The organism is Rhodococcus jostii RHA1 (assembly GCF_000014565.1).
Classification (GTDB): domain Bacteria; phylum Actinomycetota; class Actinomycetes; order Mycobacteriales; family Mycobacteriaceae; genus Rhodococcus_F; species Rhodococcus_F jostii_A.
Window position 1 is genome coordinate 5,791,054 of the sequence record NC_008268.1, and the last position, 115,343, is coordinate 5,906,396.

The following is a 115,343-nucleotide window of genomic DNA, read 5'->3' on the forward strand; positions in this document are numbered from 1 at the left end:
GCGAACCCGGGCGGTATCGCCCTGACCTGCGGCGGCACCGCGATGACCTACGCCGAGCTCGACGCCCGATCGAATCGTCTGGCGCGGGTGTTGATCTCGCGGGGTGTCGGGCCCGAATCGTTTGTGGCGTTGGCGTTCCCCAGATCGATCGCGTCGATGGTGGCGGTGTGGGCGGTGGCCAAGACCGGCGGCGGATTCGTGCCGGTCGATCCGAGCCTGCCGACCGAACGAATCGAGCGCATGGTCGTCGACTCCGGTGCGGTGATCGGCCTCACCAGTGTTCAGACGACTCGCCTGCCGGGGGAGATCGACTGGGTGGTGCTCGATGAGGCGGGAGCGTACGGTTCGTGCGGTGAGCGTTCGACGGCGGCCGTCACCGACGACGAGCGCACCGCTTCCCTCGAGCTGTCCAACGCGGCGTACATGATCTACACCTCCGGCTCGACCGGCATACCCAAGGGGGTCGTGGTCAGCCATCGGGGGTTGGCGTCGTTCACTACCGGCTCCCGCCAGGAGTTGGGATTGACGACCCGCTCTCGGGTTCTGCGGTACTCGTCGTCGAGTTTCGATGCGTCGGTGTTCGAGATGATTGCGGGCTTCAGTGCCGGCGCGACGATGGTGATCGCGCCGCCCGACATCGTCGGCGGCGCCGAGCTCGCGGAGGTGCTCCGGGGCGAGCGGGTCACCCACGTCATCACGGCGCCGGCGGCGTTGGGAACGGTCGACCCGACGGGCCTGAGGGACCTCGAGACCGTCGTCGTCGGCGGGGACGTGTGCCCGCCGGAGTTGGTCGCGAAGTTTGCTCCCGGGTGCCGTTTTGTCAACAGTTACGGACCCACCGAGACGACCATCGTCATCACGATGACCGAGACGCTGGCGGCGGGAGATCGGATCACGATCGGCGTCCCGATCGCGGGTGCCGGAGCGGTGGTCCTCGATGCGCGGCTGCGTCCGGTGCCGGCCGGGGTCATCGGTGAGCTGTATCTGTCGGGGAGTGGGCTGGCCCGGGGATATCACGCCCGCAGTGCGCTGACTGCCGGCCGGTTCGTGGCCAATCCGTACGGCGGTGTCGGCGAACTCATGTACCGCACGGGCGATGTGGTGCGGTGGACTCTCAGCGGAACGTTGGATTTTGTGGGTCGCAGTGACTCGCAGGTTCAGTTGCGTGGTCTCCGGATCGAGCTCGGGGAGATCGAGTCGGCGCTGGTGGCGTGTGAGTCGATCGCGCAGGCGGTCGTGATCGTGCGCGAGGGTGACGTCGCCCAGCAGTTGGTCGGGTATGTGGTGCCGGCGAGCGGGCACATCGTCGACGTCGATGCGACGCGTGAGGTTCTGGGGCGGTCGCTGCCTCGGTACATGGTTCCGGATGCGCTGATGGTGCTCGACGCGTTGCCGTTGAGCACGAGCGGAAAGCTCGACCGGCGTGCGCTGCCGAATCCACTCGTCCGCACGCGCGAATTCCGGGCGCCGACCAACCTCGTCGAGGAGACCGTGGCCGGGGTGTTCGCCGACGTCCTCGGACTCGAGCGGGTCGGACTGGACGACGATTTCTTCGACTTGGGTGGCAACTCGTTGATCGCCACTCGGGTGATCTCCCGGTTGGAGGCGCAGCTGAACATCAGGGTCCCGGTGCGGATGCTCTTCGAGGTGTCGACCGTGGCGGCCCTGGCAGTGCGCGTCGCGCAGCATTCCGGTGCCGGGGGCCGACCGGCGTTGGCGCCGCGGCCCCGGCCGGAACGGATTCCGCTGTCGCTGGCCCAGCAGCGAATGTGGTTCCTCAACCGTTTCGATACGTCCTCCGCGGCATACAACATTCCGTTGGCGATTCGGTTGTCCGGGGATCTCGATGTGGCTGCGCTGCAGGCTGCGATACACGACGTGATCGGGCGTCACGAGGCGCTGCGGACGGTGTTCCCGGATTCGGATCAAGGGCCGACGCAGGTGATCGTTCCCGCATCGCAGGTGACGATCGACCTCACGCCGACCCCGGTCGCCGACGAGAACGAGTTGCGTGCCCGGGCGGCGGCAGTGGTGACGACGGGTTTCGATGTCACCGAATCGGTTCCCGTGCGCGCCGCCCTGTTCCGCAAGTCCGAGTCCGAGCACGTACTGGCGGTGGTGGTGCACCACATCTGCGCGGACGGGTTCTCCACGGGACCGCTGGCGAGGGACGTGATGGTGGCGTATGCGTCCCGATGCGCAGGGCACGATCCGGGGTGGGCGCCGCTCGAGGTGCAGTACGCGGACTACACCCTCTGGCAACAGGAGGTTCTCGGGTCCGAGGACGACCCGGCGTCGCTGATCTCGCAGCAGATCGACTACTGGACCGACGCGTTGGCGGGTCTGCCGGACGTGCTGGCGCTGCCCACCGATCGCCCACGCCCCGCCGTACGGTCGGGCATCGGCGCCAGTGTCGAGTTCACGGTGCCGGCCGCAGTCGGCCACCGCCTCCACCGAGTGGCCCGGGACCAGGGTGCGACACCGTTCATGCTGGTGCATGCGGCCCTGGCGGTCCTGCTCGCCAAACTCGGTGGCACGTCCGATATCGCGATCGGGTCGCCGGTCGCCGGGCGCGGCGACGAGGCACTCGACGACCTGGTCGGCATGTTCGTCAACACCGTGGTGCTCCGGGCCGATTTCGTACCGAACCAGTCGTTCACGGAACTGCTGGGCCGGGTACACGACACCGACCTCGAAGCCCTCGCCCGTGCCGAGGTGCCCTTCGAGCGGCTGGTCGAGAAGCTGAACCCGACACGATCGCAATCGTTCTCGCCGCTGTTCCAGGTGATGCTGGCGTTCCAGAATTTCACTCAGCCCGCGGTCCAGCTTCCGGGACTGACGGTGTCGCCACTCGACGTTCCGTGGGAAGCCGCACAGTTCGACCTGTCGATGACCCTCGGCGAGCCGGCCGGCGGCGAAGGGGAGTACGTCGGCACGCTCGCCTACGCGACAGACATCTTCGACGCCGCGACGGTGCAACGGATCGCCGCGCAATTCGTTCGGGTTCTGGGTGCCGTGGTCGAGGACCCGTCGGTAGCGGTGGGCGATATTTCGATAGTCGACGACGACGAGCGCAACCGGGTGCTGCGGAACTGGAACGACACCGGGCACCCGGTGCCGGAGAAACTGCTGCTCGACGCGTTCGACGGACAGGTGGCGCGGACCCCGGAGGCCGTGGCCGTGGTCTTCGACGGCGAATCGCTGACCTACGCCGAACTCGCTGTTCGAGTGAACCGCCTGGCGCGTTATCTGATCTCGTCGGGTGTGGGGCCGGAGACGTTGGTGGCGTTGGGGATGCGCCGGTCGTTGGATCTGGTCGTGGGAATGTATGCGGTGGTTCGCGCGGGCGCCGGATATGTGCCGCTGGACCCGGATCACCCGGCCGATCGGGTGGGGTACATTCTCGATGCCGCGGATCCCGTGGTGATCCTGTCGACCGAACGCGACGAGTTCGCGGCGGCGGGACAGAGGTCCGTCGTGCTGATCGACACCCTCGACCTGTCCGCATTCTCCGATGCGGCGATCTCCGACGCGGATCGTATGGCGCCGGTACATGCCGATGACCTGGCGTATGTCATTTTCACCTCGGGGTCGACGGGACGACCGAAGGGTGTCGCGGTCACCCATCGCGCGATCGTCAATCAACTGGTGTGGATGCAGGCCGAGTACCGGCTCGACGAGCACGATGTGTACCTGCAGAAGACGGCGACCACCTTCGATGTGTCGCTGTGGGGGTTCTTCCTGCCCTTGCGGGCCGGTGCCACAGTGGTGCTGGCGTCCCCGGACGGTCACCGGGATCCGGCATATCTTGCGGCGACCATCGCCGGACACGGGGTAACGGTGACCGATTTCGTGCCGTCGATGCTGACGGCCTTCGCCGGAGCGGCCCGGTCCCGGGATCTGGAGTCCCTGCGGGATGTGTTCGTCGCCGGTGAGGCACTACCTGCATCGACGGTGCGTGACTTCGGCCGGGTGTCGAGCGCACGAGTCCACAACCTCTATGGTCCGACCGAGGCCGCGGTGTCGGTCACCTTCGCCGACGTGACGGGTACGGATGCACCCACTGCGGTGTCGATTGGTGTCCCGGAGTGGAACAGCCGGGTATACGTTCTCGATGCCCGGCTGCATCCGGTGCCATGGGGGGTGCCGGGCGAGCTGTATCTCGCCGGTGTGCAGTTGGCACGCGGATACCACGGTCGGGTGGACTTGACCGCGGATCGATTCGTGGCGAATCCATTCGGAGCCGCCGGGGACAGGATGTATCGCACGGGTGACCTCGTGTCCTGGGCGGCCGATGGTCGACTCCGGTACGTGGGCCGCACGGACTTCCAAGTGAAGCTCCGTGGCCAGCGAATCGAGCTGGGCGAGATCGAATCGGCGTTGCAGGCCCACGCGTCGGTGCTGCAAGCGGCGGCATCGGTCGTATCGACGCCGACGGGTCAACACCTGGTGGGGTACGTGGTTCCGGCCGCCGGGTCCGAGTTCGACCTCGATGCGGTGAAGGCGTCGGTGTCGGAGGTGCTGCCGTCGTACATGATTCCGGGGGCATTCGTGGTGCTCGATGCGTTCCCGCTGAATACCTCGGGCAAACTGGACCGGAAAGCATTGCCGGCGCCGATGTTCGAGGCCAAGCAGTTCCGGGCGCCGTCGACCCCCGTCGAGGAGATCGTGTCTGCGGTGTTCGCGGAGGTGTTGGGAGCCGAGCGGGTGGGTGCCGACGACGACTTCTTCGAGCTCGGTGGTAATTCGCTGATCGCCACCCAGGTCGCGGCCCGATTGGGTGCGGCGTTGGCGACGCGAGTGCCGGTGCGACTGTTGTTCGAGGCCTCATCGGTGTCGGCTCTGGCCGCTCGAGTTGCGACACAGAAGGGCGCCGAAGCAGGAATCGCCCTGGTGCCGCGGCCCAGACCGGCGCGCTTGCCCTTGGCACGGGCACAGCAGCGATCGTGGTCGGAGAACCGAGCCGACCCGAACTCGGCGAAGCGCAATCTGCCGATTGCACTCAGGATTACGGGAGCGCTCGATGTCGAGTCGCTGAACGCAGCGCTGGTCGATGTGGTGGCGAGGCAGGAGATCTTGCGTACCGTCTATCCGGAAGTTGACGGCGTCGGCTACCAAGAACTGTTGCCGCTGGACCAGATCGGCGTCGATGTGGGTCCGGTGGCGGTCGATGGCGACGCCATCTACGCCCGCGTTCTCGACTTCGTGAAGCAGGGGTTCGACGTGACCCGGAACGTGCCGTGGCGTGCACGGCTGTTCCGAATCGCCGAGGACGACTACGTGTTCGCCTTCGTTATTCATCACATTTCCGCTGACGGCTACTCGATGGAACTCCTCATCCAGGAATTCATGACCGCGTACCTCTCCAGGTCAGCGGGAGCGCCACCTGGCTGGGCGCCGTTGCCGGCGCAATATGCCGACTACACATTGTGGGAAGCCGAAAGGCTCGGTTCCCCCGATGATCCGGACAGTCTGATGTCGTTGTTGACGGAGTTCTGGACGCCGCTTCTCGAGGATCTTCCGCTCCTGCAGTTGCCAGCCGACCGGCCGCGCCCGTCGGTCGAATCCCACCACGGGGCGACTCTGACCCGGGACATCGACGCCGCACTGCATCAGGATCTGGTCGACCTGGCACACCGTGACGGCTCGACCTTGTTCATGGTGTTGCACGCGGCATTGCTGGTTCTGCTCAACGAGCTTTCCGGTGCCACCGATGTCGCCGTTCTCACCCCGGTGGCGGGGCGGGGCGAACCGGAGCTCGACAACCTGGTGGGGATGTTCGTGAAATCTCTCGTCCTCCGCACCGAGGTCGATCCCGACCAGCACTTCACCCAATTGCTGGCCAGAGCACGAGAGACCGACCTCGCGGCATTCGCCCGAGCCGATATTCCCATCGACACCCTGGCCGAGTCGCTGAACGCCGACCGTGACACGGCGTCGGGGCCACTGACTCCGGTGTCGTTTGCGTTGCAGAACTTCGGTGGCGAGTCCGCGCCGAACCGCCAGTCCGTCGAGTTCGGTGGTCTGTCCGTCAGCGAATTCGCCATCGACCTGGAGGTCGCAAAGACGGATCTTCGTGTGACGATGGTCGATGGTTACGACGATGCCGGTGCGGCAACCGGGATTACCGCGGCCTTCACCTATCCGACCGATCTGTTCGACCGTGCGACCATCGCCGGGTTCGTGGATCGGTTCGAGCGACTCCTCGCGGCATTCGTGGCCGATCCGTCGACGACGATCGGTGAGATGCAGACTCTCCGGCCGAAGGCGGTGGCCGAGGAGACATTGGCCGGAGCCTCGTGAACGACAACGGGCGTTATGGACCGAGACAAGAGAAGGCGGAAACTCGGATGCAAGGACGTTTCATCACGGGGTCTGGGATGCGTAGGCGTTGGATTGCGGGTGTGTTGAGTGCCGCGGCTGTCGCGCTCGGCCTGGCGGCGGCGCCTGCGAGCGCCGCTCCGGAGACGGCGCAGTCTGCGCCGGTTGCGTATGTCGACCACATCGACAAGATCGACGACCGTCAGTGGGCGGTAGCCGTCTACTCACCGTCGATGGATCGGGTGATCCCCTTGCAGGTGGTCCGGCCGGTCGACACGAGTGTGGCTCGGCCGACGCTGTATCTGTTCAACGGTGCCGGTGGCGGGGAAGACGGTGCCAATTGGTTCAACCAGACCGACGTTCTCGGCTTCCTCGTGGACAAGAATGCCAATGTGGTCATTCCCGCCGAGGGACGGTTCAGTTACTACACCGACTGGGTGAACGACGATCCGGAGCTCGGGCGGAACAAGTGGACGACGTTCTTCACCCGTGAGCTCCCTCCCGTGATGGATGAGGCCCTCGGCGCCAACGGGATCAACTCGATCGCGGGTCTCTCGATGTCGGCCACATCCGTGCTCGACCTGGCCATCCACGCTCCCGGCCTGTACCGGGGGGTGGCCTCGTACAGCGGATGCGCGCAGACCAGCGACCCGCTCGGGCAGGCCTACGTCCGAACGGTCGTCGACCTGATGGGCGAGGGCGACGTGCGGAACATGTGGGGCCCCTATGACGGACCCGGATGGCGCGCTCACGATCCGCTCCTCAACGCAGAGGGCCTTCGGGGACTCTCGCTCTACATCTCGAACGGCAACGGGCTCCCCGGCCCACATGAGAACCCTGCACTGGCGCGCACCCCGCAGGCGCCGCCGTTGCCGGATCAGATCGTGGTCGGCGGCGCCATCGAGGTCGCGACCAACGTCTGTACGCACCGTTTGGCGGAGCGCCTGCACGAGTTGGACATCCCCGCGACGTTCGACCTCCGGGACAACGGCACGCATTCGTGGGGCTACTGGCAAGACGATCTGCGATCGTCCTGGCCGCAACTGTCGGCGTCTCTCGGCTTGCCGGTGTAGTTCCGGACTTGGCCGGTTGTGCCTCTCATCCTGCCAGGCGTGGTGGATGGAGGTCGATGGGGGGATAGGGCTACTTCTCCCGACTTGGCTCTCGGACTCGCGCGGTCGACCACCTGACGCTCGTTCGCGGAATCCTTTTCAGGTACCCAGTGCCTCGAATCCGAAGACGCTGCACTACCCCGCGTCGTTCACGCCACTACCGAAGGTCTGTTCCAAGCCGCTGCGAGTCATCGTCCGGTAGCCGGATAATTCCGGGATGTCGTCCAAATGTATCGAGTGTCCCTCCGGCTTGAACGGCGATATCGCACGCTCGGATCAATTGAGCCAGCCCGGTGCTCAGCGCATTGACCAGTTCTTCCTCTCCACCGGTTCCTTCCAGCTGCAGGAGCTCGTCCACACAGGCGCGGGCTCACCGCGAAGCATCCTCAGCTGACGCTCGACCGGTCCGGGAGGTTCAGGAACGCCGAATAGATCTGCTGGTACGACCTCGTCCAGGTGAGCGATGCGCTCGAGGTCTTTGCGGAAACGCTTCCAGCAGGCGTCTTGCACTAGCATCTCTTTCGGCCAATGCACGTCGTATCCGACGAGGCATGGGCGCGCAAGCAGTGGTGCAGGTAGAACTCGCACGACATGTCTTCACTCGTGGGAGATGAAGGCGAAAACAAACGGGCACTCCTCATCGGCGCCGGCATCGATCGTGAGGGTGATCGCGGGTTCGCCGTGTTCGATGCTCCACTGCACGTGCTTCGATCCAGGAATCAACCCAGGTGCGGGGGCTCCGACTATCGGGACGGTGGCCTCAGGGAAACGCGATCGGGTGAAACTCGTTGACACTAAATGAGATCGTTGTCCGTCGCACTCGCGATCAGCCCGTACCGCCACCGACTCACTCGCATGGTACGTGCCCCGATCCACATGCCGGACCGGCAGAACTTCGGGCTTCGTCGTAGTTCTCGCTGATCAGGCAGTAGCCCTCGATCGGGCCTCTAACTCGGCCGATCTCAGGCAGATGACTCAATACCGCTCCTTCATCGCGGGTGGCAGGGTCGACAGCTCCTTCTCGTTCTGACGCTATAGGCCGCTGAGGTCAGATGGAAGCGAGCAGACTACCTGGACTGTTTCTGCCCCTCTGATCGTGGTGCGGCGGTGTAACCCGGGGCGCGTTCTTCGGGTGACGAGGCAGCGTGCCTTTTCGTCGGATTCTGGACGCCACGCGGGATCCCGCGGGACGAGGTCGACCGGACGGCAGACGCGCAAAAGTGGTCAACATACCTGTTCGCCGACGATCGTGCCAGAGTTTACTGTTACGCGAGGTAGCGGATTCACCCCGAATGTGTGTCATTTGAGCGATATACATGCCCCCTGAACTGCAGAGTTACGTCTACTGCGCGACTCCCTCGGAGGCGGGTGTGAACCTGCTCACTTGACGTCTCAACTGGTGACCGAACGTGCAAATATCATCTCCGGCAGCAAACAAGGGGCGATTGTCATCATCGCCACACGTCGTGAGAACACACGACCTGACCTACCTCGTGTATGGCTCTCGTACGGAAGGCGCGCATGGTGACGGCATTCGATGCTCCCCTCGATCCCTCGCGGGGTGCGCGGGAGGTAGGGGTGACCACGGCTGCGGACGACCGACTCGCCAGTCGACGCGACTGGCAGGCCGCCTACATCCGGCGCCTATTGGTCTCCGACACGCTGATCGTGATCGCTGCGGTCGCGCTCGCGCAGTGGGTGCGGTTCGGTGACAGCGGGATCCTGACCACGAGCGATATGGGACACGACGTCAGCTACACGCTCGTCTCCGCTCTGCTGATCGTGGCGTGGCTGACCACACTGACGATCTTCCGGACTCGCACGGTGCGGGTGATCGGGAGTGGGCCCGACGAGTATCGACGGATCTTCGTGTCCACCGTGCGGCTGTTCGGTTTCATCGCGATGCTGGCGCTGTTGTTCCGCCTCGATCTGGCGAGGCTCTACCTCGCCATAGCGTTTCCCGTCGGACTGGTGGCTCTGATGGTGAGCCGCTGGGTGTGGCGTCAGGTGGTTGCTCGTAAGCGGTCGCGCGGAGAGTTTCAGACGTCGGTCCTGGTAGTGGGCAACGAAGGTGCCGTCCGGATTCTCGCGGAATCCTTCGCCCGAGGTACGGCTGACGGATATCGCGTGGTGGGCGTCTGCATTCCGGGACACTCAGGCGAGCATGGCGACAAGATCACCGTCGCCGGCCGCGATATTCCTGTGCTCGGCAGCGAGCTCGATGTGATCGATTCGCTGGGGTTCTGTCACGCCGACACCGTGGCCGTCACGGCCACCGAGCATCTCGGGCACGAAGGGATGCGCGCTCTCGCCTGGGACCTCGAGCCGCACGACGTCGACCTGGTGGTTTCACCCGGAATGATGGATGTGTCCGGTCCGCGTCTGTCGATGCGGCCGGTGGCGGGACTTCCGCTGATTCATGTGGAGAAGCCGCAATATCACGGCGCGCAGAAGTTTTCGAAGCTTGCGTTCGACATGGTCTTTGCGGCGTCGGCGCTCGTCCTGACGAGCCCGGTGATGATTGTGGCCGCGCTCATGATCAAGCTGACCAGCAAGGGCCCGGTGTTCTACAGGTCGGAGCGCATGGGCCTGGACGGTCGTTCGTTCCCGATGCTCAAGTTCCGCAGCATGGTGGTGGACGCCGACAAACAGGTCGCGGCGCTGATGACGGCGAACGAGGGTGCCGGCGTCCTCTTCAAGATCCGTGAGGATCCGCGGGTCACACGCGTGGGCGGAGTTCTGCGCAAGTACAGCCTCGATGAGCTTCCACAGTTTCTCAACGTTCTTCGGCGGGAGATGAGCGTGGTAGGCCCGCGCCCGCCTTTGCGCCGAGAAGTCGAGGCCTACGACGGCACGGTCCGTCGCCGGCTGCTGGTGAAGCCGGGCATCACCGGCCTGTGGCAGGTGAGTGGGAGATCGGACCTTTCGTGGGAAGAGACTGTGCGGCTGGATCTCTCGTATGTGGAGAACTGGTCGATGATGGGAGATGTCCTCATCATCGGCAAGACGGTGCGGGCTGTGGTGGCCGGTGACGGGGCGTATTAGGACATCGAGTTGCCGGTGAGGGACCTTGCCGTCGAAACATAGGGTTTCAGTGCACATCAACGTACCTGTGCGTCACAGATAGCCCGTTATCACGCCGCCATTCCGCGTGGAGTCGAGTGGCGCGCGAATCGCGATCGGGTTTCAATCATTTCACCGTATTCGGGCATGGAGGGGATGTCGGACATGAGGATCGATACTGCGCCGGACGCGGTCATTCTGGTCGGCGGTATGGGAACCCGGCTGCGTCCGTTGACGCTGTCCGTGCCCAAGCCGATGCTGCCGACTGCGGGAGTCCCCTTCCTGACTCACCTGCTGTCACGCATCAAGGACGCGGGACTCTGCCATGTGGTGCTCGGGACGTCGTTCAAAGCGGAAGTCTTCGAACAGTATTTCGGCACGGGTGAAGAGTTCGGGCTGGAGATCGAGTACGTCACCGAGGACGAGCCGCTCGGTACCGGGGGCGCTATCCGGAATGTCTTGCCCAATCTTCGTGCCGACACCGTGGTGGTATTCAATGGTGACGTCCTCGGCGGCACCGATATGCGGGCTGTTCTGCAGACACACGCGGAGGCCGATGCCGACGGGACGCTGCACCTGGTCCGGGTGAGTGATCCGCGCCCGTTCGGCTGCGTGCGGACGGACTCGAATGGCCGGGTCACCGCGTTCCTCGAGAAGGCGCAGGATCCACCGACCGACCAGATCAACGCCGGCTGCTACGTATTCCGGCGGGAGTGGATCGAGAAGATTCCTTCCGACCGCCCCGTGTCGGTGGAACGTGAGGTGTTTCCCGCATTGGTGTCCGGCGGGACGCGGGTGTTCGGCCACGTCGATTCCGCCTACTGGCGAGACATGGGGACGGTCAACGATTTCGTTGCCGGGTCGGCGGATCTGGTTCGCGGCATAGCGCCTTCGTCCGCGCTGAGCGGTACGAGGGGTGAGTCGCTCATCCATCCGAGCGCCATAGTTGCACCGGGTGCGGTGTTGATCGGCGGCACGGTGCTCGGTGCACGCGTAACCGTCGGTGCGGGTGCGCGTCTAGACGGAGCCGTGGTGTTCGACGGCGCCCATGTCGAAGCCGGTGCGGTGATCGAGCGATCGATTCTCGGGCACGACTGCCGGATCGGACCCCGCGCGCTTGTGCGCGATTCGGTGGTGGGAAACGGCGCCGACGTGGGCGCTCGATGCGAGCTATTGCGCGGAGCCCGTGTCTGGCCCGATGTGACGTTGCCGGATGGTGGCGTCCGATTTTCCACAAATGTCTGATCGATGAAACGCCTTCACGGAGTGATCCGATCGTATGCCTGGGGCTCCCACACCGTGCTGGCGGAGCTCACGGGACGACCCTCGCCGTCCGATCGGCCCGAAGCCGAACTATGGCTCGGCGCGCATCCGGCAGACCCGGCTCATGTGGACGACGCGGTCTCCGGCGTCTCACTTCTCGACGTGATTTCGGCCGACCCTCTCGGGCAACTGGGGGCGGCCAACGCGGAGCGATTCCGAGGTCGCCTTCCGTTTCTGCTCAAGGTGCTCGCCGCGGATGAACCGCTGTCGTTGCAGGCGCACCCGAACGCCGTGCAGGCACGTGAAGGCTTCGAACGCGAAAACGCAAGCGGTGTCCCGCTCGACTCGCCTGCCCGCAACTACAAGGACGACAACCACAAACCGGAACTTGTGGTGGCGCTGACGAAATTCGAGGCGCTCGCCGGGTTCCGCGACGTGCGGCGAACCGTCGCGTTGCTGCGAGCGCTGGGTGTCGCGGAGTTGAACCGGTGTGCGGAACAACTGGAAGCTCAGACCAACTCCTCGGGTATCCGCGCGCTGTTCACGCAGTGGATCACGGGTGATAGGCACCCGGCGACGCTGATCGGTGGTGTGGTCGAGGGCTGCCGGCGGTACCTGTCGACCATGTCCGACGGAGCGGACGGGGAGTTCGCCGCGGAGGCGCAGACCGCGCTCGAGCTGGGGAGCAGGTATCCGAACGACCCCGGGGTGCTGATCTCGCTGCTGCTCAATCGGATCACGCTCGAACCGGGGGAGGGCCTGTTTCTCGCCGCCGGAAATCTGCATGCATACCTTCGAGGCGCGGCCGTCGAGATCATGGCCAACTCGGACAATGTGCTGCGTGGCGGTTTGACCCCGAAGCACGTTGACGTACCCGAGCTGCTGAATGTCCTCGATTTTCGGCCTGCGCCCATGCCAGTTCTGGGTGCGGACGGTGTTGATCCTGACCTCAGACGCCTGTACCGAACGCCGGAGGCAGAATTCGAGCTCACCCGGCTGAAACTCGACACGAGCAGGGATGATGGGTCGTCATCCGCAGCGACTCTCGCCGCCGGGGACCCACGGATCGTTCTCTGCACGGCGGGATCGACCGTCCTCTCGTCCCAGTGCGACTCGCTCGAGCTGAGTGCGGGGCAGTCGGCGTGGTTGCCTGCATCAAACCCCGCGGTGACCCTGGCACCCGCACAGCAGCGTGCCCAGGTCTTCGTCGCACGATCGGCTCCTAGTGATGTGGACTCTCCACGCCGCCAAGGTGATTGCGCTCACATGCATTCGACGAACCTGGACAACTGACCAGTGTGACGGTTCGGCCACGCGTAAAAGTCATGACACCGCTGCTCATTCAACTTCTTCGAGAAAGGCGCAACCATGGGGGAATTGGATTCGGCTGGATTTCGCACGGCTGTGGTGCCAGCCGCGGGGATGGGAACACGATTTTTGCCGGCGACAAAGACGGTCCCCAAGGAGCTGCTTCCTGTGGTGGATACGCCCGGGATCGAGCTGGTGGCCGGCGAGGCTGCCGAGTCGGGAGCAGAGCGGCTGATCATCGTGACGGCACCAGGCAAGGATGGTGTGGTGGCGCACTTCGTCGAAGATCTGGTGTTGGAAAACAACCTTGCTGCCCGGGGAAAACACGCTCTGCTGGAGAAGGTCCGCAGGGCGCCGGGCCTCCTGGCGGTGGAGTCGGTAGTCCAGCAACAACCGCTGGGGCTCGGCCACGCGGTTGGTTGCGCTGAAGCGGTGCTGGGCGACGACGAGGATGCGATCGCGGTTCTGCTACCGGACGACTTGGTACTGCCGAATGGCGTGCTCGACGTCATGTCGCGCGTGCGAGCGAAGCGTGGCGGAACGGTGTTGTGTGCCATCGACGTCCCGAAGGAGGAGGTGAGCGCATATGGAGTCTTCGACGTCGAGATGGTCCCCGATGTCGTGAATCCGAACGTATTGAGGGTGAAGGGCATGGTGGAGAAGCCGAAACTCCAGGACGCGCCGTCGACTCTCGCGGCCGCAGGCCGTTACCTCTTGGATAGGGCAATCTTTGATGCGCTCCGACGAATTCGCCCGGGAGCGGGCGGCGAATTGCAGTTGACCGACGCGATCGCGCTGCTCATCTCGGAAGGGCATCCCGTACACGTAGTAGTCCATCGTGGGCCCCGGCACGACCTCGGCAATCCCGGGGGGTTCCTCCGCGCATCCGTGGATCTGGCGCTCAGTCATCCCGAATATGGGGCGGACCTCCGAACGTGGCTGGAGAATAGGGTTAAGGGCTAGCGAGGTTCGGTTCGCCCCTTTGCGTTTCGTCGGACCTGATCCTGGTCAGAGTGACGTTACCGTGTTGTTACTGTCCAGTACGAAGTGCGCAACATACTCGAAGATAGGAAGCGGTGCCAGCAGGCGGGTCTAGGGTTTTCCTGCGGCCTGGTCCCCGAGCGCGTCACTCTAAGCGGGAATCCTCCAGTTGACCAGGGTCGAAGGTCCCTCTCTCTGAGGAAAAAATGATGGTGTGAATCGCATCACTCCAGGGTGTCTGAAGTGTAACGAGGCGACCGCAAGTGCGATTATTAGCTGGCAGCAAAACTCCCGGGGGGCGGACTTCCTCTACCGCCACGCAGGTCGCGAGACAGTGACGCTCGCTAACTCTTTGGTCCTAGTTGGAAGGCTCAGATGGTGACGTCGTTCGGTGTCTCGCTCGACTCCGCACCCCCCGCTGGGGGTACCACGCCCGCATCGGGTCTCGAAGGCAGACTCAGCGGCAGGCGTGCCTGGCAGGCCGCGTACATCCGGCGGTTGTGGGTTTCGGACACGGTGATCGTGATCGCGGCAGTAACGCTCGCGCAGTGGGTCCGGTTCGGCGACAGCGGCGTCCTGCACACCTCGGCCTTCCCTCAGGCACTCAGCTATGCGCTGGTGTCTGCTTTGCTTGCGTTGTCGTGGCTCGCCACGCTCATCATCTTCCGGACCCGCACGACCCGTGTGATTGGTAGCGGCCCGGATGAGTACCGGCGCATCTTCGTCTCCACTGTCAGGCTGTTCGGCCTGATAGCTATCGTGTCGCTTCTTTTCCGCCTCGACCTTGCGCGTCTGTATCTCGCCATTGCTTTCCCTGTGGGGCTGGTCGGTCTGCTGGTCAGCCGCTGGGTTTGGCGTCGGGTGATCGCTCGCAAGCGCTCACGTGGCGAGTTCCAGACCTCCGTGCTAGTGGTAGGCGGTGAGCGCGCGGTCCGCAGTTTGGCCGAATCGTTCGAGCGCGGCACGGGCGACGGATACCGCGTGGTTGGCATGTGCATCCCAGGGCACACCGGCGCCCGAAACGACAAGATCGTTGTCGGAGATCGTGATATACCCGTGTACGGCGACGAGGGTGACGTAATTCGTGCGTTGGGTTTCTGCAACGCTGATACCGTTGCCGTGACAGCAACAGAGCACCTCGGGCACGAGGGTATGCGTTCGCTTGCATGGGACCTCGAACCCCATCACGTGGATCTGGTGGTATCTCCCGGAATGATGGACGTGTCCGGTCCGCGCCTGTCGATGCGACCGGTGGCCGGCCTTCCGCTCATTCACGTGGAGAAGCCGAGATACCACGGCGCGCAGAAGTTCTCGAAAATCTCATTCGACTTCGTGTTCGCGACCCTTGCGCTAGTTCTCGTCAGTCCCGTGATGCTGGCAGCTGCGCTCGCGATCAAGTTGACGAGTAAGGGACCGGTGTTTTACAAGTCGGAGCGTATGGGTTTGGACGGCAGGCCTTTCCCGATGCTCAAGTTCCGCAGCATGATCGTCGACGCGGACAAGCAGGTGGCGTCACTAACGGGAGCGAACGAGGGCGCTGGCGTGTTGTTCAAGATGCGGGAGGATCCCCGGGTGACGAAGGTGGGCAGGTACCTTCGCAAGTACAGCCTCGACGAGTTGCCACAGTTCATCAACGTGCTGCGCCGCGAAATGAGCGTTGTGGGTCCGCGGCCGCCCCTGCGGCGGGAGGTCGAGGCCTATGACGGCACGGTGCGTCGCCGGCTGCTAGTCAAGCCCGGCATCACAGGCTTGTGGCAGGTCAGCGGACGCTCCGACCTGTCGTGGGAGGAGACTGTGCGCCTGGACCTGTCCTATGTGGAGAACTGGTCGATGATGGGTGACGTCCTGATCATCGGGAAGACCGTCCGCGCGGTCCTCGCCGGCGACGGCGCGTACTAGGAGCCGACGAGTGACTATGTTCAGGGCAGCCCTGCAGGTGCGTTGTGCCGATGTTGTGCGTGAAATGCCCTTTGCGGCAATGTCTGTGATTGACAGTTCGATGTACTTCGGGTTGCTCGTACCGGGATCATGTGTCCTTGGTCGGCCCGTGGGGGTGGAGGGACAGTGGTGAGAACCGAGACCATGGTGGGCGCGCGGCCACGCGTGAGCATCATCCTGCCCTACCTGAACAGCTATCGAGTGCCTCTGCTGCAGGCTCTCGACACCAAGCTGGCCGATCAGGGGATCGCGCTGGACGTCGCGACCGGCACCCCCGAAGGAGTGGACGTGGCCCGCGGTGACGGCGCCACCGGCTACCCAACCCGCGAACTTCGGAAGCTTGGGGTGCCCACCCCGAAGGGCGCGGTTTACATCCGTCGCCTCGACAAGACGATCCGCAGCGCCGACGTCGTCATCGTCGAGCACGCCATCAAAAACCTCGACAGCCACGCACTCCTGTTCCGGCCCCGCACGAGCGCGAAGGTCGCGATCTGGGGGCACGGCCGGACGATCACCAAACCGCAGTCGGCACTAGAGAACCGGGTACAGCGCGCCATGATCGCGCGGGCCGATTGGTACTTCGGCTACACCCCGGGCAGCGTCGCGCGTGCCAATCAGATGGGGATGCCGGCCGATCGGTGCACCAACGTGCAGAATACGGTGGATACCGACCATCTGAAGGCACTGCGACGTCAGCACCCCCGGGCCGGCGGTGCGGAGTGGCCGGCCCTCTACGTCGGTGGTCTCGACGAATCGAAGCGCCTCGACTTTCTACTTGAGGCAGGTCGCCGGATACACGCACAGGATCCGCGATTCCGGTTGATCGTCGTCGGCAACGGCCGTGACCGCGGCAAGGTCGAGACAGCTGCGCGGGAAGAGTGGTGCACCTATCTCGGCAACTTCCCGCTCGCCGACAACTTTTACGCAGTCAAGGACTGTAACGCAATCCTCATGCCCGGACGTGTCGGGCTGGCCGCCGTGGACTCGTTCGCAATCGAGGCTCCGATCGTGACCACCGACTGGACGTGGCATGCGCCCGAGTTCGAGTACTTGACCACACAGAACTCGATCACCACAGCCGATACTGTGGACGACTATGCGTACCGCATCCTCGACCTCATGCGCTCACCGACCGCCCTGGCGGATCTGCAACAACAGTGCGCGCACACCGCCGAACAGCTGTCCATAGAGGACATGGCCACCCGATTCGCCGACGGCGTCGTCTCGGTTCTCGACTCGAAGCGGAGGACCCGCCTGTGACCCGATCACGTACCAGCACTGTCTTCCAGGACTGGTCGGCGAACGCGACCAACCCGAAGGCACGAATCGTGCTCGCCGCCTTCCGGGTCGCGCACCTGTGCCGCTCGACCCGCAACTGGCGCATCAACCCCGTGGTCCTGGCCGTCGGTGTCCTCTACCGTGTCCTCGTCGAGTGGATCCTGGGCATCGAGATCCCTTGGAAGACGAAGATCGGACCGAACTTCGTCGTGTACCACGGCATCGGCATCGTGATCAACGACGCCACGGTGATCGGCTCGGGGGTCACGTTGCGGCACAACGTCACCATCGGATCGAAAACCCACGATGGGCCGGCGCCGCGGATCGAGGACGACGTCGAAGTCGGCGCCGGCGCGATCATCCTCGGCGACATCGTCATCAGGAAGGGCGCCGTAATCGGTGCGGGCGCGGTCGTATCCCAAGACGTGCCCGCCGGTGCGGTCGTCGTGGGGAACCCGGCCCGTGTCGTCAATGCGACACTGGACGCGGTGTCCGTGGACGCCGTCGCGGATCAATGACCGAGCCAGCCGTACGGCGCGGACTGCGGTATCGCGTCCTACACGCCGCGGCGCTCCCCGCACTGAGTGTCGCGCTGACTGGCATCACCAACCTCACGATGACGGTCGGTGTGCAGGCCTTTGCCGGCCTCGACGCTCTGGGGGCCTTCTCCCTGATTTATGCCCCCGCGATGGTCGGACTCGCCATCCAGCGGCTCGTGCTCAGTCAGACACTTATGAGGGGAGCACACGTCAGCCGCGTCTCGGGGTTACCGTTGGCGTTGGTGTTGATGTGGGTGTCCTTCCCCGCACTGTCCGCGGTCATGGCGGTATTCGTCTCCGGACCTGCGGTGTTCAAGTTGCTGCCGCTCGTGTGTTGCCTGTCGTTGTTCCAGGACTTCCTGAGATACATGTTTCTCGGTGCGAAAGCGCCGGCGCCGGCGTTCGTCTCGGACCTGGTGTGGTTCGTGATCGGCGCGCTCGGCCTCGCAGTGGCGAGCGTGGCCCCGGAGCGCGCTCTCGTGTTCATCATCGGAGCGCAGATCGTCGGTGCCGCCGTCTCCGCCGCGACGCTGTTCCACGCACGCAGCCGGATCGGGGCGATCCGGATTACCAAGACAGCTCCGGTCGGTCACCTGTTGACCGAGGCCACCACGATTTCCACCCTCCCGCAGCTGAGCCAGTACATCATCGCTGGGTTCGTCGGAATCGGAGTGGTGGGAGAATTCCGATCCGCCCAGCTAATGATCGTTCCGGTCACCATGCTGGCGACCCAGACACAGGCGATCATCTTTCCGCGCCTCGACCCCGAAGACCGAGGCTCCGTGCAGCGGTGGGGGCTCCTCGCCGGGGGCGCCGCAGGTCTCTTCGGACTGGTGCTGATGATCGCCCGCGCAATCAACCCATTTGGTGTCTTCGATCTGTTGGGATTCGGCGACAGTGCCTCGTTCTACTGGACCCTGGGTGCCCTCACGCTCGGTGCGGCGCTGAGCCTCTATCTCATGATCTACATGGTCCGCATCCGGATCGTGCTCCCTCAATCCTATTGGTTGCGGTGGCGGATCGGTGCCGCAGTCATCGAACCGATAGCGTCGGTGGCATCGGGGATCGCCTTCGGCGCGCCAGGATTGGCGCTCGGCAGCGTCGCATCCAACACGGCGACGCTGACCGGCTTGACGGTGAAGGAACGGATCACACCGGTCTCGGGATCGCCGCCCCTTGTGGGTAGCTCACCGAGCGGGTGAGCTACCTTAAATCACTTCGCGGCGTCAGCGATACGCCGATACACCTCGTCGATACGCTGAATCCACGCGTCCTCCGAGTACTGCCTCTGGTACGCGGTATAGGCCCGGGTGCGGATGTCCTCGTCGAGCTCGACACGCGCCAATGCCGCTGTCAGTGACAGGTTTCCGCCGTCCAAGCTGAATATTTCGCCGCTGCCGCCGGCGGTGAGCTCATCGGCGGAGGCACACCGGTCGGAGATCACGACGGGTGTTCCCGCATGCAGGGCTTCGAGTGCCACCGTGGGAATCCCCTCTGACCACAGGCTCGGCAGCACCAGTCCTCGTGCATTCGAAATCTGTTGCTGCACAGCAGAATGATCGAGAGCGCCATGGAAGCGAAACCGCTCCGGTTGGCTTTTGGCTGCCTGCGCAACAGTGTCAGTGAGAGGTCCCGCGCCAACGATGTCGAGCTGCCGGTCGGATGGCCAGTTCTCGAGAAGCCACAGAATTCCCTTTTCGGGAACCAGGCGGCCGACGTATATCCAATTTTCTCCACCATCGGTGCGGGTATGATCACCGATTTCCGTGGCAAAGTTGGGGATCAAATTCACTTCAGCATTCGGAAATAACGCGCTGAATTTATCGTGTGCCGCAGAATTCAGTACGACGAGTGCTTTCGAATTCATCAAGACGGGGGACTTGGTCCCTTTCGATCGCGTCGACCACGCAAGCGGCAATGTTGCAATAGTCGAATTTCGATAGCATTTGTTTTCGACCGCTCGAATTGAGCCATGATCGAGGCATTCGGTGCAGTCGCCGCCATCCCGCCACAACGTCGCGGCCGCGCACACGGTGCGGTAGTTGTGCAGGGTGGCGACGGTCCTCTGGCCCCATCGGTCAAGCCAGGAGGTGCCCCAGTTCGGAAACAGGTTGTGGACGTGGACCACCTCGGGCTCGAACTCGTCCAAAGCGGGCCCCGGGTCCGGGCCGGTCAGGTGGGCAGCCGAAAATAGCGCACGAGCTTTGTACAGCGGCTTGGCGGCCTCGACGTCGGTGTGCCGAGCAATCAGATACACCTCGTGCCCGGCCCGGCGCAGCGCCTCGGCCTGTGCCTGCACAACGGTGTTCTCACCACTCGGCTGGGCGCTGGTGTAGAAGCTGTGGACTAGGGCGACCTTCACCGCTGCGAGACCGATTCCGTCATCGCCGAGCGCAGGAACTGGACATTGCCGAACAGGTACCGGCGCCACAGGCGGCGCGGCTCGGTGCCGAGCCGGTACAGCCACTCGGTACCGGAGTTCTGCATCCACAAGGGGGCCTCCCTAGTGGTCCCCGCCGCGAAGTCGAACGCCGCCCCCACGGCCGCGCAGGGCCGCCCGGTACGTCGTGCCAGCTCAGCGGCCACGAAGTCCTGCTTCGGAGTCCCCAGCGCCACCCAGACCAGTTGCGCATCGGTCTCGGCGATCCGGGCCGCGCAGTCGCGGTAGAACTCCTCGTCGATGGGACCGAAGGGGGGAGAAAATCGCCCCGAGATCCGGATTCCCGGGTATTTGTCACTCACCGCGGCATCCAGGTTTGCCAAGGTCGCCGGAGTGGTCCCGAGAAAGAAATGACCGATATCCGCGGCCCGGCCCGCATCAAGTGTGTGCATGAATAATGAAGGGCCGCGGACCCGACCCGGAACCGGTCCAGTTGCTTGTGCGTGCTTTTTCATAAACCACACCACCGGTGTACCGTCGGGGAAATTCAAACCCGGACCATTCAGCAATTCTTGATACGGCAAATCTTCTGATGCGAGCGCCACACAATAAGCATTTGACAGGCGAATCGAAATCGGTTCGGATTCCGTTGCTGCGCGAATTACTCGGGCAACCGCGCCGGGGAGAGTCGTGACATCGAAGGGAACTGTGCCGACGCGGATTCGGACGTTATCGGGTTCCGTGGCAGGACGCATCGTTGAGATCTTCCGGTGAAGGGGAGAGGCGGCCGCCGGAGTGGCATCGGCCTCGAAGATTCACCGATTCTATTGCGCAGTCGCAGATAACACCACTCGCAGGGCGCCGCAGACCTGACGTTCGCCGGATTCAACGTCCCTGGTCGTCGGTGTGGGCGTGTTCCCGACGGGTCTGAGTAGCCCTGCGGTAGCAAGGATTCGGGAGGCCAGTTATCGTAGGACAGTCCGATCGGGCGATTTATCGACTAGGGAGCCGACTTTGAAGCGGGCACTGATCACCGGCATCACGGGACAAGACGGGTCGTATCTCGCGGAGCTGCTGCTCGCGAAGGGATACGAGGTGCACGGGTTGATCCGCCGGTCCTCGACGTTCAACACCTCGAGGATCGAGCACCTCTACGTCGACCCGCACGACCCTGCCGCCAAGCTGTTCCTGCACTACGGTGACCTCAGCGACGGCGCCCGCCTGGTGACACTGCTCTCGCAGATCCAGCCCGACGAGGTCTACAACCTCGCCGCCCAGTCACACGTACGGGTGAGCTTCGACGAACCTGAACACACCGGGAACACCACCGGCATCGGCTCTGTCCGGCTCCTCGAAGCCGTCCGCCTCGCCGGCCTGAACTGCCGGTACTACCAGGCCTCGAGCTCGGAGATGTTCGGAGCGACCCCACCCCCGCAGAATGAGGACACCCCCTTCTACCCACGCTCGCCCTACGGCGCGGCGAAGGTGTACTCGTACTGGGTGACGCGGAACTACCGCGAGGCGTACGGCATGTTCGCGGTCAACGGCATCCTCTTCAACCACGAGTCCCCCCGGCGCGGCGAGACCTTCGTGACACGGAAGATCACCCGCGCAGTGGCACGGATCAAGGCCGGCGTCGAGGACCACGTCTACATGGGCAACCTGGACGCCATCCGCGACTGGGGCTACGCCCCCGAATACGTCGAGGGCATGTGGCGGATGCTGCAGGCCGACCAACCCGACGACTACTGCCTCGCCACCGGGGGCCGCTACTCGGTGCGCGACTTCCTCACCGTGGCCTTCGAACACGCCGGCCTCGACTGGGAAAAGCACGTCCGCTTCGACGACCGGTACCTGCGCCCCACCGAAGTCGACGCATTGATCGGCGACGCCAGCAAGGCCGAGGTGAAGCTCGGCTGGAAGGCCCGGGTCCACACCCCCGAGTTGGCGCGGATCATGGTCGACGCCGACATCCAGGCCCTCGCGCACGAAGGCCGGCCCTGGATCGACTCCCCGGCACACCCAGACTGGGAGATCCTGTGACCGACAACCCGGTAGCCCGGCCCCTCGACCGGTCCGCACCCCTCTTCGTGGCCGGGCACCGCGGACTCGTCGGATCCGCGATCTGGCGCAACCTCGAGTCCCACGGCTTCGAGCACCTGATCGGACGCTCCTCGTTCGAACTCGATCTCCGCGACCGCTCCGCGGTCTTCGCGTTCTTCGCCGAGCAGCGCCCCCGCAATGTGGTGCTCGCCGCAGCGAAGGTCGGCGGCATCCTCGCGAACAGCACCTTCCCCGTTGACTTCCTGTCCGAAAACCTCCGTATCCAGGTCAACGTCCTCGACGCTGCACTCGAACACGGCGTCGAGCGACTGCTGTTCCTGGGCTCCTCGTGCATCTACCCGAAGATGGCCGAACAGCCCATCAAGGAGGAGTACCTGCTCACCGGGCACCTCGAGCCCACCAACGACGCCTACGCCATCGCCAAGATCGCCGGCATCATCCAGATCCAAGCCGTCCGCCGCCAGTACGGTCTCCCGTGGATCTCCGCGATGCCGACCAACCTCTACGGCCCCGGCGACAACTTCTCCCCCCAGGGATCACACGTCCTTCCCGCCCTCATCCGACGCTTCGACGAAGCCCGCCGCGACAACGTCAAATCGGTGACCAACTGGGGCACCGGGAGCCCGCGCCGGGAGTTCCTGCACGTCGACGACATGGCCTCCGCGTGCCTGCACCTCCTCGACAACTACGACGGGCCGGACCAGGTCAACGTCGGCACCGGCCAGGACTCGACGATCAAGGAAATCGCCCAGATCGTGGCCGACGAGGTCGGCTACACCGGCCAGATCGACTGGGACACCACGAAGCCCGACGGCACCCCACGCAAGCTCCTCGACATCTCCACGCTGCGTGCTTCGGGGTGGGAACCGAAGATCGGCCTGCGGGAGGGCATCGCCTCCACCATCGCCTGGTACCGCGACAACGTCACCGCCCTGCGCACCTAATCGCACCGACCTTCCCCTGAACAGGACACCCATCACGATGACGAGACTGCCGTGAGCACACGTATCGCCGTCTTCGGCACCGGATACCTCGGCGCCACCCATGCGGCCTGCATGGCCGAACTCGGCCACGAGGTCCTCGGCGTCGACGTCGACCCCGCGAAGCTCGCCAAACTCACGGCGGGCGAGGTGCCCTTCTACGAACCGGGTCTGGACGAGGTACTGCGCCGCAACATCGCCGCCGACCGCCTCAGGTTCACCGACTCCTACCAGGAGGCGGCCGACTTCGCCAACGTGCACTTCCTCGGCGTCGGTACCCCGCAGAAAAAGGGCGAGTTCGCCGCCGACCTGACCTATGTCGACGCAGTCATCAACACCCTCGCACCGCTGATCAACGCTCCGGCGGTAATATTCGGCAAGTCCACGGTGCCGGTGGGCACCGCTCAACGACTGCAAGCCCGCGCCCACGAACTGTCACCGGCCGGCCACGACCTCGAGGTCGCATGGAACCCCGAGTTTCTTCGCGAAGGGTTCGCCGTGCAGGACACCCTGCATCCGGACCGCCTCGTCCTGGGAGTCGACCGCGACCGCCCAGGCCGCGCCGAAACCGTCGCCCGCGAGGTCTACGCCCAGCTGATCGATGAAGATATCCCGTTCCTGGTCACCGACCTTGCCACCGCGGAACTCGTCAAGACATCCGCGAATGCGTTTCTCGCGACGAAAATTTCGTTCATCAACGCGATCGCGGAAGTCTGCGAAGCCGCTGGCGCCGACGTCACCGTGCTGGCCGACGCCATCGGCCACGACGCCCGCATTGGTCGCCGCTTCCTCAATGCTGGGCTCGGCTTCGGCGGTGGCTGCCTGCCCAAGGACATCCGCGCCTTCATGGCCCGCGCCGGCGAACTCGGCGCCGACCAGGCACTCACCTTCCTCCGCGAGGTCGACAACATCAACATGCGGCGCCGCACCCGAATGGTCGAGCTCGCTCGAGAGGCTTGCGGATCCCTGCTCGGCGCCCGGGTCGCGGTCCTCGGCGCCGCGTTCAAACCCGACTCCGACGACGTCCGCGACTCCCCCGCGCTGAATGTCGCAGGCCAGATCCAGCTCCAGGGCGCCGCGGTCACCGTGTACGACCCAAAGGCGAACAACAACTCGCGCAAACTGTTCCCTACCCTCGGATACGCCGACAACGTCCTCGACGCCTGCGAGGGAGCAGACGTCGTCCTCGTCCTCACCGAATGGCCCGAATTCCAGAAACTGCAACCAGCCGACATCGAAGGCGTTGTCCGCAAACAGTCGCTCATCGACGGACGCAACTGTCTCGACCCGTTCCAGTGGCGTGCGGCGGGGTGGACGTATCGGGGGTTGGGCAGACCGTAAGCAACAGGGAGAAGAGTTCGATTGACGAGGGGGACTGTGCTGTGGCGCGACGGCGGCAACGATTCTTGCTGGCAGCGGCACTGGCGGTGATGACGACCGCGACTGCCCTTTTGTGGGGAGGACGCATCATTTATAGCAACGCCCCCGAAGATCCTCTCCGCCCAGTGGATGCCATCGTGGTTCTGGGTGGTGAGAACGACGGCCGCGTCCCCTACGCCGTATCCCTCGCCGAACAAGGACTCGCGCGACAAGTGGTCATCTCGAACCCCCACGACGCCCGCGATCCCAGCACCAACGAAGGATGCGCCACCACCGACCCACGCTTCACCGTGACCTGCGTGGCACCCCACCCCGCCACCACCAGAGGCGAAGCACAGTTCACCCGGACACTTGCCGTACAGAACGGATGGACCAGCGTCCTCGTCGTCAGTTGGCGTTACCACCTACCCCGGGCCCGGTACATCTTTCAGCGGTGCTTCGATGGTGATCTCACCATGCATGCCGTACCCCGCAGCTACGACTTCAGCCTCGCGAAATGGGGGTACGTCTACGCCTACCAGACCGCTGGCTTCGTCAAAGCCGCCCTCCAAGGACGGTGCTTGTGAACATAACTGACCGGCATTCGCTCGCCGAACTCCGCGAACGATTCGACTACGTCATCGTCGACGCGTCACCGCTGCTGCCCGTCACCGACGCAGCCGTGCTCACCACGATGTTTGACGGTGCCCTCGTCATCGCCCGGCATGCCGAGACCAAGCGCGAGCAGTTGTCGCGGGCGGTGGGGAACTTGCACGGCGTCGGTGCCACCATCCTCGGCACTATCACCACGATGGCACCGTGCCGTGGCCGCGGAGTGTACGAGTACAAGTACTACTACGAGACCGACACTGCGGCGCCACTTGCGCCGCAGGCCGGGCAACCGCACGACGGGCAGGCCGATGACCGCCAGCACGCATTCGTCGCAGCAGGAGAAGGGGGGCAGCCCACCGCGAATACGTCGAGACCTATAGTCGGGTCACACCATGGGGTGACATTGCCTCCGGCGCGACGTCCGCGCGACCACGTCCAGGAAGAGGACTAAGTGTCTCGAACATCCCTCACGTTACCTGCAGGGTCATTGACGATCCCCAGCGAGCAACCAGACGAAATGGCACCGGAAGATCAGGTCCGTCTCCGCCGTGCTCGCGCCGCACTCTGGTTGGGCGCCTTCATGCCGATCATCTACACGGTCGGTAAGGGAGTTAACGATGTGGGCGGTGTGGGACCGCTCGAGTTGCTTCGCGGAGGTGGAGGTCTTGCCCTATACGCGCTCGTGTTCATGATACGCCCGCCAAAGGTTCGGTCACTTCGGAACGGCATCGCAGAAGCCGGCCTGATCTTCTTCGTCGTAATCGCGGCACTCAGTTGCTTCTGGTCCGTCGATGCCAAGACAACCCTGCTCAAGCTCGTTCCACTCGTCGTGACCTATCTCTGCCTCGCGAAGCTCGCTACGTTGTACGGCAGCGTGCAGGAGACTGTTTGTGCGGTCGTGACGGTTGCTCACATGATTCTTATCGGAACTCTTGTGCAGTTAGTGATCTGGCCTGACCGTGCGTATTCGACAGACACAGTCGGTGAGGATCCGCGCATCCACAGTCTCCTACCGGCGATCGCGTCGAACCTGTTCGGGCTTGTCGCAGCGATCGGCATCGCTGGTGTCTGTTTGACGATAGGTCCCAGGTGGACTGCACGGGCACCATGGAACGTGGTTTTGGTGTGCGTGTACTTCGTACTGCTTCTCGGTACCCGATCGCGGGTGGTGACCGCGGTGGCACTGATCATCATGCTGGTGTGCCTATTTCGCGTGATGCACCGCAGTCAAAACGCAAACATCATTGGATGGTTCGCGACGGCCGGCATCGTGGCTACAAGCTGGTGGATCACGACGCGTGATGATGTCTGGGGTCTCGTCGTTGATTTCGTCGTTCGCGGCCAGGATGCACAGGGGCTCACGACCCTCACCGGACGGACGGTCGTATGGGAGCGTGTGCTGCCCCTGATTCGTGAGGACCAATGGTGGGGACTTGGCTACTATAGCGGCCATCGTATTGGTCTTCCATTGCGAGACAGTCTCTTCAGAAACTACAGCAACTTGGACAACACTTGGCTTGAAAGTGTGGTCGGAGTTGGCATCATAGGCACGACGGGCTTGGTGGTTTTCTTGGCGTTCGGCGTGGTTCGGTCCATCCGGGCGACTGCCAGGATGGGACATTACCGCCTTCTGTCTACTCTGCTCGTCATTGGCGTGGCCTGGTTGACGCTAATCAATCCAACAGTTCAGGCCAACACATCTACGCTTGTCTTCTTCGCGTTGATCGTCTTCTCGACGCGGCGGGGTGACGCGGAGCATCTGGCTACGTGGAGCTTGCACGAAAGTGCGCCGGCAAAGTCAACCGATCTTCGGCGGGAACAGTGAGAAGCCGATGCGAATCGCTGTCATGAACGGGCCGCGGGAATACCCCCAATCAGCGTTCTTCGATGTCGGGTTGCTCGGCTCCATTGCCCCAGTCACGGCGGGCAACTGAGATCCCAGGCCGGGACTGTCGAATCCTGATCCCCGTTCGGCAAGGTTCTGATGGACAAACTGAACAGGATGCACCCCGGCACGTTGACGGCGAAGGGTGAACGGAGATTGCATTGCGTCATCCGGCCACCGCCATATCATGCATAGGCACGCAGCGCCGCCCGCTGCGCGCACCGCCGCCACAGCCAGGGCGGTGGCGGCGGTGTGAGAGGCGTCTGAGAGCATTCCGATCAGGCGCCGCAGTTCGGCACGTTCACCGTGACGGTCGGATCATCCACCAGCGGCTGGACTGGAACCCGCGCCTCGCCGGAGGTGGCGGGCTCGGTCAGCTGGTACTTGATCTCAGTCGTTTGGCCTTGCCGCACAGGGACCAGGACGTCGAACAGTGGGTGGCCCAATTCCTTACCTGTCAGGAACACGGCCGGCTTTCCGTCCACCGTCACGTTCCGCAGCTGCGCGCCTTGTGTCGCGAGTAGCGACACAGCCGACACATTGGTGCCCTTGGGGACGCCGAGGGTGTTGATGAACGTTCCCGCGACGTAATCGGGGAAGTCGCCAGGCGGTGTGTTGTTCGTCAACTTCACCGTCACGGTCGAGCGCCGGGTGTCGCCGGCGCAACTCTCAGCCGTGTAGTCGATCTGACGTGTCGTGTGGTAGTCCAGTTTGCCGCCGGCCTGATTGTTGATGACGACCCCGGCGAATGGTGCCGCATCGTCGGGAATGGTGTGACCGAGAAGGGTCTCGGCGAGAACTTGCTGTTCGTCAGGGTGCGAGCTCCACACTGCAACTCGGCGCTCGCCGGCCGCGCGGCCGAGGGCATCGAGAAGCTTCTGGGGGGATTTGATCTCTCCGGTCATCTTGTCGATCACCCGGGCGGCCACCGTCTGCAAATACTGCTTCCGGGCGTTGTTGTCGTCCGCAAACCGGACGTAGGCGGTCGACTCGGTCAGTTCCACCACATTGTCGGCATTGATCACCTCGCCGTCCGGCATCTTGACCGGACCGATCGCGTCCAGCACGTAGCTGAGGGCGACCGGGTCGGTGGCAATTGCCCCATCGACTTGCTCGCCGGATTCCTGCGCCCACAGTGACTTCCAGATCTGCGCCGCATAAGGAAAGTGTGAACTCAAGTTACTGTTACGGAAGTCGGTGGTGGGTCGGCTGTGGCCATACTGTGCCGCAAACTCGGGACCCAAATCGATCGGCTGGCTGTTCATCGGCAGGTCGGAGTTGCGGCCCAGCGTGTCTACGCGTGCGACACCGTCATTCGCACGAATGACACCGTAGCCACCCAGTAGCCCGCCCGTTCCGCGCGCCTCGGCGTTGGTCTGGAAGGCCATGAAGTAGTTGCGGGGGCCGTCTGCACCCAACATTGCGGGTGCCAGCTTCGCAGCAATTGCGGTATTCCCCAACAGCTTCGAGAGCTCCGAAAGCTGGTCCTGCAGTTGTGTACGAGCATCGGAAACCGACGCCAGGTATGTCGGTTCGTCGATGGCCTGTGCCTTATCGTTCCAACGTTGGGCAGCGACGGCAGTCTGATCCAGGACGGGTGCTGCGTCCTCGAGGGGCTGCAAGTTCACCTTGCCACCGGAGGCGATGAGTTGGTTTGGCGCCAGAGAAGTTCCGGCTGCCACCGCGGGTGTGAGCACTTCCGAGGTCAGGCCGCGCACCACTTCGGAGATCTGCTGCGAAGTCTCGAGCGGGCTGCCCAGCCACGGAATGGCGGAAGCGACGCTCCATGGGACGTTGTGGGTGTAGTCGTAGGCCTGGTTCGCGTACTTGTCGGCGTCGGCCGACGACCGCTCCGCGTTGTCGGTATTACCGTCCAGTAACGCGTCTTTCGCCAGCTGCGCGTGGTTGCGCGCCTCGTACAGATTCGCGCGTGCTTCCCTGGCCGAATAGCCGAGCCACAGACCCAGTGCCACCACCACCAGCAAAGCCACAAAACCCCCCGTGATCAGGGAACGCTTGCGCTTATAGGACTTGCTGCGGACAGAAGTGCGCTTGCGGATGCGACGAACCGAGGGCTCGCCCGCGGAAGTGCCCGAAGCGCCGGGGTTCTCGGCATCACCGCGGGAATGATCGTTCACGGATCGTGGCTCCTGTCATCGTGGTTGCGTAGAGGATACTGTGACGTGCGTCGCAGGTTTGACCCCCGCGTGGTGAGCAACGCGCTTGCTCATTATTGTCTGAGTAGCGGATTTCGCGAACCGGGTGTCTCGAGGTTCAGGCCCATCCAGATCGTGAGTGGGCCAATTCACAGTAACGAAGCGGCGTGCAGGCCCGATTTCTGCTCGGATCGGGAAACATGGACGGGGGACAATCACTGTGAGTGAGTTTCCCCTGTCGAGAGCACAACAGGGAATCTGGTTCGCCCAGCAACTCGACCCGAGCGTCCCCCTCAACGTGGCTCAGTATGTGGAGATTCAGGGACACGTCGACGTGGGGTCCCTGGTGGACGCCACCGACCGTGCCTGCCGCGAGCTCCAGTCGCCCTGCGTCAGCCTCATCGACAACCGCGATGAGGTTCTGCAGGTGGTGGATGTCGAGATCGACGATGCGATCTCCTACCGCGACCTACGCGCCGTCGACAATGCAATCGCCGAGGCCCACCGCTGGATGACCGCGGAGTACAGCCGCCCGCTCGACGTGCTGAAAGACCGGCTGATCATGGCCACCCTGCTGCACGTCGGCGAAGACCACTACTTCTGGTTCTCCCGCGTCCACCACATCGTCATCGACGGCCACGGCGGCATGGTGCTCACCAACCGTGTGGCCGAGATCTACAGCCACCTCGTGAACGGCACCGAACCGCCGCCGTCCAAGGCGCTGAGCCTGCGCGAGCTGTATGACGCCGAAGACGCCTACCGATCCACGAGCCGGTTCGAGACTGATGGAAACTATTGGGCCGAGCGCATCGCCGGCCTGCCCGACCCCGCCCGTCTCACCGCCCGGGAAGCGCCACCCACCGCACCCTCACTTCTCCTCGGCGGCACCATCGCCGACGGCATTTCCCAGCGCATCGGCGACGTTGCCCGACGCTGGAATTCGTCCGACGTCCCCGTCGTCGTCGCCGCATTCGCCGCCTACCTCGCACGAATGACCGGCGCCACCGACATCGTGCTGAGCCTGCCCGTCTCCGCCCGCACCACCGCGGCCACACGGCGCTCCGCCGGCATGGTGTCGAACATCGTCCCACTGCGCGTGCAGGTGGACGCCGAAGTGAGCGGTGCGGAGCTCGTGCGACGGGTGCAGCTCGAGCTCACCGGGGCGCTGCGGCACCAGCGGTACCGCTACGAAGACATGCGACGCGACCTCCCCGACGGCGGTGCGCGGCGCGGCGGCTTCGGCCCCACCGTGAACCTGATGATCTACCACCAGGAGATCGTGCTCGGAGACGTCGTCGGCGTCTTCCATCCCCTCACCAGTGGGCCGGTGGACGACCTCGCACTCAATCTTTACCCATCGGTAACTGGCCGGGGTGCACGCGTCGACTTCGAAGCCAACCCCACCCTCTACGAAGAAACCGAGCTGCACGCTCAGTACCGCCGCTTCCTGAACTTCCTCGCGACGTTCGTCGGCGCGGAGGACGACACCCCGGTCGGAGCACTGCCGATTCTCGATGAGACCGAGCAATCGGCACTGGTGCCCTGCGCCGGCCCATACGCCGTCCCGCCGGCGACGCTGCCCGAATTGCTCGACGCCGGTCTGCGTGACCCCGACGCAATCGCACTGCGGCACGCGGGTGCCGACCTTTCCTACGGACAGCTGGACGTGTGGTCGAACAGGCTCGCCCATCGGCTGATCGAGCGCGGTATCGGACCCGAAGACGTGGTGGCCGTGATGCTGCCGCGCTCACCCGAATCAGTGGTGGCAGTGTGGGCCGTCGCGCGCTCGGGCGCGGCCTTCCTGCCCGTCGACCCCGGCTACCCGGCGGAGCGCATCGCGTTCATGCTCGCCGACTCCGAGACCACGGTGGCATTGGCCGCAGACGCCTCGGTGGTGCCCGCGGGAATCGACTGGGTGGAGGTGGCCGACCGGCCCGGCGACTCGTCACCCGTTGCCGACGCCGATCGTGTCCGCCCGCTGCGCATCGACCACCCCGCGTACGTGCTCTACACGTCCGGCTCCACCGGAACGCCCAAGGGGGTGACGGTGACGCACCGCGGCCTGGCCGGCCTGGTCTCCGCGCGCGACGGACTCTACGACGTCGACGACTCCGCCCGCGTCGCACACTTCGCCTCCCCGTCGTTCGACATCTCCCTGGACGAACTGCTGCTCGCGTTCACCGCCGGAGCCACGCTGGTGATCGTGCCACCCAACGTCTTCGGGGGCGAGATGCTGACGGAGCTGCTGCGGACGGAGCGCGTGACGCACGCCATACTGACCCCCGCGGTCGTAGCCACCCTTGTGCCGTCGGAGCTACCCGACCTCCGCGTCCTCGACGTCGGCGGCGAGGCTCTGACCGGCGCACTGGTCGCGGCGTGGGCACCCGGCCGCGTCATGGTCAACGGCTACGGGCCCACCGAGGCCACCGTCACCACCCTGTTCAGCCCACCGCTGGTACCGGGGGAGCCGGTCACGATCGGTCGTCCCGTGCCGGGCACCGAAGCACTCGTGCTCGATGCCCGCCTCCGACCGGTCCCCGTCGGCGTGGTCGGTGAGCTGTATCTGGCGGGGGAGAGCCTCGCACGGGGATATCACCGGCGCACCCGGCTGACAGCCGAGCGATTCGTCGCCTACCCACACGGCGCCGGGTCGCGGATGTACCGCACCGGTGACCGGGTGCGGTGGACTCCCGACCACCAACTCGAGTTCGTCGGCCGTACCGACACCCAGGTGAAGATCCGCGGCTTCCGGGTGGAACTCGGCGAGATCGACGCCGTGCTCACCGCAGCGCCCGGCGTCGACCACGCCGTCACCGTGGTACACGGTGCCGGAATGTCCTCGGGCACAGTGGTGTCGTACGTCAGCGGCGCGACCGACCCGGCGACAGTGCTCGACTTCGCCGCCGCCCGGCTGCCGCACTACATGGTGCCGGCCTCGGTGACCGTGCTCGAGCAGATGCCAATCACCCCCAGCGGCAAGATCGACCGCGCGCACCTCCCCGAACCCGTCGTGTCACCGTCCCGCGCGCCGCACGGCGAGGTCGAAGAACTCCTGGCCGCGGTGATCGCCGACGTTCTCGGACTGCACTCCATCGGAGCCGACGCCGACTTCTTCGCGCTGGGCGGAAACTCGCTCTCCGCCACGCAGGTCGCTGCGCGGCTCTCGGCCCGGGGACACGCGGTCGGGGTGCGCGACATCTTCGAGGCACCCACCGTCGCACTGCTGGCCGCCAGGGTCGGCGCTTCGCGTTCGCGCGTGGCCACACCGCCGCTGCGCCAATCCGGCGAGGACGGGAGCGCAGCGCCACTCGCACCCGCGCAACAGCGACTGTGGCTCCTGGCGCAGGCCGCGCCCGAATCGCCCGCCTACAACGTGCCGTTCGTCGTCGAACTCGACGGTGAGCTGGATGTGTCGAGTTTGGCTGCGGCAGTGCACGACGTCCTTGACCGGCACGCGGTGCTGCGCACCGTCTACCCCGAGACCGACAACGGTCCCGTACAGGTGGTCACCCCCGCCGTCGTGGATCTGACACCAGTTGGGCTCGAGCCCGATGCACTCGATGCCGCCGTGGCCGAACTCGCGGGCCGCGGCTTCGACGTGACCACCGAGACGCCGGTGCGCATCCGCCTCTTCCGGCTTACCCCCACCCGCCACGCACTGGTCGTGATCGCGCATCACATCGCGATGGACGGCTTGTCGTTCGCGCCGCTCACCCGTGACGTGATCACCGCCTACGAGGCACGTCGCTCCGGCACCGTGCCGAGCTGGCCCGAGCTCGACGTGCAGTACACCGACTACGCCCGATGGCATCTCGACATCGTGGACGCCGCCGCTCCCGGCGACATCGACTACTGGACCACTCAACTCGATGGTGCGCCCGAGTTGCTGTCACTGCCCACCGACCGCCCCCGCCTCGCGGCGGGGTTGCACCCGGCAGGGGCGGTACCGCTGGCGTTCGACGCCGACCTGCACCGGTCGGTGGTAGAACTCGCGCGGACACATGATTCGACCCCGTTCATGGTGGTGCACGCCGCACTGGCCGTCACCTTGAGCGCGCTGGCGGGCACCGACGACATCGCCATCGGGACAGCGGTATCGGGACGCACCCATCCCTCGCTCGACGCGTTGATCGGCATGTTCGTCGGCAACGTTGTGCTCCGCACCCGGGTATCCGCACACCAGACCTTTGCCGACGTGCTGTCGGGCGTTCGCCGCACCGACCTGGACGCCTTCGCACATTCCGAGACACCGTTCGACCAGGTAGCCGACGCCGTGACGGGTGGGACGTCGGCGCCGCATCATCCACTGTTCCAGGTCGCGCTGGCATTCGAGAACGCCGCCACCGAACCCGAACTGACCCTGGGCGATCTCATGGTGCGCCCGTACGCCGTCCCCGCTCCGGTCGCACGCTTCGATCTGGAACTGGCACTGGCCGAGCAGCATTCACCGGACGGTTCTGCGGCAGGGCTGCTCGGCACGGTCACTTACTCCCGCGCACTGTTCGATGACACCACCGTGCACCGCTGGACTCGACTGCTCGAACGGGTGCTGAAGGCCATGGTGGCGCGCCCCGACGCCTCGGTGCGCACGGTGGACTTGCTCGACCCCGACGACCGGGCCGCGCTGGTCCCGCAACACGGACCCGCCGCCGCACCGGCCGTCACCCTGCCCGCGCTGCTGGGCACGGGCATCGCAGTCGTGAGCGGTTCCGGCGGGCTCACCCCCGCGGAACTCGACGATCGGGCCAACCGGCTGGCACACCACCTGATCGACCGAGGCCTCGGCCCCGGCGACGTGGTGGCCGTGCAACTGCCGCGGTCCGTCGAGTGGGTGACCGCACTGTGCGCGGTCGCCCGCACCGGTGCGGCGTTCGTGCCCATCGATCCCACCTACCCCGAAGCGCGTGTGGCGCACATCCTCGCCGACTCCGGGGCCCGCGCTGTACTCACCGACAGCGACATGCAGCACCTCGGCGACAACCCGTCCCCGGTCACCGACAACGACCGGGTGCGCCCGCTGCGGGTGGACGATCCCGCGTACGTCATCTACACCTCCGGGTCGACAGGAACTCCCAAGGGTGTCGTCGTCACCCATCGCGGACTGTCGAGTCACGCTGCGGCCCTCCGGAAGTCCTACGCCGTGGACAGCGTGTCGCGGATACTGGCGTTCGCGTCGCCGAGCGTCGACGCTTCCGTCCACGAACTGCTGTCGGCGTGCGGTGCGACGCTGGTCCTCGCGCCCACCGACGTCTACGGCGGCGACGAACTGACGGAACTCCTGCAGCGTGAACGCATCACCCACTGGACCACCACCCCGGCCGTCCTCGCTCTCACCAAGCCCGACGGTCTCGACCATCTGCGTGTTGTCGCGGTGGCCGGGGACGTGTGCCCACCGGATCTGGTGTCGCGGTGGGCGCCTGGCCGCACCCTGCTCAACCTGTACGGGCCCACCGAGGCCACCATCTGGGCCACCGGCACCGGACCACTGTCCGCGGATGACCCGGTGACCATCGGCAGTCCCATCGACGGCATGTCGGCGGTGGTGCTCGACGCGGCGCTGCGTCCGGTGCCCGTCGGCGCGGTGGGGGAGCTGTACCTGACCGGACCGGGCCTCGCCCGCGGATACGTCGGAAAGCCTGGGTGGACGGCGGAACGCTTTGTCGCCAACCCGCACGGGGATGGTCGCATGTACCGCACCGGCGACCTCGTCCGGTGGACAGCCTCGCGCCACCTCGACTTCGCCGGCCGCGCAGACGATCAGGTGAAGATCCGCGGTTTCCGAGTGGAACTCGGCGAGATCGATGCGGTCCTGAGGTCGGCTCCCGGCGTCGACACGGCGGTGACGATCGCGTGCGACGGCGCCCTGCACTCCTACGTCCACGGAACCGACGTGGACACCGACGCCGTCCTGGCCTTCGCGACGCAGCACGTGCCCCGGCACCTGATTCCCGCATCCGTGACCGTCCTCGATCACCTGCCGTTGACTCGCGGCGGGAAGGTCGACCGGGCGGCGTTGCCCGAACCCGTGGTCCGGACAGCATCAAGCCGGGAAGCGCGCACCGCGACGCAGGAACTGGTGGCCGCCGCCTTTGCAACCGAAATCGGGACCGAAGGCATCGGTCTCGACGACAGTTTCTTCGACCTCGGCGGAAACTCGCTCGGAGCAACACGCCTCGCCGCCCGAGTGGGATCGGTGCTCGGACGACGGGTCTCGGTGCGCGACATCTTCGACCACCCCACCGTGGCCGAACTGGCCGCCCACGTGACGGGGGCCGCCGACCGCCCGGCACTCGTTCCACGCGAAACGTCGGGACCGGTGCCGCTGTCGGCGCAGCAGCAGGGACTGTGGCTGGTCAACCAGCGCGACCCCGCCACCGATCCGTACGCCATGGGATTCGAGGTGGACCTTGACGGCACCCTCGATGGGGAGGCGCTGCGGGCCGCTGTCCGGGATATGCAACACCGGCATCGGATGCTGCGCACGGTGTTCCCCTCGCTGGACGAGCAGGTGGTGCTCGACGAGGCGGACGGAGTTCTGGCGGACGCCGCCGGCGGCGGTCTCGACCTCACGCGTGACGTTCCGATTCGGGTGACCCTGTCGCAGCGTGCCTCCGGTCGGCACACCGTTGCCATCCTGCTGCACCACATCGCCGTCGACGGACTGTCCCTGCAGCCGCTGCTGCGCGACCTTGCCGTCGCCTACTCCGCGCGCACCGCCGGCCGCGTTCCCGACTGGTCGCCGCTGTCCGTGGAGTATTCGAGCTACGTGCTGTGGCAGCGAGAAGTACTCGGAGACGCGGAAGACCCCGACAGCCTCGCCGCCAGCCAACTGGCGTATTGGGCAGAGGCATTGGACGAGCTCCCGGCGGTGTTGCCGTTGCCGCTCGACCGACCTCGGCCGGCTGGCGCGCTGACGCTGGGACACACAACGTTCGTCGTGGGCGCCGAACAGCACCGTGCGCTGATCCGGTTGGCGCGCGAGCACGACGTGACCCCGTTCATGGTGCTGCACGCAGCCCTCGCGGTGCTGCTGCGTGCCCTCACCGGTACCGACGACATCGCCGTCGGCACGTCCACGGGTGGTCGCGCGGATCCGGCACTCGACGATCTGGTCGGCATGTTCGTCGGCACCCTTGCGCTGCGCACCCCGATCGACCCCGCCGCGAGCTTCGCCGATCTCCTCGAGACGGTGCGAGCAGCCGACCTCGGGGCGTTCGAGCACGCCGACGTGCCCTTCGAGCAGGTCGTGCGACAGCAGGGTACGGAATCCGGCCAGCTCGAGCACCCGCTGTTCCAGGTGATGCTGGCGTACGAGAACTTCGATGCGGCCGAGGTGGAACTGCCAGGTCTGGCCGCCCGGGTCCGGGACGTCCAGACTCACGCCCGACCGTTCGACCTGGACCTGACCGTCCGGGAGCGCCGCTCGGACGACGGCACCCCCGACGGGCTGCACGCGGACGTGAACTTTCCGCGGGAACTCTTCGACACCGAGACGATCGACCGGTGGATGGCGTTGCTGCAGCGAATACTCCTCGCCGCTACATTGGATCCGTCGGTGACGGTCGGGAATCTGGACCTGCTCGATCCGGACGAGCATGCCGCACTGGTACCGCGCGTCGGGCCGGTCGCCGTTCCGGCCGCGACTCTGCCCGACCTCTTTGAGCGCAGGCACGACGGGGTGGCCGTGCGGTGCGCCGGCGTCGAGGTCACTTACCGCGAGCTGGATGCCCGGGCCAACAGATTGGCCCGGCGGTTGATCGCGCGCGGGATCGGACCCGAGGACCTGGTGGCCCTGATGCTGCCGCGGTCTGTCGAGTCGATCGTTGCCGTGTGGGCCGTCACGCGCAGCGGCGCCGCGTTCCTCCCGGTGGACCCGGGATATCCGGCGGAGCGGATCGCCTTCATGCTCCACGATTCCGGTGCCGCGGTGGCGCTGGCCGCTGACGCGTCGCACGTGCCCGACGGTGTCGCGTGGATCGACGTCACCGACGGTCCGGGTGACGCGGCCGCAGTGACCGACGCAGATCGTGTCCGTCCGCTGCGGGTCGACCATCCGGCGTACGTGCTCTACACGTCCGGCTCCACCGGAAGACCCAAGGGCGCGATGGTCACCCACCGGGGACTGGCGCCACTGGCCGACGCCAACGCCACGCTCGGACTGCTCGATTCGGAAGCGCGGGTCGCGCACATTGCGTCGCCGTCGTTCGACCTCTCCATCAACGAGATGCTGCTCGCCTTCACCGCCGGCGCCACCCTAGTGGTCGTGCCGCCCTGGGTCCTCGCCGGCGACGAACTCGCCGACGTGCTGCGCCGCGAACGCGTCACCCACGTGATGGTGACACCGAGTGTGCTGGCGTCACTGGAGCCCGCGTCGGTACCGGACCTGCGGGTGATCGACCTGGCCGGCGAGGAACTGCCGTGGGAACTCGCTCAGCGATGGGCGCCCGCACGCATCGTCGTCAACGGGTACGGGCCGACCGAAACCACCATCGTCAACTTCATGAGCGACCCCCTCACACCGGGTGGTCCGCTGACCATCGGCGGCCCCATCGAGGGAACCGAAGTACTGGTGCTGGATTCGCGGCTGCGTCCAGTCCCGGTCGGTGTCACCGGCGAGGTGTACCTGGCAGGGGAGAGCCTCGGCCGGGGCTACCACGGCAGGCCGGGCCTGACGGCGGAGCGGTTCATCGCCTACCCGTCCGGCAACGGCACCCGGATGTACCGTTCCGGCGACCTGGCCCGATGGACGCCCTCGCACCAGCTCGTGATCGTGGGGCGTGCCGACAACCAGGTGAAGGTCCGCGGGTTCCGGGTGGAACTGGGCGAGGTGGACTCCGCACTGCGGACGGCACCCGGCGTCGAGAGCGCGGTGACGCTGGTGCACGGCACCACGTTGGCGTCGTACGTCACCGGATCCGTGGAACCGGCTGCAGTGCAGGCGTTCACGGCCGACAAACTGCCCCACTACATGGTGCCCGGTTCGGTCACGGTGCTCGACGCGATGCCGCTGACCGCCAACGGAAAGGTGGATCGGGCCGCTCTGCCCGAACCCGGGGCATCCGTGGTGCGGTCACGGAAGCCGCGCGGCGCCACCGAAGAAGTCGTGGCCCGGGTGATCGCCGACGTGCTCGGCCTGCCGTCGATCGATGCCGAGACGGACTTCTTCGCGGTCGGCGCCAGTTCCCTGACCGCCACCACCCTGGCCTCGCGAGTCGGGCATGCCCTCGAACGGCAAGTGAGCGTGCGCGACGTCTTCGAGGCTCCCACCGTGGCGGCACTGACGTCCAGGCTGCTCCGCAGCCCGTGCGCCTTTTCGGCTGCTCTGACTACCACAAAGGCGCACGGGCGCGAAGCGCCTCTCGCGCCGGCGCAGGACCGCCTGTGGCTGCTCGACCGGATTACCCCCGGCTCCGCCGACTACGTCGTCCCGTTCGCGGTGGACCTGAGCGGCGCCGTCGACGTGGACGCACTGGCCGCGGCCGTGCGGGACGTGGTGGACCGCCATGAGCCGCTGCGCACGGTGTTCCGGGAGACCGAGACCGGAGCGGTGCAACTGCCGTCGGACGTCGCACTTGATCTGAGCCCGGTTCCGATCGACGAGCACGGACTCGGCGAGGCGATCACTGCACTGACAACCGAGGGGTTCGACCTCACCCGGGATACGCCGATTCGCGTCCGGCTCCTCGACCGCGGGACCCACGGCTACACCGTGGTCGTCGCCGCCCATCACATCGTCTTCGACGGACTGTCGGCCGCCCCACTCGCCCGCGACGTGATGGCCGCGTACCGCGCGCGCCGGGACGGCCACGCTCCCGGCTGGGACGCCCTACCGGTCCGGTACGGCGACTACGCCCGATGGCACCGGGGGATCGTCGAGGAGGGCGCCGACCGAGACCTCGCGTTCTGGAAGACCACCCTCGACGGACTACCGGAGCGGCTGCAGCTACCCACCGATCGGCCGCGTCCGGCGACGGCAACCACCCCGGATCGCGTCCCGTTCACGGTGGACGCGGGTACCCACCGTGCCGTGGAGGAACTGGCCAGACGATGCAGCGCCACCCCGTTCATGGTGGTGCACAGTGCCCTGGCCGCCACCCTGGCCGTCCTCACCGGTACCGACGACATCGCAGTCGGCACACCGGTGTCCGGTCGCGGCGATCCCGTCCTGGACGATCTGGTGGGCATGTTCGTCGGCACCATCGTTTTGCGTACCCGAGTGGATCCGAGCCTCCCATTCGCCGACCTCGTCTCCGCCACCCGCGTCGCGGATCTGGCGGCATTCGCGCACAGCGAGCAACCGTTTGACCGAGTGGTCGACGTCGTCGCGCCGACCCGCTCCACCACGCATCACCCGCTGTTCCAGGTGATGCTCGCCTACCAGAACTTCACCGAACCCGAGATTCGATTCGACGACGTCACCGTCCGCAGTCGCGACACCCCGAGCAGCGTCAGCCGCTACGACCTGGAGATCGAGATTCGGGAACGTCACGCCGAGGACGGCGCGGCCGCCGGACTCGACGGCGTGATCGCGTACCCGACAGAACTGTTCGACCGTGACACCATCGCCCGGTGGTCGAGACTGCTGCAGCGAGTGCTGCAGTCGGCCGTGATGGACCCGTCGGTGGCCGTCGGCGATCTCGACGTGCTCGAGCCGTCCGAGGCTGCTGACGTGGTCCCCGCGCGCGGGGAGGTGGCACTCTCACCGATCACGCTTCCCGACCTTCTGTGCGGCAACTCCCACGACGTCGCGGTGCGGTGCGGCGACGACGAACTGACCTACCGTGAGCTGGACGAGCGAGCGAACCGGCTGGCGCGCAAGCTGATCCGGCTGGGCATCGGACCCGAGGACGCGGTAGCGCTGCTGCTGCCCCGCTCGATCGACTCGGTGACCGCGGTGTGGGCCGTTGCCCGTGTTGGTGCCGCGTCGCTGCCGATCGACCTGGACCATCCGGCCGAACGCACCGCCCGCATCCTCACCGCCGCCGGAGTGCGCGTCGCGATCGCGCACGACGCCGACCTCGTTCCGGACGGCATCGTGTGGATCGACGCGCGCGAGGGGCAGGGGGATTCGGCACCGATCGGCGACCGCGAGCGCGTCCGGCCGCTCACGGCGGATCACCCCGCGTATGTGGTCTTCACCTCCGGGTCGACAGGCGAACCCAAGGGTGTCGTGGTGACTCACCGCGGCTTCGCGAACCACGCCGCCGAGGTCCGTGCGCGCTACCGAGTGGGGCCCGACTCCCGCGTCCTGCACTTTGCGGCCCCCAGCTTCGACGGCGCCTTCCACGAAATTCTCGTAGCCGCTATCGGCGGCGCCACCCTGGTGATCGCCCCACCGGGCGTGGTGGGCGGAGACGAGTTGAAGGACCTGCTCCTCCGCGAACGCGTCACCCACTGGACCACCACCCCCTCGGTCCCCGCGCTGATGGACCCGGAAGGCCTGGACTCGCTCGAGTTCCTGGCCGTGGTGGGGGAGGCGTGCCCGCCGGAAGTGCTGGAGCGATGGGCCCGGAACCGGACTGTCGTGGACTTGTACGGACCCACCGAACACACCGTGTGGGCCACCGGAAGCAGCGAGTTGCAGTCCGGCGATCCGATCACCATCGGCCGTCCGATCCGCGGTGCGTCCGCGGTGGTGCTCGATTCCCGTCTTCGGCCGGTGCCGGTGGGTGTCATCGGTGAGCTGCACCTGTCGGGTCCGGCGCTGGCCCGCGGCTACCTCGGTGCACCCGCCCTGACGGCGCAACGATTCGTCGCGAACCCCCACGGATACGGTCGTATGTATCGATCCGGCGACCTGGTGCGCTGGACCGCCGATCACACCCTCGAGTTCGTCGGTCGCGCCGACAGCCAACTCAAGATCCGTGGATTCCGGGTGGAACTCGGTGAGATCGACGCGGTCCTGTGGTCGGCGCCCGGCGTCGACACCGCCGTCACCGTGCTGCACGACAACGTCCTCGCCGCGTACGTCCACGGCACCGTCGAACTCGACCCCGCCGCATTGCGGGCGTACGTGGCGGAGCGCCTGCCGCACTACATGGTGCCCGCCACGGTGACCGTGCTGGACGCCGTGCCGCTCACGGTGAACGGCAAGGTGAACCGTGACGCCCTGCCCGCACCCGAACTTCCGGCGGCGACCCGGCCCCCGCAGACCCCCGTCGAGCAGACGGTGGCGGACGCAGTGGCAGCCGTCCTCGGGATCCCCGACATCGGCGCCGACGCTGATTTCTTTGCCCTGGGCGGAAATTCGCTGTCCGCGACCCGGGTTGTCTCGCACCTGTCATCGATGTCCGGACGGCGTATCGGGGTGCGCGACCTGTTCGACCGCCCCACCGTTGCCGCGCTCGCCGCCCTGATCGAGGAGGGCGGTGACCAGCGTCCACCGCTCGTCGCCGAGCACGCCGACCAGCCGGCGCCGCTCGCCTACGCGCAGCAACGGCTGTGGTTGCTCAACCGGGTCGACCCCCACTCTCCCGCCTACAACGTGCCGTTCGCCGTCGACCTCGACGGGGACCTGGACGTCACTGCACTGGCTGCCGCCCTGCACGATGTGGTCACCCGGCACACCGTGCTGCGCACCGTCTTCCCGGACACCGAGACCGGGCCCGTCCAGAAGGTCGTCCCCGCCGCCGTCGACCTCACGCCCACCGAGGACGAGGCCACCTTCGCCGTCCGCGGATTCGACCTCACCACCGAGCCACCACTGCGCGCCGCCCTGTTCGAGGTTGCGCCCCACCGCCACACCGTCGTCGTGGTGCTGCACCACATCGCCGTCGACGGACTGTCGTTCGGTCCGCTGATCCGGGACGTGGTCAGCGCCTATCACGCGAGGACGTCCGGGCGTGTTCCCGACTGGGCACCGCTTCCCGTCGCCTACACCGACTACGCGCGGTGGCAGCGCCGCGTCCTCGGCGACATCGCCGATCCTGACAGTCGTATGCGTCGCGAACTCGACTACTGGACCTCCGCCCTCGACGGCCTGCCCTCCCTGCTGCCGCTGCCCATCGACCGGCCACGGCCCGGCACCGACCGGCTGACCGCCCGGCACCTCCCGTTCTCGGTGCCCGCCGAGTTGCACCACCGCCTGGAAACAGTGGCCCGGGAGCAGAACGCGACGCCGTTCATGGTGCTGCACGCCGCGCTCGCCGTCCTGTTGTCCAAGCTGACCGGTGCTGACGACGTCGCCATCGGAACACCCACGTCGGGGCGCATCGACCCGGCGCTCGACGACGTGGTCGGCATGTTCGTCGGCACCGTGGCCCTGCGCAGCCGGATCGACCCACGTGCTGGGTTCGACGCCCTACTCGCCGCCGTTCGGGAAACCGACCTCGCCGCGTTCGCTCATTCCGAGGTGCCGTTCGACCTGGTCGTGGATGCGGTCGCGCCCACCCGCTCGGTCGGGCATCACCCTTTGTTCCAGGTGATGCTGGCGTACGACAGCTTCGGGTCTCTTCCTGCTGTGACGATGTCGGGGCTGGATGTGCGCGGCCGTGAACTGGGCACCGGCACCAGCCGGTTCGACCTCGAGGTGTCGATAAGAGAACAGCGCGGCGAAGATGGTGAACCGGTCGGTCTCGACGGTGTATTCGTCTATCCGGCAGAGCTGTTCGACTCCGAGACGGTCGAGGGGTGGGCGGAGCGTCTGCTGCGGGTGCTGCGGGTGGTGACCACCGATGTGCAGGTGCTTGTGGGGTCGATCGACGTCCTCAGCGAGTCCGAACGCAACGCGAGTGTTTCGGGTCTCGACGGTGCACCACCGGAAGCGTCATCGTTGGCGGAACTGTTCGAGCGCCGCGCCGCAGAGAATCCCGACGCGGCGGCGATCACGTTCGGTGACACCACGGTGACCTACGGCGACCTGGATCACCGCTCCGCGGAGATGGCCGAGAGCCTGCGGGCGTCCGGCGTGGGAGCCGAAGATCTGGTTGCCCTCGTGCTGCCGCGCTCGGTCGATCTGGTGGTGGCGATGCTCGCGGTGATCCGCGCCGGTGCCGCGTACCTGCCCATCGACGTCGACTACCCCGCCGAGCGCATCCGTTACCTGCTCGACGACGCCGCGCCGACGGTCGTGATCTCCGAGATGCCGCAGGTGAGTGGCACTGTGTCCACGGGTGCGTCTCGCCGCTCACCTGGGGGAGCGGCGTACGTGATCTACACATCGGGCTCCACCGGGCAGCCGAAGGGCGTGACAGTCACCCACGCCAACGTACTGTCGCTGCTCGCGAACACACGCGAGGAATTCGGGTTCGGCCCGGGCGACGTGTGGACGATGTTCCACTCACACACCTTCGATTTCTCGGTCTGGGAGATGTGGGGCGCCCTCACCACCGGCGGACGACTCGTACTGGTCGACCACTACCTCGCCCGCTCACCCCACGAATTCGCCGATCTGCTGGTGCGCGAAGGCGTCACTGTCCTCAACCAGACGCCGTCCGCCTTCGGGCAACTCGTCGAGCACATCGACAGCTCCTCGCTCCGGCTGCTGATCTTCGGCGGTGAGGCACTCGACCACACGCTCGTGGCATCATGGCTCGGCCACCACCCGAACGTGCGCGCGGTCAACATGTTCGGCATCACCGAAACCACCGTGCACGTCACACGACACGACCTGAAGTCGGGAGATGAGCGCCGGTCCGTGGGCAGGGCGCTGCCGGGACTGCGGACCTACGTTCTGGATGCGTCGCTGCATTCCGTGCCCCCGGGGACGGTCGGCGAACTGTACGTCTCCGGCGCACAGGTCGCGCGCGGCTACATGGGACGCTCCGCCCTCACCGCGGAACGGTTCGTCGCCGACCCCTTCACTCCCGGCACCCGCATGTACCGGACGGGAGACCTCGCCCGATACCGCTCGAACGGTGAACTCGACCACCTGGGCCGCGCCGACACCCAGGTGGCGGTGCGCGGCTACCGCATCGAGCCCGGAGAGATCGAGGCGACACTTCTGCGGCGTCCCGACGTCGAGCACGCCGCAGTCATGCTGCGGGGCAGCGCCGTCGGCGACCAACTGGTGGCCTACGTGGTGAGCGCAGCGGACCCGCGCACACTCCTCGGCTACCTGCGGTCGGTGTTGCCCGAGTACCTCGTACCGGGCGCGGTGGTGCCCGTCCCGGCCTTCCCGCTGACCCCCAACGGGAAATTGGATCGTCATGCCCTGCCCGAACCGACCGTCCTCGCCGCGGACTCCCATGCACCCCACGGGCCGATCGAGGAAGTGGTCGCAGGTGTGTTCGCCGAGCTTCTCGGGGGCATCGAGGTCGGTGCCCGGCAGAGCTTCTTCGACCTGGGCGGCAACTCGTTGATCGCCACTCGGGTGGCCGCCCGGCTCAGCGCCGTCTTCGACACGGACGTGACGGTCCGCGACCTCTTCGAGGTGCCCACCGTCGCCGAACTGGCGACGCGGGTGGAGGAGCGGGCCGGGGACGGCCGCCGCCGACCGCCTCTGGTGCCAGCCGCCGCCGGTGAGCAGCTTCCGCTCTCGCCGGCGCAGGAACGCATGTGGATTCTCAACCAGTTCGACACGGGCGCAGCCGGATACAATATTCCGCTCATCGTCCGACTCGACGGCGACCTCGACGTGGAGGCGCTGGCCGCCGCGGCACGCGACGTCGTGCAACGTCACCGCACCCTGCGCACCGTGTACCCACGGACCGCTGACGGTGTGCGGCAGATGGTGCTCGAGGCCCACGAGATCCCGCTGGACCTCACGGCGATCGCCATTCCCGACGACGCCGTCGACGCCCACGTCCGGGCCCTCACCGGTGACGGTTTCGACGTGGCCGCAGAACCGCCGCTGCGGGCGCGCCTCTACCGGACCGCCGCAACCACCCACGTGCTCACCCTGGTGGTCCACCACATCGCCGCCGACGCATGGTCGCTGACCCCGCTGATCAGGGACACCCTGGAGGCGTATCAGGCCCGGCTGGGTGGCGTCGGACCCCAATGGCCCTCGCTGCCTGTGCAATACAGCGACTACAGCATCTGGCAGCGTCGGATGCTGGCCGAGGGCAGCGAGAACACCGAGAACGCACTGTCGAACTACTGGTCGGGTGCCCTGGCGGGGCTGCCCGAACAGGTGACGCTCCCACCCGACCGTGCCCGCCCCGCCATCCCGTCGGGGGAGGGCGCCGCCCACTCGGTGGTGGTGGACGCCGCGCTGCACGAATCACTGACCGCGCTGGCGCGCACCTACCGGGCCACGACGTTCATGGTGTTGCACGCCGCACTCGCGGCGCTACTGTCTCGGTACAGCGGCAGCCGGGATGTGCCCATCGGCACCGCCGTAGCCGGCCGCACCGACCCGCAACTCGATGACGTCGTCGGCATGTTCGCCAGCACCCTGGTGTTGCGGGCAACCGTCGACCCGACCGCCAGCTTCGCCGAACTGCTCGCCCAGGTACACGAACGTGACATCGCGGCCTACACCCACGCCGACATGCCGTTCGAGGCGCTGGTGGAGTTGCTCAACCCGCCGCGATCGGCATCGCACCACCCGCTGTTCCAGGTGGCACTGTCGATGCAGCGACACCGCCCCGGACACCTCAGCCTGCCCGGGCTGACCGTGACCCCGGTGATCCCCGACGTCGAGCACGCGAACTTCGATCTGCAGCTCACCGTCGCCGAGCCCGGCCCCGATGAGCCGATGACACTCCACTTCGGCTACAACGCGGAACTCTACGACCACGCCACCGTCGTCGAGTTCGCAGCGCAGCTGGTGCGGTTCCTCGAGGCTGTCACGGCCAACCCCGACATCTCCGTGGGCGATGTGGACCTGCTCAGCGCGCGCGAGCGTTCCGTCCTGGTCCCCGCTACCGGGCCCCGCACACCGGGCGCGCTGACGTTGCGGGACATGATCACTCGCGGCGCCCAGGCGGCGCCGGATGCCGTGGCGGTCCGCGACTCCGGCACACAACTGACGTACCGGGAACTCGACGCCCGCTCCGACGTTGTCGCGCGCGAACTGCTCGAATCGGGTGTGCGGCCGGGTGAGGCCGTCGTCTGGTCGGCGCCTCGTTCGACCGAGTCGGTGGTGAGGTTGTGGGCGATCGCGAAAGCAGGCGTAGCGCCCGTTCTTATAGACCCGGCTCTGCCCGCAGCGCGGGTTGCCGTGATGCGGGGCATCGCCGACAGCCTGCCGCGGGCGACCGGCACGGCGTACGTGGTGTTCACGTCCGGCACCACCGGCACACCCAAAGCTGTGGTGGTGACAGACTCCGGCCTAGGCGCGCTGGACACGGACGTCGCGTCGCGCTTCGGCGCCGCACCGGGATCGCGCGTGCTGCACCGCGCCGCCGCCGGGTTCGACATGACCCTGCTCGAGGTACTGATCGCAGGTGCGTCCGGGGCCACACTCGTGATTGCCTCCGACACCGAGTTCGCCGGCCCCGCACTGGGTGAGCTGCTTCGCCGCGAACGGATCACCCACGCCTGTGTCACCCCCACTGTTCTCGCGACCGTCGGCGACTTCGCACTACCCGACCTGGAAGTACTGATGGTGGGTGGCGAGCGACTCGGAGCCGAACTGGTCGACCGTTGGGCCCCCGGTCGCCGGCTGATCAACGGCTACGGCCCCGCCGAGTCGACGATGTACACCATCGCGACTCGTCCGCTTTCGTCCGGAGTGCCGGTGACCATCGGCACACCCATCCCGGGCGTCGCCGCCCTCGTGCTCGACGAGCGGCTCCGCCCCGTGCCGGTGGGCGTGCCCGGTGAGCTGTACCTGTCGGGCGGTGCGCTGGCCCGCGGCTACGCCGGACAACCCGGGCTGACAGCGGAGCGCTTCGTCGCCGGACCGGACGGCGCACGCTTGTACCGCACAGGTGACCTGGTGCGCTGGCGAGGCGGTGGCGAACTGGAGTACCTGGGACGCAACGACAGCCAGGTCAAGATCCGAGGTGTTCGCGTCGAACCGGGTGAGATCGATGCCGCCATCGCCCGAGTCGCCGATATCGACTTCGCGGCCACGATCGTGCGCCCCACACCCACCGGCTCCGACTCACTCGTCTCCTATGTGTTGCCGCAGCACGCAGGCTTCGACGCGGACGGACTACGGCGCCGCCTGGCCGAACTGCTGCCGTCGTACCTGGTACCGACGGCCGTCGTGGTGCTCGATTCGCCGCCGCAGACGATCAACGGCAAGCTCGATCTGCGTTCCTTGCCCGCGCCCGATCTCGGTGCGGGTGAGCACGAACCGCCCGCCACGGATACCGAACGTGCCGTGGCCGCGGTCTTCGCCGAAGTCCTCGGACTGCCCGGGGCCGGTCGCGGAGCGCACTTCTTCGATGCTGGTGGCAACTCGCTGCTGGCTACGCAACTGACCGCGCGGCTTTCCGAGGTGATGGGCCACCCGGTCCCGTTGCGTAGCCTCTTCGCCCACCCCACGATTGCCGAACTGGCCACCGTCCTCGACGGTGCCGTCCCCGAACCGGACCTGCGCCCCGCGCTCGTCTCGCAGCCGCGTCCGGATCGAATTCCATTGTCGCGCAGTCAGTACCGGATGTGGGCGCTCAACCGTCGCGATCCGTCGTCCGCAGCCTACAACCAGCCCGCGACACTCCGCCTGGACGGGCCACTCGACGTGCTCGCGTTGTCGGCGGCGCTCGCGGACGTCGTTGCCCGGCACGAAGTACTGCGCACCCAGTACCCCGCCGCGGCGGGAGAACTGCCCCACCAGCGGATCCTCCCGGCAGGCGAACTGGACCTCACGCCCCGGGACACGCACCCGGAATCGGTGGAATCCGTGGTGGCCGCATTCGCGTCCGAGGGGTTCGACCTCACCTGCGAAATGCCCCTGCGGGTCCGGCTGCTGCAGATCGGTCCCGACTCGCACGTGTTGGCTGTGGTGCTCCACCACATCGCCGCCGACGGCTGGTCGCTCACCCCTCTGGTGACTGACGTGCTCACTGCCTACGACGCTCGTCGCGCCGGCCACGCACCCGGCTGGGTGCCGCTGTCCATCCACTTCGCCGACTACGCGCTGTGGGAGCAGGAACTGCTGCGCAGCGGGTACGCGGCGCGCGGTATCGAGCATTGGCGCCGCGCACTCGACGGCGCCGAGTCGGGTGCCGCACTCGTCCCGGATCGGCGACGGGGTACCGGCGCAGCGGAGGGCGCCGCCGAGGTGGTGACCTTCCGGATCCCCGCCGCGGTCCAGCGAGCGGTGCACCGGTTGGCTCACGACCACCGCGCCACGCCGTTCATGGTGCTGCACGCGGCGCTGTCGGTGCTGCTGTCGCGGCTCGGTGCCCAGCGCGACGTCACCGTTGCCACCGCGGTCGCCGGCCGCGGGGATCGCATCCTCGACCCGATGGTCGGAATGTTCGTCAACACCCTCGCGCTGCGGGCGCAGGTCCAGCCGGACATGCCGTTCGCGGGACTGCTGGCCCAGGTGCGCGACTTCGACGTGGATGCGTTCGAGCACGCCGACGTGCCCTTCGAATCGATCGCCGACCTGCTCGGGGGACGCACACCACAAGTCGCGCTGGCAGTGGAGAACCTCCACCTACCCGCCGTCGACGTGGCCGGCCTTCGAGTCGAAGTTCGGGAAGTCGATACCAACACAGCAAAATTCGATCTCCACGTGACAGTGCGCGAGCGATGGGACGGTAACGATCCCGCAGGGATGGACGGCGCCGTCGCCTACTCCGCCGACCTGTTCGATCCCGCCACCGCCACCTCCCTGGCAGCCCAGCTGGGACAGGTGCTCGCGGCCGTCACACTCGATCCGCAGGTGATGGTGGGGGAGATCGCTCTGACGCCGGCACCGCCGCTCACCGGTGGGCCCGCGGACGACACCCGTATCCTCACCGACATCTTCCTGTCCACCGCTGCCGAGCACCCCGACCGTCCGGCTCTCACCGACGGCACCCGGACACTGTCCTACCGCGAACTGGCCGAAGCATCGCAGCAGCGGGCCGGTCAGCTTCGCGACGCCGGCGCCGGTCCCGGAACGGTCGTAGAGATCTGTATGCCGCGCTCGATCGACTTCGTGGTCGAACTCTGGGCCGTCACCCGGACCGGAGCCACCTTCCTGCCGATCGACCCCACCCACCCCGCCGAACGCCGGGACGCGATGGTGGCGCAGGCGCAGGAGTCGGCGCAACCGTCGGTCGCGTACATCATCTACACGTCCGGATCGACCGGCACCCCGAAGGGCGTGGCCGTCACCCACCGCGGACTGGGCGCCCTCGCCGACGAAGCCGTCCGCCGGTACCGAGCACACCCGCAGGCCCGGGTACTGCACGGCTACAACCCCACCTTCGACGCGGCGCTGCTCGAGATGCTGCTGGCCTTCCGCTCCGGTGCCTGCCTCGTGGTGGCACCCCCCGACGTCTACGGCGGCGCCGACCTGCAGCACCTGCTCACCGAGCAGAACGTGACGCACTACCTCTCCACACCCTCCGTCCTCGCCACCCTCGAGCCGCGGAAACTGGACACCCTGCAGGTGGTCGCCGTGGGCGGCGAGGCTCTGAGCCCGGAGCAGGCCGCGGCCTGGAGCGAAGGGCAGCTGATGCTCAACGCCTACGGACCCACCGAATCCACGGTGGTGGCCACCCTGGCTGAGGTGGGCGCCGACGTCACCATCGGCGCACCCGTCCCCGGCACGACAGCGACGGTCCTGGACGACCGGCTGCGTCCGGTACCGCTCGGGGGCGTCGGCGAACTGTACCTGGAGGGACTGGGACTGGCCCTCGGCTACGTCGCCGACCCAGCGCTGACGGCCGCGAACTTCGTTGCCGGACAATCCGGAATCCGCCGTTACCGCACCGGTGACGTGGTGCACCGTCGCGTCGACGGCACACTGTCCTACGTCGGACGCGCCGACCGTCAGGTGAAGGTGCGCGGCATGCGCATCGAGCCCGCTGAGGTGGAAGCCGCCCTGCTGGTGCAGCCCGGTGTCACCCAGGCAGTGGTGCTGCTGCACCACGGACGGCTGGTCGCCTTCGTCACGGGGTCGGCTGTGGACGCCGAGTCGCTCCGCGCGCAATTGATCCGGCAACTCCCGGCACACCTGGTGCCGCAGCGGATCATGATCCGCGACAGCCTACCGCTCACGCCCAACGGCAAACTCGACGTGCAGGCGCTGGAAGCGAACGATATCGACAACGACACCAACTCGTCGGAGCCGCTGCGGACCGTGACCGGGGAACTGGTTGCCGCGGTGTTCGCGGCAGTGCTCGGCGAGGTGAGCGTCGGTGCCCACAGCAACTTCTTCGACATCGGCGGCGACTCCCTCTCCGCCACCGCGGTGACAGGACGGCTGTCGGCGGCGTTCCGCGTGGACGTATCCGTCAGAGCGCTGTTCGAGCATCCCACCGCCGCCGGAATGGCCGTGTGGCTCGACCAGCGGCACACGGTCGCGACACGCATTCCCCTGGTGCGACGGAACCCTGATACCCGAATTCCATTGTCGCCGGCGCAACAACGGATGTGGCTGCTTCACCGCGTCGATCCGAGCGCATCCATGCACCATCTCGTGTTCGTGCATCGTCTCGGAGGTGACATCGACCTGGGCGCACTGCGGCACGCACTCGCGGACGTGGTGCAGCGGCATGCCGTGCTGCGCACCGTCTTTCCCATGGACGGCCGCGGACCTCACCAGATGATCGTCCCCGTGGACATCGACCTGCATCCCGTCCACGGCGCCGACGTGTCCGCCGAGGTCGCGGAATTCGTGCGGCGACCCTTCCGTCTGGAGTCGGAAACCCCGCTACGCGTGCAACTGTGGTCCGAAGCCGACGGTGACCACGTGCTCGCTGCCGTAGTGCATCACATCGCGCTGGACGGCGGATCCATGGACCGGTTGGCCACCGACCTCGAGGCCGCCTACACCGCTCGCCGCGGAGGCCGCGAACCACAATGGGAGCCGCTCCCCGTCGATTACGCGGATTACAGCGTGTGGCTGCGCGGGGTCCTCGGCGACCCCGCGGACCCCGACAGTGTCGCCCGTGCTCAGCTCGACTACTGGACCCGGACGCTCGACGGCGTCGACGCCCCGATCGCGTTGCCCACGGACCGTCCGCGGCCCGCCCGACCGAGCCACACGGGCGCCACTGTCGAGTGGACCCTGGACCCCGACGTGCGTCAACGGTTGTCCGACGTTGCCCGCAGCCAGGGCGTCACGGTGTTCATGGTGCTGCACGCGGCGCTCGCCGTTCTGCTGGCGCGCGAAGGTGGGCACCCGGACGTCGTGATCGGGACCGCCGTCGCCGGACGACCTGACCCGGCGCTCGACGCACTGGTGGGGATGTTCGTCGGCACCATCGCCTTGCGCACCGAAGTGAACTCTGCTGCAACCTTTGCCGCGCTCCTCGACCACGTGCGTTCGGTTGACCTCGACGCGTTCGCCCACGCCGATGTGCCGTTCGACGACGTGGTCGCTCGCGTGGCACCCCGCCGCTCTACCTCGTACAACCCGCTGTTCCAGGTGATGCTCGCCTACCAACACGCCGCGCCGCGACCAGGCGGTCTGCCCGAAACCGAGACCGAGTCGATCGGATCAGCCACTACCACCGCCGAATTCGACCTGGTGTGGGATTTCACGGAATCGGTGGGGGAGCTGACGCTGCGGCTGTTGTATGCCACGGACCTGTTCGACGACCCCACCGCCCGGGCGCTGGCGCAGCGCTTCGGTCGAATCCTCGACGCAGCCCTGACCGATCCATCCGAGGTGGTCGGCGACATCGACATCCTCGAGGCGAGCGAACGTGCGGCCCTTGTCAGTGGCCCTGCACGGAACTACCAGCCGAAGACTCTCGCCGAGATCTTCGAGACACAGGTCCGGGCCACCCCGCACGCCGTCGCCGTAGAAGACGGCGGCGTGCAGTGGACATACGAAGAACTGGACGACGTGGCGGAACGGTGGGCCCGGGCGCTTTCGGACCGTGGCGTCGGACCCGAGGATGTGGTCGCGGTCGCCACCGGTCGTGGCCGGCACTGGGTGGCCGCCGTGTGGGCTGTGGCGAAAGCAGGCGCGGTCTGGCTGTCGCTGGACCCGACGCATCCCACCAAGCGCCTGGAATGGATGCTCGCCGACTCCCGTGCCGTGGTCGGGCTGACCGTGCCCGAACGCGTCGCCGAGCTCCCAGCCACAATCCCTTGGCTCCCACCCGTGAGTACTTATCAACCACCCGCGGTTAAGAAGTACTCACAGGTGGAGGGCGCCGCGTATGTGATCTACACATCCGGAACCACCGGAACGCCGAAGGGCGTCGTGGTGCCGCATCGCGGTCTGGTGAATGTGGTTGCTGCGCAGGCGCCGGTGCTCGACATCGACGGCGACGTGCGGGTTCTCCAGCTGGCCTCCCCGACCTTCGACGCCTCACTGTTCGAAATGCTCTACGCGCTGTCGTCCGGCGGCAGCCTGGTGATCGCCCCCGACTTCAGTTATGCCGGCGTTCAGCTGGCCGAGGTGGTGCGCCGGGAGCGCATCACCCACCTCGTCGCGACGCCCACCGTGCTGGCCACTCTCGATGCCGACAGCCTGGGTGACGAAGGGCCCCAGACCGTGGTGTCGGTCGGCGAACGCCTACCGTCCGCATTGGCGACGACCTGGGCGTCGGGTCATCGGCTCTTCAATGCCTACGGTCCCACTGAATTCACGATCCTGGCGTCGGTCGCAGGACCGCTCACGCCGGCAGGCGTCGATGACGGCGTCGACATCGGGGACGTGATCGACGCCGCCGCCGCCCTCGTGCTCGACCCGAGGCTGCACCCGGTGCCCGACGGCGTGACCGGTGAGCTCTACCTGTCCGGAAGCAGCGTCGCCCGTGGCTACCTCGGACGGGGTGGTCTCACCGCAACGCAGTTCGTCCCCAATCCGTATGGGAAACCTGGCGACCGGATGTATCGCACCGGAGACCTCGTGCGCCGCAATGCACACGGTGCCCTGGACTATCTGGGACGTGACGACGCTCAGGTGCAGCTGCACGGCATCCGCGTCGAACCTGCCGAGGTGGACGTCGCCTTGACGCGGCACTCCGACGTCCGGTTCGTGATCACCACGCCGGTCGTGGCTCCCGGTGGACAGCTCGTCCTCGTCTCCTACGTGGTGATGGAGCCGGACTCCACGCACACCCCCCACAGTGTGCGCGAATTCGCCCGCGCCGTCCTGCCCCGACATCTGGTACCGTCCGCCGTCGTCGTGCTCGACAGCCTGCCGGTTCTGCCGTCGGGCAAAGTCGACCGATCCGCGCTTCCCGAGCCGGAATTCGATTCGGACACGCCAGGAACGACACCGCCGATCGGATATCTGGAGACGGTGGTCGCCGAGGTGATGGCCGAGGTCATCGGAGTGGATTTCATCGGTGCGGATCAAGATTTCTTCGCGCTGGGCGGCACCTCGATGGGCGCGGTGGCGGCGGCCGATGAACTGCGCACCAGGCTGGGCGGGGACGTGCCCCTGCAATGGCTCTTCACGGACCCCACCGCCGCGCGACTCGCCAAGCGCATCGAGTCCGGTAAGTCGTCGTCCGACGATCCGTTCGCCGCTGTGGTGCGCCTCGGAGGAGAGGGCGACGGTCCGCCACTGTTCTGCATCCACCCTGCGGCGGGTATCGCGTGGTGTTACGCAGGCCTCGCAGAACATCTCCCCGGACATGTGTTGTACGGAGTGCAGGCAACCGGTGCCACGGATTTGCCCTCGTCCGTCGCCGAGCTGGCCGCTCGCCACATCGACGCCATCCGCGCGGTGCAACCGGCCGGGCCGTACCACCTGCTCGGCTGGTCGCTGGGCGGCACCGTGGCACAGGAAATGGCCGTGCAACTACACGAAGCTGGCCACGAAGTGGCCACCCTCGCGATGCTCGACACCCTGCTGCCGGAACACCGCGCGGCGCTCGTGAACCTCGGCGACAACCGGCCCGAGCTGGACCTCCCAGCCGAGCTCGGAGCCGCAGTGTCGGCCGATCGGGTGCAGTCGCTGGGCGAGCTCCTCATCCGTCTCGAACAGATCGCGTCGACACATCAGCCCCGGCACTTCGACGGCGACGCTGTGTTCTTCACAGCCGCATATGATCTCGATCATCATCCGGAACTCGTTCCGGACTGGCGGACACACTTCGGCGGTGACGTCACCGAACACCGCATCGATGCTGTGCACGCAGACATGGTCGGGCGTGTACCGGTGTCAGTGATCGGCCGAAGACTGCGGGGATCGGGAGGCCACTCCGGACCGTGAAGCAGCCGCCGCCCCTGACCGCGGCCATCACTACGATGCAGAGGTTCAGTCGGGTCGAAACGAAGTAGATGACAGCACGATCACGCAAGCCCCGAGCGTGAAGTCGATGGGAGACTCGATAATGGAAATACAGGACTACCTGCGGATACTGCAAGCGCGATGGAAGATCATCGCCGTAACGACCGTAGTTGCAATTCTCGGCGCGCTGGGAGCATCACTGCTCACCACGCCGATGTACGAGGCGTCGACCCGCATGTTCGTGTCCACGTCGTCCGGGGCATCAGTCAACGAGATATACCAGGGCAATCTGTTCTCGCAGCAGCGAGTGACGTCATATACCAAGCTGCTCACCGGTGAAAATCTCGCGCAGCGAACCATCGACAAGCTCGGCCTCGACATGACGGCGCCCGCACTCGCATCGCAAGTGAAGGCCAGCTCGGCGCCGGACACGGTGCTGATCGACGTCAAGGTGCAGGATCCGTCGCCGGAACGCGCCCGCGACATCGCCAATGCCCTGTCCGACGAGTTCGTCGTCATGGCACGAGAATTGGAGACGCCCGAGCGTGGCGGCGCCCCGGCGGCGCGCGTCGTCGTCGAGCAGCAGGCTCAGACGCCGTCGGTGGCGGTCTCCCCGAAGACCGAACGGAACCTGGCGCTGGGTGCAGCGGTGGGCTTGCTGCTCGGCCTCGCGCTGGCCGTCCTGCGTGATCGCCTCGACAACACGGTCAAGGACCGGCGCACCGTCGAGGAGCTGGCCGGTTCCGCACTAATCGGCACCATCCCGTTCGACAAGGACCGGCAGACGCAGCAGGCCATCAATTTCGCCGAAGGCAACTCGTCGAGCGCCGAGTCCTACCGCGAGCTGCGGACCAACCTGCAGTTCCTCGAGGTGGACAACCCGCCGCGCGTCATCGTCGTCACCAGTTCGCTGCCCACCGAGGGTAAGACCACCACCGCCATCAACATCGCGCTCGTGCTGGCGGAGGGCGGCCAGAACGTATGCCTGGTCGAGGGCGACCTCCGTAAGCCGCGGGTGTCGAAGTACCTCGGTGTCGTCGGTTCCGTCGGTCTCAGCAGCGTCCTCGCCGGCAAGGCCGACCTCGACGCCGTGCTCCAGCCGACGCAGTACTCGGGACTCACGGTGCTGGCATCCGGACCGATCCCGCCGAACCCGAGTGAGCTCCTCGGAACGGAGACGGCCCGCCAGGTGCTGGCCGATCTGCGCGGCCGGTTCGACTACGTGATCGTCGACGCGTCGCCACTGCTGCCGGTCACCGACGCGACCGTCTTGACCGCGATGTCGGACGGCGCGCTGGTCATCGCGCGGCACGCCGAAACCAAGCGGGATCAGCTGTCGCGGGCGGTGGGCAACCTGCACAGTGTGGGGGCAACCATCCTCGGCACGGTCATCACGATGACGCCGAGCCGCGGACGGGGCGTCTACGAGTACAAGTACTACTACGAGACCGACAAGTCTCTGCCGCAGATGCAGCAGGCCGCCCCCACGCAGCCTCCCGTGCAGCAGCAGCCCCCTCAGCACCAGGCACCTCAGCAGCCGCAGCCGGCCCCGCACGTTCGCGACGAGTACCCGCCGCAGCAGTACGGTCCGAACGGGGGAGATCAGCAGGAAGTGCCCGCCTACCAGGGCGCCCCGGCCTACCAGGGCGACCAGGGTCAGCAGTGGTACGGCGGTCCCGACCACTACGGCAACGAGCAGCAGGCGGGCGCACCGGTGCCTCCCACACCGCGACGCACCCGCCGCTACCGCGACGACCAGGAAGCCTGGTCAGAGACGGACGCTTCGCGCGACCACACCCAGTAGATCGGCGATCTCGGACCCGATGGTCAGGAACGTGTCCTCGTCCTGCCCCATCGGGTCCGGAACGTCCTCCGGGGTCTCGTCGGCCTTGTGTTTGGGACGTGCCGCAGCCAGGTCGGCCACCGACTTCGCATCCGCCGCCTCCGCGAGCCGAGCCGCCTCCCGGAGCGTGAACGTCTTCTTCAGCTGCTCCGGGGCCAGCGCCAGCACCTTCTCGCGCTGACGCTCGGTCATCGTCAACACCAGATCGGCATCCGCCGCCAGATCGGCGGTGAGCATCCGCGCGGTGAAATCGCTCGGATCACCGCCGAGCCCTTCGAGGACTTGCGCGGCCGTCGGTTCCATCGGGCGTCCGACCGCGGCGCGGGTACCTGCGCTTTCGGCAGTCAGATCGGTGATCCCGAGCTCCTCGGCGTATGCCACTGCGAGGCGCTCAGCCGTTGGGGAGCGACAGACGTTTCCGGTGCAGACGAAGAGAACATGCATGGGCGAAGCATAGGGTCTCGCCTCGCACCGTTCGTACACGCACTGTTGGCTTCGAACATCAGTCGGGTAAATATCGCGCTCACCTGCGCTGGTTATCAAGGGTGCATGCGCTGCACCGTGTTTGGAACCGGATACCTGGGAGCCACCCACGCCGCCTGCATGGCGGAACTGGGCCACGACGTCCTGGGCGTCGACATCGATCCCGGAAAAGTGGCGAAACTCTCGTCCGGGGAGGTCCCGTTCTACGAGCCCGGGCTGGGGGAGGTGCTGCGCCGGAACATCGACGCCGGCCGACTGCACTTCACCACGTCGTACAGCGAGGCCGCCGAGTTCGCCGACCTCCACTTTCTCGGTGTCGGCACCCCGCAGAAGAAGGGTGAATATGCCGCGGACCTGCGGCACGTGCACTCGGTGATCGACACCCTCGCCCCGCTGCTCGACCGTCCCGCCGTCATCGTCGGCAAGTCGACCGTTCCCGTCGGGACGGCGGCGGAGCTGGGTGCGCGGGCCCGGGCACTCGCCCCGGCGGGGAACGCCGTGGAAGTGGCGTGGAATCCGGAATTCCTGCGGGAGGGCTTCGCCGTCGCGGACACCCTGCACCCCGACCGGATGGTGCTGGGAGTGGACCGCCAGCGCCCCGGACGCGCGGAGACCGAGTTACGCGAACTGTATGCCCGCCTGCTCGGCGAGGACATTCCGTTCCTGGTCACCGACCTCGCCACCGCGGAACTGGTGAAGGTCTCGGCCAACGCGTTCCTCGCCACCAAGATCTCCTTCATCAACGCCATCTCCGAGGTCTGCGAGGCCACCGGCGCCGACGTCACCCAACTCGCCGACGCCCTGGGATACGACGCGCGGATCGGCCGCCGCTTCCTCAACGCCGGTCTCGGCTTCGGCGGCGGCTGCCTGCCCAAGGACATCCGCGCCTTCATGGCGCGGGCCGGTGAACTGGGCGCGAACCAGGCCCTGCACTTCCTTCGGGAGGTCGACAGCATCAACATGCGGCGCCGCACCCGGATGGTGGAGTTGGCGGCGCAGGTGTGCGGAGGTTCGCTGCTCGGCGCCAACGTCGCCGTGCTCGGCGCGGCCTTCAAACCCGAATCCGACGACGTCCGCGACTCGCCGGCGCTCAACGTAGCGGGGATGATGCAGTTGCACGGGGCGGTGGTCAGCGTCTACGATCCGAAAGCCCTGGACAACTCGCGCAGGTTGTTCCCGACGCTGAACTACGCGACGTCGGCGGTCGAGGCATGTGACAACGCCGACGCGGTGCTGCTGCTCACCGAGTGGGCGGAGTTCGTGGCCCTGAAACCGGAGGATTTGAACGATGTGGTCCGGGCCCGGGTGATGGTCGACGGCCGCAACTGTCTCGACGCCGCGGACTGGCGCACCGCCGGGTGGGTCTATCGAGGTCTCGGGAAGGGATAGCGCGCTCGGATAACGGTTTGTGACCTTGCGGTCGCCTGCGATAACGGGTTGACGATCTCCGCTCCCGGGAACATCGCGGGCGGTAGCGTCAGCCTCAATCGCAACGGAGGGCTGGCGATGTGGAAGGCACGTCACGGATCCCGATTCGCATTGCTCGCTGCCGTTGTCTGTATCTGTGCGCTCGGGGTCGCCCCGGCTCAGGCGGCTGAAGTACCGACCCTGCCGGGGCCGGCGCAATCCGACGCCGGTTCGGCGATCTCCTACGCGAAGCACCATCCGCATTCTGCGCCGCCCGGGACCAACGATTTCTCGTGCCGCCCCGGTCCCGCGCACCCCCACCCCGTGATTCTCGTTCACGGCAGCGACGGCAGTGCGTACTCGAACTGGGCCGGGTTGAGCCCGAAGCTGAAGGCCGCCGGGTACTGCGTGTACGCCCTCAACTACGGACGGAAACCCGGTACCGAACACTTCGGGATGCAGACCATGACCGACGGGGCGGCCGAACTCGAGGTGTTCGTCGACGACGTACTGGCCTCAACCGGTGCGGACGAGGTCGACCTGGTCGGGCACTCGCAGGGCGCGACGGTGGCCCGGTACTACATCAACAGGCTCGGCGGGGCCTCGAAGGTGAACCGCTGGGTCGGTCTCGCGTCGCCGTCCTACGGTGGAACGTTCTTCGGGATCGCGACGGCTTTGCAGACGCTGCCCGGCGGCAACGAGTTGATAGTGGGGATCGGTTCGGAGGCCCTCGCCGAGCAGGTGCAGGGATCGCCGTTCCTCACCGCGCTCAATGCGGGCGGTGACACCGTCCCCGGCGTCGAATACACCACGATCGGCACGCGGTACGACGAGGTGATCCAGCCGTACACCAACGTCGCGCTGCACGACCCCGGTGCCACCAACATCCTCGTCCAGGACCTGTGCCCGCTCGATCAGACCGGACATTTCAACCTGCCCTACGACCCGTTCTCGCAGCAATTGGTCCTCAATACGCTCGATCCTGCACACGCGATCGTGCCGCCGTGCACGTTCGTGCCGCTGGGCACGGGCATCGCGGGAGTGATCATCGCGAGCAATTTCTGAGTTGCCTCGCGCCGAACGGTTGCTCGGTTGCCCCGTCGGACCGCTTCGCTAGACTGCGGGCCATGGAGTGGGGGGATTCCGGATCGAACCCGTGCACAGTCGAGTTAGGCGGCCCATGAGTTCGGTTCTAGGTGTGTCGGTCGGTGCGAGCGCGGTGCGCTTGGCACGACCCGACTCCGTGAACCGTGACGACGCCGGGAGCCGGCTCCTCCCAGACTTCCGGGCCCAGGTCGTCGCCGCGGGGCGGGACCTACCGGAGGAACTCGCCGCCGAATCGATCGGCGTCGTCCTCGCCGGGGCACCCGACGCCGGGCAGGTCCGAGCCACCGGGGTCGCCTACCGCGACGAAGCCCAGGCAGGCGCCGTCCAGGCGGCGATGGCCCGGCAGCAACTCGCCAACTACCAGCTCGTCACCGAAGCGTCTGCGGCACTGAAGTTCCTCGACGTCTCGGGCGCCCTCGGCGACCATGCGACGCTCATGTTCTACGACCTGGGCAGCTCCGGGCTCACCGTGAGTGTCGTCGACCGGGCGACGGGGAAGGTGGTGGAGACGGTCCGCACCGACACGGTGAGCGGAGACGTCTTCGACCGGCTGATCCGCGACAACCAGTTGGAGAACAAGCGGATCGAGGAGCCCGGCGACGCGGCAGCCGGGCTCGCGCTCGACCTCCGCTGTCGTGAGGCGAAAGAGCGGCTGTCCACCGGCGGTGCCGTCGCGGTGCCCGGTGACGGCGGGCTGCTGTTGCTGTCCCGCGGCGTCTTCGACGCGCTGATCGGTGTCACCGTCGAATCCTCGGCACGTCTCGCCCGCGACGTCATCACGAGGTCGGGACGAACCCCCGACGCCGTGGTGCTCATCGGCGGCGGTGCCCGCATTCCCCTCGTGCGGTCGGTGCTGCAGTCGTGGCTCGGGTTGCCGGTCGTCGTTCCCGATCACCCGGAACTCGTTGCGGCACAGGGTGCTGCGCTGCTCGCCCAGCAGGTGGTGCAGCCACCCGCCGAGGTCGTCAGGGTCATCCCGCCGCCCTACACACCGCAGTCCGCACCGGACACAGTCGTCGCCACCTACCAGGCTCCGAGCGCGACCGTCGCACGCACCGGTGCGCCGTCGAGTACTCCGTCCTGGCTGAGCGCCGCCGCGCCGCCGCCGAGTCAGCAGGTGGCCAAGCCCCAGATACGGGGGGCCGCGCTGGCGGGCAGCGCACTCGCCGTGGTCGCGGTGATCGGTCTCGGGCTCGGGTACGGCAAGAACCTGCTGGCCCGCACCGAGGGCTCGTCTCAGCCGGTGACCACACAACTCACCACCGAATCGCCGGTCGTCACCGAGGTGGCCACACCGTCCCCGACGACGCCCCCGCCGCCTCCGACGTCCGAGGCCGTCGAAGCGCCGGTCCAGACGGCGTCGCAGATCCGGATTCCCGAACCGGCGCCCGCACCGCCGGCCCCACCGCCCGCGCCGCTGTTCCCCGGTCTGCCGCAGATTCAGTTGCCGCCGCTCCAACTGCCCGAACTCCCCACGTTCCCCGGAACGTAGTCGCCGCCGTTCTCCGGGCCTACGATGGGAATGGTTCCGGCGTAGAGAGGATGTGTGCAGTGACTGCAAATCCAGCGGAGTTCCACAGCACTCCCAACGTTCCCAGGCCCTCGGCGGCCTCGCCGGCAGACACGCGCCGGCTCGTCGCCTACTCCAAGCCGATCCTGAAGATGTTCCCGCCCACCAGCGAGCATGCGGCCAAAGTGACGATGCTGACCGTCTACGCGCTGATGGTCATCGCCATCATCTTCATCGTCCTCCGGGAGTTCGGCGTCTTCAGCTAGCGGTCGCCGCGCTACTTGGAATGGCGGCCACCGCGTGACGGCTTGATCGCGGGCGCCCCGCCGGAGGGACCCGCGCCGATCGGACGTGCCAGCATCACCGCGATCGCGGTGGTCAGCGGAACCGACAGTGCCAGGGCGATGCCACCGACCGCCGAACGCACGATCTCGATGGCCACGGCATCACTGAGCAGCACGTCCTGGATCGACCGCCCCGCCACACTGAACAGCAACAGCAGCGGCAACGCCCCGCCGGCATACGCGAGGACGAGGGTGTAGACGGTGCTGGCGATGTGATCGCGACCGACGCGCATCGCCGAACCGAAGATCTGACGCCGGGACGCGTCGGGGTCCAGCGACGCCAGTTCGAACGCCGATGCCGCCTGCGTGATGGTGACGTCGTTGAGCACACCCAGCGAGCCGATGATGAACCCGGCCAGCAGGAGCCCGGTGATGCTGACGTGCTGTATGTACGTCTGTACGTTGGTGTTCTGTTCCTCGGAAAGCCCTGTCAGACGAGTCATCTCGATGGTGGCGTAGGACAGGATCGCGGCCACCAGCATCGACGCGAGAGTGCCCAGCAACGCCGAACTCGTTCGCAGGGAGACACCGTGCGCGAGGTACAGCACGGCATACAGGATCACCGCGCCCGAGACGAGAGCCACCGGGATCGCTGGCTTTCCGTCCAGGAGGGCCGGGAGGGTGAACAGGACGAGCACGCCGAACGAGACGACGATGCCGACGAGCGCCCGGAATCCGCGCCAGCGCGCGACCGCGATCACGACGGCGGCGAACGCGAGTGCGATGAGGGTGACGGGCAGGCCGCGGGCGTAGTCCTCGAACGAGTACTCCGTCGTGCCGTTCACGTCCGTCTGGCGGGACAACCGGATGCTCTCGCCCACCCGGAGGTCGGGCTGCCCGGGGCCGGGAATGATCTCGAGGAGCGTCTGGGTGCCGGTATTGGGACCGGACTCGATGTCGACGATGCTGCGCTGGCACTCGTACGCGCCGGCGGGCGGCGGCAGCGGGGTGCCGGTGAAGACGCGTCCGGCCGACGGACTTCCGCAGTCGCCGATGTTCTGCATCGTGACCGTGCCCGACTCCGTGACGACCGCACCGCCCTGGGCGCTCTGGAAGGGCTGTTCGACGTCGACGCCCGGCTTGCCGGGCCACAACGCGATAACGCCGATGAGCACCGCGACGCCGATGGCGACGAGGAGCCCGACTACCACCTTGGCGGCCACGGGCCCCATCGGAGCCGGTCCGCCGCTGTGGCCGTGTCCGTGGCCGTGTCCGTGGAATTCGCTCATCGGCCGCATCGCGTCGGCTGCTGGGGGGGATTGTCTCGGCACGCACGACAGGGTAGTCGGACGGCGACCGGCGACGCTGTGACGGAAGTGGCGTGCGGTGCCAGTGTTGCCGAACTGTCAGGCTAGTATTGCTCTCGTGTCGCTTATATGTCGCCGGTGTGATTAGATATCGAAGCATGGCACGCAGCAGCTAATCTGCAGCGAACGCCGAACTCCACGCAGGGGTGTCCGGAACTCCGAACGAGGGGTGTGTTCCGCGGACGACGAGCCGCTGCGTGGAGAGATTTGCCGAGCTGGGTGGCGGGGTACAGGGGGGGTTGACCCCGCCACCAACCTGGCGCCCACAGGGGGGGGAGGGGCGACAGGTGCTCGAGGCACTCGAGGTGCCGGTTGCCAATCTACCGACACGGTAGGGGTATTCGTCAACCGGGTAGGTGAAATCGCCCACATGTCGTGACCTCGCACCCCGACGGCCTACGATTATGGCCGTTCGGAGGTGTTCCAGTGCGAATCTCGCGGCAGTCGCGATCCAGCAACCATCTTCGCCGGATCGTGGCGGAGATGGGTATTCCCGTGCCCTGGAACAGGGATCAGCTCGTCGCCGGCGTCGCAGCCCGTCGTGGACGCCCGATTCACCTGGTCCCGGTCTCGCACGCCCTGGTCCACGGCGGTCATTCCGGTGTCTGGCTCGCGAGGGCCGAGGACGACGTGATCCTGTACGCAGCAGGGACGTCGGACGTGCACGCCACCCACATCATCTGCCACGAACTGGCACACATGGTGCTGGGCCACGACCGCAACACGATCGGGGACACCTCCGTCGACCCGACGGTGTTGTCGGCGGCCGCGCCGTCGGTCGACACGGCGCGCGTGGTCAAAATGCTCGGCCGGTCCAACTACTCGAACGACCAGGAATACGAGGCCGAACTTCTCGCCACCCTGATCATGGCGGGTCGTCGAGCGGGGACGAGCGACGACACCGTCGGTGACGCACGGGTGTCGCGGATGCTCGGAACGTTCTGACGCCGTGTACGAACCGCCCACCTATGTGAGCTGGCCGCTCCTCGCCGTCGTCTGGGGAACGACTCTCCTGCGCCTGGCTCTCGTCCGGTCGACGGTCGCCGAACGCCGGATGAACGCCGCCCTCGTCTTCGCATCCCTCTCCCTGGTCCTGCAGCGATCACTGGCACAGACCTGGCTCGACCGCTGGTTCGGGTACGGGTTCGCGAACACCCTCAGCAACGTCTGCATCATCCTGACCGCGGCGTCGCTGATCAGCCTCTTCTCCGCGTGGGCGCTCGGCCCGGCGCGCCTTCCCCGGATTCACGTCGTCTCGCTGTCGATGTGTGCCGTCGCGGGAGCGATCCTCATCGGCCTGAGCACGCCGGCGCGATCGCGGGGCGTCGCCATCGCCGACGAGGGTGGCTGGCCTTTCGCGGCGTACTGCATCACGTACGCCGTTCCGATCCTGTCAGTCGCCCTGCTCAACCTCTGGATCTCGCTGAAGGCCGTGCGCACCGCGACACCCGGACGCGAGCGCCGGGTGTTTCTCGCGGTCATCGCCCTGTCTTTGTTCGAGGTGTTCGACATGGGGGTCGTCGTGACGACCGGCGTGGTCAACGCGGTCAGCGAAGACAACGCCCTGACCGAATCGCACAGCGACTCGGGGGCATTCATCCGCCTGCTCGTCGTGTCGGCGGGCGCGCTCATCTCGGTCGGACCGGTGGTACGGGTGCTCGGTCACCGCCGGCGGTCGCGGCAGGTGGCCCGGCGTCTGCAACCGATGTGGCGGACCCTGACCGGCGCTGTGCCCGAAGTGGTCCTGGAACTGCGACCGGCGGATCGTCGGGCACTGTCGGCCCATAGCCGCCTGGACCGCATGAGCGTCGAGATACGCGACGCGATCATGATCCTCGACCGGCACGTGGTGTTCGAGCTCGGTGGACACACCGGCGCCGCACCACCCGTGGTCACGGCTACGCGGCTGCACCTCGCATGCCTGGCCCGCAGGGCCGGTCACCGGGCGCACGGCACGGGTGGGACGGCCCACCTGTTCACGACCGACGTCGGCGGCGAACCGTGGGAGCTGGCCCGGCTGGCCGATCACTGGCGGGACGCCGAGCACGTGGCGGCCGAACTGTGGGCGCGTCGCCTCCCTCCGTTCGGCGGCCCCGCCGACCCGTCGGCGCGCGTCCCCGCTCAGGTCTGACGAGGGTCCGGCGCCGCGACCGGCAGCGGTCCGTGACTCAGCCGCAGATTCTCCAGAAGGGGAATCAGCGATTCCATCTCCGCAGTGGTCGGCTCCGCGGACGCATCGAGTGATCGCATCGACAGGTGCCGGACGCCGGCCTCGCGGACCGCGATCTTGAAACGGACCAGCGTGTCGTAGTCGTGGTAGCCGTCAGCGGCGAGGTACTGCTCGGGGGCATGGAAGTGCTGCGCGACCGCCCGCAGGACGTCGGGCTCGGGCGCGTGGTGATCGTTTCTGCGCAGGGACTCGATCTCGGACGGCTCGACGGGACGGCCGAGTATCCGCGACACACCCGCGGCGACGGTGTCGTCACCCGGTTCGGGACCGTCGAGGTCGTGGGCCAGCGAGAAGAGGCGATTGACCCGCACCGACAGTGGCACGCCGTTCATGCGTTCACCTCCGCGTCTCCGCTGCGTTCGGGATCCTCGGTGGCCACGAGTTTCACCGCGTCCTCCCATCGACGCCAGAAGCGCTCCCGGGTGGCCGCGTCGAGATCCTCTCCCCGGCCGTAGAGGAAGCGGCGATACCGCGCTTCCTCGAGTTCACGCGGGTCGGTGACCGTGGTCGGTTCCTCCAGCAGGTGACCGAACGCGAATTCCACCAGGGGTTGGCGTGGTCCGGTGGGTCCTCCGTTGACTTCCAGCAACCGCGTCACGTACGCGCCGGTGATCTTCGAGACAACCCGGCTCAGTTCCCCCGCTGCCTCGGCCAGCCCCGGAACCTCGGGATGCGCCGCGCTCAGCTTGGTGATCTGGGTGTGCGGCCCCAGGATCTCGATGATCGTGTCCAGATCCAGGGGAATCTCCGACGGCCCGAGCGTCAGCGGGCGCGCGGCCGGCGACCGGTCCTCCCCGTCGAGCGCCTCGAGCGGGGTCGGATGACCGCCGTCGAGGGTGCGGGCCGCGCTGCCCGGAGCCCAGCGGAGCGCGACGTCCAGTTTGCGGAGGGTCTCGATGCTCGGATCCGGGCCGGTCCCGTTCTCGGCGCGCGTCTGAGCTGCGTCGGACGGGCCACCCGCGGCCGTGACCTCGTCCTGTGTGAGGTTCAGCAAACGCCGTCGCCGGTGGACGAATTGTCCGAAACGCGCGCGGGTGCTGGTGACCATGCTTTTCCCCCAGGAGACACGCAAGCGACGCGCGTGTCGCTTGCTGTGTCTCGATCCTACTGCTTGTAGCTGGTGAGGAAATTTCCGAACCGCTCGATGGCGACAGCGAGATCACGCGCCCACGGCAACGTCACGATGCGGAGATGGTCGTGGTCCGGCCAGTTGAAGCCGGTGCCCTGAACCATCAGGATCTTCTCCTGCAGCAGAAGGTCCTGGACCAGCTTCTCGTCGTCGTAGATCTCGTACACGTTCGGGTCGAGGCGGGGGAATGCGTACAGCGCGCCCTTCGGCTTCACGCAGGAGACACCGGGAATCATGTTGAGGCGTTCCCACGCCACATCACGCTGCTCGAGCAGTCGCCCACCCGGCAGGATCAGGTCTTCGATGCTCTGGTGCCCACCGAGCGCCACCTGGATGGCGTGTTGACCGGGCACGTTCGGGCACAGACGCGTCGACGCGAGCAGGTCGAGTCCCTCGAGGAAACCCGCGGCGTGTTCCTTCGGGCCCGTGATGGCCACCCAACCGGACCGGTAGCCGGCGACGCGGTACGCCTTCGACAGGCCGTTGAACGTCAGGCACAGCAGGTCCGGGGCCAGCGTGGCGAGTGAGATGTGTTTGGCGTCGTCGTAGAGGATCTTGTCGTAGATCTCGTCCGCGAGAAGCAGCAGCTGATGCTTGCGCGCCAGGTCGACGAGCTGCTGCAGCACCTCCATCGAGTACACCGCACCCGTCGGATTGTTCGGGTTGATGACGAGCAGCGCCTTGGTCTTGTCGGTGATCTTCGACTCGATGTCCGCGATGTCGGGGTTCCAGTCGTTGCCCTCGTCGCACAGGTAGTGCACCGGGGTGCCGCCGGCGAGGCTCGTCATCGCCGTCCACAGCGGGTAGTCCGGTGCCGGGATCAGCACCTCGTCGCCGTTGTCGAGGAGCGCCTGCATCGTCATCGTGATGAGCTCGGACACACCGTTGCCCAGGTAGATGTCGTCGACGTCGAGTTCGGGGAACCCGGCGACCAGCTCGTAGCGGGTGACGATCGCGCGCCGCGCCGACAGGATGCCCTTGGACTCGGAATACCCCTGCGCGTACGGGAGCGCGGCGATCATGTCGCGCATGATCACGTCCGGCGCGTCGAAACCGAACGGCGCGGGGTTGCCGATGTTGAGCTTGAGGATCCGGTGGCCTTCCGCCTCCAGCCGGGCGGCGTGGGCATGTACCGGTCCACGAATCTCGTAGAGCACGTTCTGAAGCTTGGTGGACTGCTCCAGCTTGCGGTGCGGCTTGCGGTGATGGCCGTGGTCTGGGTTGCTCACGAGCGTCATTCTCCCACTCCCGGGCAACCGGATTTCTACTGGTGGGTACAGGACCGCCGGCGCGTCGTCGAAACACCCCGCCCGCGCAGGTGGCCGCCGTACCCTCGAGAGGGGGTCGGATCCGTCTCGTGTTCACCGCGCCCGGAGGGAATGACGTACATGTCAGCACCGGTATCCCGTCGTCCCGGACCTGTCGACATCGCGCACCACAGCCATCTCGTCGGGGTGTTCGCGCCGCAACGGGAGGAGGTGGACGTCCGGGGTCTCGAGGTGATCGGCGAGCTGCCCGCCGATCTGCACGGCGCCTATCTGCGCAACGGTCCCAACCCGCGGTTCGACCCGATCGGCACGTACGTCTACCCGCTCGACGGCGACGGCATGGTCCACCGAATCGAACTGGCCGACGGCACGGCCCGGTACACCAACCGCTTCGTCCGAACCCCGATGGTGCAGGCGGAGGAGAAGGCCGGGCACGTCATCTGGCCCGGGGTCACCGACCTCTACACACCGACGGAGGACGAAGTCGGCCCCGAACTCGCGGGCACGTCGCGCGAGCTGCCCGACATCAACATCGTCCGGCACGGCGGACGGCTGCTCGCGATGGCCGAGACCACGCTGCCCTTCCGCCTCGACCCCGCCGACCTGAGCACACTGGGACGAGAGAGTTGTGACGGCGCCATGGGTGTGGGGAGCACCGCGCACCCCAAGATCGACCCGGTCACCGGACAGATGGTGCTGTTCAACTACATGCTCGAGGCCCCGTACCTGACGTGGTCGGTGGTCAACCCCGACGGCTCGGTCGCGCGGACACCGACCGTGGTCGAGGGCGCGGACACCCCGCTGATGATCCACGACATGGCACTGACCGAGCGCTACATCGTTCTGATGCTGTGCCCGCTGGTCTTCGACATCGCCGCCGTCCTGACCGGCGGGTCCGTGCTCGACTGGCGGCCGGAGGACGGGACGAGGATCGCGCTGGTGCCCCGCGACGGCGGTCCGGTCCGGTGGTCGACGCACGACGCCTACTGGGTGTGGCATTTCGCGAACGCCTTCGATCTGCCCGACGGGAAGGTGAGCGTCGACTATGTGGAGTGGACGTATCCCGGTGGGTTCGCGAAGGCCCCGTCGCCGTCGCTCGGCTCCCTGGTTCGCGCCGTCGTCGACCCCGACAGCGGGCGGGTGACGCGAGAGGTGGTGTGCGACCGCGACGTCGAGTTCCCGCGGGTCGACGACCGCGAGCTCACCCGAGGGCACCGGGCGGTGGCGACCGTCGGCAAACTCGACCGCAGCCAGGGGCGGCAGGATTCGCTGTGGTTCTTCGACACGGCCCGCGGCACCGAGGCGCACTGGGATCCGGGGAGCGTGTCGGTGGGTGAGCCGATCTTCATGCCCGGCGCCGAGCACGAGTACTGGGGAATGATCGGCACCGACCGGCGCGACATGTCGTCCTGGTTCTTCGTGCTGCCCGCCGACGACCCCGGGGCGGGGCCGATCGGGAAGGTGCGGCTGCCGATCCGGGTTCCGGCGGGCCTGCACGGCGCGTGGCTGCCTGCGGAGTAGGGGACGGCGGAATATCCTCGGCGGATGACCTCTGCGCCTTACGGTTCCTGGCCCTCTCCGATCGCGGCGGCGGATCTCGCCTCCAGCGGCCACCCCGTCGAGGGCGGCCGGTACGTGGGCGACGACGTGTGGTGGTCGGAACTGCGACCCAGCGAAGGCGGGCGGGTCGCGGTGCGGCGCCTCGGTCTGGACGACGAACCGGAAGACGTCCTGCCCGCGCCGTGGAACGCCCGCACCCGGGTTCACGAGTACGGCGGCGGCGCCTGGACCGTCACCGACGCCGGCCGCCTGGTGTTCGCCGAGTTCAGCGATCAGCGTCTGTACCTGCTCGAAGGCGGGACCCCGGTGCCGCTGACACCGGAACCGCCGCAGCCGTGCTCGCTGCGGTACGGCGACCTGTCGGTGGTCGACGGCGAGGTGTGGGCCGTCCGCGAGATGCACGACGCGGACGGCGGCGTCTCCCGCGACATCTGCGTGATTCCGCTGGACGGGTCGGCGGCGAACGATCCACACCGGGTGCGGTCCGTCGTCGCCGGCTCCGATTTCCTGGCCAATCCGCGGCTGTCCCCGGATCGCAGGCACCTCGCCTGGATCGCATGGGATCACCCGCAGATGCCGTGGGACGGCACCGAGCTCAGGGTCGTGGCGGTCGAGGGCGGCCGCGTGACCGGGAAGGTGCGGACACTTCTCGGCGGTCCCGAGGAATCGGTGCTGCAACCGGAATGGGTCGGGCCCACCGAGCTGTACACGATCAGCGATCGCAGCGGCTGGTGGAATCTCTACCGCGTCGGCATCGACGATCCCGACCCGGTCGCGTTGTGCCCGATGGACGCCGACTTCGGCGGCGCGCTGTGGATGCTCGGCGGCCGCTGGCACACCCGCCGCGACGACGGCACGCTCCTGACCGTGCGGACGTTCGGAACCGACACCCTCGCCGTCCTCGATCCCGCGACCGGTTCGCTAGTCGACATCCCGCTGGACGGGCTCACCAGCGTCGGCCTCGGGGACCGCAACGGCAACCGGATCCTGCTGCTCACCGGCGGCGCCCAGACCCCGTCGGGCCTGCGCGAACTCGACCTCGACACCGGCGCACTCCGCACGGTCCGGCTGTCGGTCACCGAACTTCCCGAGGCGGCATATCTCCCCGAGGCCCGGCAGCTGACGTTCCAGGGCGCCGAACGCGAAGTCCACGTGATCGCCTACCCGCCGCGTCACCCGCGGTACCGGGGCGAGGACGGGGAGTTGCCGCCGTACGTGGCGTTCGTGCACGGCGGACCGACGTCGCGGGTCGCGCCTTCGCTGAATCCGGTGTTCGCGTTCTTCACCAGCCGCGGCATCGGCGTCGTCGACGTGAACTACGGCGGTTCCACGGGATACGGGCGCGAGTACCGCAACCGGTTGCGGGGACAGTGGGGGGTCGTCGACGTCGAGGACGTGGTGACGGCGGTGACCGGCCTCGCCGACGCGGGCATGGCGGACCCCGGCCGGCTCGCGATCGAGGGCGGATCCGCCGGCGGGTGGACCGTGCTCGCGGCGCTGACCACGTCGGACGTGTTCGCGTGCGGTGCGTCCTACTTCGGGGTGGCCGAACTCGACGGGTTCGTGAAGGAGACGCACGATTTCGAGTCCCGGTACATCGACGGCCTGATCGGCCCGCTGCCCGAGGCGGCCGACCTCTACGCCGAGCGTGCCCCGCTGAACAACGTTGCCGGACTGAACTGCCCGGTTCTGCTCCTGCAGGGGCTCGACGATCCGATCGTGCCGCCGTCGCAGGCGGAACGGTTCCGGGATGCGCTCGTGGAGAAGGGCATCCCGCACGCATACCTCGAGTACGAGGGGGAGTCGCACGGATTCCGGAAGCTCGCCACCCTGATCAGCTCCCGCAACGCCGAATTGTCCTTCTACGGACAGGTACTGGGATTCGAGCCACCGGACATTCCGCGACTCGAACTGTGGCGACCGCCCAACGGCTGACCGTCCACCCGGAATCCAAACGGCGTGATGCACAAAACAAACCATTTGTTGTGCTCTTCTCTGATCGCCGAGATTTAGAGACCGCGCGGTATCAACGGAGTGAGGTATCGCGTCGACGGCTGGGCCGCGAGTAGCGTCGGAAAGAGGAGTCGATAACCGCAGCTGAGTGAAACGGGTGTTCCCCTTGGCGCGCTTCAGTGTCGATACATGGATTGCCGAGGGCCGAGGGTGTCATCGCTGGACGATTTCGATACGACTTCGGTCCTTTCGGACACGGTGATGGCAAAGGCTGTATGGCCGTCCGAGATGTTCCCACTCTCCGCCGCTCAGCGTGGAATGTGGTTCGCCCAGCACCTGCTGGGCGACGTTCCGATCGTCATTGCTCAGTACGTAGAGGTCGGTATCGCTGATCTCGACATCGGCCTGCTCGCACGGATCGGACCCGCCGCACTCCGGGAACTCGGTACCGGACTGCTCCGAATCGTCGAGTGGGACGGTGAGCCGCTCCAGACGGTCGACGAGTCGCTCGGCTTCGAGATGACACATCTCGACTTCCGTTCCGACCCTGATCCCCGGGCTGCGGCTCTCGCGTGGATGCGCGCCGAATGCAGCAACCCGATTGATCTCCTCCATGATCGGCTGATCCGTTCGGCAATGTTGCGCGTCGCCGACGACTGCTACTTCTGGTACTCGCGAATTCACCACATCGCCCTCGACGGCTTCGGCGCCATGACGTTCATGAACCGTGCCGCGGAGCTGTACACCGCGGCGGTCGAGGGTCGCGCGCCGGCCGAATTCACCGCCAGTGGACTGCGGGAGGTCGTCGAAGAAGAGGCGCGCTACCGCACCTCGAGCCGGTTCGAGACGGACCGCAAGTACTGGGCCGAACGCAGCCACAATCTTCCACCGACGATCAGCCTCGCCGGGCGAGCGGCCGAGATCGGCGCGCAGTCGCTGGTGAGCAGCGCACCGCTGCCCGCCGCCACGACAGCCGCACTGCAGAGTCTGACCGACCGGGAACCCGGGGCGACGTTCGCGACAGCCGCGGTGGCTGCCGTCGCTGCATTCTTGGCCCGCCTGACCGGCCAGGACGACGTGGTGTTGAGCCTGCCGGTCTCGGCACGCACCACCGCCCGGCTGCGCCGCTCGGGCGGCATGATCGCCAACGTCCTTCCGATCCGACTCTCGGTCGGGGACGAAACGACCCCCGTCGACTTGATGAGACGGACGCAACGGGAGTTGACCGGAGCACTACGTCACCAGAGGTACCGGCACGAGGACATACGGCGGGACGCGGGCGTCCTGGGTGGTCGCCGGGGGTTTTTCGGGCCGTCGATCAACATCATGATGTTCCACGACGAGATTCGGCTCGGTCCGTCGATCGGCAGGCTCCACGTGCTGACCACCGGTCCGGTGGAGGACCTCGCAGTGAACATCTATCCCGGCGTCGCAGGCGACGTGGCGCAGGTCGACTTCGAGGCCAACCCGAATTTGTACACCGAACAGGAGCTGCGCGGTCACCATGTCCGGTTCCTCGAATTCTTCGCCGCCTTCGCGTCAGCGGCCACCGACCGCATCGCCGCTCTCGACGTGCTGCACGCCGACGAACGCGCAGGTCTCGTGCCATGTCGCGGTCCGCAGGCAGAGCCGGAGCGGCTCCTCCCCGACTTGCTGGCCGACGGCGTTGCCGCCGCACCGGGCGCAGTCGCGATTCGGGCGGCGGGACGGGAGGTCACGTACCGCGAGCTCGACCAGCGATCCAATCAACTGGCCCGACTACTGATCGAATCGGGGGCCGGACCGGAAACCTTCGTCGCGCTGAGTCTCCCCAGGTCGGCGGAGTCACTCGTCGCGTTCTGGGCGGTCGCCAAGACCGGGGCCGCCTTCGTGCCTGTCGATCCGAAGCTCCCACCCGAGCGAGTCGCGCACATGCTGTCCGATTCGGGGGCACTGGTGGGGCTCACGCTGCACGAACTGCGTGCAACGCTGCCCGACGGAATTCACTGGCTCGTCGTCGACGACGACGAGGTGCGCGCACGCTGTGACCGACAGCGGAGGGCCGCGATCGGCGATGCGGATCGCCGCGCCCCGCTGTCGGTCCACCACCCCGCGTACATGATCTACACATCGGGATCGACCGGGCTTCCGAAAGGCGTCGTCGTCACCCACACCGGTCTGTCGAACTTCGCTGCCGGCGCCCGCCCGGAACTCGGCGTTCACGACGAATCGCGGATGCTGCGGTTCTCGTCGGCCAGCTTCGACGCCTCGGTATTCGAGATGATCCAGGCCTTCAGCGCCGGCGCCACGATGGTCGTCGCCCCGCCCGAGGTGCACGGTGGCAGCGACCTCGTCGACCTGCTGAGCGAACAGCAGGTGACCCACATCATCACGGCTCCCACGGTGATGAACACAGTCGACCCGCGTGGGCTCGAACATCTCGAGGCGGTGGTGGTCGGCGGGGACGTGTGCACCCCCGACCTCGTGGAGCGGTTCGGCCAGGTGTGCCGCTTCACCAACAGTTACGGGCCGACCGAGACGACCATCATCATCACCGCAGGTGAGCCGCTGATGCCGGGCGAACCGATTACCATCGGCCGCCCGATCCAGGGTACGAGCGTCGTGGTGCTCGACCGCAAGCTCCGCGCGGTGCCCGCCGGGGTGGTGGGTGAGCTCTACCTCGCCGGCCCCGGAATCGCACGCGGCTATCACCATCGGCACGGGCTGACGGCGAACCGATTCGTGGCCAATCCCTTCGGTGAGCCGGGGTCTCGGCTCTACCGCACCGGTGACGAGGTGCGCTGGGTGCGGTCGTCTCAGGGAACCGAGGCGGGGCACTACACGCTCGAGTTCATCGGCCGGTCCGACACCCAGGTCAAGATCCGTGGCTTCCGCATCGAACTCGGCGAGATCGACTCGGCACTGCTCGCCCAGGACGGCGTCAACTTCGCGGCGACGGTGGTTCATCGGACGGCGGGTGGCACGACGGCGCTGGTCTCGTACGTGCGCCTCGACACCGGTCGTGAATTCGATCCGGTCGCGATTGTCGAGGGCGTCGCCGAAATCGTGCCGTCCCACATGATCCCGTCGGCGGTAATGCGGCTCGAACACGTGCCGGTGACGGCGGCCGGCAAACTCGACCGCAGCGCACTGCCGCAACCACACTTCGGATCAACTGAACACGAGTTCCGCGCCGCCTCGACACCGGCGGAGGAGCAACTCTCGGGTCTCGTCGCCGAGGCACTCGGCCTCGACCGGGTCAGTGTGGACGACAGTCTCTTCGCGCTCGGCGGCGACAGCATCGTCGCGATGCAGATCGCCGCCCGAGCCAGGGCGTTCGGTCTCAGCTTCAGTGCGCGGGCCGTATTCGAGCACAAGACGATAGCCGGAATCGCCGCGGTGGCGGTGCCGGTGGAGGCAGAATCGGCGGTCGTCCTCGAGGAGCTCGAGGGCGGCGGCGTCGGGCGTATCCCACCGACGCCGATCATGTACTCGATGCTCGAGCGGGGCCCCTTCGCCGACTTCTTCCAGGCGCTGCTGCTGACCTTGCCGTCTGATGTCGATCCGGATCGGTTGAGTGCGACGCTCGCGGCGGTGCTCGATCACCATGATGCCCTGCGTTCGAAGTTCGTCCCCGACGACGACGGTACCTGGGCGTTCGAAACGACGGCTGCCGGTAGCGTTCCGGCCGGCGATCGGATTTCGAGGATCGTCACGGCGGCGGCACCCGGCAGCCGCACGTTCACCGACGTGGTGAGCGCCGAGTGTGCGGCGGCTGCGGCCCGCCTGGACCCGGAAAACGGGATCATGCTCCAGCTGGTGTGGTGTGTCTCCGAATCTGCGGGCGCACCAGGCCGACTGCTGGTTATCGCGCATCACCTGGTGGTGGACGGTGTGTCGTGGCGCGTGCTGTTGCCGGACCTCGCGACGGCGTGGCTGCAGCTGGGCGCGGGGCAGACGCCGACGCTGGCCCCGGTGGGCACGTCGTTCCGCCGCTGGGCGTATGGGCTGCAGGACGCGGCAGATCGAGGAGTGCACACAGACGAATTACCCTACTGGCGAGAGGTTCTCAGCGGTCCTGACCCACAGATCGGCACACGACCGGTCGCGCCCGCGATCGACACGATGCGCACGACCGAGCGGGTACATATCGATGTGAGTCCCGCAGTGACCGATGCGGTGCTCGCTCGACTTCCCGATGTGTTCGGCTGCGGCGTCAACGACGGACTCCTGTCGGCGCTGGCGATGGCGGTCGTGCAGTGGCGACACTCGCACGGGATCGACGAGCGTTCGGTGTTACTGACGTTGGAAGGTCATGGGCGCGAGGAGGAGGCGGTGGCCGGCGCGGATCTTGCACGTACCGTCGGTTGGTTCACCAGCGCCTTCCCGGTCCGGCTCGAACTGCCGGCCGTCGAACTCGGCGGGGCGTTCGAGGGTGGACATGCTGCCGGTGTCGTGATCAAGGCCGTCAAGGAACAGCTCGTCGCGGTGCCTGCCCGTGGCGTCGGATTTGGATTGCTTCGGCATCTCGACGAGAGCGCGAGGTCGATTCTCGGGGGTCTTCCGGAGCCGCAGATCAGTTTCAACTACCTGGGCCGCATGGGCGTGCAACACCTCGGCGACTTGCAGGATCTCGGCTGGCTGCCGGACCCCGAGGCACCGGACCTGATCAGAGCGAGCGGATCCGGCATGGCTGTGGCTGCGGTGATCGACATCAACGCGATGGTGGTCGACAGCCCCGAGGGACCCCGGTTGACGGCATCGTTCGCGTATCCGACCGGGGTGATCCGCGACTCCGACGTCGCCGCCCTCGCGGATCTGTGGCGAAGCGCCCTCGATGGTCTTGCCGCGCACACGGTTCAGTCCGTCGCGGGTGGTCTGACACCGTCCGATTGCCAGCTGGTCACGGTGAGCCAGAGTCGGATCGAGCATTGGGAGCGCTTGTACCCGGGGCTACGAGAGATCTGGTCGCTGTCCCCGTTGCAGTCCGGTCTGCTGTTCCACTCGACGCTGGCCGCCGATTCGCTGGACATCTACACCGCGCAACTGCGCATCGACCTCGAGGGCGCGGTCGACTCCGCGCGGTTGCGCCGTGCCGCCGCAGGCGTGCTCGCACACCACGCCAATCTGCGTGCCGCGTTCGAGTACGACGACCACGGTCTCCCGGCGCAGTTGGTTGTCGACACCGTGGACGTGCCGTGGCGTGAGGTGGATCTGACCGGGTACGGGACGGCCGCGGGAGAGGAACTCGAGCGTCTCCTCGACGACGACCGTGTCGCCCGATTCGACCTCACCCGTCCTCCGCTGCTGCGTCTGCTGTTGATCCGCACCGCACCAGGACAGTACGTGCTGGCACTGACGAACCATCACATCATCCTCGACGGATGGTCGATGCCACTGCTGGTGCGCGAGCTGCTGGTTCGCTATGCCGCGGACGACGCTCCCGCCCTCCCGGAGCCGCGGCCGTACAGCACGTACTTGGAATGGGTGGCGACACGCGACCGCGACGCGTCCTTCCGCGCCTGGGAACGTGCGCTGGAGGGGCTCGAAGAGCCGACACTGCTTGCGCCGCACGCGTCCTCGGAACAGTTCGGCGTGCCGGCTGAGGTTGACATCGCGCTGCCCGCGGCCCTGATCGATGCGCTCGACACGGTGGTGGCGCGCCATGGAGTCACCATGAACACCGTCGTCCAGGCGGCGTGGGGAATGCTGCTGTCCCGGTTGCTCTCCCGTCGCGACGTGGTGTTCGGTGCCACCGTGTCGGGTCGGCCGCCGCAGCTGTCCGGTGTCGAGAGCATGCTGGGACTTTTCATCAACACCGTGCCCGTGCGAATGCGGATCGACCCGGACGAGACGTGTGCGCAGCTGCTCACCCGCCTCCAGGGTGAGCAAGTTTCCCTGCTCGATCACCATTACCTCGGGCTCGGTGACATCCAGGCACGCATGGGTCTGGGCAACCTGTTCGACACGTTGTCGGTGTTCGAGTCGTACCCCGTCGACAAGTCCGGATTCGACGAGCACACCGACATCGCGGGGATGCGAGTGACCGCTCTCGATGCGCGTGACGCCACGCACTATCCGATCACCCTGCTGTCGATCCTCGAACCTCGACTGCGGTTGAGCCTGCGTTACCAGCACGGAATTTTCGATCGCGCTACCGTCACGACACTCGCGGCGCGTGTGATCGGGATTCTCGAGACCATCGCGCGCGATGCAGGCACCCCGGTCGGCGACGTCGACCTGTTCGTTCCGACGGAACGGGAGCTGGTGGTCGACACCTGGAATGCAACGGAACACCAGGTGCCGCGCCTCACCCTCGCCGAGCTGTTCGACGCGCAGGTGGCGCACACGCCGAACGCCCCAGCCGTCGTGTTCGAGGGGACGGGGGTGACGTACGCAGAGTTCGACGCCCGCGCGAATCAGCTGGCGCGGTTCCTGATCAGCGGCGGTGTGGGGCCCGAATCGCTCGTGGGTGTAGCGGTGCGACGCTCGGTGGATCTGCTGGTGGGAATCTACGCCGTGATCAAGGCCGGCGGCGCGTACGTCCCGATAGACCCGGACCAGCCGGCCGAGCGGATCGCGTACGTCGTGGCAACCGCCGGTCCAATCGTCGTTCTCACCATGACCGCCGATCGCGTCGCGCTGCCCGCCGAGGTTCCGGCCGTCGACCTCGACACCCTCGATGTATCGGCGCTGTCCGATGACCCCGTCCGGGACCGGGACCGGTTGGGGCCGTTGCATACCCGAAACCCTGCGTATGTCATTTTCACCTCCGGCTCCACGGGCAGACCCAAGGGTGTGGCAGTGCCGCACGAGGGCATCGTCAACCGGCTGCTGTGGATGCAGCATCGATACCCGCTGAGCGACGACGACGTGGTTCTCCACAAAACCCCCGTGACATTCGACGTGTCGGTGTGGGAGTTGTTCTGGCCGTTGCAGACCGGCGCGCGACTGGTGATCGCCGAGCCGGACGGGCACCGTGACCCCGCCTATCTCGAGCGGGTGATCCGCGCAGAATCTGTGACCACCGTGCATTTCGTGCCGTCGATGCTCGCCGTATTCCTCGCCGGGGCGCATGTCGACGGGTGCAGTTCATTGCGTCGGGTGTTCACCAGTGGTGAGGCGCTGCCGCCTATGACGGCGGCGGCGCTGCACCGCGCGAGCGAGGCCGAGCTGCACAACCTGTACGGTCCCACCGAGGCATCGGTCGACGTGACCTACTACGAGACCGGGCCGGACGAGACCACCGTGCCGATCGGAGCGCCGATCTGGAACACCCAGACCTATGTGCTCGACGGACGCCTGCAACCGGTTCCGGTGGGCGTGGCGGGGGAGTTGTATCTCGGCGGCGTGCAGCTCGCCCGCGGATACCAGGGCCGGTCCGATCTGACGGCGGACAGGTTCGTCGCGAACCCCTTCGTGGCGGCGGGAAATGTGCGAGTCGGTAGTCGGCTGTACCGCACCGGTGACCTGGTTCGGTGGCTGCCGACCGGGCAGCTCGAATACCTGGGTCGCACGGACTTCCAGGTCAAGCTTCGCGGCCAGCGCATCGAACTCGGTGATATCGAGGCGGCGCTGCTCCGGCACGGCGATGTTGCACAGGCGGTGGCACTGGTCCGCAACGACGGGTCCACCGGCGACTACCTCGCCGGATACGTGGTGCCTGCGCCCGGGAGGTCCCCGGCCGAGCGGGCCGTCCTCGATTTCGCGGCCGCCACGCTTCCCCGATACATGGTGCCGTCGGCGCTGGTCGTGCTCGCGCAACTGCCCTTGACCGCGAACGGCAAACTCGACCGCAAGGCACTGCCGGTCCCGGAGTTCGCGAGTTCGGCGCAGTTCGTCCCGCCCGGCACCCCGACCGAATACGTCCTCGCGGAGATTCTCGCGGACGTACTCGGCGCTTCGCGGATCGGTATGTCGGACAATTTCTTCGATCTCGGGGGCAACTCCCTCATCGCGACCCGTGTGGTAGCCCGGATCAACGCTGAGCTCGGCACCGGGTTGAACGTGCGCTCGCTGTTCGAGGCGCCCACCGTCGGGGTTCTGGCCACCGTCGTCGACCGGACGCACGCCGGTGCGGGACCGCGCCCCACGCTCGTGTCCGGCCCGAGGCCGGACAGGCTTCCCCTGTCCTTGGCTCAGACCCGAATGTGGTTCTTCAATCAGTTCGATCCCACGTCGAGTGCCTACAACGTGGCGGCGGCACTGCGGCTGTCCGGCTCCCTCGACGTCGACGCCCTCCGCCGGGCCGCCGCGGACATCCTCGATCGGCACGAATCGCTGCGGACGATGTTTCCCCAATCCCCTGACGGCCCGTATCAGCTGGTGCTGCCGGCCGATCACGCCGCGACCGGCGATCTGATCGACGTTGTGCCCGACGTCGTCCCGGCCGCTGCTCTGGATGCACGGATCCGAGCGGCAGTGACACGCGGATTCGACGTGACCACGCAAATCCCGATCGCTCTGACATTGGTGCGGTGCGAGGCTCCTGACGAACACGTGTTGGTGATGGTGGTGCACCACATCAGCATCGACGGTTGGTCGATCCAGGTTCTTGCCCGCGATCTGGTGCACGCGTACTCCACGCGCACAGCCGGCGACGCGCCGTCGTGGACCCCGCTGCCAGTGCAGTATGCGGATTACGCCCTGTGGCAACGTGACGTTCTCGGCTCGGAGGACGATCCCACGTCGCTGATGTCGCAGGAGCTCGAGCACTGGGCGGATGCGCTCGCGGGTCTGCCGGATGTGCTGGCTCTGCCGCTCGACCGGCCACGTCCGGGGGTGCGGTCGGGGGCGGGCGCGAGTGTCGATTTCGCGGTGCCGGCGGCAACAGTGGTGTGTCTCGTGTCGCTGGCCCGTGAGCATGGCGCGACACCGTTCATGGTTGTGCATGCGGCGTTGGCGGTGCTGTTGGCGAAGTTGAGTGGGTCGACCGACATCGCGATCGGGTCGCCTGTCGCGGGCCGTGGTGATGCGGCGTTGGACGATCTGGTGGGCATGTTTGTCAATACGTTGGTGCTGCGGGCCGATTGTGAGCCGAGTCGGTCGTTCGCGGAGCTGGTGGGGCGGGTACGCGATTCGGACCTCGAGGCGTTCGGCAGGCCTGATGTTCCGTTCGAGCGGTTGGTGGAGAAGCTGAATCCAGTACGGTCGCAGTCGTTCTCGCCGTTGTTTCAGGTGATGTTGGCGTTCCAGAATTTCGCGCCGTCGAGGGTGGAGCTTCCGGGGTTGACGGTGTCACCGGTGGCGGTCGAGTGGGAGGCTGCGCAGTTCGACCTCTCGATGACTCTGAGTGAGGCGGGCGGGGGCGGGTATGGGGGGAGGCTGTCGTACACGACTGACATCTTCGATGCTTCGACGGTGCGCGGCATCGCAGAAGGGTTTTTGCGGGTGCTCGAGGCGGTCGTCGAGAATCCATCCGTCCCGGTGGGCGACATCGACGTGCTGGGTCCGGCCGAGCGGCAACGGGTGCTCGCGGGTGCGGCCCCGGTGCCACTGCCTGTGCCGGCACGGACGTTGCCGGAGATTCTGGCGGCCGGCGTCGCGTCGAACCCATTGGGTGTTGCGTTGACCTGCGGTGGCGTGCAGATGTCGTATCCGGACCTCGACTCCCGATCGAACCGACTGGCCCGATTGTTGATCTCGCGGGGTGTCGGTCCCGAGACATTTGTCGCGTTGTCCTTCGCTCGATCCATCGAATCAGTGGTTTCGGTGTGGGCGGTCGTGAAGACGGGTGGCGGGTTCGTGCCGGTCGATCCGAAACTGCCGGTCGAGCGGATCGAGCACATGTTGGTCGATTCCGGGGCCGTCATCGGTCTTACCAGTGCCGAAACCACGTCACTCCCGGGGAAGGTTGCCTGGCTCGTACCCACCGCGGGCGAAGTGCAGGAACTGTGCGACGGGTTTTCGTCGGCAGAGATCACCGACGCCGAGCGGCGTGCGCCGGTGACATGGACCAATGCGGCCTACATGATCTACACGTCGGGTTCGACCGGGGTTCCGAAGGGAGTTGTCGTAGCCCATGCCGGGCTGGCGTCGTTCTGTGCGGACGCCCGCCTCGAACTGAACTTGACCGGCAACTCCCGGGTGCTGAGGCTCTCGTCGTCGAGCTTCGACGCGTCGGTGTTCGAGATGATCGCGGGGTTCAGTGCCGGAGCCACCCTGGTGGTCGCCCCACCCGAGATCATCGGTGGCAGCGAGCTCGCGGAGTTGCTGCGCGTCGAACGGGTCACCCACATCATCACGGCCCCGGCGGCCCTGGGGATCGTCGACCCGGGCGGGCTCGACGAACTCCAGGCCGTTGTCGTCGGCGGAGACGTCTGCCCACCGGAGTTGGTCGCGAAGTTCGCACCCTTCTGTCGTTTCTACAACAGTTACGGTCCCACAGAGACCACCATCATCATCTCCATGACCGAGGCGCTCGTCCCGGAGGAACGAATTACGATCGGCACCCCGATCGAGGGCGCCGGAGCGGTTGTCCTCGACGCGAGGCTGCATCCCTCTCCGGTCGGCGTGATCGGCGAACTGTATCTGTCGGGCCGTGGGCTCGCCCGCGGCTACCATGCCCGCGGTGCACTCACGGCAGCTCGATTCGTGGCCAATCCGTTCGGGGGTTCCGGCGAACGGATGTACCGCACGGGCGATCTGGTGCGGTGGACGAGAGACGGGCGACTGGACTTCGTCGGGCGAATCGACTCACAGGTGCAATTGCGGGGTCTGCGGATCGAACTCGGCGAGATCGAGGCAGCACTGAGCAGGTGCGAAGGAGTCGCGCAGACCGTCGTGGTCTTGCGCCACGATCCCCACACCGGTGAACAACTGGTGGGATACGTAGTGGCCGACTCCAAGGCGGCCCTGGACCCGGAGGCGCTGCGCATCAGGGTGGGTGAGACGCTGCCGAACTACATGGTGCCGTCGCGGGTGATGGTCGTCGACGCGTTGCCGTTGAATCCCAGTGGGAAGCTCGACCGACGGGCGTTGCCCGCGCCGTCGTTCGTCGTTCGGGAGTTTCGGGCGCCGACTACGCCGGTCGAGGAGGTCGTGGCGGGTATTTTCGCGGAGGTGCTGGGGCTCGAGCGGGTCGGTCTGGATGACGATTTCTTTGCGTTGGGCGGTAATTCGTTGGTTGCGACGCAGGTGGTGTCCCGGTTGGGTGCGGCGTTGGACACGCGTGTGCCGGTTCGGGTGATCTTCGAGGCGTCGACGGTGGCGGCGCTGGCGGTGCGGGCCGAGCAGCATGCCGGTGAAGGTGGGCGGCCGGCGTTGACGCGGCGGGTGCGGCCGGCGCGGATTCCGTTGTCGTTGGCGCAGCAGCGGATGTGGTTCCTCAACCAGTTCGATCCGGAGTCGGCGGCCTTCAACATTCCTCTGGCAATTCGGCTGTCCGGTGATCTGAACATCGAATTGCTGCAGACCGCGCTGGTCGACGTGATCGACCGGCACGAAGCGTTGCGCACGATGTTCCCGGACTCGGACCACGGACCCTCGCAGGTAATCGTCCCCACATCGGCGCTCGAGCTGACTTTGACGCCGGAGCGGGTCGCTCCGGAGGAGGTCCATGCCCTCGTGTTCGACTTCGTCGTGTGCGGGTTCGACGTGGCCCGGGAAGTCCCGTTGCGCGTGAAGCTATTCCAGCTCGGCGACCACGAGTTCGTGCTGGCGATGGTAGTGCATCACATTTCCAGCGACGGCGGCTCAGCAGCACCGATGTCGCGCGACATCGTGGTGGCGTACGCCGCGCGGCGTGAGGGACATGAGCCCGGCTGGTCGCCGCTCGAGGTGCAATACGTGGACTACACCCTGTGGCAGCGGGAGATTCTCGGCGCGGAGGACGATCCGACGTCAGTGATCTCGGAACAACTGCGCTATTGGACCGAGGTACTGGCAGATCTGCCGGAGATGGTGGAGCTGCCGACGGATCATCCGCGTCCGGCAGTACAATCACCGCGCGGCGCCAAGGTCGGCTTCACCCTGAGTTCGAATCTGGCCGAGCGTATCGAATACCTTGCACAAGAATATAACTCGACCTTCTTCATGGTCGTCCACGCGTCGCTGGCGGTGCTGATGGCCCGCCTGAGCGGAACTGAGGACATCCCCATCGGCACACAGATAGCCGGACGCGGCGACCCGGCACTCGACGACCTCATCGGCATGTTCGGAAACACGCTGGTGCTGCGCAGCCGCGTCGACCCCGCAATGTCGTTCGCCGACATTCTGGCCGATGTCCGGGAAGTCGACCTCGCCGCATTCGGCAATCCCGACGTTCCGCTGGAACGCCTGGTGGAAGTCCTCAATCCCAGGCGCTCCACGGCCCATTCAGCGCTGTTCCAGGTACTGCTGGTGGTTCACAATTTCGTCCGGTCCAGGGTGACTCTGCCGGGCCTGGAAATCGCCCCGCTGGAAACGGACATCGTCGGTGCGAAACTCGATCTGGAGCTCCATTTCACCGCCACCTCGGATTCCGAGGGGCATCGGACCGGAATCGAGGGATCAATCGTCTATGCGCTCGACCTGTTCCAGCAATCGACGGTCGCCCGATTCGCGACCCAACTCGTCACCATCCTCGAGGCGGTCACACGCGATGTGACCATACCGGTCGGCGAGATCGAGTTGCGAAGCGTCGATGAGCGTGCGGCGATGGATCGATGGAATGCCACAGCCGTGGTTGTCGAGGGCGGGACACTCGTGCAGCTCTTCGACGAGCAGGTACGCCGGACGCCGGATGCGGTGGCGGTGGTGTTCGAGGAACAGTCGTTGACATACGCCGAGTTCGATTCTCGCGCGAATCAGCTGGCCCGATACTTGATCTCACGAGAGGTAGGACCGGAGTCGCTGGTGGGGCTGGGCATGAGTCGCTCCCTCGCGATGATGGTGAGCATTTACGGTGTGCTCAAAGCCGGTGCCGGGTACCTGCCGCTGGATCCGGAGCACCCTGCACACCGCACCGAGTACGTGATGGCGACCGCGAAACCTGTTGTGGTGCTGACCACGTCCAGGGACCGCGACGACCTGCCGGCGGCGGTGGACGCCGTCGAAGTCGACGTGCTGGACCTGTCGGTCTTCGACGCGGAGGCGGTGACCGACGCGTCCAGGCTGGCTCCGCTGCGCCCCGAGAATCTCGCCTACGCGATCTTCACGTCCGGATCCACCGGGCGACCGAAAGGCGTCGCGGTCAGCCACCGCTCGGTGGTCAACCAGATTGCGTGGATGCGTAGCCGCTACGCGCTCGGCGATCGCGACACTGTGTTGCACAAGACGCCCATTACGTTCGACGCATCGGTGTGGGAGTTGTTCTATCCACTACAGGTCGGTGCTCGATTGGTGATTGCCGCGCCTGGAGGACATCGTGATCCCGAGTACCTGATGCGGATGTCGGACCGGTGGCACGTCACGATCTTGGAATTCGTGCCGTCGATGCTCGCGTTGTTCCTCGCGGAGTCGTCGCTCGCGCTGCCGCGGTCGCTGCGGTATGTCTCGGTCGGCGGAGAAGCGTTGCCCTCGGAGTTGGCTGCTCGGTTCGCCGCGCGCACCGAGGCAGTGCTGGACAATACCTACGGTCCGACGGAAGTGACTGTGACCTCGACCGTGCATCGCTGCCTGGCGGGCGCGTCGGGTCCGATACCGATCGGGAGACCGATACGGAACACTCGCACGTTCGTGCTGGACCGCCGGTTACACCGCGTGCCCGTCGGCGTGCCGGGGGAGCTGTATCTCGCCGGAATCCAGCTCGCCCGCGGCTACCACGCCCGCGGGGCGCTGACGGCAGAACGTTTCGTCGCCCATCCCTTCGCCGACTCCGGTGAGCGGCTGTACCGCACGGGTGATCTGGTGCGGTGGAATTCGAACGGTGACCTCGAATACCTGGGCCGCACCGATTTCCAGGTGAAGCTACGTGGTCTGCGGATCGAACTCGGGGAGATCGAGACCGCGCTGACGGCAGACGAGTCGGTGGACCAGGCCGTGGTGGTCGTGCGCGACGGTGAATTCGGTCAGCAATTGGTCGGGTATGTGCTGCCGACCCGCGGGCGGACCGTCGACGTCGAGGCGACACGCGAGGTGGTGAGCACATCGCTGCCGAACTACATGGTGCCTGACGTGCTGGTCGTGCTCGACGCGTTGCCGTTGAATCCCAGTGGGAAGCTCGACCGACGGGCGTTGCCCGCGCCGTCGTTCGTCGTTCGGGGGTTTCGGGCGCCGACTACGCCGGTCGAGGAGGTCGTGGCGGGTATTTTCGCGGAGGTGCTGGGGCTCGAGCGGGTCGGTCTGGATGACGATTTCTTTGCTTTGGGCGGCAATTCGTTGGTTGCGACGCAATTGGTGTCCCGGTTGGGTGCGGCGTTGGACACCCGTGTGCCGGTTCGGGTGATCTTCGAGGCGTCGACGGTGGCGGCGCTGGCGGTGCGGGCCGAGCAGCATGCCGGTGAAGGTGGGCGGCCGGCGTTGACGCGGCGGGTGCGGCCGGCGCGGATTCCGTTGTCGTTGGCGCAGCAGCGGATGTGGTTCCTCAACCAGTTCGACCCGGAGTCGGCGGCATACAACATTCCGCTTGTGGTCCGCCTGTCCGGTGAATTGGATGTGGCAGCGATACAGGCTTCGGTGCTCGACGTGTTCGCTCGGCACGAGGCCTTGCGGACGGTGTTCCCGGACTCGGACCAGGGGCCGGCACAGCGCATCGTGCATGCGTCGGGAGTGTCGATGGACCTGACGCCGATTCCGGTCGCGGACGAGGAAGAGCTGCGGATGCGGGTGGCTGCATTGCTCACGGCGGGCTTCGAGGTCACGGTATCGGTGCCGGTGCGCGGGGCGCTGTACCGGGTGTCGAAGTCCGAGCACATCTTGGCGGTGGTGGTGCACCATATCTGCGCGGACGGTTTCTCGACCGGACCGATGGGCCGAGACGTGTTGGTGGCATATGCCTCCCGGCACGCAGGGCATGAGCCGTCCTGGACGCCGTTGCCGGTGCAGTATGCGGATTACGCGTTGTGGCAGCGAGAGGTGCTGGGTTCGGAGGACGATCCGGGATCGTTGATGTCGCAGCAGATCGCGTACTGGTTGGATGCGTTGTCGGGGCTGCCGGATGCGCTGGCGTTACCTACCGACAGGCCACGCCCGCCGGTGCGGTCGGGCCTCGGTTCCAGCGTGGACTTCACCGTGCCGGCGGCAACGGTGGCGCGTCTCGTGTCGCTGGCGCGAGAGGCGGGTGCGACGCCGTTCATGGTGGTGCATGCGGCGTTAGCGGTGCTCTTGGCGCGGCTGAGTGGGGCGACCGATATCGCGATCGGGTCGCCGATCGCGGGCCGTGGTGATGCGGCGTTGGACGATCTGGTGGGCATGTTCGTCAATACGTTGGTGTTGCGGGCTCAATACGAGCCGGACGAATCGTTCGCGGAGCTACTGGGGCGGATGCGCGATGTCGATCTCGAGGCGTTCTCTCGGGCGGACGTTCCGTTCGAGCGATTGGTGGAAAAGTTGAATCCGATTCGTTCTCAGTCGTTCTCTCCGTTGTTCCAGGTGATGTTGGCGTTTCAGAATTTCAATCGGCCGACGGTAGAGCTTCCGGGATTGACGGTCTCGCCGGTGGAGGTCGATCGGCAAGCGGTGCAGTTCGACCTGTCGATGACTGTGGGTGAGTCGGCAGACGGCGGGGGTGGATTCGTGGGAAGGCTGTCCTACGCGACGGATGTATTCGACGGCGCGACTGTGCGCGAGATCGCGCGGCGGTTCGTGCGAATTCTCGAAGTGGTGGTGGATGATCCGATGATTCCGGTGGGCGACGTCTCGATCGTCGAAGAGAACGAGCGGCGTCAGATGCTGCGCGAGTGGAACATCACAGGACACGACGTCCCGGATGGATTGCTGCTCGACGGATTCGATGCGCAGGTGGCCCGAACACCGGACGCAGTGGCAATCGTGTACGACAACGAGTCGCTGTCCTATGCCGAGTTCTCTGCTCGGGTGAACCGATTGGCCCGTAGATTGATCGACGAGGGTGTGGGACCGGAGTCGTTGGTGGCATTGGGGATTCGCCGGTCGCTGGAGTTGGTGACAGGAATCTACGCGGTGCTCCGAACGGGTGCTGCATTCGTGCCGTTGGACCCTGATCAACCCCCGGCACGCAACGACTACATCCTGGAAACCACAGGACCCGTGTGCGTCCTGTCCACCGCCCGAGACGGATTCGACACGTCCCGGAATCGAGTGCTGAACATTGACGCCCCGGATTTGTCGGTGTATTCGTCCGAGCCGGTTGGGGAGTCCGAAGTCGTGACGTCCGCACGGCCGGAAAATCTGGCGTACGTAATCTTTACATCGGGATCGACCGGACGACCCAAAGGGGTTTCGGTCAGCCACCGCGCGATTGTCAACCAAATGGCCTGGTTGGCAGCCGAATACGAGCTCGGCGACTCGGATGTCGTGGTGCAGAAGACGCCGGTGACGTTCGACGTGTCGATGTGGGAATTACTGGTTCCGCTGGCCGTCGGTGCCCGGATGATAGTCGCGCGTCCAGACGGGCATCGGGATCCGGACTATTTGCTGTCACTGATGCAAGACTCCGGTGTTACCGTGGCCGCGTTCGTACCGTCGATGCTGGCGACGCTCCTGGCCGATCCGGAGGCGTTTCTACCGGATTCGTTGCGGTGTGTTTTTGCCGGTGGGGAAGAATTGCCGGTGGAGTTGTCTGGGCGATGTGCGTCGCGGTCGAAGGCTCGTCTCGACAACAAGTACGGTCCCACCGAATATGCGGTCACTGCGACGTCCCACCGATGCGACGGACTCGAGCGGGAATCAGTACCGATTGGTGAACCTGTGTGGAACACCACCGCACTGGTCTTGGATCGACGTCTCCACCCGGTGCCCATCGGGGTCGAAGGAGAGCTGTATCTGGCAGGAGTGCAGCTGTCCCGCGGCTATCATCGCCGCCAGGGGCTGACGGCGGAGCGATTCGTGGCCGATCCGTTCGGGGCAGCAGGGACGCGTCTCTATCGCACGGGGGACGTGGTCAAGTGGAATCCACGCGGACAGCTGATGTATCTGGGTCGGTTGGACTCTCAGGTGAAGGTGCGCGGGCTGCGTATCGAGCTTGGCGAGATCGAGACCGCGCTGGTGGCGCAGCAGACGATCGCGCAGGCCGTTGTGATCGTCCACGACGGCGACTTCGGTCAGCAGCTGGTCGGGTACGTGGTCCCCGAAGGGGGTCGGTTGGTCGACGTGGAATCGGTCCGTGCCACGGCCGGCAGGTCGCTGCCCCAGTACATGGTGCCGGATGTGCTGATGGTGCTCGACCAATTGCCTCTGACCGCGAGTGGCAAGTTTGACCGGAACGCATTGCCGGCCCCGGAGTTCACGAAGCGGGAGTTCCGGGGGCCGACGACGCGCGTCGAGCGAATCGTTGCCTCGGCCTTCACCGACATCCTCGGTGTCGAACAGGTGGGGCTGGATGACGACTTCTTCGCGTTGGGCGGCAATTCCCTGGTCGCGCCCAGGGTCGTCGCCCGATTGAAGCAAGACCTGAGTGCGGCAGTTCCGTTGCAGTGGCTGTTCACGGATCCCGCCGTCGAAGCATTGGCCGCTCGGATCGAGAACGGAGCCACGGGTCCGGTGGAGGAAGGGTTCGGGCCGCTGCTTCGGATCCGAGCGGACGGTGAAGCGGGAGCGCCGCTGTTTTGTATCCATCCCATCGTCGGACTGTCGTGGTGCTACTCGGGTCTACGTCAGTACATCGACTCTGATCTGCCGATCTACGGGATCCAGAGTCCGTCGATTCTCGAGGACAGCTATCTTCCGGAGTCTCTCGATGAACTTGCGGACCGTTACATCCGTGAGATCCGCCGTATCCGACCATCCGGTCCGTACCGACTGCTCGGCTGGTCACTCGGCGGTGTCATCGCGCATGCGATGGCGATCCGGATTCAGGCAGCCGGCGAGGGTGTGGAATTGCTGGCCATGATGGACAGCTTCGCAGGCGCGACGGCGGTCGAGGAAGGGTCGCCCACGGATGTCTCGGTGAGTGAGTTGCTGGGTGGGTTCGGTATCGAAGAGACAGCAGTCGAGCGCATCTCCGACCCGAGCCTCGGTGGTGTCGCTGTCGCGCTGGCCGAAATGTCCGGGCACTCCGTAGAGCAAGCCGTGAAGGTCGTGGGGCGGCTGGTGTCGGCGGCGGACCGTAACTCGAGGTTGATGTCGGAATACCGGCCTGCATGCTTCGACGGAGACATTGTGTTCTTCACCGCGGCGGCCGACGATGCCACCGGCGCGAGGGCGGCCCGCGGATGGGAGAACGCGGTCACGGGGGTGGTGCACAACCATGCCGTGGCAGTCACGCATTGGCAGATGACGTCACCGGACGCTCTCGCCGTCGTCGGCCCGATCTTGAACGAGGCACTGGGAGAGCAATCAACATGATGGGTGAACCGGTCAGTTGCGGTCGTCGACGCGCGGGAACCGGGCGATCGGCCTGTCCGAATAGCGTACAGATCAGACGAAGTCGCCCGACGCCGGCCGGTCAACGCGCGAGCAGCGCCTCGCAGGAACGCGCCGCGCACGCGCATGCCTGAACTGTCGCCGTGTCGATGGCCGGGCGTCCCGCCTGGGACCGCCAGAACCGCAGGGCCGTCAGCGCGACGCGCGAGATCTGCTCCGGGGCGGCGTCGGCGGGCATGCCGAGGCGGGTGTGCGGCGACATGCCCTCGCCGCCGAGCACCCGCTCGAGCAGGACGACGTCCGTGTCGCGCAACTGCAGACCGCTGGTGCGCAGTCCCGACAACACCCGCAGTTCCCGGAACACGTGGGTGTCCGCGAGCAGCCGATCGGCGGCCCTGCTCAGGCTGCGGCTCGCCGACGACGGTGTGCGGGCCAGCACGGCCTTCAGCGATCTGAGTGCGGAGTGCGCCTTCAACTCGGTGCTGCGCTGGCCGAACTGCAGATGCAGCGTGCGGCGGAGATCCTCGAGGCCGCTGTGCGCCGTCAGCTCGCGGGCCAGCGTCGGCGCGTCGGTGGCGCCCGCGCGAATCAGCCTGACTGCGAACCGGATACCGAAGAGGCCGAAATAGTCGAGGAGGTCGCGTCGTTGCCGGGGCGGAAGTAGGAGATCGGCGTCCTCGGCGGTGAACCGGCCGACCGAGCGCAGAGCGGACTCGAGTGCGCTGTCCCGGACGGCGGCGAGCACGGCGAGGTCGTCGAACTCGGTCTGACGCAGAGTGCGGCCGCGGAGCGCGAGGAGTCCCGACACGGGGAGCAGGCTCCGCTGCACCCGGCGGCCCGCGTCGTCCGCGGCGGCCCGGGCCGCGTCGAGGGTGCGTTCGCGGCCGCCCTTCACCTCGTCGGCCCGCGACAGCACACCGACGATGCCGAGCGGTCCGGCGGCCGTACCGACCCGGGTCTGTAGCTCGTCGAGCAGCCGCACGTCCGCCGCGTCGGTACCTCGGGTCAGGTAGACGACGGCGTCGACGTCGCACGGCCGGTCCTCGGGAAGGAGCAGCGCCCGGGTACGCGCCGACACGTCCCGCGAGTTGGACGACGTTCCGGGAGTGTCGACGAGCGTGAACTCGCCGAGCAGCGCCGACGGCCATCCCACCTGCAGCCGCTCCACCCGATCCGCGGTCACCGTCCCCAGATCGAGCGACAGCCTGCCCTCGTCCCGGTGCACCGGGAGTCGCGTCCGGCGTCCGGAGTCGTGGGTGAGATCGATCCGCGGCGTGGCGGACTGCTCGAACCACGTGACCACTCGGGTGCACTCGGTGGCGTCGGTGGGCGCGATCTCCTCACCGACGAGGGCGTTGAGCAGCGTCGACTTCCCGGCCTTCAGCGTGCCGGTGAGGGCAACGCGGAGCGACTCCTCGAGGCGGGCGCCGCAGTGCCGGAGTTCCTCGACGGTGGCGGGGTCGCTGCGCAGTTCGTGCCGGGCGGTCTCGATCAGCTGACGGGCCTGGGATCCCAGGCGAGTGACGCTCATGCCGACACCTCTCCCGCGAATCCGGCGGCCTGCATTCGGATCTGCCGCAGCGTGTCGAGTTCCCTGCGGATTTGCGCCGACCGCGTCGCACGGTGATCGTCGTGCATCTTCGACGCATCCGCAGCGGCGCGCAGCGAATCGTCGACGGATCGGAGCATCTCGGTGGCCAGGTCGGTGAAATGGTCGCGCAGGACGCGCTGCACCTCGCGGAGCCGCTGCTTCGACTCCTTGCCCACCTGGAAGATCACGTCGTCCATCAACCGCGACACCGCCACCTTCGCCTCCGTCTGCCTGCGGGCGGTACGCGCCTTCCGGTCCTCGCGATACGTGTTGGCGCCGAGCAGGACTCCCGCGCCGATCGAGAAGGGATTCACCAGTGCCAGGCCTGCGAGGCTCGTGACGAGGCCGACCATGAGCACGCCACCGTACGACCCGCGCATGCTGGAGAGGACGCGTTGTGTGAAACCCTGTGCGCTCTCCAGGGATTCGAGAGTGTTGACGGGTTCGAGCACATGATCCACGTTGTCGATGCGCAGCACGGGAACCGGGACCTTGCCGTCCTCGGCGAAGCGCCCCGCGACCGAGAGGGCGAGGGCCTGCGAACGCGTGTGCGCCATCACGAAGTTCTCCCGCACACACGTCGCGATCTCGCCGTCGAGCCAGGAACCGAACTCCTCCCATCGCGGCGCCGGGTCGGACCTGCCGATGTCTTCCTCGGCCGCGCGGACAACGGTGCGCAGACGATGACGCAGGTCGTGCTCGATGTCCGTCATCAACTCGATCGCGCCGTCGGCCAGCGTGTACTGCCAGTTCGCGGATCGCTGACGGAGCTGATCCGCCGCCGCACGGGCATGGGTCATCTGCTCGAGCAGTGCGGCGCCGCGATGCGGATCGTGCAGCGCATCCAGTTCGGCACTCAGCGACAGCGACAGATGGTCGGTCACGGTGCAAACATCGGCGATCACCGCATTGCGAAGCACGACATCCGCCTGTGCGACGATCTGTTTGCGCAGATAGTCAACCAGTTGCGGGATGCCGGATTCGACGTCGAGCGCGTCGTCGCCGGTCTCGCGGGCGTCCGCGTGCATCAGTGCGGACACCGGCAGCAACGGCAGCGGTAGGTCCGCATTCTGCAAGTGAGTGCGGTTGGCCTTCTGAATGTCCGCCCAGCGCGGATAGAAGTCGATCTTGTTGACGACGCAGATCACCATCGGGCACAGCGTGTGCACCTGCGTGAGCAGAGCGATCTCGGGTTCGGTGTATTCCTGGCTCGCATCGGAGACGAACAGCACCGCGTCGGCCGTGGGGACGAGGGCCAGGGTGTCCGCGGCTCGGGCGGGGGCGTGACCGGAGAATCCGGGGGCATCGACCAGTACCAGTCCCTCGGCGAGCAGGTCGTGGGGGAGCGTGACCGTCGAATCCGAGTCCGACGCGACAGGCCCGTACTCGACGACTACCGCCTCGTGCCGGGACTGCGCGGTCGACGACACGTCCGCGTCGACGAGCGCACCCGCCACCGAACTGACACCCTTGTCGGTCAGGCCGAGAACCACGACCCGCGTGCGCGGATCGGCGAGACGAGACTCGGTGTGCGACAGCCGGGTAAGGAGATCGCCGCGACCCGCAGTCCGGGTGAGTTCCGCGAGCTGCGTCAGCAGCGCAGCCATCGACGCAGTGGTCTCGGCAGGAAGATTCGGGCGCGAAGGGGTGGCGACGGCTGGGAATTCGACGGTGGCGTTCATGATCTCCGCAAGAGTGGGTGACGGGCGTTCGGGAGAGGGGAGTGGCGGGCCCGCGTGCAGGGGAGTCGGCGGGCCCGCCACGTCGAGGTCAGAACACGTGCTGGTCGACAGTCGTCGTCGCAGTCAGGCTCTGATCGTGGGTGTCGAGAGGGGTACCGGAATCGGCCGTCGACCCCGACGAGAGGCTCGTCGCGCTCGTCGCATCGAGTGAGGTGCCGGTGTCGAGGGTGGTGCCGGAGTCGAACGCGGTGCTCGAGTCGTACGCGGTGCTGGAGTCGTGCGAGGTCGGCGTGTCGAAGGTCGTTGCGGTGTCGGTCGTATTCGTGAGGTGGGTCGTGGTGTCGGTTGTCGTGGTGTCGGTTGTCACGGTGTCGTTGCCGAGACCCGTGTTCGAGGTCGTGTGATCGGTCGACGAAAGACCACTGGCCGCCGCTGCTGCCGTCGTGTGGTCGTCGGTCGCGACGGACGATGCTGCCGTCGTCTGGGACCCGCCGAGATCCGCGGTGGGTGCGCTCGCGCTCTGTGCGGTGGAGTCGGATGTCGTCGCCGCTGCTCGCGTGCTCTCGTCGGCAGAGGTCGAGGTAGGCTCCGAACTCCGCGTATACTGCTGATTCGCAACCTGATTCACCTGCGCGGACGTCGCCGACACGGAAGTCGGTTCGGCGTTGCTCTGCCGGATCGTCGTGTCGAGGGGCTGCGACGTCACCGCCGCATCGGAGTGAGCCGACACCGGGGTCGTCGTGATCGGCTGGGCCGCGGGCGCCGCACTCGCTGCGGCAGTCTGCATTGCGGCGGGCGACGTCGGTGAGGACACCGACGTCGCCGGCGCCGGAGTCGACGGCTGCGTCGCAACCGGGTTGGCCTGAGTGAACGCGGGCTGGGCCGCGGAAGCGCCGGCCTGCGCGTTCTCGTGGCCCGCTCCCGCGGTCGCCGCATTGTGACCGTCGGTGCGGCCGTCGTGGTCGGCGGCAGCGTTGTTCTGGTGGGCCTGATTGCCGGCGTTCTCCAATCCGCGACCGCTGTTGTCGCGCGGTGCGTCGTGGCGTGATTCGTCGGCTGGCCGCGAATTCTGCTGCGGCGCACCGTGCTGAGCGGCTTCTCCGGCGGTGGGGTTCGTCGGGTGGAGGTCGTGCAGGAGCCCGTCGAGCCCGTTGCGCAGAAGGTCCGCCGCCGGGGGTGCGCCGCCCAGGTCGGGCTGCGGTGCCTGCACGTCCATCGCGGCGTGCGGGGCGGGGACGTCGTGATCGAGGACGGCCGATGGGTGGATTTCGCTTCTCGTCATGAGTGCTCCTTCATCTCGGGTCTGTCCCTTCGAGGCGACTGCCGACGACGTTATGGGCGTTCCTGGGAAGACCATGGGAGGACGCTGCACCTTCCCTAGGGGCGCGCGACGCCGCGTACACAGGAACATCGCAGGAAGCGCACAGCGGTCGGCACAGGAAGGCGGTTTAGCGTTTCGATCGGCAGGAAAGGCGCCTGCCGTCACCACGGAACGGAGATCACGACATGCGGACATCGATGGGGATCAGCATGGGTTCCGACTCGTTCGTGTCCGCCCAGATGCACGGTGAATCGCAGATGCACCGGGAGCACGACGGATTCACGGTGGTGCGGCACTCGGCCGAACTCGCGCTGTCGTCGAGCAGCGCGCCGGCTCTCGGCCCGCACCGCAGCGGACCGCCTCAGGGCAGCATCGTGTTTCGCGACTTCGTCGACAGGGTCGGCGATCCCGTTCCGGTGATCGGGGACGACGGGACCCGGACCCCGGCCGTGCAGCTGGTGACCACCGCGCTCGACTGCCTCGTCCGTGGCCGCACCCCGGCGCGCGACCATGTGGTGGTCGCGGCCCCGGCTGCCTGGTCGGGATACGCCGTCGAGGAACTCGAGAACGAGATCCGACGCTGGGGCCTCCTGCAGAACCGCACCGTCACCGTCATCCCTGACACTAGCGCGGCACTCACGTGGATCTCCCTGGTCGAGAAGCTCGACGAATTCTCGACACTGCTGTTGTGCGACGTCGGAGCCCATTCCCTCGACCTGACCCTGGCGACGAGGCGCGGCGCCGAATTCGGTGTGGTCCGATCGACGCGGAGCACCGACTTCGCCGGAGACCACGCCGACCGGCTGCTGATGGGACATGTGGTCGCGCTCGTACAGAACGCGAACCCGGACTTCGACGTCGAGGATCCCGCCCACCGCGCTGCGCTGGCCGAACTCGCCGCCCGCTGCCGGATCGCGAAGGAGCGGTTGTCGCAGGACACCTCGGCCGTGGTGACCGTCGAGCTTCCCGGCATCCGACGCCGGATACGCGTCATGCGCTCCGAATTCGAGGACGTCATCCGCGTATCACTCACCCGCGCCGCGAACACGGTGGCACGCGAACTCGAACGCCTCGCCGAGACCGGCACCCCCGCCGACGCCGTCGTCGTCCTCGGCGGCGGAGCAGCGGTCCCGCTCGTGACGGAACTGCTCTCGACGGCCGTGGACGTCCCGCTCGTCGTGTCACCCGAGCCGGCGACGGCGTCCGCCCGCGGTGCGGCGGTCGTTGCCGAGCGGGCATCGCTACACCAGTCGGGTTCCCGGGTGATGTCGGCACCGGGACCGCGGGTGAAACCACCGGCGGCGCCGCGACCGATCGCGGCAGCAGCGTCGTCGCGCGTGCTGCCCCCGTCCGCATCAGCCGAGGCGCCGACCCCCGTTGTCGCGCCGACCAGTGTGCCGGTGAGGAAGACACCGAGGTCGGGAATCCGGGGATGGGTGGTGGCGGCCAGCGCCGCCGCGCTCATCCTTCTCGGTGCAGGCGCGGCGGCGACCCAACTGATCGGCCGGGACGACACGCCCTCGGCGACGACCACCACAACCTCGTCCGTCGAACAGGCCTCGTCGGCCGGCGAGACCGGGCAGGAGTACACGGTGCAGGACCCGGCACCCGCCCAGCCGATGGGCGGCGGAACGCCGGGACGCGGCGGCGCCGGACCGCGGTAGGTCAGACCTCGGTGAGTGCTCCGGCCGACAGTGAGGCGTAGATGAGCATGAACACGAACAACATCCAGCCCGCACCCTGCCAGATCGGCCACCGGCCACCGGCCCGCCACACCCGGTAGGTCTGGACGAAGGCTCCGACCCCGCCCAGGAGCAGCAACGCGGGCGGGCCGAAGACGAGGACGTACTTTTCTCCGCCGGCACACTCCATCATCGACTCGGCGCAGTCACCGGACCCGATCGACATCCACGCGACCGAGAGGAGCGCAACGACGATTGCACCGCCCATCACCGCCGCCGTGTACGTGGCGGCGCGGCGAAAGGTGAGATCGGCGCCCGAGGTCATCATGTCGGAGGTTACGCGGTTCGCGACGCGGGCCGTCACGGAAAACAGCAGCGCCCCCACCGATCACGGTGGGGGCGCTGCTGTTCACTGCTGTCGGCTAGCTCTTCCGGCCGGGTGCCTTCGCGCCTGCCTTGAAACCGAGTCCGCCAGGCTTGGCCGGCGGCGGAGCCTTCACCGTTTCCGGTGCCTTGCCGTTGGATCCGTCGCCGTTCGACTCCTCGACCTTCGGAGCCGTGGTCTCGGTTGCCTCGGCCTTCGGTGCTTCAGCCGCGGGAGCCTCGGCCTTCGGTGCTGCGGCCGCGGGAGCCTCGGCCTTCGGTGCTGCGGCCTCGGGAGCCGCGGCCTTTCGGGCTCCGGGAGCCTTGGCGCCGCTCTTGAAACCGAGCCCACCGGCCTTCGCCGCCGGGGGAGCCTTCGGCGCCTCGGCTGCGGGGGCCTGCGGTTCGGACGCGGGAGGCTCGGCGGCCTGGGGTTCGGCGACTGCCGGCTCGGCGGGAGCGTCCGTGGGAGCGGCCTTCGCGCCGGGAGCCTTCGCCTTGCCCTTCATCTGCAGACCCTTGCCCGGTGCCTTGGCGCCGGACGCGAGACCGAGTCCCTTCGGCTTCGCCGCGGGGGCGTCCTGAGCAGGGGTTTCCGCTGCGGGAGCCTCTGCCGCCGGTGCGTCGGCAGCCGGAGCGGCGGCCTTCGCGCCGGGAGCCTTGGCGGCACCCTTCATCTGCAGACCCTTACCGCCCGGTGCCTTCGCACCGCCGGCGAGTCCCAGACCCTTGGGCTTGGGTGCCTCCGCGGTGGGCGCCTCCGAACCGGCAGCCTCGGCCGGAGCGGGAGCTGCCTTCTTGGCGCCGGGAGCCTTCGCCCCGCCTGCCATGCCGAGTCCCTTGCCGGGTGCCTTGGCGCCGGGAGCCTTGGCGCCGGGAGCCTTCGCCCCGGGTGCCTTGGCCAGGCCCTTCATCGCCAGGCCCTTGCCCGCCGGAGCTTCTGTGGCAGCCGGCGTTGCAGCGGCCTCCTCGACCTCTTCGACGCGCTCCTTCTCGACCACCTCGGCCTTGGCCTCGGCTGCTGCCGGCGATGCGGCCGGTTCGGCCGGCTTCTCGCGGGGGATGACCTTGATGTTTTCGCCCAGCTTCTCGGGTTCGAGACGCGTGATGGACGAGAGCATCAGCTGGGCGACGTCGACGACCTCGACGCCCTCGCCCTGGCCGGACTCCTGGCGAGCCGTGACACCGTCGGTGAGCATGACGCGGCAGAACGGGCAGCCGGTCGCGATCTTCTTCGGATCCGTGCTGAGTGCCTCGTCGACCCGGTCGATGTTGATGCGCTTGCCGATGTTCTCTTCCATCCACATGCGGGCACCACCGGCACCACAGCACATGGACCGCTCGCCGTGACGAGGCATTTCCTTCAACTTCGCGCCGGACGCCTCCATCAGCTCGCGAGGCGCGTCGTAGACCTTGTTGTGGCGGCCGAGGAAGCAGGGGTCGTGGTAGGTGACGTCCTCACCGACGGACGCGACCGGAATCAGCTTCTTCTGGCGGACCAGGCGGTTGAGCAGCTGAGTGTGGTGAACCACCTCGTAGTCGCCGCCGACCTCCGGGTACTCGTTGCCGAGGGCGTTGAAGCAGTGGGCGCAGGTGACGACGATCTTGCGCTTGCGCTGCTCGACGCCGTCGAAGACCGAGTTCAGCAACTCGATGTTCTGCATGGCGAGCTGCTGGAACAGGAATTCGTTACCTGCGCGGCGAGCGGAGTCACCGGTGCACGTCTCGTCGGCGCCGAGGACCATGAACTTCACGCCTGCGGTGGCGAGCAACTCGGCGACGGCCTTGGTGGTCTTCTTGGCGCGGTCCTCGTAGGCGCCGGCGCAGCCGACCCAGAACAGGTACTCGTAGTCCTCGAAGCTGTCGGCATCCTGACCGAACACCGGGATCTCGAAGTCCATCTCACTGATCCAGTTGAGACGGTCCTTGGAGTTCTGGCCCCAGGGGTTGCCCTTGTTTTCGAGGTTCTTGAACAGGCCGGCCAGCTCGGACGGGAACTCCGACTCGATCAGCACCTGGTAGCGGCGCATGTCGATGATGTGGTCGACGTGCTCGATGTCGACGGGGCACTGCTCGACACACGCGCCGCAGTTGGTGCAGCTCCACAGCGTCTCGGCGTCGATGACCGGGGCCAGCTCGCCGTCGACGGTCTCGCCGACCAGCTTGCGCTCGGCCTCCCGGCGCGCAGCCTCGGGGATCGCGGCCAGCTTGGCCTCGTCCACGGCGCCGTCGCCGTCCACCAGGCCGATCTCGTCGCCGCCCATGTCCTTGCGGCCACCGGCCAGCAGGTACGGGGCCTTCGCATAACCGTGGTCGCGGAGCGAGGTGATCAGCAGCTTCGGGGACAGCGGCTTGCCGGTGTTCCAGGCGGGGCACTGCGACTGGCAGCGCCCGCACTCGGTGCAGGTGGTGAAGTCCAGCCAGCCCTTCCAGGAGAAGTCCTCGATGTTGCCGGCGCCGAACGTGTCGGTGTCCGGGTCGGCGTCCTCCATGTTGATGGGCTTGCCACCCGACATCATGGGCTTGGCCGCGCCGAGGGCGACGTCGCCGTCGTCCTCACGCTTGAAGTAGATGTTCGCGAACGCCGCGAAGCGATGCCAGGCGACACCCCAGGTGATGTTGCGTCCGACGACGTAGAGCCAGATCATGCCCGACATCAGCTTGACGAAGGCGAAGAACGCGACCATGTTCGGGCTCGCGGGCAGCAGCTTCGCGAGGTTCATCGTGAAGAAGTCGGTCCACGGGTTGGCGTGGCCGTAGGTGGCGATCTTGCCGGCCTTCACGAAGATCATGCCCAGGCCCTCGATGAGGACGACTGCCTCGACGAAGTACGCGGCCTTGAAGTCGGAGCCACTGAACCGGGACAGCCGGGCGGGCACGCGGGGGTGGTTGAGCTGGCGGATCACGATCAGCGTGGTGATACCGATGACCGTGCCGAGGCCGAGGATCTCGTCGATGAAGTGGTAGACGGCGGTGTTACCGACCAGCGGCCAGTGGAACGCCGGGTCGAACGTCTGCCCGTACGCCTCGAACCACACGATGGCTCCGAGCATGAACCCGACCATGACCAGCCAGTGAGCCCAGCCGACGGTGCGGAACTTGCTCATGCGGGTGTGCGCGATGAACTCCACGCACATCTGCTTGAAGCGCGGGAAGAAGGGGCGCCATCGGTCCGGGGCCGACTGGCCGATCCGGACGACGTTGACCATCTTCAATGCGCCAGTGATGAAGGAGAACCAACATACGAGGCTCAGCAGCACGCCGATGGTGCCCAACGTGATCGTCAGGGCATTCATGTCGCGGCCTTTCGTTTCAGGGCGGCAGGGCGGCCACCTCGGGACTGCTCGTGATCCTAACGCTTGCTAAGTTACCCGCTAGTAACTTATTCAGTGTACCTGCGGGTAACTTACCGGCGCTCAGCGGGATCTCTGCAGCTCGGGCGCCGATGAGGCATGTGATGCATGCCACAATCGGACTTTCTGTTCGCCACGTTAAAGGGTCGAAATTGCGGCGTTCACCCAAGGTCGCCCTAACTTCGGCCGACGGCCGCCGGGTGCGGTCCGCGGCGCTCCCGGAGAGGGCTCCGGCGGTCGTTTTCGTCACGAATCCGATGCGGTCGCATTGCGGCCGGATGACGACGAGTGGATATTCCGGGTGCTCACGTCGACGCTGCCGAAATCCCTCCCGAGTGACGTAATTCATGCCGTGTAATTCGCGCGAATTACACACATTCGAAGCGCTACTGATCGGTAACTTGCGGGTGCGATGAATTTTTCGTCAATGAACATTTCGGCCGTGATTCCGCTGTTACTCTGAGCGTGTTTTCCGGCCCTGGCCAGCGGTCACACGGGGGGCCGAGCAGTGCACTTCGATCACACCAGAACTTCGTCGGGACGCTCCTGAAATGAGGCATCAATGATCGTGAGAAAAGCTGCAGTCACGGCAGGGATGGCGGTCGCCGCCATGGGGCTCGCTGCCGGGGTTTCCCATGCAGGGCCGGTGGCAGCACCTGCTCCAGGGGCGCCTGTTCCGGCAATAGCGGCGCCCGCGGTTCCTTCGCTGCCGTTCCACGACGTCGCGTCCCGCGAGGAGAACGACAGGGCGTTCGGTCAGTTCGGTGCGCAGGTCGGCATCGCCGTCACGGTCGGAAGCCTGGTCGGAACCATAGCTGGGGCCGGAATCGGCTGCATCGCAACACTTCCCGCTGGCTGCGTCGCCGGGCTGGTGACCGGGGCCGGTATCGGCGGGGTCATTGGAACCATCGTCGCCGGTGGCCCCACCCTCGGCGTCAGTGCGTACCAGTTGTGGGAGACGTACAACGCCGCTCCGGGGACCTCGATCTACGCGGACCGGGACGAGTAGAGCCCTCGTATCAGCGCCCGGCCCCGTCGTGCCTCGCACGGCGGGGCCGAGTCGTGAGTGGAGGCCACCGCGAAGAAACCGACCGGTTCCCCGCTTTGTGTGGGAATAACTGCATCCCTGACTGGTGCAATTCTTGAAATTCGATCCCAATGCCGTTCTGGGCGCAATTTTTCATAACCCTGAGCAGACTATTTCGTGAGCGCCTTTTCTCTAGGCGAGACTCAATTGGGATCTGTCACAGCCGCAAGTTACTGTTTAGCAACGGATGGGGTTGAAACCTTAAGGGGATGGAATGAAGTTGCGTCGTATCGTTACGACTTCGGCACTTTTGGTGGGTGTGCTCGCGACCGGGTCCGGGGTGGCGGTCGCGGAACCCGTCGCCGAGCCGGGCACCGAGATCGGATACGAATCCCACATCGAGGACCGCACGGTCGTGACCACGCTCGACGCCGGCGCCTTTGCGCTCGCATCGGACGGGAAGTCCGTCGCGATCAAGGATGTGGGTGGGGCAACTGTCGTTTCCCTGCCGCTCGCGTACCGATTCGACGGACTGCAGTTTCCGTTCGAGGAAGAGATCACCGAAAACGGAAAGACCCTGCGTCTGACGCCGAGTGTCGACAAGGCCGAGGCAACGCCGATCTCACCCGAGGATCGGATCACGCCCATCGCGCTGCACGACGTGGCGTCGATCGACGAGAACACCAGGGCTCAGTCGGCGTTCCAGCAGCAGCTCGGTATCGCGATGACGGTCGGCAGTCTCGGCGGCACCATCGTGGGTGGAATCCTGGGATTCGCCGTCGGTTGCGTGGTCGGGACACCTGTGGCCGTCTTCGGATGCCTGCCGTTCGGCGTAACGGGAGCGGGGATCGGTGCGCTACTGGGCACGATCGTCGTGGGCGGCCCGACGCTGGCGATCGCCGGTATCGACCTGATCAACACGCTGAACGCACCGCCCGGCACCACGAAGTGGGTGAAGTAGCCCCACCCCGCGGTACTCAGACGCCGCCCGCCTCCCTTCGGAGGCGGGCGGTTCGTCGTTGCGCCCCTCGCGGGAGTGAACCTCGTCACACCGGCGTATCCGACCTGCCGGGTCAGCCCATGCTTAGGCTAACCTTCGTCCGTCACAGCGCTGCTCTCGAAACGGATCTCGATGAACCTCCGACGGTTTACTGCCACCTCCCTGCTCGTCGTCGCGGCGATGGGCGTCGGGGCGGCCACGTCATACGCCGATCCGGCCGCTGCACCCCAGCCGGGCGCGGAACAGGGCATCCCGAACATCAACTACCAGACCGCCCGCGACGGTGACGCCGCTGTGGCCACCCTCGACGCCGGCGCCTTCTCGATCAACGCCGCGAACGACACCGTCGACGTGGTCGACGACGGCGGCCGCGTCGTCGCGTCCATTCCCACGTTCTTCCGGGTCGACGACCTGCAGCATCCGTTCGCGGTGGCGGTCGACGACACCGCTCGCGTCCTGCGGCTAGTCCCGAACATGGATCCGTCGGCAGCGACCCCCGTCCCCGTGTCGGAGCGGCTGACTCTCGACGACGTCGCCGCACCGCAGGACAAGCAGGAACGCGACGACCGCGCACTCGACGACTTCCAGCAGCAACTCGGGATCACGAGCGCGATCACCGCGATCGTCGCGGCCATCATCGGCGGGGCGATCGGCTGCGCGATCGGTGTCATCCCCGGCACGGCTGCGCTGGTGATTCCGTTTCTCGGCCTCGCCGGTCCGGTGGCCGGGTGCATCGGAGGTGCGCTGATCGTCGCACCCGTCGTCGCGCTTGCCGGCACCATCGTCGTCGGCGGTGGCGCCCTGGTGGTTCTCGGAATCCAGTACTTCAACACCATCAACAGCCCGTTCGTCGCACCGGAACCCACGGCATGAGCGGCCGGTTCGTACGGAACCTGCGGGCCGTCACCGGGGCAGCGTTCCTCGTCGTCGCGGCACTCGGAATCTCCGCCGGGACCGCACACACAGCTCCACTGGCGCAGCGGGATTCGTCCGACATCGGCTACGAGGCGCACGCCGAGGGGGAGTCCGTCGTCACGTCGATCGACGCGGGCGCCTTCCGGATCACCGACACTCGGGAAGCGATAGAGGTGGTGGACGACAGCGGCAAGGTGGTGGCTGCGCTGCCGCTCACGATTCGCGTCGGCGACGCAGTCTATCCGATCGACGCCGACCTCGATGGGCGCACGGTGACGCTCACTCCGCAGGTTCCCGCCGGCGTCGCGTCCTCCCTGAAATCGGTTGCGCAGGACGGATTCGACACTCAGGAAGAGCGTGACGACTCGGCGCTCGCCGACTTCAACAGCTACCTCGGTTACGCGACACTGATCGGCGGCCTGATCTTCGGTGTGATCTTCGGTGCCGTGGGTCTCGCGGTCGGGTGCGGCCTGTTCGCCGTGACCGTGATCGGCACGCCGGTCGGGTGCCTCGGCGGGCTGCTGGCGGGATTCGCCGCCGGCGGGTTGGCCGGAACCATCTTCGTGGGCGGCGCCGCACTGGTGATCCTCGGAATCCAGTACCTCGTCACCATCAACACGCCGTTCATTCCGCCCGCGCCCGAGCCCACCGCCTGATCAGTTCCCGCGCGCTCGGTAGCCGGTTGCCGTGATCGTCGGCAGCACCGGAGAGGGCAGGTTCGCACCCACCGTCGCCGACTGGTTCGTTCGCGCCGCGGGAGAGTACGGCTGCGCCGCTCTCGACGTCATCGACCTCGCGGACGTCCCACTACCCGTGGTGGTCCCGGGTTTCGGCACCGACGCGTAGCCGACGGTGGCCGCAGTGGGGGCGCGGCTCGCGGCCGCGGACGCCTTCGTCGTGGTGACCCCGTCGGCTTCGTGTCGTACGGCGGAATGGGCGGGGGACTCCGCGCGGTGGAACAGCTGCGGTTGGTGTTCGCGGAACTTCACGCGGTCACGGTCCGCGACAGTGTCAGCTTTCGCGGCGCGTGGGCGGTGTTCGACGAGAACAGGGAACCGCTCGACCAGATCGAATGGTGGGGCACCACCCTGCGGGATGCCCGGGCGGTCCGGCCCTACGCGGCCTGAGTGCACGACCGACGACAGCGGCCCGCCTCCCGAGAGGGAAGCGGGCCGCTGTCTTCTGTGGAGTGCGTTACGAGGTGCGCACGCGCAGACCCGGGTTCTCGGCCAGCACCTCGTTGATCGGCGTGGCGAACAACTCGGGGCTCTCGCCGAGGACGAACGTGACGACGTCCGCGACCTGGCAGATCGGGTACTGCCCGACGTTGGACGCGCTCGAGATTCCGAGTGCCAGCGTGCCCGTCACGATCGTGCCGCCGCTGTCGCCCTGCAGGGCGCACATGCTCGTCGAGAAGCTGTCGGCCAGCGTGCGCTCACCGACCGAGACGGTCTGCGCCACGGACGTGACGACACCGCACGTGAAACCGGTGGTCAGACCCGACTTGCACACCGGGGCGCCGACAATCGGGTCGGCGGTTCCGGTGATGGCGACCGGCGCTGCGCCGGGAACCCGGACGCCGTTGTTCTCGAACCGGTGTGCGGCGTTGTCGTCGGCCCGGATGATCGAGTAGTCGTGGATGTCCAGGCTCGTTTTGGCGAAGGTGCCGATCCGCGGACCGGTGCCACCCGGGACCAGCGAGAACGCCTCCGATGCCTCCGAGGTGCCGGCAGCGTCCCGGTTGGGGTCGCAGTGTCCGGCCGTGATGTTCACCGGGCCGCCCGAGCTGTCGGTGCCGTTGAAACCGAGCGAGCAGCGCAGCCCCACTCCGCCGCCGAGCGAGCCGTACGCGTCGCCGCCCAGCAGGGCGTCGGCGGGGAGCGGTTCGGCGATGGGGGTGAGGTCGGTGGACGGCAGCGGAGCGGCCGTGGCCGGCGACTGCACGACGCGTGCGCCCTTCAGGAAGTCCGGAAGCTGCAACCCGCCCACGTTGTCCGCACGGAGCACGAGATCGTTGTTCACGATGTCGATGGCCACACCGCGAACGAGATCCGCGACGGCGGGCGGCTGGGTGTCCAGCCAACTGTCGAGCGACTTCACCTGAGCCTGCAGGCTGCTCTCGCTCTGTGCCACATCCTTCACCTGGAACCCGGCCTTCTCGGCCGCGGCGACCGCGGCGTCCTTGTCGGCACCGTCGGCGAGCCCGACGATCGGGGTGCCGGCGTTGTCGAGCCAGGTTCCGGCGAACGCATCCGGGAACTGGATGCGGGCGATCTTCGCGAACTCGGCCAGCTTCTGGCCCAGCTCGGAGTGCTCCAGGTACTGGTCCGGGCTCAGCGACAGATCACGCTGGATAGCGTCGATCAGTTCCGCGGGAAGCTTGGCGGCCTGGCCGGACACTCCGGGCTCGACCGGATCGGCCTGAGCGGAGGCGGCGACCGGACCGAGGAGCAGCAGCGCGGCGGAGCCGAACACGGCGGCACGACGTGCGATGGAGCTTCGCATGGGGGCCTTTCTGATGTTTGTTTGTTCGCAGTTGCCTCGCGGGCGCATACGAATACGACCCCCCGACAGGTAAGGCCGTACACAGTCGGAGTCGACTATATGGGTTCGCCCCGTCTATTCCCACCTGTAACACTCTCGGTGGACGACGCAGCAGGACAAAGCGGACACGGGGCCGGAATACACCTGTGCCCGGTGTCCGAGCGGAGCGGACACCGGGCACAGGGTGGGGCGGTGGGGAACTAGTCGGAGATGGTGCGCACGCGCATCCCGGATCCGAGCGTGTCCACGATGTCCGCGACGGGGATGCCCAGGCTGGCGGTGCCACCCTCCGGTGCCAGCACCAGGTTCGCCTCCGTGCAGTTGGGGGCGCCACTGGCGTTGGAACCACTGGTGATGCCCAGCGCGAGGGTTCCGGTGACGATGGCGCCGCCGCTGTCACCCGCGAGGGTGCAGGCCGTGCCGGCGAAACCGTTGACCACGCGGCTCGAACCGTCGGCGACGAACAGCTGCGTCTCGACGCGATCGGCTGCCACGACACCACACGTGAACGACGACGTCTGGCCCGACTTGCAGATCGGGGCGCCGACGACGGGCCGGGCGGTGCCGGTGATCTCCAGCGTGGTGCCGTTCGCGCCGCGAACCGCGGGACGGTCCAGACCGGCCTTGACGCCGGCCTCGTTGAGCTTGATCACCGAGTAGTCCAGCTTGTCGGCCGGGTTGCCGACCGACGACTTCGAGAACGCGCCGATCTGCTGGCTGTCGTCCACGTTCTGGTGATTGGGAAGGAACACCGGCGACGGCTGACCCTCGGCGGGGTTGCAGTGTCCGGCGCTGATGTTCACGGCCTGGCCGCTGTCGTCCACGGCGTTGAAACCGAGCGAGCAGACGGAGATCTCCGAGATCGGCGTCTTCGGCAGCTCACCCGCGGTGGTGATGTAGGTGTCACCCGCGAGGGGACCTCGCTCCACCGGACCGCCGCCGCCGGGGCTCAGCATCACCTTGACGTTCGCGAGCAGCGTCGGCAGGTTCAGCGCCTGGCCGATGGGGCTGTTGACGACATCGATGACGACGCGGTTCTCGAGGACGTCGATCGACGCGGAGTTGACCTGGGAAGCCACGTCCTTCGGCAGTCCCGCGATCCAGCCGTTCACGTCGGAGAGGGTCTTCTCCAGGCCGTTCGCGGACACGGGCGCAATGCGGGTGTCGTACCCGGCCTTGGCTGCGGCGTCGGCTGCCTCGTTCGTGGTGACCGCGACGACGGGCTGGCCGTCGAGGCCGATCCAGGCCCCGGCGAAGTCGTCGGGATGCTGCTCCCGGAAGTCCTCGGCGTAACTACCCAGCTCCTGTGCCTTCGCGGCGCGGTCGAGGTACTCCTGCGGGCTGATCTTCAGGTCGCGGGTGATGGCCTCGACGAGTTCGGCCGGCAACTTGTCGGCGCTCAGCTGAGTGGTGTCGGGCTGCGTAACAGGGTCGGCCTGGGCGGCAGTGGAAAACGGGAAGAGAAGAAGCATTGCCGAGGCGCCTACAACAGCGGCGCGGTGCGCCAGCACGTTACGCATGAAATCCCTTCTGCACGGAATCCGTTCACTGAGGATTCCTTCTGGGGTGGGTATCAGCGCCCCACCTTAAGCTACGGACGAGTCAGACGGTCGGGGAGGTGTGATCAGAGCCTCACTCACCTGGGCTTTTGAGAGCCGGCAACGCGGGTGTGGTCGTGGTGGTGGTCGCGGCCGCGGGTTCCTTCATCGTCGTCGTGGTTGTTGTTGTCGTGGTGGTCGTCTCCGGCGGCGTCGTGGTCGTCGCGGCAGTCGTCGTCGTGGTGGTCTGCGTGACCGTGGTGATCGAGGGAAGGGTGATCACCGGCGTCGTCGTCGGGGGCGGAGGCGGCGGCACGAACACGGATGTCGTCTCCACCGGTGCAGGCGGGGGAGCCACCGGGATGGGGGCCTGAACCTCCGTCGTGACGGCCACCTCCTGCGTGCTCGCCGTCGGCAAGACAACGGACGCGGCCGGCGTGGGTCGTGCGCTGGACGTCGTCACCGACGCGGTCTGGGCGTCCTGGATCGACGGGACCGGGGTGCTGCCGCCGCCGGTGAGTGCGAACGCGAGCGCCCCACCGGCCAGCGCCAGGACGGCCGCGGCGACACCGGCGATGATCAGCGGCCGACGGTCCGTGCGCTTGGCAGGTGGGGTCGATGTGCTCGCGGCACCGGCCGCCTCGGTCTCGGCGGGCTGATACGCGTCGGCGGCAGCGGCCGCGGCCGCGGGCACCGCCGTCACGGCGGAGTACGCGGTGGGCATGGGGGCCTCGACGATCGGAATCGACTCGGTGTCGGCGCTCGTGTCCTCGTCGGTCAGTGCCAGCCCGGCCGCCAGCAGTGCGGCGCCGTGGGCCGGGGACTCCGGCGAGGCGGCGAGCGCCACGGACTCCGGGATGAGTGTCGCGTCGCCCAGACCCATGTAGTCGAGGGATTCGCGCAGTTTCGTGATGATCTCCGGCGCCCAGTCCGACGGATGGGTCGCGGTGACCTTCACCGTCCCCGACAGTCCGTCCGCGGCCTCCCTGAAGAGGCAGAACATCGCCGTCGCGACGAGGTCCTCGGCGCGGGTCAGCGAGCCCGCGTACTCGATGCCCGCGGGCTCACCGACGCGGGCCAGGAAGTCGCGGACGGCACCGGTCGATTCCGTGCCGGGGTCGCCGAGCTGAACCGTGCCGTCCGGGGCCGTGAAGAGGACGGACGGGTGTTCGATCGTCCTCACGTCGGTTCCGGAGGCGGTCACCACCGCTGTGGAAACCGCATCGCCGACGGTGAGTCCGACTCCGGTGGTCATGAAAGATCCTTACTGGCACAGTTCGAGGGGTGCCTCATCGCACCATGTGCACAGTGTGTCGCCTGCCGCAGTCGAATGGTTACACGGGGCGCTGCTGCGCCTTCGGCGCCCGTGAGTACTTATTAACCACCCGCGGTTAATAAGTACTCACGGGTCAGGAGTCGGCGGAATACCCGTGGCCCATCGCACGCAGCATCGACAGCAGCTCGGACCGCGACCCGGCGCCCAGCCGCCGCCGGATCCGCGCGACGTGGTGCTCGATGGTCTTCGCGGAGATGTAGAGGCGTGACCCGATCTCCCGGTACGTCAGCCCCTGGACGAGTAGTTCGGCCACCTCGGCCTCGCGGTCGGTGAGCGATCCCGGTGTGCTCGGACTCGACACGACCGCGGAGTCGGCACCGTTGCCCGCGGACGTCGGCTGCCGCAGGGCCCTCGCGACCTGCAGGAGAGCGGTCGCGACCCTCGTGTCGGACGCACGCAGCGCGGCTTCACCCGCGAGGCGCGCACCGTCCCACGGCAGGCCGATCCGGTCGAGGGTGCGGGCCGCGTCTTCGACGGATGCGGCGTCGATGTCGCCCTGCAGCACGCGCAGCCAGGCGCGACCGGCGGTGGCGAGCCCGGACGCGTACGTGCTGACCTTGGCGGCCTCGCCGAGTGCGCGGGCGTGGGGCATCAGGTCTGCGGGGCATTCGGCGAGGATCGAGGCCTGCACGCCGTACCAGTGCAGCGCCGATCCCCACATCGCCGGCTCGCCGAGCGTCCGCAGCAACGACTGCGCGTCCTCGACGAGGTGGGTGATCCGGGCGGGTTCGCCGACCCGGATCGACGTCAGCCACAGTTCGCCGAGCGGCAGCAAACTCAGCAGGTCCACCGAGTATTCGGCGAGCACGCCTTGCGCGCCCGCCCAGGCCTGAAGCAGTGCCGCGTTGTCGCCGGTGCGCCGGGCCAGCCCGACCCGCAGGCCGTGGACGAACAGCAGATCGCGTTGCCGCATCGACGCGGCGTCGAGGCCGTCGAGCCGTGACTGCGCCGCGGCGAGGTCGCCGCGGACCATGGACGTCCAGGCGGTGAGCAGCTGATGCCGGTTCGCGGTGACACTGCCGGGCCGTTCGGTTTCCCGTGCCCGGGCGAGGACCGCGTCCGCGTGCGCGAGTTCGCCGCAGTGGAGCGCGGCGAGGGCGGTGATCGCGGCGGGGGAGTCGGGCAGTACCCGTGGCCGGGACGCGCGACCGGGCAGCGACAGTGCACGCGTCAGTGAGTTCAGTGCGGCGTTGGCGGACGCGGTCGCCGACTGGACGAGTCCGGTCGCGACGAGTGCGGCGCCGGCGGTGGCGGCCGTGGGGGGTGCGCCCGCGCTGGTGGCGAGGACGGCTTCGGCGTCGTCGAGTCGCCCCGCGACCACCAGGACGGAGGCGGCGAGGGAGGCGTCGGCGCCCGCCCGGTCGGCGCCGAGCCAGGCGTACAGTTCGGCGCTGCGATCGATCATGCCGCAGAACGCGGCGCCGGCGGCCGAAATCCTGACCGCCGCAGCGAGTTCCGCATCGCCGACGGTGCCGGACCGTTCGAGGACCGAATCGGCCAGGCCGACCGCGGTGTCGAGGTCGCCGTTCAGGGCGCAGGCCTCGGCGTATGCGACGACGGCACTGTCTCCGAGCCTGCCGACCCGGCCGGCTTCGGCGTACAGGGCGACCGCGGTGGCCGGTTCGGCGAGTTCTGCCTGGGCACAGAGAAATTGGCTCAGATCGTCGCTCGGTGTGCCGGTCGCGGCGACCGCGCGGGCGACGGGAAGCGTGAGCGTTCCGCCGTCGACGTGGTGGGTGAGCAGGCGGCGGGCAAGCGTGGTCAGCCGGTTTTCGCCGAGCGTTTCCGTGAGATGCGTGTGGTCCGCCAGAACCAGCGTGTCCCGTTCGTCGACCCAGCCGTCCGCGCGGAGCGCGTCGACAGCGGCGCGGGCACGGTCGGGTTCGATGTCGAGTACTCGGGCGACCACGGTCTCGTCGAGGTCGCTGCCGAGCAGAACCAGTGCGAGAGCAGACAGTTGCGGGCCGTCGAGCTCCGCGAGTTCCGTGGGAGGAAGCGGTGAGGGCAGCGTGGACACCGGCGCCCTATCCGCCGTTGCCGAGGACGCCGGGCACCAGGCCGGTGACTCCGCCGACGACGCCGCCGACCGTGTCGCCCACTCCGTTGACGGTGTCACCCACCGCGCCGGCACCGCCGACGATGGTGTTGGCGATCGCGGCGCCGCCGTCGGTCTGGGGAACGCTCGGGGCCGGAGCGGGGGCCGGTGCGGGCGCGGGGGCCGGGGCTGGTGCGGGTACTTCGGCCGCGGGAGCCGGTGCGGTGCCGGGCGCTGCAGCGACCGGTGCGGCCCCGGCCGGTGCCGCGGTACCGGGTGGGACGGTGCCGGGTGCGGCGACCGGGGTCGCCACGCCGGCCGCGGTACCGGGTGCCCCGGTCGCGGCGGCGACGCCCGCCGCCTCGGTGCCGGGAGCGGCGGCGCCCGTCGCGGCGGCCTCGGCCGGAACACCGGACGTGGAGGCCGCGCCCGCCGACGTGCCCGACGACTGCGAGGTGGTGGAACCCGAGTTGGACGACGACGGTGCGACGTCGAGGGCGGTGCCGAGCGACAGCCCACCCGCGGCGAGCAGGGCGATGGCTGCGGCGGAAGCGGTGATGATCCCGGCCTTCTTCTTCCGCGACATCCCGGTGGCGGCGGGCTCGCCGAGGGTCGGTGCGGGGGTGCGGGCGGCGAAGACGACGGTCTCGGCGTCCGACTCGGTGACCGGGGCGGCAGGCGCTGCGGCGGCTGGTGTCGCGGTGGGCACGACGACCGGCATCCGCGCGACGGTCGGGGCGGCGGCGCGTCCCGCATTGTCGTCGGCGGCGAGCAGGGCGGCGCCCAGGGCCGCGGTGTGGCCCGGACGTTCGGCGGCGACGACGGGAACACGCAGTTCCGCCGACAGGAGTTCGGCGACCAGCGGGATCGCGGCGCTTCCGCCGGTGAGCACCACCTGGGTGACGTCGCTGGATTCGAGGCCGGCGGCGTGGATGCTCTCGCGCACCAGCGTCACCGATTCCTGCAGGGACGCGCGGATGAGGTCTTCGAGTTCCGAGCGCACGAGCCGCACGTCGGTGGAGATGCCGGGCAGCTCGATGCCGATGGTGGCTTCGGTGTCGGAGGACAGCGCCTCCTTCGCCGCGGTGCAGCGGGTCCGCAACCGGGTGAGGGCGGCGACCGTGTCGGGTGCGAACGGGTCGATGTCGCCGAACTCCTCGGCGACGTTGCCGAGGACGTACTGCATGGTGGCGTGGTCGAAGTGGGCGCCACCGAAGTCCTCGGACCGCACCGGCTTGCCGAGGACGCCGGTCTCCGTGCCGTGTGCGTCCGAACGGAAGAGGGTGATGTCGAGTGAGGTGCCGCCGAGGTCGTAGATGACGGTCAACGCGTCGCCGAGGGTGCCGCGGGTCCGTTCGAGCCACGTCATCACCGCCTGCGCCTCCGACACCAGGGTCGCGTCCGTGACGCCGGCCTGCTCGAGCGCGTCGGCGAGGACACCGACGGTGTACGGCGGCCAGACGGTCGGGTGGGCGACGACGGTGGTCGGGAGGCCGTGGCGGCCCGACGCGGCCTCGTGCACGATGCAGCTCACGGCGGTGGCCACCAGGTCTTCACCGGAGTAGGTCGAGCCGTCGTCGGTGAGGATCCCGACCGGGTCGCCCACGCGGTTCGCGAAGTCGGACACCGTCACCGCGTCCGGTTCGCTCGTGTCGTCGCCGAGGACGGGAGCGCGGTCGGGGGAGAGGTGGAGAACACTTGCGCGGGACAGGACGGTGAGGTCGGCGGCATCCGTCACGCTCGCCCCGTCCGTGTCGACGGCGGCCACCGTATTGACCGATCCGACACCGATGCCGAGCGCTGCAGCCATGTTCCACTCCTGTGGTCCGGGCGGGCGTCACGCCGCCTGCGTCAGGCGGACGGTGCCGCCGTCGTATGTGACGGCCGAAGCCGTCGTGGTCACTCGATTTGTCGCGTGGAGTGGCCGTTTCGTTACGCCGACGCCGCTGGTCTACGGCAGTTACGGGGCCGATCCCCTAATGGCCCCCTATCCCCTAACGGGGAGGCCCCGACCCCCGATGGGAGATCCCCGATGCCGGGGTCCCCGAGTAGGGGGCGCCGCCCCGTTGGGAAGGGGGCCGCCGATCCATAACGTGTATTTCACTCGCCGTCACAGCAGTTGTGGTGGCCACCCGAACTCCCCGAACCTCGACTACAGGAGAGCTGCCATGGCTACCAATGCCGTCCTCGACTTCATTCTCGGCCTTCTTCGCGACGAGCAGGCTGCGGCTGCCTACTGCGCCAACCCGACCGAGGCGCTGTGCGCCGCCGGCCTGCAGGGTGTGAGCCACGCGGACATCGTCTCCGTTGCTCCCCTGGTCGCGGAGTCGGGACTGTTCGCAGGTGGCGGGGCCGACCTGGCCGCGATCGTCAACGCCGGTGCCGACGTCGCCGGTGACGTGGCGGGCGGTATCGGCGCAGGTGTCGGTGGCGGCCTGGGCGGCGGCCTCGGTCTCGGCGGCGGTCTCGGCGGTGCGGTCGGTATCGGTGCCGGTGCAGGCCTCGGTCTGGGTGCCGGCCTGGGCGGCGACTTCGACTTCGCGGCGGAACTGGCTGCCGGCCTGAGCGCCGCGCTCGGTGCGGCGCTGGAGATCGGCGGCGAGATCGGTGCGCAGCTCGGCGCCGCGCTGGGTGCAGCCCTCGACGCAGCACTCTCCCTCACCGGTGGCCTCGACCTCGGTAGCGCACTCGACATCGGCGCCGCGATCAGCGGGGCCCTCGGAGGCGCGCTCGGGCTGGGCGCCGACCTGACGGCGCAGCTCGCCACCACCCTCACCGCGGCGATCACGGCCCTGCCGGTTGTCGACGTTGCCGGTGGTCTCACCGGGATCCTCGCCCCCGCACTGTCGATCGGCGGCGACCTGGGCGCCGAGCTGGGTGCGGCTCTCGGTGCCGCCCTCGGAAGCGTCGTCGACCTCGGCGGGAGCCTGGACGGTGACATCCTCGCCGGACTCGGTAGCGGCCTCGACCTCGGTGCTGTGCTCGGAACGACCCTCGGCGGCGTGCTCGGTGTCGACGCCGGTCTCGGCGGCGCGCTGGGCGGTGCGCTCGACGCGGCGATCGGCGCGGGCGGCGGGCTGGGCGCCACCCTCGAAGGCCTGCTCGGCGGTGAACTGCTCGGTGACGTCGCCGGCTCGCTCGGCGGAGTTCTCGGCACCGACCTCGGCGCGGTCCTCGGTGGAGCTCTCGGTGGTGTCCTCGGTGCGGGCGGCGACCTGAGCGCAGACCTCGGTGGCGCACTCGGCGCGACTCTCGGTTCGATCGCGGACCTGGGCGGCGGACTGGACCTCGACGCGATCCTCGGTGCGGGCGGCAGCCTCGGCGGTGCGCTGAGCGGACTGCTCGGCGGTGAACTCGGAGTCGGCGGCGACCTCACCGCCGGTCTGGGTACCGCGCTGGACGCCGTTCTCGGTGCCGGTGGCGGCCTCGACCTCGGCGCCGTTCTCGGTGCCGACGGCGACCTCGGCGGTGCGCTGAGCGGCATCCTCGGTGGCGTGCTCGGCGCGGGCGGTGACGTCAGCGGCGATCTCGGTGGAGCCCTGGGCGGTCTGCTCGGCGGCGCCCTCGATCTGGAGGGTGGCCTCGGCGGCGCCCTGTCCGGCGCACTCGACAGCGGACTGGGACTGGACGCCGCACTCGGCACGGTCCTCGGCGGAGCCCTCGGCCTGGACGGTGGCCTGGCCGCCGAACTGGGCAGCACCCTCGACGCCGTGCTCGGCGCGGGCGGCGTGACGGACATCGACCTGGGCGGTCTGCTGGACGGCGGACTGGGCCTCGGGCTGGGCACCGACCTCGGTCTCGGCGGGGAACTGACGTCGGAGCTGACGACGGCGCTGAGCGGGGCCCTCGGCCTGGGCGGCGAGGCAGGCGCGAACCTGGGCACGGTCCTGGGCGGCGCCCTGGAGAGCGGCCTCGGGCTGGGCGGTGTCCTCGACACCGGTGCCGACCTGGGAACCACCATCAGCGGCGCGCTCGGCGGGGTGCTCGGAGTCGACGGTGACGCCACCGCCGGTCTGGGTGCGGCCCTCGACGCGGTGCTCGGCGCGGACGGCGGAGTCGACCTCGGCGGCGTGACCGACCTGGGCGGCCTGCTCGGCGGTGCGTTCGGTGTCGGTGGCGGTGCGGGCGCAGACCTCGGCGCGGCCCTGGGCGGAGTGCTCGGCGGTGCGCTGGAGACCGGCGGCGCCCTCGACCTGGACAGCGTTCTCGGCGCGGAGGGAAGCATCGGCAGCACGCTGGGCACCGCTCTCGGCGGCGTCCTCGGAGCCGACGGCGACCTCAGCGCGACCCTCGGTTCCGCACTGGAGACGGCTCTGGAGGCCGGTGGCGGACTCGATCTGGACTCCGCTCTGGACGCCGACCTCGGACTCGGCGCCGCAGCCGGCGTGGGCGGCGCCCTGGACGGTGCGCTCGACGCGGGCACCGATCTCGCGGGTGGCCTGACGGGCGGCATAGACGGCGCGCTCGGCGGACTGCTCGACGTGGGCAGTGACGTCACGGGCAACGTGGGCGGCGCTGTCGGCGGCGGCGTCGCAGGCGGCGCGGACGCCGCGGCAGGCATCGGTGCCGGTGTCGCCGCGGGTGTCGGTGCGGTTGCCGACGCCGGAGCGGACCTCGGCGGCAGCCTCGGAACCAACCTGGTCGGCGGACTGGACACGGCCGGTGGCCTGGGCGCCGGTCTGACCAGCGGTCTCACCGGTGGTCTCGGTGGAATCTTCGAAACCGGTGCGGGCCTCGGCTCCGCACTGACCGGCAGCGTCGGCGGTGCCGTCGACGCGGTGGGCGAGGCAGGCGCCTCGGTCGGCGCGGTCGCCGACGCCGGTGCGAACGTGGACGCGAACCTCGGTGGCGCCCTGGACACGGCGGCCAACCTGGGTGGCACGGTCGGTGGCGCCCTGGACACGGCCGCGAATCTCGGCGGAAGCCTCGGCGGCACGGTCGATGCCGCGGCCGGTGTCGGCGGAGACGTGGCCGGTGGAATCGAAGGCGGCCTGGACAGTGCGGTCGACGCCACCGCCGGTCTGACCGGTGGACTGGATGCCACCACCGACGCGGTCACCGGCCTCGGCGCCGGATTGTCCGGTGGCGTGGGTGGCCTCGGATCGCTCGGCACCTCGGTCGGAGGCGCCCTCGACGGTGCGGTCGGCGGAGCGGTCGACGGTGGAGCCGCAGTGGGCGGCGCGGTCGACGGCGGAGCGTCCGCCGGTGGTTCGGTCGACGGTGGAGCGTCGGCAGGCGGTTCCGCCGACGCGGACGCGACCACGGACGGTTCGGCCGACCTCGGTGCGGTCGGCGGGGTCGTGGCCGACACCACCGGGTCGATCGCAGGCGGACTGGGGTCCACCCTGGGCGGTGCCGTCGACACCGGCGCCGACACCTGGTCGTCGATCGACGCGGACAACGCGTTCGGCGCCGACTCGGGCCTGCACGCGGACACCGACGGCTCGCTGTTCGGTGACACCGACACCTCGGTGGCCACGACGCACGACGTCACGGACGTGGTCGATCACCTCGAGCCGTGATGAGACGGCGGTTCCGGCATCCCCCAGACGGGGTGGCCGGAACCGCCGTACGATGTAACGAAATCAGCCCCGGACGCGTTATGCGTGCGGGGCTGTTTCACACAGTCGGGTGTCGGTGCACTGAACGTGGTGTCCGCACAGAGGTCGGAAGAATTGCGGGTCAACGAAGCTCATGGACAGTGCAGCCGCCGAGAAGAATCCAGCCGGGTCCCAGTCGATGACGGCGTTGCTCGAGCAGGCCCTGGTCGTGGCGAAGAGGTTCGGTCGTGGCGATTTGGCGCAGCGCCTCGACTCGGCCCGGACCCGGGTGCAGGATCCGCGGATGCGGATCGTGGTGGTCGGACCGCTCAAGCAGGGCAAGAGCCAGTTCGTGAACTCCCTCCTCAACCTCACCGTGTGCTCGGTGGGCGACGACGAGACCACCGCGATCCCCACCGTCGTCCAGAACGCCGAGGTGGCGTCG

The 115,343-nt window shown here is 67.3% G+C and carries 51 protein-coding genes and 2 pseudogenes (2 of these 53 only partly in view); 35 read left to right on the plus strand and 18 right to left on the minus strand.

The window, feature by feature from the left end; genetic code table 11:
- From RHA1_RS26490 to RHA1_RS26535, 10 genes are all read left to right on the plus strand, one after another.
- On the plus strand, window positions 1-6,303 hold the end of the coding sequence (locus RHA1_RS26490) for a non-ribosomal peptide synthetase (protein WP_011597620.1). Its footprint begins 9,450 nt before the window's first position; the window shows 6,303 of its 15,753 coding nt (coding positions 9,451-15,753); its start codon lies beyond the left edge, outside the window; the stop codon is at window positions 6,301-6,303.
- A gap of 47 nt (window positions 6,304-6,350) precedes the next feature.
- A complete protein-coding gene (locus tag RHA1_RS26495; RefSeq protein ID WP_423816255.1) occupies window positions 6,351-7,394 on the plus strand; it encodes an alpha/beta hydrolase in 1,044 nt (347 codons plus the stop codon).
- Window positions 7,395-8,954: 1,560 nt separating this feature from the next.
- Window positions 8,955-10,478, plus strand: a complete 1,524-nt coding sequence (locus RHA1_RS26500; protein WP_041812068.1) for a sugar transferase — start codon at window positions 8,955-8,957, stop codon at window positions 10,476-10,478.
- A 183-nt stretch (window positions 10,479-10,661) separates the two neighbouring features.
- Entirely contained in the window at window positions 10,662-11,741 is a 1,080-nt protein-coding gene (gene manB / locus RHA1_RS26505) for a mannose-1-phosphate guanylyltransferase (protein WP_011597625.1), read from the plus strand.
- A 3-nt stretch (window positions 11,742-11,744) separates the two neighbouring features.
- The gene (manA, locus tag RHA1_RS26510; RefSeq protein WP_011597626.1) at window positions 11,745-13,052 is read left to right on the plus strand and encodes a mannose-6-phosphate isomerase, class I; all 1,308 of its coding nucleotides are present in this window, start codon (window positions 11,745-11,747) and stop codon (window positions 13,050-13,052) included.
- Window positions 13,053-13,127: 75 nt separating this feature from the next.
- On the plus strand, window positions 13,128-14,030 hold the full coding sequence (locus tag RHA1_RS26515; protein WP_011597627.1) for a UTP--glucose-1-phosphate uridylyltransferase: 903 nt from the start codon (window positions 13,128-13,130) through the stop codon (window positions 14,028-14,030).
- A 393-nt stretch (window positions 14,031-14,423) separates the two neighbouring features.
- Window positions 14,424-15,947, plus strand: a complete 1,524-nt coding sequence (locus RHA1_RS26520) for a sugar transferase (RefSeq protein ID WP_011597628.1) — start codon at window positions 14,424-14,426, stop codon at window positions 15,945-15,947.
- Window positions 15,948-16,115: 168 nt separating this feature from the next.
- Window positions 16,116-17,246 carry a glycosyltransferase gene (locus tag RHA1_RS26525; RefSeq protein ID WP_148228416.1) on the plus strand — a complete coding sequence of 377 codons (1,131 nt, stop codon included), beginning with the start codon at window positions 16,116-16,118 and terminating at the stop codon, window positions 17,244-17,246.
- Window positions 17,243-17,782, plus strand: a complete 540-nt coding sequence (locus RHA1_RS26530; RefSeq protein ID WP_011597630.1) for a serine O-acetyltransferase — start codon at window positions 17,243-17,245, stop codon at window positions 17,780-17,782. The genes RHA1_RS26525 and RHA1_RS26530 overlap by 4 nt, the downstream gene beginning before the upstream one ends.
- Window positions 17,779-19,005: an MATE family efflux transporter gene (locus RHA1_RS26535; protein WP_011597631.1), complete on the plus strand. Its 1,227-nt coding sequence runs from the start codon at window positions 17,779-17,781 to the stop codon at window positions 19,003-19,005. The genes RHA1_RS26530 and RHA1_RS26535 overlap by 4 nt, the downstream gene beginning before the upstream one ends.
- An 11-nt stretch (window positions 19,006-19,016) precedes the next feature.
- On the opposite strand, the gene RHA1_RS26540 is transcribed toward RHA1_RS26535, so the two are convergent.
- Together RHA1_RS26540 and RHA1_RS26545 are read right to left on the minus strand one after the other, a co-directional pair.
- A complete protein-coding gene (locus RHA1_RS26540) occupies window positions 19,017-20,165 on the minus strand; it encodes a glycosyltransferase family 4 protein (protein WP_011597632.1) in 1,149 nt (382 codons plus the stop codon).
- The gene (locus RHA1_RS26545) at window positions 20,162-20,938 is read right to left on the minus strand and encodes a WecB/TagA/CpsF family glycosyltransferase (RefSeq protein WP_011597633.1); all 777 of its coding nucleotides are present in this window, start codon (window positions 20,936-20,938) and stop codon (window positions 20,162-20,164) included. The genes RHA1_RS26540 and RHA1_RS26545 overlap by 4 nt, the downstream gene beginning before the upstream one ends.
- A gap of 259 nt (window positions 20,939-21,197) precedes the next feature.
- Here RHA1_RS26545 and gmd point away from each other — a divergent pair, with 259 nt between their 5' ends.
- From gmd to RHA1_RS26575, 6 genes and pseudogenes are all read left to right on the plus strand, one after another.
- A complete protein-coding gene (gmd, locus tag RHA1_RS26550; protein ID WP_050787388.1) occupies window positions 21,198-22,226 on the plus strand; it encodes a GDP-mannose 4,6-dehydratase in 1,029 nt (342 codons plus the stop codon).
- Window positions 22,223-23,191: a GDP-L-fucose synthase family protein gene (locus RHA1_RS26555; protein WP_011597635.1), complete on the plus strand. Its 969-nt coding sequence runs from the start codon at window positions 22,223-22,225 to the stop codon at window positions 23,189-23,191. The genes gmd and RHA1_RS26555 overlap by 4 nt, the downstream gene beginning before the upstream one ends.
- A 51-nt stretch (window positions 23,192-23,242) precedes the next feature.
- Window positions 23,243-24,568 (plus strand): UDP-glucose dehydrogenase family protein, encoded by a 1,326-nt coding sequence (locus RHA1_RS26560; RefSeq protein ID WP_011597636.1) that lies wholly within the window; start codon window positions 23,243-23,245, stop codon window positions 24,566-24,568.
- A gap of 164 nt (window positions 24,569-24,732) precedes the next feature.
- Window positions 24,733-25,173, plus strand: coding sequence for a YdcF family protein (locus tag RHA1_RS26565; RefSeq protein ID WP_237726955.1), 441 nt, complete (start codon window positions 24,733-24,735; stop codon window positions 25,171-25,173).
- Between the two features lie 11 nt (window positions 25,174-25,184).
- Window positions 25,185-25,649: pseudogene (locus RHA1_RS52035) on the plus strand (tyrosine-protein kinase family protein); the annotation flags it as partial.
- A 66-nt stretch (window positions 25,650-25,715) separates the two neighbouring features.
- The gene (locus RHA1_RS26575; RefSeq protein WP_050787389.1) at window positions 25,716-27,023 is read left to right on the plus strand and encodes an O-antigen ligase family protein; all 1,308 of its coding nucleotides are present in this window, start codon (window positions 25,716-25,718) and stop codon (window positions 27,021-27,023) included.
- 338 nt (window positions 27,024-27,361) lie between these two features.
- Here the strand turns inward: RHA1_RS26575 and RHA1_RS26580 are convergent, their stop codons facing one another.
- On the minus strand, window positions 27,362-29,221 hold the full coding sequence (locus RHA1_RS26580; protein ID WP_011597641.1) for a DUF4012 domain-containing protein: 1,860 nt from the start codon (window positions 29,219-29,221) through the stop codon (window positions 27,362-27,364).
- Window positions 29,222-29,459: 238 nt separating this feature from the next.
- Here RHA1_RS26580 and RHA1_RS26585 point away from each other — a divergent pair, with 238 nt between their 5' ends.
- Both RHA1_RS26585 and RHA1_RS26590 read left to right on the plus strand, forming a co-directional pair.
- Entirely contained in the window at window positions 29,460-54,413 is a 24,954-nt protein-coding gene (locus RHA1_RS26585; RefSeq protein ID WP_148228418.1) for a non-ribosomal peptide synthase/polyketide synthase, read from the plus strand.
- A gap of 121 nt (window positions 54,414-54,534) precedes the next feature.
- Window positions 54,535-56,235: a tyrosine-protein kinase domain-containing protein gene (locus RHA1_RS26590; protein WP_011597643.1), complete on the plus strand. Its 1,701-nt coding sequence runs from the start codon at window positions 54,535-54,537 to the stop codon at window positions 56,233-56,235.
- Here RHA1_RS26590 and RHA1_RS26595 read toward each other — a convergent pair.
- Window positions 56,200-56,718, minus strand: a complete 519-nt coding sequence (locus RHA1_RS26595; RefSeq protein WP_011597644.1) for an arsenate reductase/protein-tyrosine-phosphatase family protein — start codon at window positions 56,716-56,718, stop codon at window positions 56,200-56,202. The genes RHA1_RS26590 and RHA1_RS26595 overlap by 36 nt on opposite strands.
- 105 nt (window positions 56,719-56,823) lie before the next feature.
- Between RHA1_RS26595 and RHA1_RS26600 the strand changes: the two genes are divergently transcribed.
- The 4 genes from RHA1_RS26600 (at window position 56,824) to RHA1_RS26615 (ending at window position 61,047) form a co-directional block, all read left to right on the plus strand.
- Window positions 56,824-58,146: a UDP-glucose dehydrogenase family protein gene (locus RHA1_RS26600; protein WP_011597645.1), complete on the plus strand. Its 1,323-nt coding sequence runs from the start codon at window positions 56,824-56,826 to the stop codon at window positions 58,144-58,146.
- A gap of 117 nt (window positions 58,147-58,263) precedes the next feature.
- Window positions 58,264-59,229 (plus strand): esterase/lipase family protein, encoded by a 966-nt coding sequence (locus tag RHA1_RS26605; RefSeq protein ID WP_011597646.1) that lies wholly within the window; start codon window positions 58,264-58,266, stop codon window positions 59,227-59,229.
- A gap of 115 nt (window positions 59,230-59,344) precedes the next feature.
- Window positions 59,345-60,763, plus strand: coding sequence for a DUF7159 family protein (locus RHA1_RS26610; protein WP_050787390.1), 1,419 nt, complete (start codon window positions 59,345-59,347; stop codon window positions 60,761-60,763).
- A 50-nt stretch (window positions 60,764-60,813) separates the two neighbouring features.
- Window positions 60,814-61,047, plus strand: a complete 234-nt coding sequence (locus tag RHA1_RS26615; protein ID WP_237726957.1) for a hypothetical protein — start codon at window positions 60,814-60,816, stop codon at window positions 61,045-61,047.
- Window positions 61,048-61,058: 11 nt separating this feature from the next.
- Here RHA1_RS26615 and RHA1_RS26620 read toward each other — a convergent pair whose 3' ends face one another.
- On the minus strand, window positions 61,059-62,354 hold the full coding sequence (locus RHA1_RS26620) for a YibE/F family protein (RefSeq protein ID WP_029539533.1): 1,296 nt from the start codon (window positions 62,352-62,354) through the stop codon (window positions 61,059-61,061).
- Between the two features lie 561 nt (window positions 62,355-62,915).
- Here RHA1_RS26620 and RHA1_RS26630 point away from each other — a divergent pair.
- Complete coding sequence (locus RHA1_RS26630) at window positions 62,916-63,377, plus strand: hypothetical protein (protein WP_237726958.1); 462 nt, start codon at window positions 62,916-62,918, stop codon at window positions 63,375-63,377.
- Window positions 63,378-63,381: 4 nt separating this feature from the next.
- Window positions 63,382-64,563, plus strand: a complete 1,182-nt coding sequence (locus RHA1_RS26635; RefSeq protein ID WP_011597652.1) for an MAB_1171c family putative transporter — start codon at window positions 63,382-63,384, stop codon at window positions 64,561-64,563.
- Here RHA1_RS26635 and RHA1_RS26640 read toward each other — a convergent pair.
- The 3 genes from RHA1_RS26640 to RHA1_RS26650 are packed head-to-tail and all read right to left on the minus strand — an operon-like array spanning window position 64,554 to window position 67,029.
- Complete coding sequence (locus tag RHA1_RS26640) at window positions 64,554-64,994, minus strand: hypothetical protein (RefSeq protein ID WP_011597653.1); 441 nt, start codon at window positions 64,992-64,994, stop codon at window positions 64,554-64,556. The two genes, RHA1_RS26635 and RHA1_RS26640, sit on opposite strands and share 10 nt — an antisense overlap.
- A complete protein-coding gene (locus RHA1_RS26645) occupies window positions 64,991-65,710 on the minus strand; it encodes a helix-turn-helix domain-containing protein (RefSeq protein WP_011597654.1) in 720 nt (239 codons plus the stop codon). The genes RHA1_RS26640 and RHA1_RS26645 overlap by 4 nt, the downstream gene beginning before the upstream one ends.
- A 56-nt stretch (window positions 65,711-65,766) precedes the next feature.
- Window positions 65,767-67,029, minus strand: a complete 1,263-nt coding sequence (locus tag RHA1_RS26650) for a pyridoxal phosphate-dependent aminotransferase (protein ID WP_011597655.1) — start codon at window positions 67,027-67,029, stop codon at window positions 65,767-65,769.
- A 150-nt stretch (window positions 67,030-67,179) separates the two neighbouring features.
- On the opposite strand from RHA1_RS26650, the gene RHA1_RS26655 reads away from it, so the two are divergent.
- From RHA1_RS26655 to RHA1_RS26665, 3 genes are all read left to right on the plus strand, one after another.
- Window positions 67,180-68,580 carry a carotenoid oxygenase family protein gene (locus tag RHA1_RS26655; RefSeq protein WP_011597656.1) on the plus strand — a complete coding sequence of 467 codons (1,401 nt, stop codon included), beginning with the start codon at window positions 67,180-67,182 and terminating at the stop codon, window positions 68,578-68,580.
- 24 nt (window positions 68,581-68,604) lie between these two features.
- Window positions 68,605-70,554 carry a S9 family peptidase gene (locus RHA1_RS26660; protein ID WP_011597657.1) on the plus strand — a complete coding sequence of 650 codons (1,950 nt, stop codon included), beginning with the start codon at window positions 68,605-68,607 and terminating at the stop codon, window positions 70,552-70,554.
- 207 nt (window positions 70,555-70,761) lie between these two features.
- Window positions 70,762-88,953, plus strand: a complete 18,192-nt coding sequence (locus RHA1_RS26665) for a non-ribosomal peptide synthase/polyketide synthase (protein WP_011597658.1) — start codon at window positions 70,762-70,764, stop codon at window positions 88,951-88,953.
- Between the two features lie 100 nt (window positions 88,954-89,053).
- Here the strand turns inward: RHA1_RS26665 and RHA1_RS26670 are convergent, their stop codons facing one another.
- The 3 genes from RHA1_RS26670 to RHA1_RS26680 form a co-directional block, all read right to left on the minus strand.
- On the minus strand, window positions 89,054-90,502 hold the full coding sequence (locus tag RHA1_RS26670; protein ID WP_011597659.1) for a dynamin family protein: 1,449 nt from the start codon (window positions 90,500-90,502) through the stop codon (window positions 89,054-89,056).
- The gene (locus RHA1_RS26675) at window positions 90,499-92,244 is read right to left on the minus strand and encodes a P-loop NTPase family protein (protein ID WP_011597660.1); all 1,746 of its coding nucleotides are present in this window, start codon (window positions 92,242-92,244) and stop codon (window positions 90,499-90,501) included. Before RHA1_RS26675 ends, RHA1_RS26670 begins: the two co-directional genes overlap by 4 nt.
- A gap of 88 nt (window positions 92,245-92,332) precedes the next feature.
- Complete coding sequence (locus tag RHA1_RS26680) at window positions 92,333-93,526, minus strand: hypothetical protein (RefSeq protein WP_011597661.1); 1,194 nt, start codon at window positions 93,524-93,526, stop codon at window positions 92,333-92,335.
- A gap of 224 nt (window positions 93,527-93,750) precedes the next feature.
- Between RHA1_RS26680 and RHA1_RS26685 the strand changes: the two genes are divergently transcribed.
- Complete coding sequence (locus RHA1_RS26685) at window positions 93,751-95,229, plus strand: Hsp70 family protein (protein ID WP_237726960.1); 1,479 nt, start codon at window positions 93,751-93,753, stop codon at window positions 95,227-95,229.
- 1 nt (window position 95,230) lies between these two features.
- Here the strand turns inward: RHA1_RS26685 and RHA1_RS26690 are convergent, their stop codons facing one another.
- Both RHA1_RS26690 and RHA1_RS26695 read right to left on the minus strand, forming a co-directional pair.
- Complete coding sequence (locus RHA1_RS26690) at window positions 95,231-95,632, minus strand: hypothetical protein (RefSeq protein WP_011597663.1); 402 nt, start codon at window positions 95,630-95,632, stop codon at window positions 95,231-95,233.
- A 37-nt stretch (window positions 95,633-95,669) separates the two neighbouring features.
- Window positions 95,670-98,906: a (Fe-S)-binding protein gene (locus tag RHA1_RS26695; RefSeq protein ID WP_011597664.1), complete on the minus strand. Its 3,237-nt coding sequence runs from the start codon at window positions 98,904-98,906 to the stop codon at window positions 95,670-95,672.
- Between the two features lie 619 nt (window positions 98,907-99,525).
- On the opposite strand from RHA1_RS26695, the gene RHA1_RS26700 reads away from it, so the two are divergent.
- The 5 genes and pseudogenes from RHA1_RS26700 to RHA1_RS52040 all read left to right on the plus strand — a co-directional run bounded on the left by RHA1_RS26700 (window position 99,526) and on the right by RHA1_RS52040 (window position 103,032).
- Complete coding sequence (locus RHA1_RS26700; protein WP_011597666.1) at window positions 99,526-99,972, plus strand: hypothetical protein; 447 nt, start codon at window positions 99,526-99,528, stop codon at window positions 99,970-99,972.
- A 292-nt stretch (window positions 99,973-100,264) separates the two neighbouring features.
- Complete coding sequence (locus tag RHA1_RS26705) at window positions 100,265-100,951, plus strand: DUF8020 domain-containing protein (protein ID WP_011597667.1); 687 nt, start codon at window positions 100,265-100,267, stop codon at window positions 100,949-100,951.
- Between the two features lie 171 nt (window positions 100,952-101,122).
- Entirely contained in the window at window positions 101,123-101,863 is a 741-nt protein-coding gene (locus tag RHA1_RS26710; RefSeq protein WP_011597668.1) for a DUF8020 domain-containing protein, read from the plus strand.
- Window positions 101,860-102,561, plus strand: coding sequence for a DUF8020 domain-containing protein (locus RHA1_RS26715; RefSeq protein ID WP_011597669.1), 702 nt, complete (start codon window positions 101,860-101,862; stop codon window positions 102,559-102,561). Before RHA1_RS26710 ends, RHA1_RS26715 begins: the two co-directional genes overlap by 4 nt.
- A gap of 31 nt (window positions 102,562-102,592) precedes the next feature.
- Window positions 102,593-103,032, plus strand: a pseudogene (locus RHA1_RS52040) (NADPH-dependent FMN reductase).
- Between the two features lie 67 nt (window positions 103,033-103,099).
- On the opposite strand, the gene RHA1_RS26725 reads toward RHA1_RS52040, so the two are convergent.
- From RHA1_RS26725 to RHA1_RS26745, 5 genes are all read right to left on the minus strand, one after another.
- Window positions 103,100-104,410, minus strand: coding sequence for a S1 family peptidase (locus RHA1_RS26725; RefSeq protein ID WP_041812078.1), 1,311 nt, complete (start codon window positions 104,408-104,410; stop codon window positions 103,100-103,102).
- A 239-nt stretch (window positions 104,411-104,649) separates the two neighbouring features.
- Window positions 104,650-105,969 carry a S1 family peptidase gene (locus RHA1_RS26730; protein WP_011597672.1) on the minus strand — a complete coding sequence of 440 codons (1,320 nt, stop codon included), beginning with the start codon at window positions 105,967-105,969 and terminating at the stop codon, window positions 104,650-104,652.
- A 112-nt stretch (window positions 105,970-106,081) separates the two neighbouring features.
- Window positions 106,082-107,242, minus strand: coding sequence for a hypothetical protein (locus RHA1_RS26735; protein WP_011597673.1), 1,161 nt, complete (start codon window positions 107,240-107,242; stop codon window positions 106,082-106,084).
- 154 nt (window positions 107,243-107,396) lie between these two features.
- Complete coding sequence (locus RHA1_RS26740) at window positions 107,397-109,340, minus strand: LuxR C-terminal-related transcriptional regulator (protein WP_011597674.1); 1,944 nt, start codon at window positions 109,338-109,340, stop codon at window positions 107,397-107,399.
- 7 nt (window positions 109,341-109,347) lie between these two features.
- Window positions 109,348-111,168: an Hsp70 family protein gene (locus RHA1_RS26745; protein ID WP_011597675.1), complete on the minus strand. Its 1,821-nt coding sequence runs from the start codon at window positions 111,166-111,168 to the stop codon at window positions 109,348-109,350.
- Window positions 111,169-111,526: 358 nt separating this feature from the next.
- On the opposite strand from RHA1_RS26745, the gene RHA1_RS26750 reads away from it, so the two are divergent.
- Complete coding sequence (locus RHA1_RS26750) at window positions 111,527-114,880, plus strand: IniB N-terminal domain-containing protein (RefSeq protein ID WP_016883568.1); 3,354 nt, start codon at window positions 111,527-111,529, stop codon at window positions 114,878-114,880.
- 172 nt (window positions 114,881-115,052) lie between these two features.
- Window positions 115,053-115,343, plus strand: the 5' portion of a protein-coding gene (locus RHA1_RS26755) for a dynamin family protein (RefSeq protein WP_011597677.1). It continues 1,554 nt past the right edge of the window; only the first 291 of its 1,845 coding nucleotides appear in the window; its start codon is at window positions 115,053-115,055; its stop codon lies beyond the right edge, outside the window.

What these genes read in the sequence shown, in the direction of transcription:
- RHA1_RS26495 (WP_423816255.1), top strand. Translation starts at nt 6,351, where the DNA reads ATGCAAGGACGTTTCATCACGGGGTCTGGGATGCGTAGGCGTTGGATT.
- RHA1_RS26745 (WP_011597675.1), bottom strand. Translation starts at nt 111,168, where the DNA reads ATGGCTGCAGCGCTCGGCATCGGTGTCGGATCGGTCAATACGGTGGCC.
- RHA1_RS26575 (WP_050787389.1), top strand. Translation starts at nt 25,716, where the DNA reads ATGGCACCGGAAGATCAGGTCCGTCTCCGCCGTGCTCGCGCCGCACTC.
- RHA1_RS26515 (WP_011597627.1), top strand. Translation starts at nt 13,128, where the DNA reads ATGGGGGAATTGGATTCGGCTGGATTTCGCACGGCTGTGGTGCCAGCC.
- RHA1_RS26725 (WP_041812078.1), bottom strand. Translation starts at nt 104,410, where the DNA reads ATGCGAAGCTCCATCGCACGTCGTGCCGCCGTGTTCGGCTCCGCCGCG.
- RHA1_RS26675 (WP_011597660.1), bottom strand. Translation starts at nt 92,244, where the DNA reads ATGAACGCCACCGTCGAATTCCCAGCCGTCGCCACCCCTTCGCGCCCG.
- manA (WP_011597626.1), top strand. Translation starts at nt 11,745, where the DNA reads ATGAAACGCCTTCACGGAGTGATCCGATCGTATGCCTGGGGCTCCCAC.
- RHA1_RS26710 (WP_011597668.1), top strand. Translation starts at nt 101,123, where the DNA reads ATGAACCTCCGACGGTTTACTGCCACCTCCCTGCTCGTCGTCGCGGCG.
- RHA1_RS26620 (WP_029539533.1), bottom strand. Translation starts at nt 62,354, where the DNA reads ATGAGCGAATTCCACGGACACGGCCACGGACACGGCCACAGCGGCGGA.
- RHA1_RS26650 (WP_011597655.1), bottom strand. Translation starts at nt 67,029, where the DNA reads ATGACGCTCGTGAGCAACCCAGACCACGGCCATCACCGCAAGCCGCAC.
- RHA1_RS26535 (WP_011597631.1), top strand. Translation starts at nt 17,779, where the DNA reads ATGACCGAGCCAGCCGTACGGCGCGGACTGCGGTATCGCGTCCTACAC.
- RHA1_RS26610 (WP_050787390.1), top strand. Translation starts at nt 59,345, where the DNA reads ATGAGTTCGGTTCTAGGTGTGTCGGTCGGTGCGAGCGCGGTGCGCTTG.
- RHA1_RS26665 (WP_011597658.1), top strand. Translation starts at nt 70,762, where the DNA reads ATGGATTGCCGAGGGCCGAGGGTGTCATCGCTGGACGATTTCGATACG.
- RHA1_RS26730 (WP_011597672.1), bottom strand. Translation starts at nt 105,969, where the DNA reads ATGCGTAACGTGCTGGCGCACCGCGCCGCTGTTGTAGGCGCCTCGGCA.
- RHA1_RS26595 (WP_011597644.1), bottom strand. Translation starts at nt 56,718, where the DNA reads ATGCATGTTCTCTTCGTCTGCACCGGAAACGTCTGTCGCTCCCCAACG.
- RHA1_RS26680 (WP_011597661.1), bottom strand. Translation starts at nt 93,526, where the DNA reads ATGACGAGAAGCGAAATCCACCCATCGGCCGTCCTCGATCACGACGTC.
- RHA1_RS26630 (WP_237726958.1), top strand. Translation starts at nt 62,916, where the DNA reads ATGGGTATTCCCGTGCCCTGGAACAGGGATCAGCTCGTCGCCGGCGTC.
- manB (WP_011597625.1), top strand. Translation starts at nt 10,662, where the DNA reads ATGAGGATCGATACTGCGCCGGACGCGGTCATTCTGGTCGGCGGTATG.
- RHA1_RS26670 (WP_011597659.1), bottom strand. Translation starts at nt 90,502, where the DNA reads ATGAGCGTCACTCGCCTGGGATCCCAGGCCCGTCAGCTGATCGAGACC.
- RHA1_RS26590 (WP_011597643.1), top strand. Translation starts at nt 54,535, where the DNA reads ATGGAAATACAGGACTACCTGCGGATACTGCAAGCGCGATGGAAGATC.
- RHA1_RS26705 (WP_011597667.1), top strand. Translation starts at nt 100,265, where the DNA reads ATGAAGTTGCGTCGTATCGTTACGACTTCGGCACTTTTGGTGGGTGTG.
- RHA1_RS26600 (WP_011597645.1), top strand. Translation starts at nt 56,824, where the DNA reads ATGCGCTGCACCGTGTTTGGAACCGGATACCTGGGAGCCACCCACGCC.
- RHA1_RS26655 (WP_011597656.1), top strand. Translation starts at nt 67,180, where the DNA reads ATGTCAGCACCGGTATCCCGTCGTCCCGGACCTGTCGACATCGCGCAC.
- RHA1_RS26605 (WP_011597646.1), top strand. Translation starts at nt 58,264, where the DNA reads ATGTGGAAGGCACGTCACGGATCCCGATTCGCATTGCTCGCTGCCGTT.
- RHA1_RS26500 (WP_041812068.1), top strand. Translation starts at nt 8,955, where the DNA reads ATGGTGACGGCATTCGATGCTCCCCTCGATCCCTCGCGGGGTGCGCGG.
- RHA1_RS26750 (WP_016883568.1), top strand. Translation starts at nt 111,527, where the DNA reads ATGGCTACCAATGCCGTCCTCGACTTCATTCTCGGCCTTCTTCGCGAC.
- RHA1_RS26660 (WP_011597657.1), top strand. Translation starts at nt 68,605, where the DNA reads ATGACCTCTGCGCCTTACGGTTCCTGGCCCTCTCCGATCGCGGCGGCG.
- RHA1_RS26645 (WP_011597654.1), bottom strand. Translation starts at nt 65,710, where the DNA reads ATGGTCACCAGCACCCGCGCGCGTTTCGGACAATTCGTCCACCGGCGA.
- RHA1_RS26520 (WP_011597628.1), top strand. Translation starts at nt 14,424, where the DNA reads ATGGTGACGTCGTTCGGTGTCTCGCTCGACTCCGCACCCCCCGCTGGG.
- RHA1_RS26640 (WP_011597653.1), bottom strand. Translation starts at nt 64,994, where the DNA reads ATGAACGGCGTGCCACTGTCGGTGCGGGTCAATCGCCTCTTCTCGCTG.
- RHA1_RS26545 (WP_011597633.1), bottom strand. Translation starts at nt 20,938, where the DNA reads ATGCGTCCTGCCACGGAACCCGATAACGTCCGAATCCGCGTCGGCACA.
- RHA1_RS26735 (WP_011597673.1), bottom strand. Translation starts at nt 107,242, where the DNA reads ATGACCACCGGAGTCGGACTCACCGTCGGCGATGCGGTTTCCACAGCG.
- RHA1_RS26695 (WP_011597664.1), bottom strand. Translation starts at nt 98,906, where the DNA reads ATGAATGCCCTGACGATCACGTTGGGCACCATCGGCGTGCTGCTGAGC.
- RHA1_RS26715 (WP_011597669.1), top strand. Translation starts at nt 101,860, where the DNA reads ATGAGCGGCCGGTTCGTACGGAACCTGCGGGCCGTCACCGGGGCAGCG.
- RHA1_RS26700 (WP_011597666.1), top strand. Translation starts at nt 99,526, where the DNA reads ATGATCGTGAGAAAAGCTGCAGTCACGGCAGGGATGGCGGTCGCCGCC.
- RHA1_RS26685 (WP_237726960.1), top strand. Translation starts at nt 93,751, where the DNA reads ATGCGGACATCGATGGGGATCAGCATGGGTTCCGACTCGTTCGTGTCC.
- RHA1_RS26615 (WP_237726957.1), top strand. Translation starts at nt 60,814, where the DNA reads ATGTGTGCAGTGACTGCAAATCCAGCGGAGTTCCACAGCACTCCCAAC.